Source organism: Methanocaldococcus sp., from assembly GCF_024490875.1.
Lineage (GTDB): Archaea > AGJL01 > Methanococci > Methanococcales > Methanocaldococcaceae > Methanocaldococcus.
The window spans coordinates 1-100,158 of record NZ_JACCLX010000041.1 but is presented as its reverse complement, the minus strand read 5'-3'; the positions used below and the strand labels follow the sequence as shown (position 1 = coordinate 100,158).

The 100,158-nt window shown below is 29.5% G+C and carries 105 protein-coding genes, 4 tRNA genes and 1 pseudogene; 60 read left to right on the top strand and 50 right to left on the bottom strand.

Going from position 1 to position 100,158, the window contains the following annotated elements:
- The first annotated feature begins 463 nt into the window (after positions 1–463).
- Entirely contained in the window at positions 464–721 is a 258-nt protein-coding gene (gene cas2, locus HZY31_RS07550; protein ID WP_297318793.1) for a CRISPR-associated endonuclease Cas2, read from the top strand.
- On the opposite strand, the gene cas1b is transcribed toward cas2, so the two are convergent.
- The 6 genes and pseudogenes from cas1b to HZY31_RS07520 all read right to left on the bottom strand — a co-directional run bounded on the left by cas1b (position 718) and on the right by HZY31_RS07520 (position 8,528).
- Entirely contained in the window at positions 718–1,686 is a 969-nt protein-coding gene (gene cas1b, locus HZY31_RS07545; RefSeq protein ID WP_297318792.1) for a type I-B CRISPR-associated endonuclease Cas1b, read from the bottom strand. The two genes, cas2 and cas1b, sit on opposite strands and share 4 nt — an antisense overlap.
- Positions 1,687–1,698: 12 nt before the next feature.
- Positions 1,699–2,216 (bottom strand): annotated as a pseudogene (cas4, locus tag HZY31_RS07540) (CRISPR-associated protein Cas4).
- 22 nt (positions 2,217–2,238) lie between these two features.
- Positions 2,239–4,230 (bottom strand): type I-D CRISPR-associated helicase Cas3', encoded by a 1,992-nt coding sequence (cas3, locus tag HZY31_RS07535; protein ID WP_297318791.1) that lies wholly within the window; start codon positions 4,228–4,230, stop codon positions 2,239–2,241.
- Between the two features lie 18 nt (positions 4,231–4,248).
- Positions 4,249–4,881 (bottom strand): type I-D CRISPR-associated protein Cas5/Csc1, encoded by a 633-nt coding sequence (locus HZY31_RS07530; protein ID WP_297318790.1) that lies wholly within the window; start codon positions 4,879–4,881, stop codon positions 4,249–4,251.
- A 1-nt stretch (position 4,882) separates the two neighbouring features.
- Entirely contained in the window at positions 4,883–5,929 is a 1,047-nt protein-coding gene (gene cas7d, locus HZY31_RS07525; RefSeq protein ID WP_297318789.1) for a type I-D CRISPR-associated protein Cas7/Csc2, read from the bottom strand.
- Between the two features lie 19 nt (positions 5,930–5,948).
- Positions 5,949–8,528 carry a hypothetical protein gene (locus HZY31_RS07520; RefSeq protein WP_297318788.1) on the bottom strand — a complete coding sequence of 860 codons (2,580 nt, stop codon included), beginning with the start codon at positions 8,526–8,528 and terminating at the stop codon, positions 5,949–5,951.
- Positions 8,529–8,698: 170 nt separating this feature from the next.
- Here HZY31_RS07520 and csa3 point away from each other — a divergent pair, with 170 nt between their 5' ends.
- The gene (gene csa3, locus HZY31_RS07515) at positions 8,699–9,304 is read left to right on the top strand and encodes a CRISPR-associated CARF protein Csa3 (RefSeq protein WP_297318787.1); all 606 of its coding nucleotides are present in this window, start codon (positions 8,699–8,701) and stop codon (positions 9,302–9,304) included.
- Here the strand turns inward: csa3 and cas6 are convergent, their stop codons facing one another.
- Positions 9,305–10,024, bottom strand: coding sequence for a CRISPR-associated endoribonuclease Cas6 (cas6, locus tag HZY31_RS07510; protein ID WP_297318786.1), 720 nt, complete (start codon positions 10,022–10,024; stop codon positions 9,305–9,307).
- A 76-nt stretch (positions 10,025–10,100) separates the two neighbouring features.
- Between cas6 and HZY31_RS07505 the strand changes: the two genes are divergently transcribed.
- A complete protein-coding gene (locus HZY31_RS07505) occupies positions 10,101–11,120 on the top strand; it encodes a phosphatase PAP2 family protein (protein WP_297318785.1) in 1,020 nt (339 codons plus the stop codon).
- A gap of 8 nt (positions 11,121–11,128) precedes the next feature.
- Here the strand turns inward: HZY31_RS07505 and HZY31_RS07500 are convergent, their stop codons facing one another.
- From HZY31_RS07500 to ftsZ (HZY31_RS07485), 4 genes are all read right to left on the bottom strand, one after another.
- Positions 11,129–11,635, bottom strand: coding sequence for a 50S ribosomal protein L11 (locus tag HZY31_RS07500; protein WP_297318784.1), 507 nt, complete (start codon positions 11,633–11,635; stop codon positions 11,129–11,131).
- A 95-nt stretch (positions 11,636–11,730) separates the two neighbouring features.
- On the bottom strand, positions 11,731–12,174 hold the full coding sequence (locus HZY31_RS07495) for a transcription elongation factor Spt5 (protein WP_297318783.1): 444 nt from the start codon (positions 12,172–12,174) through the stop codon (positions 11,731–11,733).
- 88 nt (positions 12,175–12,262) lie between these two features.
- A complete protein-coding gene (locus tag HZY31_RS07490) occupies positions 12,263–12,493 on the bottom strand; it encodes a protein translocase SEC61 complex subunit gamma (protein ID WP_297318782.1) in 231 nt (76 codons plus the stop codon).
- 10 nt (positions 12,494–12,503) lie between these two features.
- Complete coding sequence (gene ftsZ, locus HZY31_RS07485) at positions 12,504–13,598, bottom strand: cell division protein FtsZ (RefSeq protein ID WP_297318781.1); 1,095 nt, start codon at positions 13,596–13,598, stop codon at positions 12,504–12,506.
- A gap of 214 nt (positions 13,599–13,812) precedes the next feature.
- On the opposite strand from ftsZ (HZY31_RS07485), the gene HZY31_RS07480 reads away from it, so the two are divergent.
- The 17 genes from HZY31_RS07480 to HZY31_RS07400 all read left to right on the top strand — a co-directional run bounded on the left by HZY31_RS07480 (position 13,813) and on the right by HZY31_RS07400 (position 29,328).
- Complete coding sequence (locus HZY31_RS07480) at positions 13,813–14,922, top strand: DNA topoisomerase IV subunit A (protein WP_297318780.1); 1,110 nt, start codon at positions 13,813–13,815, stop codon at positions 14,920–14,922.
- Between the two features lie 453 nt (positions 14,923–15,375).
- Positions 15,376–15,504 carry a hypothetical protein gene (locus tag HZY31_RS07475; protein ID WP_297318779.1) on the top strand — a complete coding sequence of 43 codons (129 nt, stop codon included), beginning with the start codon at positions 15,376–15,378 and terminating at the stop codon, positions 15,502–15,504.
- 18 nt (positions 15,505–15,522) lie between these two features.
- Positions 15,523–15,909 carry a TFIIB-type zinc ribbon-containing protein gene (locus HZY31_RS07470; RefSeq protein WP_297318778.1) on the top strand — a complete coding sequence of 129 codons (387 nt, stop codon included), beginning with the start codon at positions 15,523–15,525 and terminating at the stop codon, positions 15,907–15,909.
- Positions 15,910–15,935: 26 nt separating this feature from the next.
- Complete coding sequence (locus tag HZY31_RS07465) at positions 15,936–16,115, top strand: hypothetical protein (protein ID WP_297318777.1); 180 nt, start codon at positions 15,936–15,938, stop codon at positions 16,113–16,115.
- 346 nt (positions 16,116–16,461) lie between these two features.
- Positions 16,462–16,845, top strand: a complete 384-nt coding sequence (locus tag HZY31_RS07460; protein ID WP_297318776.1) for a hypothetical protein — start codon at positions 16,462–16,464, stop codon at positions 16,843–16,845.
- Positions 16,846–16,955: 110 nt separating this feature from the next.
- Positions 16,956–17,510, top strand: coding sequence for a hypothetical protein (locus HZY31_RS07455; RefSeq protein WP_297318775.1), 555 nt, complete (start codon positions 16,956–16,958; stop codon positions 17,508–17,510).
- 304 nt (positions 17,511–17,814) lie between these two features.
- On the top strand, positions 17,815–17,958 hold the full coding sequence (locus HZY31_RS07450; protein WP_297318774.1) for a hypothetical protein: 144 nt from the start codon (positions 17,815–17,817) through the stop codon (positions 17,956–17,958).
- Positions 17,959–17,968: 10 nt separating this feature from the next.
- On the top strand, positions 17,969–18,388 hold the full coding sequence (locus HZY31_RS07445) for a hypothetical protein (protein WP_297318773.1): 420 nt from the start codon (positions 17,969–17,971) through the stop codon (positions 18,386–18,388).
- A gap of 12 nt (positions 18,389–18,400) precedes the next feature.
- Positions 18,401–19,348 (top strand): hypothetical protein, encoded by a 948-nt coding sequence (locus tag HZY31_RS07440; protein ID WP_297318772.1) that lies wholly within the window; start codon positions 18,401–18,403, stop codon positions 19,346–19,348.
- Positions 19,349–19,350: 2 nt separating this feature from the next.
- Positions 19,351–20,037: a site-specific integrase gene (locus HZY31_RS07435; protein WP_297318771.1), complete on the top strand. Its 687-nt coding sequence runs from the start codon at positions 19,351–19,353 to the stop codon at positions 20,035–20,037.
- Positions 20,038–20,041: 4 nt separating this feature from the next.
- A complete protein-coding gene (locus HZY31_RS07430; RefSeq protein ID WP_297318770.1) occupies positions 20,042–21,466 on the top strand; it encodes an ATP-binding protein in 1,425 nt (474 codons plus the stop codon).
- Positions 21,467–21,494: 28 nt separating this feature from the next.
- Positions 21,495–21,857 (top strand): hypothetical protein, encoded by a 363-nt coding sequence (locus HZY31_RS07425; RefSeq protein WP_297318769.1) that lies wholly within the window; start codon positions 21,495–21,497, stop codon positions 21,855–21,857.
- Entirely contained in the window at positions 21,848–22,090 is a 243-nt protein-coding gene (locus tag HZY31_RS07420) for a hypothetical protein (protein WP_297318768.1), read from the top strand. Before HZY31_RS07425 ends, HZY31_RS07420 begins: the two co-directional genes overlap by 10 nt.
- Before the next feature lie 13 nt (positions 22,091–22,103).
- Positions 22,104–25,562, top strand: a complete 3,459-nt coding sequence (locus HZY31_RS07415) for a DUF2341 domain-containing protein (protein WP_297318767.1) — start codon at positions 22,104–22,106, stop codon at positions 25,560–25,562.
- Complete coding sequence (locus HZY31_RS07410) at positions 25,562–25,963, top strand: hypothetical protein (RefSeq protein ID WP_297318766.1); 402 nt, start codon at positions 25,562–25,564, stop codon at positions 25,961–25,963. The genes HZY31_RS07415 and HZY31_RS07410 overlap by 1 nt, the downstream gene beginning before the upstream one ends.
- A gap of 8 nt (positions 25,964–25,971) precedes the next feature.
- On the top strand, positions 25,972–26,340 hold the full coding sequence (locus tag HZY31_RS07405; RefSeq protein ID WP_297318765.1) for a hypothetical protein: 369 nt from the start codon (positions 25,972–25,974) through the stop codon (positions 26,338–26,340).
- 12 nt (positions 26,341–26,352) lie between these two features.
- Complete coding sequence (locus HZY31_RS07400; protein ID WP_297318764.1) at positions 26,353–29,328, top strand: hypothetical protein; 2,976 nt, start codon at positions 26,353–26,355, stop codon at positions 29,326–29,328.
- Here HZY31_RS07400 and HZY31_RS07395 read toward each other — a convergent pair.
- From HZY31_RS07395 to HZY31_RS07355, 9 genes are all read right to left on the bottom strand, one after another.
- A complete protein-coding gene (locus HZY31_RS07395) occupies positions 29,325–30,164 on the bottom strand; it encodes a hypothetical protein (protein WP_463671224.1) in 840 nt (279 codons plus the stop codon). The genes HZY31_RS07400 and HZY31_RS07395 overlap by 4 nt on opposite strands.
- A 221-nt stretch (positions 30,165–30,385) precedes the next feature.
- Positions 30,386–30,610: a hypothetical protein gene (locus HZY31_RS07390; RefSeq protein WP_297318762.1), complete on the bottom strand. Its 225-nt coding sequence runs from the start codon at positions 30,608–30,610 to the stop codon at positions 30,386–30,388.
- A 117-nt stretch (positions 30,611–30,727) separates the two neighbouring features.
- The gene (locus HZY31_RS07385) at positions 30,728–31,534 is read right to left on the bottom strand and encodes a hypothetical protein (RefSeq protein WP_297318761.1); all 807 of its coding nucleotides are present in this window, start codon (positions 31,532–31,534) and stop codon (positions 30,728–30,730) included.
- Positions 31,500–32,159: a hypothetical protein gene (locus HZY31_RS07380; protein ID WP_297318760.1), complete on the bottom strand. Its 660-nt coding sequence runs from the start codon at positions 32,157–32,159 to the stop codon at positions 31,500–31,502. Before HZY31_RS07380 ends, HZY31_RS07385 begins: the two co-directional genes overlap by 35 nt.
- A gap of 103 nt (positions 32,160–32,262) precedes the next feature.
- Positions 32,263–32,799, bottom strand: coding sequence for an acylphosphatase (locus tag HZY31_RS07375; RefSeq protein ID WP_297318759.1), 537 nt, complete (start codon positions 32,797–32,799; stop codon positions 32,263–32,265).
- A gap of 28 nt (positions 32,800–32,827) precedes the next feature.
- Positions 32,828–33,751, bottom strand: a complete 924-nt coding sequence (locus HZY31_RS07370) for a hypothetical protein (RefSeq protein WP_297318758.1) — start codon at positions 33,749–33,751, stop codon at positions 32,828–32,830.
- Positions 33,735–34,868 carry a hypothetical protein gene (locus HZY31_RS07365; RefSeq protein ID WP_297318757.1) on the bottom strand — a complete coding sequence of 378 codons (1,134 nt, stop codon included), beginning with the start codon at positions 34,866–34,868 and terminating at the stop codon, positions 33,735–33,737. Before HZY31_RS07365 ends, HZY31_RS07370 begins: the two co-directional genes overlap by 17 nt.
- Positions 34,869–35,042: 174 nt before the next feature.
- Positions 35,043–35,531, bottom strand: a complete 489-nt coding sequence (locus HZY31_RS07360) for a CAP domain-containing protein (RefSeq protein WP_297318756.1) — start codon at positions 35,529–35,531, stop codon at positions 35,043–35,045.
- A 601-nt stretch (positions 35,532–36,132) separates the two neighbouring features.
- The gene (locus HZY31_RS07355) at positions 36,133–36,519 is read right to left on the bottom strand and encodes a PadR family transcriptional regulator (RefSeq protein WP_297318755.1); all 387 of its coding nucleotides are present in this window, start codon (positions 36,517–36,519) and stop codon (positions 36,133–36,135) included.
- 129 nt (positions 36,520–36,648) lie between these two features.
- On the opposite strand from HZY31_RS07355, the gene HZY31_RS07350 reads away from it, so the two are divergent.
- From HZY31_RS07350 to HZY31_RS07325, 6 genes are read left to right on the top strand one after another with little or no spacing between them, the layout of a single operon-like run.
- The gene (locus tag HZY31_RS07350; RefSeq protein ID WP_297318798.1) at positions 36,649–36,846 is read left to right on the top strand and encodes a DUF2080 family transposase-associated protein; all 198 of its coding nucleotides are present in this window, start codon (positions 36,649–36,651) and stop codon (positions 36,844–36,846) included.
- The gene (locus HZY31_RS07345; RefSeq protein WP_297318754.1) at positions 36,843–37,118 is read left to right on the top strand and encodes a hypothetical protein; all 276 of its coding nucleotides are present in this window, start codon (positions 36,843–36,845) and stop codon (positions 37,116–37,118) included. Before HZY31_RS07350 ends, HZY31_RS07345 begins: the two co-directional genes overlap by 4 nt.
- 56 nt (positions 37,119–37,174) lie before the next feature.
- Complete coding sequence (locus tag HZY31_RS07340; protein ID WP_297318753.1) at positions 37,175–38,425, top strand: ArsR/SmtB family transcription factor; 1,251 nt, start codon at positions 37,175–37,177, stop codon at positions 38,423–38,425.
- Positions 38,426–38,447: 22 nt separating this feature from the next.
- Positions 38,448–38,987: a ribonuclease H-like domain-containing protein gene (locus tag HZY31_RS07335; protein ID WP_297318752.1), complete on the top strand. Its 540-nt coding sequence runs from the start codon at positions 38,448–38,450 to the stop codon at positions 38,985–38,987.
- Between the two features lie 22 nt (positions 38,988–39,009).
- Entirely contained in the window at positions 39,010–39,258 is a 249-nt protein-coding gene (locus tag HZY31_RS07330) for a DUF2540 domain-containing protein (protein ID WP_297318751.1), read from the top strand.
- Positions 39,242–40,219, top strand: coding sequence for a tyrosine-type recombinase/integrase (locus HZY31_RS07325; protein WP_463671223.1), 978 nt, complete (start codon positions 39,242–39,244; stop codon positions 40,217–40,219). The genes HZY31_RS07330 and HZY31_RS07325 overlap by 17 nt, the downstream gene beginning before the upstream one ends.
- A gap of 139 nt (positions 40,220–40,358) precedes the next feature.
- On the opposite strand, the gene HZY31_RS07320 is transcribed toward HZY31_RS07325, so the two are convergent.
- Positions 40,359–40,448, bottom strand: a tRNA-Ser gene (locus HZY31_RS07320).
- 119 nt (positions 40,449–40,567) lie between these two features.
- On the opposite strand from HZY31_RS07320, the gene HZY31_RS07315 reads away from it, so the two are divergent.
- Positions 40,568–41,602, top strand: a complete 1,035-nt coding sequence (locus HZY31_RS07315; protein WP_297318749.1) for a TIGR00341 family protein — start codon at positions 40,568–40,570, stop codon at positions 41,600–41,602.
- Positions 41,603–41,664: 62 nt separating this feature from the next.
- Positions 41,665–42,594 carry a selenocysteine-specific translation elongation factor gene (locus HZY31_RS07310; protein ID WP_297318748.1) on the top strand — a complete coding sequence of 310 codons (930 nt, stop codon included), beginning with the start codon at positions 41,665–41,667 and terminating at the stop codon, positions 42,592–42,594.
- Positions 42,595–42,807: 213 nt separating this feature from the next.
- Here HZY31_RS07310 and HZY31_RS07305 read toward each other — a convergent pair.
- A tRNA-Met gene (locus HZY31_RS07305) sits at positions 42,808–42,886 on the bottom strand.
- Positions 42,887–43,037: 151 nt separating this feature from the next.
- Between HZY31_RS07305 and HZY31_RS07300 the strand changes: the two genes are divergently transcribed.
- Complete coding sequence (locus HZY31_RS07300; RefSeq protein WP_297318747.1) at positions 43,038–44,303, top strand: UbiD family decarboxylase; 1,266 nt, start codon at positions 43,038–43,040, stop codon at positions 44,301–44,303.
- Here HZY31_RS07300 and HZY31_RS07295 read toward each other — a convergent pair.
- The 3 genes from HZY31_RS07295 to HZY31_RS07285 all read right to left on the bottom strand — a co-directional run bounded on the left by HZY31_RS07295 (position 44,287) and on the right by HZY31_RS07285 (position 48,444).
- On the bottom strand, positions 44,287–44,952 hold the full coding sequence (locus HZY31_RS07295) for a segregation and condensation protein A (RefSeq protein WP_297318746.1): 666 nt from the start codon (positions 44,950–44,952) through the stop codon (positions 44,287–44,289). The two genes, HZY31_RS07300 and HZY31_RS07295, sit on opposite strands and share 17 nt — an antisense overlap.
- 1,272 nt (positions 44,953–46,224) lie before the next feature.
- The gene (locus tag HZY31_RS07290) at positions 46,225–47,238 is read right to left on the bottom strand and encodes a DUF354 domain-containing protein (RefSeq protein ID WP_297318745.1); all 1,014 of its coding nucleotides are present in this window, start codon (positions 47,236–47,238) and stop codon (positions 46,225–46,227) included.
- 12 nt (positions 47,239–47,250) lie between these two features.
- Entirely contained in the window at positions 47,251–48,444 is a 1,194-nt protein-coding gene (locus tag HZY31_RS07285) for a molybdopterin molybdotransferase MoeA (RefSeq protein WP_297318744.1), read from the bottom strand.
- Positions 48,445–48,550: 106 nt separating this feature from the next.
- On the opposite strand from HZY31_RS07285, the gene HZY31_RS07280 reads away from it, so the two are divergent.
- Positions 48,551–50,062 (top strand): AMP phosphorylase, encoded by a 1,512-nt coding sequence (locus tag HZY31_RS07280; protein WP_297318743.1) that lies wholly within the window; start codon positions 48,551–48,553, stop codon positions 50,060–50,062.
- Here the strand turns inward: HZY31_RS07280 and HZY31_RS07275 are convergent.
- Positions 50,059–50,472 carry a DUF371 domain-containing protein gene (locus HZY31_RS07275; RefSeq protein ID WP_297318742.1) on the bottom strand — a complete coding sequence of 138 codons (414 nt, stop codon included), beginning with the start codon at positions 50,470–50,472 and terminating at the stop codon, positions 50,059–50,061. The genes HZY31_RS07280 and HZY31_RS07275 overlap by 4 nt on opposite strands.
- A 72-nt stretch (positions 50,473–50,544) precedes the next feature.
- On the opposite strand from HZY31_RS07275, the gene HZY31_RS07270 reads away from it, so the two are divergent.
- Complete coding sequence (locus HZY31_RS07270; protein ID WP_297318741.1) at positions 50,545–51,000, top strand: hypothetical protein; 456 nt, start codon at positions 50,545–50,547, stop codon at positions 50,998–51,000.
- A gap of 5 nt (positions 51,001–51,005) precedes the next feature.
- Here HZY31_RS07270 and HZY31_RS07265 read toward each other — a convergent pair whose 3' ends face one another.
- Together HZY31_RS07265 and HZY31_RS07260 are read right to left on the bottom strand one after the other, a co-directional pair.
- Entirely contained in the window at positions 51,006–51,725 is a 720-nt protein-coding gene (locus HZY31_RS07265) for a dihydromethanopterin reductase (acceptor) (RefSeq protein ID WP_297318740.1), read from the bottom strand.
- A 59-nt stretch (positions 51,726–51,784) separates the two neighbouring features.
- Complete coding sequence (locus HZY31_RS07260) at positions 51,785–52,567, bottom strand: 4-phosphopantoate--beta-alanine ligase (protein ID WP_297318739.1); 783 nt, start codon at positions 52,565–52,567, stop codon at positions 51,785–51,787.
- Positions 52,568–52,643: 76 nt separating this feature from the next.
- Between HZY31_RS07260 and sucC the strand changes: the two genes are divergently transcribed.
- The 5 genes from sucC (at position 52,644) to hypA (ending at position 56,014) form a co-directional block, all read left to right on the top strand.
- On the top strand, positions 52,644–53,741 hold the full coding sequence (sucC, locus tag HZY31_RS07255; RefSeq protein ID WP_297318738.1) for an ADP-forming succinate--CoA ligase subunit beta: 1,098 nt from the start codon (positions 52,644–52,646) through the stop codon (positions 53,739–53,741).
- A 16-nt stretch (positions 53,742–53,757) separates the two neighbouring features.
- Complete coding sequence (locus tag HZY31_RS07250) at positions 53,758–54,672, top strand: SDR family oxidoreductase (protein ID WP_297318737.1); 915 nt, start codon at positions 53,758–53,760, stop codon at positions 54,670–54,672.
- A 150-nt stretch (positions 54,673–54,822) separates the two neighbouring features.
- Positions 54,823–55,089 carry a DNA-binding protein Alba gene (gene albA / locus HZY31_RS07245; RefSeq protein ID WP_297318736.1) on the top strand — a complete coding sequence of 89 codons (267 nt, stop codon included), beginning with the start codon at positions 54,823–54,825 and terminating at the stop codon, positions 55,087–55,089.
- Between the two features lie 75 nt (positions 55,090–55,164).
- Complete coding sequence (locus tag HZY31_RS07240) at positions 55,165–55,617, top strand: RNA-binding domain-containing protein (protein ID WP_297318735.1); 453 nt, start codon at positions 55,165–55,167, stop codon at positions 55,615–55,617.
- A gap of 16 nt (positions 55,618–55,633) precedes the next feature.
- Positions 55,634–56,014 (top strand): hydrogenase maturation nickel metallochaperone HypA, encoded by a 381-nt coding sequence (gene hypA, locus HZY31_RS07235; RefSeq protein ID WP_297318734.1) that lies wholly within the window; start codon positions 55,634–55,636, stop codon positions 56,012–56,014.
- A gap of 19 nt (positions 56,015–56,033) precedes the next feature.
- Here the strand turns inward: hypA and HZY31_RS07230 are convergent, their stop codons facing one another.
- From HZY31_RS07230 to HZY31_RS07190, 9 genes are all read right to left on the bottom strand, one after another.
- On the bottom strand, positions 56,034–57,440 hold the full coding sequence (locus tag HZY31_RS07230; protein WP_214400726.1) for an ATP synthase subunit B: 1,407 nt from the start codon (positions 57,438–57,440) through the stop codon (positions 56,034–56,036).
- 44 nt (positions 57,441–57,484) lie between these two features.
- Positions 57,485–59,248, bottom strand: coding sequence for an ATP synthase subunit A (locus tag HZY31_RS07225; RefSeq protein ID WP_297318733.1), 1,764 nt, complete (start codon positions 59,246–59,248; stop codon positions 57,485–57,487).
- 27 nt (positions 59,249–59,275) lie between these two features.
- The gene (locus HZY31_RS07220) at positions 59,276–59,572 is read right to left on the bottom strand and encodes a V-type ATP synthase subunit F (RefSeq protein ID WP_297318732.1); all 297 of its coding nucleotides are present in this window, start codon (positions 59,570–59,572) and stop codon (positions 59,276–59,278) included.
- Between the two features lie 10 nt (positions 59,573–59,582).
- The gene (locus tag HZY31_RS07215; protein ID WP_297318731.1) at positions 59,583–60,785 is read right to left on the bottom strand and encodes a V-type ATP synthase subunit C; all 1,203 of its coding nucleotides are present in this window, start codon (positions 60,783–60,785) and stop codon (positions 59,583–59,585) included.
- Positions 60,786–60,798: 13 nt separating this feature from the next.
- A complete protein-coding gene (locus HZY31_RS07210) occupies positions 60,799–61,410 on the bottom strand; it encodes a V-type proton ATPase subunit E (RefSeq protein WP_297318730.1) in 612 nt (203 codons plus the stop codon).
- 81 nt (positions 61,411–61,491) lie between these two features.
- Positions 61,492–62,148, bottom strand: coding sequence for a V-type ATP synthase subunit K (locus tag HZY31_RS07205; RefSeq protein ID WP_297318729.1), 657 nt, complete (start codon positions 62,146–62,148; stop codon positions 61,492–61,494).
- A gap of 56 nt (positions 62,149–62,204) precedes the next feature.
- The gene (locus HZY31_RS07200; RefSeq protein WP_463671225.1) at positions 62,205–64,226 is read right to left on the bottom strand and encodes a V-type ATP synthase subunit I; all 2,022 of its coding nucleotides are present in this window, start codon (positions 64,224–64,226) and stop codon (positions 62,205–62,207) included.
- Between the two features lie 34 nt (positions 64,227–64,260).
- Positions 64,261–64,575, bottom strand: coding sequence for an ATP synthase archaeal subunit H (gene ahaH / locus HZY31_RS07195; protein WP_297318727.1), 315 nt, complete (start codon positions 64,573–64,575; stop codon positions 64,261–64,263).
- A 64-nt stretch (positions 64,576–64,639) separates the two neighbouring features.
- Positions 64,640–65,173: a DUF531 domain-containing protein gene (locus tag HZY31_RS07190; protein WP_297318726.1), complete on the bottom strand. Its 534-nt coding sequence runs from the start codon at positions 65,171–65,173 to the stop codon at positions 64,640–64,642.
- 121 nt (positions 65,174–65,294) lie between these two features.
- Here HZY31_RS07190 and HZY31_RS07185 point away from each other — a divergent pair.
- Together HZY31_RS07185 and HZY31_RS07180 are read left to right on the top strand one after the other, a co-directional pair.
- A tRNA-Leu gene (locus HZY31_RS07185) sits at positions 65,295–65,382 on the top strand.
- 181 nt (positions 65,383–65,563) lie between these two features.
- Entirely contained in the window at positions 65,564–66,121 is a 558-nt protein-coding gene (locus tag HZY31_RS07180; RefSeq protein ID WP_297318725.1) for an XTP/dITP diphosphatase, read from the top strand.
- Here the strand turns inward: HZY31_RS07180 and HZY31_RS07175 are convergent.
- Both HZY31_RS07175 and HZY31_RS07170 read right to left on the bottom strand, forming a co-directional pair.
- Positions 66,104–66,670, bottom strand: a complete 567-nt coding sequence (locus HZY31_RS07175; RefSeq protein WP_297318724.1) for a hypothetical protein — start codon at positions 66,668–66,670, stop codon at positions 66,104–66,106. The genes HZY31_RS07180 and HZY31_RS07175 overlap by 18 nt on opposite strands.
- A gap of 52 nt (positions 66,671–66,722) precedes the next feature.
- Positions 66,723–67,178, bottom strand: coding sequence for a hypothetical protein (locus tag HZY31_RS07170; protein WP_297318723.1), 456 nt, complete (start codon positions 67,176–67,178; stop codon positions 66,723–66,725).
- Between the two features lie 66 nt (positions 67,179–67,244).
- Here HZY31_RS07170 and HZY31_RS07165 point away from each other — a divergent pair, with 66 nt between their 5' ends.
- A complete protein-coding gene (locus tag HZY31_RS07165) occupies positions 67,245–68,126 on the top strand; it encodes a triphosphoribosyl-dephospho-CoA synthase (protein WP_297318722.1) in 882 nt (293 codons plus the stop codon).
- 4 nt (positions 68,127–68,130) lie between these two features.
- Positions 68,131–69,864, top strand: coding sequence for a glycine--tRNA ligase (gene glyS, locus HZY31_RS07160; protein ID WP_297318721.1), 1,734 nt, complete (start codon positions 68,131–68,133; stop codon positions 69,862–69,864).
- A 3-nt stretch (positions 69,865–69,867) separates the two neighbouring features.
- On the opposite strand, the gene HZY31_RS07155 is transcribed toward glyS, so the two are convergent.
- Both HZY31_RS07155 and eno read right to left on the bottom strand, forming a co-directional pair.
- A complete protein-coding gene (locus tag HZY31_RS07155; protein WP_297318720.1) occupies positions 69,868–71,118 on the bottom strand; it encodes a TldD/PmbA family protein in 1,251 nt (416 codons plus the stop codon).
- A gap of 92 nt (positions 71,119–71,210) precedes the next feature.
- The gene (eno, locus tag HZY31_RS07150; RefSeq protein ID WP_297318719.1) at positions 71,211–72,503 is read right to left on the bottom strand and encodes a phosphopyruvate hydratase; all 1,293 of its coding nucleotides are present in this window, start codon (positions 72,501–72,503) and stop codon (positions 71,211–71,213) included.
- Positions 72,504–72,705: 202 nt separating this feature from the next.
- On the opposite strand from eno, the gene trpD reads away from it, so the two are divergent.
- From trpD to HZY31_RS07135, 3 genes are read left to right on the top strand one after another with little or no spacing between them, the layout of a single operon-like run.
- A complete protein-coding gene (gene trpD, locus HZY31_RS07145) occupies positions 72,706–73,719 on the top strand; it encodes an anthranilate phosphoribosyltransferase (RefSeq protein ID WP_297318718.1) in 1,014 nt (337 codons plus the stop codon).
- A 2-nt stretch (positions 73,720–73,721) separates the two neighbouring features.
- Complete coding sequence (locus HZY31_RS07140; protein ID WP_297318717.1) at positions 73,722–73,970, top strand: hypothetical protein; 249 nt, start codon at positions 73,722–73,724, stop codon at positions 73,968–73,970.
- Between the two features lie 13 nt (positions 73,971–73,983).
- Entirely contained in the window at positions 73,984–75,252 is a 1,269-nt protein-coding gene (locus HZY31_RS07135) for a bifunctional hydroxymethylpyrimidine kinase/phosphomethylpyrimidine kinase (protein WP_297318716.1), read from the top strand.
- A 15-nt stretch (positions 75,253–75,267) separates the two neighbouring features.
- On the opposite strand, the gene HZY31_RS07130 is transcribed toward HZY31_RS07135, so the two are convergent.
- Positions 75,268–75,344: transfer RNA gene (locus tag HZY31_RS07130), tRNA-Ala, on the bottom strand.
- A gap of 126 nt (positions 75,345–75,470) precedes the next feature.
- Between HZY31_RS07130 and argS the strand changes: the two genes are divergently transcribed.
- The 3 genes from argS to HZY31_RS07115 all read left to right on the top strand — a co-directional run bounded on the left by argS (position 75,471) and on the right by HZY31_RS07115 (position 78,435).
- Positions 75,471–77,168 carry an arginine--tRNA ligase gene (gene argS / locus HZY31_RS07125; RefSeq protein WP_297318715.1) on the top strand — a complete coding sequence of 566 codons (1,698 nt, stop codon included), beginning with the start codon at positions 75,471–75,473 and terminating at the stop codon, positions 77,166–77,168.
- 163 nt (positions 77,169–77,331) lie between these two features.
- Positions 77,332–77,925: an anthranilate synthase component II gene (locus tag HZY31_RS07120; RefSeq protein ID WP_297318797.1), complete on the top strand. Its 594-nt coding sequence runs from the start codon at positions 77,332–77,334 to the stop codon at positions 77,923–77,925.
- 24 nt (positions 77,926–77,949) lie between these two features.
- Complete coding sequence (locus HZY31_RS07115) at positions 77,950–78,435, top strand: hypothetical protein (protein WP_297318714.1); 486 nt, start codon at positions 77,950–77,952, stop codon at positions 78,433–78,435.
- 8 nt (positions 78,436–78,443) lie between these two features.
- Here the strand turns inward: HZY31_RS07115 and HZY31_RS07110 are convergent, their stop codons facing one another.
- Positions 78,444–79,112 (bottom strand): phosphoribosylanthranilate isomerase, encoded by a 669-nt coding sequence (locus HZY31_RS07110; protein ID WP_297318713.1) that lies wholly within the window; start codon positions 79,110–79,112, stop codon positions 78,444–78,446.
- 166 nt (positions 79,113–79,278) lie between these two features.
- Between HZY31_RS07110 and ftsZ (HZY31_RS07105) the strand changes: the two genes are divergently transcribed.
- On the top strand, positions 79,279–80,379 hold the full coding sequence (ftsZ, locus tag HZY31_RS07105; RefSeq protein ID WP_297318712.1) for a cell division protein FtsZ: 1,101 nt from the start codon (positions 79,279–79,281) through the stop codon (positions 80,377–80,379).
- Positions 80,380–80,516: 137 nt separating this feature from the next.
- A complete protein-coding gene (locus HZY31_RS07100) occupies positions 80,517–81,035 on the top strand; it encodes a helix-turn-helix domain-containing protein (protein WP_297318711.1) in 519 nt (172 codons plus the stop codon).
- Positions 81,036–81,045: 10 nt separating this feature from the next.
- Here the strand turns inward: HZY31_RS07100 and mptN are convergent, their stop codons facing one another.
- On the bottom strand, positions 81,046–81,927 hold the full coding sequence (gene mptN, locus HZY31_RS07095) for a tetrahydromethanopterin:alpha-L-glutamate ligase (protein WP_297318710.1): 882 nt from the start codon (positions 81,925–81,927) through the stop codon (positions 81,046–81,048).
- Between the two features lie 132 nt (positions 81,928–82,059).
- Here mptN and tes point away from each other — a divergent pair, with 132 nt between their 5' ends.
- Positions 82,060–83,580 (top strand): tetraether lipid synthase Tes, encoded by a 1,521-nt coding sequence (gene tes, locus HZY31_RS07090; RefSeq protein WP_297318709.1) that lies wholly within the window; start codon positions 82,060–82,062, stop codon positions 83,578–83,580.
- A complete protein-coding gene (locus HZY31_RS07085) occupies positions 83,558–83,857 on the top strand; it encodes a DUF167 family protein (RefSeq protein WP_297318708.1) in 300 nt (99 codons plus the stop codon). The genes tes and HZY31_RS07085 overlap by 23 nt, the downstream gene beginning before the upstream one ends.
- Positions 83,858–83,865: 8 nt before the next feature.
- Here HZY31_RS07085 and HZY31_RS07080 read toward each other — a convergent pair whose 3' ends face one another.
- On the bottom strand, positions 83,866–84,465 hold the full coding sequence (locus HZY31_RS07080; protein ID WP_297318707.1) for a FumA C-terminus/TtdB family hydratase beta subunit: 600 nt from the start codon (positions 84,463–84,465) through the stop codon (positions 83,866–83,868).
- Between the two features lie 110 nt (positions 84,466–84,575).
- Between HZY31_RS07080 and purE the strand changes: the two genes are divergently transcribed.
- The 5 genes from purE (at position 84,576) to HZY31_RS07055 (ending at position 88,450) form a co-directional block, all read left to right on the top strand.
- Positions 84,576–85,049: a 5-(carboxyamino)imidazole ribonucleotide mutase gene (gene purE, locus HZY31_RS07075; protein WP_297318706.1), complete on the top strand. Its 474-nt coding sequence runs from the start codon at positions 84,576–84,578 to the stop codon at positions 85,047–85,049.
- A gap of 68 nt (positions 85,050–85,117) precedes the next feature.
- On the top strand, positions 85,118–85,768 hold the full coding sequence (locus HZY31_RS07070) for a V-type ATP synthase subunit D (protein ID WP_297318705.1): 651 nt from the start codon (positions 85,118–85,120) through the stop codon (positions 85,766–85,768).
- Between the two features lie 53 nt (positions 85,769–85,821).
- The gene (locus tag HZY31_RS07065; protein WP_297318704.1) at positions 85,822–86,205 is read left to right on the top strand and encodes a DUF22 domain-containing protein; all 384 of its coding nucleotides are present in this window, start codon (positions 85,822–85,824) and stop codon (positions 86,203–86,205) included.
- A 110-nt stretch (positions 86,206–86,315) separates the two neighbouring features.
- The gene (locus HZY31_RS07060; protein WP_297318703.1) at positions 86,316–87,365 is read left to right on the top strand and encodes an ATP-binding protein; all 1,050 of its coding nucleotides are present in this window, start codon (positions 86,316–86,318) and stop codon (positions 87,363–87,365) included.
- A 50-nt stretch (positions 87,366–87,415) separates the two neighbouring features.
- Positions 87,416–88,450 carry a DUF123 domain-containing protein gene (locus tag HZY31_RS07055; protein WP_297318796.1) on the top strand — a complete coding sequence of 345 codons (1,035 nt, stop codon included), beginning with the start codon at positions 87,416–87,418 and terminating at the stop codon, positions 88,448–88,450.
- Position 88,451: 1 nt separating this feature from the next.
- On the opposite strand, the gene HZY31_RS07050 is transcribed toward HZY31_RS07055, so the two are convergent.
- From HZY31_RS07050 to HZY31_RS07040, 3 genes are all read right to left on the bottom strand, one after another.
- Positions 88,452–89,807, bottom strand: a complete 1,356-nt coding sequence (locus HZY31_RS07050; RefSeq protein WP_297318702.1) for a prephenate dehydrogenase — start codon at positions 89,805–89,807, stop codon at positions 88,452–88,454.
- Between the two features lie 529 nt (positions 89,808–90,336).
- Positions 90,337–90,915 carry a site-2 protease family protein gene (locus HZY31_RS07045; RefSeq protein ID WP_297318701.1) on the bottom strand — a complete coding sequence of 193 codons (579 nt, stop codon included), beginning with the start codon at positions 90,913–90,915 and terminating at the stop codon, positions 90,337–90,339.
- 30 nt (positions 90,916–90,945) lie between these two features.
- Entirely contained in the window at positions 90,946–91,488 is a 543-nt protein-coding gene (locus HZY31_RS07040) for a rhomboid family intramembrane serine protease (RefSeq protein WP_297318795.1), read from the bottom strand.
- Between the two features lie 93 nt (positions 91,489–91,581).
- Here HZY31_RS07040 and spcS point away from each other — a divergent pair, with 93 nt between their 5' ends.
- The 5 genes from spcS to hemL all read left to right on the top strand — a co-directional run bounded on the left by spcS (position 91,582) and on the right by hemL (position 96,027).
- A complete protein-coding gene (gene spcS, locus HZY31_RS07035; protein WP_463671222.1) occupies positions 91,582–92,892 on the top strand; it encodes an O-phosphoseryl-tRNA(Sec) selenium transferase in 1,311 nt (436 codons plus the stop codon).
- 337 nt (positions 92,893–93,229) lie between these two features.
- The gene (locus HZY31_RS07030; RefSeq protein ID WP_297318699.1) at positions 93,230–94,153 is read left to right on the top strand and encodes a manganese-dependent inorganic pyrophosphatase; all 924 of its coding nucleotides are present in this window, start codon (positions 93,230–93,232) and stop codon (positions 94,151–94,153) included.
- Between the two features lie 52 nt (positions 94,154–94,205).
- Positions 94,206–94,445: a hypothetical protein gene (locus tag HZY31_RS07025; RefSeq protein ID WP_297318698.1), complete on the top strand. Its 240-nt coding sequence runs from the start codon at positions 94,206–94,208 to the stop codon at positions 94,443–94,445.
- Position 94,446: 1 nt separating this feature from the next.
- Positions 94,447–94,722: an EMC6-like membrane protein gene (locus HZY31_RS07020; protein ID WP_297318697.1), complete on the top strand. Its 276-nt coding sequence runs from the start codon at positions 94,447–94,449 to the stop codon at positions 94,720–94,722.
- A gap of 24 nt (positions 94,723–94,746) precedes the next feature.
- Complete coding sequence (gene hemL / locus HZY31_RS07015; RefSeq protein ID WP_297318696.1) at positions 94,747–96,027, top strand: glutamate-1-semialdehyde 2,1-aminomutase; 1,281 nt, start codon at positions 94,747–94,749, stop codon at positions 96,025–96,027.
- 7 nt (positions 96,028–96,034) lie between these two features.
- Here the strand turns inward: hemL and HZY31_RS07010 are convergent, their stop codons facing one another.
- Both HZY31_RS07010 and alaS read right to left on the bottom strand, forming a co-directional pair.
- The gene (locus HZY31_RS07010; protein WP_297318794.1) at positions 96,035–96,967 is read right to left on the bottom strand and encodes a DNA cytosine methyltransferase; all 933 of its coding nucleotides are present in this window, start codon (positions 96,965–96,967) and stop codon (positions 96,035–96,037) included.
- Between the two features lie 81 nt (positions 96,968–97,048).
- Positions 97,049–99,730: an alanine--tRNA ligase gene (alaS, locus tag HZY31_RS07005; protein WP_297318695.1), complete on the bottom strand. Its 2,682-nt coding sequence runs from the start codon at positions 99,728–99,730 to the stop codon at positions 97,049–97,051.
- Positions 99,731–100,158: the final 428 nt, after the last annotated feature.

Below are 100,158 nucleotides of genomic sequence, written 5' to 3'. Positions count from 1 at the left end.
ATTTGATATTATCAAATCCCGAGAGTAAATATTATACAAATATGAAAATTTTTTAAAAACATATTACAAATATGCAATATAAATTCAAATCTTTTAATATAATTATAATCTTTTTAGCATAAAAGAAGGACAAAATATCCTTTATTACATATTTAATTTATGAATTTATATACTTGCATACTTTTTAAAAGTAATATTGACTCCCGGTAAATTTTCAATTCAATATTATAAAATAAGAAAAATACCAAAAAAATATTATAGTACTATTAAATATCCTAAAAATCGTAATAGAGTATAATAAAAATTCAAAATTTTTTACGATTTAATATTATCAAGTCTTAAGAGTAAATATTATTTATTTACTATAAAATTCATAAAAATAATATTCCAAATATATAAGATAATTTTAAATATTTAAAAAAAGAAGTATTATAATCATTAAAAAGAATAAAGGCGAAGAAAAATGTATATAATCATAGTTTATGATGTGAATGTTGCAAGAGTAAATAAAGTTAAAAAATTTCTCAGACAGCATTTAAACTGGGTTCAAAATAGTGTATTTGAAGGAGAGGTAACAGATGCAGAGTTTGAAAGAATAAAAGATGGGCTTTTAAATATAATTGACGAAGATAAAGATTCTATAATCATATACAAACTTAAATCAAAACCAAGTAGAGAAATTTATGGAGTAGATAAAAATCCAATTGATGATATTATTTAAAACCAAGATATCAATGGCTCATAATCTTTTTGTCTAACTAAATGCTTAATTAACTTGTAAGATTCCAACCTTATCAATCTCTTTTTTGTAATATTCTTTTTTAATGTTGGATGTTTAACACTCTTTTCCATCTCCCCATTAAATGCTTTTAGAACTATCTTTTTACCATTATCATTTAATAGTATTCCGTTTAAATCGTCTCTAAAATGCTTTTTCTGAATAATACCCTGCTTAACTAATCTGTTTGCTATTCTATCGGCAATTATTGGTTTAAAAATTTCGCTTAAATCTAACGCCAAGGAAAACCTTCTCTCTCTTGGCTCATGCAAATAGCTTATCGTTGGAGTTAGTTGAGTGTTGTAAAGTTCACTTATTATTGTTGGATATAAACGAGAATTTAAAAAACTTATTAAAGCGTTCATCTCATTTTGAGGAGGTCTTCTTGTTCTTTTGATGATTTTAAATTCTTCTGGCAAAGTCTCATCCCATAGTTTATAGTATTCACTTCTAATTCTTCCTTCGATATTCATAACCTCAGTAATTTTATTTGCATAATTAAGTTCCTCTAAGAATTCATCAAATTTAACATTAATTCCAAATTTTGACAGATTTTTTTCCATATTTTTTACCCCACCAATAACAAAGAGTTTTGCAAGATTTAATCTTTTTTCATGATTTAAATAATGCTCCGCCTGTTTTACAACTAAATCTCCAGAATGGAGAGACTCCCTCGGATAAAAACTCCCATCATAATATCCATAATGGTTAAAGAAATGCAAAGCAATGCCTTTTTGTGCTAAATAATGTAATGCTTGAGAACTTATGCTTACTTTTCCATAGATATAGATGTCATAAATTCCTTCAACTGCTAAAGGTTTCTTTCCATTAGCATTTTCAAAATAAAGTGTATTTTCTCTCCTAAAAAGATAGCCATCAGATAGTAAGGTTAGAGATTTTTTCCTCATAATCTCCCCCACTTAAATCCAACATAACTCATAATATGCACATTTTTTGCAAATTTTGGATTTCTTTGGTTTTGGTGGATTTGGCATTGACTTTATTTTCTCAACTTCTTTTATTGCTTCTTCAACCTCTTTTTCTCTTCCATCTAAGATTATTTCCTTTGTCTCTCTAAGTTTTGGATAGTTAAGAATTGCCCTTGCTTTAATACCATATCTTTTAAATAGTAAATATAATATAATGCCTGCATTTCGTGGGCTTTCTCCATTGTCTTACTTTTTTTAACCTCGTGAATTTCAACAATGTCCTTTTTCTTAATGAAGTCAATATTTATAGTTCCTATTAAAACCTCCTTCTCCTCCCCAAAATAACATTTTTCGTGTAAAAATTTTCCCAAATCAACAATATCACTCTCGTGTTCCATTGTTATTCCTTTTGCAAAATACCATAACTTCGTTTTACAGACAAAGAGGTAGTTTATTTCAATCCCTCTAATTAAGAGTTCTTTTTCAATATATTCATTTTCAGAAGACATTTAAAACACCAAAAAATTAATTTTAAAGAATCTCATCATCTAAGGATATGCCTCCATAATCTACGAGCAAGTCATAAATTTCAATTCTCTTTTTTGAGTATATTGGAGAAAGTGATTCAACTTCTTTAACAAACTCTTCAAAGAAATTTTCGTCTTCAAAGTATTTTCCCTTTGAAATTTTCCAACTTTCTAATTTTTGTAGAAATAAATCTCCAATATAATCAGAATACAAAAATTTAAACCATTCCCCTATATCACTTCCGCCAATAGTTGAAGGAAATTCTCTATCAAGCAAAGAAAAAGTTAAAATTCCTCTAACAATACATTCTCTCTTTTCTCTAAAATCTTTAATAATAACAGTCCTATTTTCTTTATCAACTTCAACGAAGGCATTATCTAAAATCCACAATAAGTCATATTCTGTCTCTCTTCCATCTTCATAGATAACCTTCCAAATAACGCTATCTCCCCTAAACCTTTTGAAAGAATTTTTAAAAGTATCCCACCACTTTAATAATTCATCTCTTACTTCTTCATCAACAATATTCTCATTTTCATCTTCTTCAATTTCCTTTATTTTTTCATTTAGATGATGTAAAACCCAATAATATGGAAACTTATCCTTTAAATTTTCAAGTATTTTTCTTCTTTGATAAGTCAATTTTTCATTATACTCTTTCATAGAGTTAAGAACACTCCAAAGGACTGCACCACAAAACTTAGGAACTTTGTCTTTTTTGAATTCTCTATCTTCAAATGCCTTTTTCATCAAATTTACAAATTCATAATAATCTAATTCTTCTTTTTTGATTTCATTGAAATGTCTCTTTAAGTTATTATAAGTTTTATTTATTATTACGCAGTATATTTTGCATTTCTCCATTCCCCTCCCAACTCTTCCAATTCTCTGCATAAAATTCCTAAAATATAATCCAGAGTCCATAAAACATAAAGAAACTGGATAATTAACCCCTACTTCTGCCTTTGATGTAGTTATTATGATATCAGTTCTGTTTAAAATTTCATTTAAATCCTCTTCACTCTTTTCTCGCGTTTGTAATCCTGTATTGACCCAAACCTCTGCATCAATCTCATTCTCAATAATATATTTCATTTTCATAGCATCTCTCAGAGAATTAAAAATAATCAAAATCTTCTCATTGTTAGATATTGCTTTTTCTATAATATCCCTAATATTTTCCTTTAATTTTCCATCTTCAACCAAATAACCAAATAAACTCCTTTCTATACGCTTAGAAATTTTTATAAACTCAATTTCCATTTCTCCTTGAATAACTCTTCCCTCACTACTTAACGGTTGTTCAATAACTTCTGGAATAATTCCATTTTCATATAAAAATTCTATTAAATTCTCTTCTGGCGTTGCAGAAACAAAAAACCATTTTATCTGTCTAAATACCTCTTTTGTCATTAGAAACCAAATTAAAATATTTGCTATTTGCTCCTCATCATATAAATGATATTCGTCGAAAATAACATAATCCAATGCATTGAAAAACTCTAACCAATCAGAAAAACCCTTTAAATGTCTAAATTTTTCATTTTTTCTTGGTAAGTGATAACCACTATTTATCATATAGTTTAAGATGTCTGGATTCGTTACGGCAATTTCGCAATTTTTTAATTTTTCTATTAATTCCTCTCCTCTTTCTTTTCCTTTTTTCGTTAAAGTTTTTCCAGTTATTACCTCAACCTTAATTCCTTGCTCTTTTAATGTTTTCTCAATATCTTCTGCCAATGCATTTGTCGGAACTACAATTAACCCTCTTTTAGAAGTTAAATAATTGTTGTCCTTTGCATATAAGATAGAAAATACAAAAGAAAATGTCTTTCCTGCACCAGTTGGGGCAACAATAAAATAAACATCGTTCTTTAATTCAGAAACATCTGAATAAAATATCTCTTGAAATTTATGTAATCTAAGGTTTCCTCTAATAACCTTATCTCCAAAAGGCAAACATTTTTTTGAAACCTTTAATTTTAAAGATTCCATAAATATCCCCTAAAAAAATTAGTTAGAAAAGATATATTCTAAATCTTCAACTTTAAACCCCGTTCCAATAATATAGTGAGAAAGAACAAATCTTAACATCTGAGATTCTCTTAATTTTACATCTTTTCCAAATATTTTCTTAATTGTGTAGAGATTTAGCCAAATTTCCTCTGGTTTTTCCTTTTTTTCTTCAAATAATAAAAGACATTCCCTACCAACCCCTATCCTCAAAGTAAATGTTTTCGGAAGTTTTATATCTTCAAAAGTCAATAAAGATGCTTCAAAAATTGAGCCCTCTTTTATTCCTTGAATGTGGAAGTAATTTTTAAACAATCCTTTTCCCATCTGTTCAATTATATCTCTTCTAACCATATAATCAGATATTTCTGATGTTTTTCTTGTAAATATTGGAGTTTTTTCATAATATATTGGTCTTCCAATGGTCCAAACAAATCCAAACTCCTTAATCTCTTCATAATCTGGCTTATCTTTTATTTGGTAAGTATATTCATTCTTTTTAGCCAATGCAAAATTTAATGCATAATTTAAAGAAATATCTCCAATAAATGGCTCTGTTGATGCAACCCCTCCCTCTGTCTTGTTATAACAAAATAAAGGAGAGAGAAGAGTTATTTTATAATGTCTAATCATATTAGACACCCATTTCTTCTAATAACTTTTTAACATCTTTTTCTTTTTTAATTATTTTACACTCAACTAAGTAGTTTATGCAATCATTTAAATGTCTCAAATAAAGTTGCTTCAATTTTTCTTCATCTTTTAAATATTCATCAATTAACTTTAAAAGTTCTTCTAACTTCTCATTTTCAATTAACATTGATGAATTTTCTCTTAATTTTTCTTTAACAAACTCTTTTACATTTTCATAAGTTACTTCTCCATTAAACTCCTTTGAAATTAGATAGGATGACACTGGAGGCTCAAAGGTATCTAACGCTATACTTATAATTTCATTTTTCATATTTGCATCCATAACATTTGATTGAGCTCCATATCTGGTAGTTTTTAAATGAGAGATTAAAGCGTGGATAAATCCTTCTGGTGTTATGTCATAGAATGTTAAAAACTGTGGGAAATAAACTCCTGGCTTGACATATTGAATTTCAAACAAACTCTGTCTTTGAGTCCCTTCACTTTTATCCCACATTGTCCCTTCTTCACTTAAAGCATTGTGAGTTAATTCCTCTGTTATTTCATCTTTGTCTCTAATTGAATATGCCCATTCGTAAATAACTCTTGAAGGTAATCCAACGGCTTCATTTGATTGCGTTACGCTATCTCCAAACACTATGGAGTTTGGATTTGCTAAATATTCTGATTTTTTTATGAAGTTGTATTCAACCTCTGGATGAACTACTTTAAATTTTCTACACAAAATTAATCCTGTCAATTTTTCTCTTGATTTTAATTTTCTTGAAGGAATTACTACAACATCTTTATTTCCTATTGTTGTGCTTATAACTTCATCTGGCTCTGTTGAACGATTAATTAAATAACCAGTTGTAGTTCTTATTGTTGCTACCTTTATCACATTTGGAGTTCTTTTCCCATACTTATCTTGGAAATACTCTTTTGGAATTATTGAGTAGAGTTTTTCTCTAAACTCATTAACAACATTGTCATCAAAATCAAGATACTTTTTATATACATATTCAGATAATGTCTTTTGCTTTGCCATTGTCATCACCCCATTTTATTTATTGAGATTCTTTGATTTCATCGTCTTTTAATTTTTTCTGTTCTTTTCTTTTTTCTTTGGATTTTAAATCATAATGATAAGCAAATGCATATATCCAGTATCTAAGTTCTTTTTTTGAAGGAAGTTTTCCCTTCCATAAACCTTTAAACAATTCATCATATAACACACCACAAAATTCTTCAATTTTCTCTTTCTTACTTGAATAAGGATATTTCCTATAAAGCATCCCAGCCATTAAGGATTTTATTTCCTCATCCTTATAGCCCTTCTTTACTCCTATCTTCAACACCTCCAAAGTTTCTCTAATCATAGAGGTTTTTGAGGATGCACTACCCTTAGCCCACTCTATATCTGAGGCAATGTCAGCCAATTTTTCAATAATGTTCATTTTTTCTACCCCAATTCTTTGATTTATAATATTTAAGTCGTATTTTTCAGCAAATGATAGTGGATAGGATAATTTGAAGAGATAAAAGTAAAATGCCATAGGATTGTCAGCATAATCATTGAATAACGAAACTATTATATTATCAGATTTTGAGCCTCCTTTTAAGGCATATCCTAATTTCCAAAGCAATTCAAATTCATTTCTAATTTTTTCAATTTCATCGAGTCTAACTTTATCCCATCCTAATTTTTTGAAAGATTTTATTGTATAATCAAAGATTATCGTCTCTTTTTTTACTTTATCTGGATTAAATGGATATGTTAAGTAAAACTTAAAGCCAGTTTCATAAATAAAATCTAAAATTTTTCTATAAAATCTTATAAAATCAATTTGTTTGGAAATATCAACGAAAGTCATTAAGAATGGAAATAATTCCTCTTCCACTTTTACATTAAATCCATAAATTGCCTTTATAAATGCCTTAGCATCTTTATCCCAAAGTCCTATATTCTCACTAACGCTTTCAATGTATTTTGTTAAATTTTCGTCCATTATTGGAATAAAGTAGTCGTAAGCATCTATATATACTGCTTGAACATTTTCTTTTTTTCCAAATATTAATTTTCTAAATGTTACCTCAGTTAAACACAATTGGCAAATATTCTTTTTTGTATTTGATAAAGAAACTACTGTTCTATTTGTAAATCCTCTCGGCTTAAATCCAAAGCATAAATTTTCTGTTGCTATTATAGATGATTCTCTCCCACATAATGAGCATATATTCTTTTTTGAACCAATATCTTCAAATTTTATTTCCTTTATCTTCTTTCCATTTAAATGGGCGTATCCTAACAGTTCATTAATAATCTCTTTTAAATTTACTCTCTCAGAACCACTGTAATTTGTTTTTAACAATGTTATTAAATCAGATAGTGTCTCTTTCTCATTAAATCCTTTTTTTGTAGCAATGTATAGTTTTAGATAGTTTTTTAACCCTGTATCTGCATTTTTAACTCTATCAACAAAGTCCTTATCTAAATCGAAATATTTATCTATTTTAAAATATTTTTCTTCAAACTTAGATTTTAGTTTTTTAATACTTTTTTCATTAGTTTCCGTTGGAGTTAATTGTAATAACAATTTTAAAAGTTTAAATTTTCTAAATTCCTCCTCACTAAAATCTTCAATCTTTTTTGTAAATACATCTCTCGCCTCTTCATCCTTTTTGGATATGTCTTTATAAAATATAGAGTCATCTAATGAATCAATTAATCTTAATATTCTATCTTCTGAAATCTCAATAAATCTAAATATATCCAGTTGTGCCTTTTGCCTATCAATCTTAACCATCTTTTCAGTATTTCTATACAAAAATTCTTCAAATGATTTTATTAAATAATTCTCATCTATTTCTAAATTACCCTCGTAAATAAAACCTCTTGGAGATATAACATAACAATCTACATTTTCTCTTAATCTCTCAACGATAAACCTTGATAGAACTTCATAAGGAATGTCGTCAAAGTAGAATACATTTACATCTACATACTCTTTCAATTTTTTCCAAATTTTTGCTATTTCAGTATAGTTTTCAATTGGTATGGAAATACTATCTGCTAAGTGTATAATCTCAATTAGATCATCTTTTATTAATCTATTTAACCCCCTCCTTGTTGGTAATTTCTCATCTGGAATAATATATCTTGTTCTCTCCTCTGTTGCCAATATAAGATATTTCACAATATCTTTTTCTTCTTCACTTAATTCAATTTTTAAATTTTTTAAATCATCTTCAAAATATTTTTCTATTGAAGATTTTAAATCAATCTCATTGTGCAATTTATTTATATCGTGAAATGTAAATGCAATTAAAAGACACTTTAAAAGCATTCTTATGTCGTTATCATCATAATTTTCATCTATTAAACCTTTATTTAGCCATCTATTTTCTAAAACTTTTAAAGAAGGAATTATTCCATTTAGTATGTGCATAGGATAACTCATATCTGGAAGGTCTTTTGCTTCAATCTCTCCACTTTTAACTTTTTCCTCAAAAGATTTTCCCCCTTTTGCTGGCTTTAAGCGATATTTTTTAAATAGATTGATAAAAACTTTATTGAAGTAGTTTTTAGTTTCATCTTGGAATAACTTAGTTTTAAAGATTTTTTTGGGTTTTACTTTAATTTCCATGATTACACCTTAGGGTATAATTTACCAATAATATCAGTTGCTTCACTATATTCTTACATTCATTTCTTGATATATAAATTTAACTATTAACCTTTTTGGTTAAGTTTTTTGGAAATATTTATTAACCTTAACTAATCTTAAAAAAGGTAGTGATAAAATGAGGGATAAAAATGACAACGCACATAATAAACATAGGGTTTCACGCTGAGCATATTTATAAACCAATTGCTGAGTATGGTGCAAAAAAAGTAATTCTTGTATATTCAAAAGATAAAGAAGAATATGTTAAAGAAGATGATTTAAAAAAAGTTGATGAGGCCTTAAAAAAAGCAAAAGAGTTATGCAATATGCTGGGAATTGAATGTGAAGAGGTAAAAATAAATGGGATAGAGTTTGAGAAAAATGTTGAGATATTAAGGGATATTATAAAAAAAGAGGATAATAAAGTTATTGTAAATATAACTGGTGGTAGAAAAATAACATCTCTCGCTTTACTCTATGCCTCATTATATGAATTCCAAAAAGTAGATAAAATAGTTTATGTGCATAAAAAGAGGATTATAGAACTCCCAAAAATAGCACATCCATACAATTTAACAAAATTTGAAAGAAAAATTTTAGCATCATTAAATGAGGGAGAGAAGACAATAACTGAGTTGGCAAAAGAGTTTAATGTTTCTCTACCAGCAATTATAAAGTATGTAAATTCATTAGAAAGTAAAGGATTAATAAAAACTGAAAAAATAGGCAGAAAAAGAATAATTAAATTAATTTAATTATTTATCAATATTTACAACCATTCCAAATCCTAAACTGTTTTTCTCTCCAAATCCACACTCATAACCAAATTTTATTAGTTCATAATCTCCCCAAACCTTAAACACCATTTCAGAACATCTACAATAGACATTTTCCTTTAATTTCATTCTTTTAGGTTTATATTTTAAAACTTCAAATTCAAAATCTAAGGAGCATTTTTCATTATAAAATGCTTCATATTTTTTCTTTAAATTATTTTTTAAATTTTCATAAAATTTTGAAGAATTTGGAAGCAAATCATATGTTTTTAACTTATTGTCCTCTGTTGGGATTACAGTTTTTAAATATATTGGAGATATTGTTTTTAAAATGTTAAACTTTTTAGGAATTGGTAAAATTTTCGCTCTTTTTACATAAAAGTTTATTTTTCCAACTCTTAACTCTCCATCTTCCAATAAACCCTCAACAAAGTTCTCTATAAATTCATTTTTTGGTGAGGAAATATAAAGATATGCCTTTCCATCAATAGTTTCTATTCCCTCCTTTCTAATAACTCTCCTTCTAATTTGTAACAAAGAAAATGTAAAAAATTTAAATTTTTGATAGTTATGTAATTTCTCTGCATATTTTGGGTTTGCAGAGTGAATTTTATTGTATATTGCTGACGCTAAATAATACTGGTGATTATAAGGAATAACTGTAAAATTATCTGTTTGTAATTCCAACTCCATTCTCATATTTTCCCTCATTATAGGTTAATTACCAAAAGTTCTATATATAAATACGCAGTTATTATAAAGTTGGGTGATTATTGTGGATTTATATGCAGTTGCCACAGAAATGGTAAAAAATTATGGATACATTGGAATATTTATAATATCATTTACAGAGGCATTTATTCAACCAATTCCTCCAGACATTTTTATAATAAGTGCTCCTTTTTTTGGATTAAATCCTATAATATCAGCAATTGTTGCTTCAATTGGAATTACTTTAGGAGGATTATTTGGCTATTACTTAGGATACAAATTAGGACATCCAATATTTGTAAAACTTTTTGGAGAGAAGTATTTACAGAAAGGGGAGGAGTTTTTTAATAAATATGGGGCTTATGGAATAATTTTGGCAGGATTTACTCCGATACCTTACAAAGTTGTTGCGTGGCTCTCTGGAATCTTTGAAATTAGAATATTGATATTTACGATAGCAACAGTTATTGGTAGAGCTCCAAGATTTTTAATTGAGGCATTTTTTGGGAATATGCTAAATAATAATATAAATAAGTTATACAACCTTAATATTTATTTCTTTTATTTAATAAATACACACTATAATTATATATTAGATATTATTATGCTACTTATCTCTAAGACAGTGTATCCCATAGTTTTTATAACTACGACTTTAATCTATTTAAAAAATAGAAAGTTAGGATTAAGGTTAGTATTTGCCTTATTTTTATCTGTATTAATAGCATATTTTTTAAAGTATTTTATAAACGAGCCGAGGCCTTACTTAGTTTTAAATAATATACATCTTCTATGTTACGAAGGTTATGAGCCAAGTTTTCCAAGTGGACATACGACTTTATCTTTTACTTTGGCAACGTCTATACTATTAAACTACTCAAAAAAAATAGGAATTATATTTTTAATTTGGGCCATTCTTGTAGGTTACAGTAGAGTTTATGTAGGTGTTCATTATCCTTTCGATGTTATTGGTGGTTTAATAATTGGAATATTTTGCGGATATTTAACAAAACTTAATATAGAAAAATATATAGAAAGATTAAAATTAATTGATATATGGGGAAAAATAAAAAAGAAAAGTTAAAAATAAAATTATTCTTTTTGTTTAGATTTTTCATCTTCTTTAAAATATTCATCATATACTCCAGCGTCAATTTCTTTTTGAACTTCTTTAGGATCTTTTCCTTCAACCGTTACTCCCATAGAGCCACAAGTTCCTAAAACTTCTTTTACAGCATTCTTTAAAGTGTATGATAACATTGAATCCATTTTCATTTTTGCAATTTTAATAACTTGCTCTAATGTTAAGTTACCAACGACTTCGTGTCTTGGTTCGTGAGCTGCTGTTTCTATACCTAACTCTTTTTTTATTAGAGCGGTTGTTGGAGGAATTCCAACCTCAATCTCGAATTTTCTTGTTTCAGTATCTACTATAATTTTAACAGGAACTTGCATTCCCTCATAGTCTTTAGTTTTTTCGTTAATCTCTTTGACAACCTGCATAACATTAACTCCTAAAGGACCAATTGCTGGTCCTAATGGTGGCCCTGCTGTTGCCTTACCACCAGTAATTAAAACTTCTACAACTTCCTTAGCCATAATGTCTCACCTCAGTTAAAAAATAAGATATTGTATCAGATGCTTAAATAAAGTTAATATATGGAATATATAAAGTTATTCCTAATTAACTAATATTAATCTTTATGTTTTGAAACTATCTTAACACCTTCAACAGATAATGTTATTGGAATTGGAACCATAGCATTTTCAAGTTCTAATGTAACTTCCTCTTTATTTTTATCTACTCTAATAACCTTAGCCCTTTCTCCTTTAAAAGGACCTGCAATAATTTCAACAACATCTCCTTTCTCAATATTTTCAATAATTTTCTTTGGAGTTAGTAATGGCTCTATTTCTTCAATGGCTATAGCTCCAGGAACTATTCCTCTAACTCTTGGCATTCTTTTTATTAATTCTTCTACATCCCCTTTTGTTTCTGCCTCAACTAATACATACCCTTTTAAAGACTCAGTAGCCAATATTGAATAAACATTTAATTGCTCCTTTTCAGCTCTACTTGCCATTAATTCAGCAATATTTTTCTCCTGACCAACCATAGTTCTTACAGCAAAAATCATAATATCACCTTAAATATTTTAATCCAAAAATATAAATCATTTAGTATTAAAATTAAATAAAAAACATAAAAAAGGCTTTAAATTATTTTTATACATTTGGAGTGCTTGGAGGTTTTATTATATTTTTAATATATGTCGCAGGGACATGGATTATGTAACCAATTACACCTAATAATGTTATTCCCAATGCTGTAATTTTAGCAACATTTATATATTCTTCCATTGTAGGTTTTTTAATTACTAACCAAACTCTTTTACACTCTTCAAGAAATTCCTTAAATTCATCTATTTTTTTATTAATATCAATATCTATATTCATTGTTATCCCCTTAAATTTTTGGGATATTCAATAACTCTGTCTTTTTTCTTTTAATTCCAGTTTCTCCAAACTCAATTCTTGATTGAACTCCTGTAACTACTAATAAAACTTTAACTGTATTCTCTAATTTTTCGTCAATAGTAGCTCCCCAAATTATTGTAGCGTTAGGATCTAATCTTGAAGACACTGTGGCTACTACTTCTTTTGCCTCTTCCAATGTTAAGTCCTCTGGACCCATAACATGAATTAAAGCCCCTGTAGCTCCATCTATATCTACATCTAACAGTGGAGAGTTTAGTGCCATATTTATAGCTTCTTTAGCTCTCTTTTCACTATCACTTTCCCCGATTCCAATCATCGCTAAGCCTCCATCGCTCATAACTGCCTTTACATCGGCAAAGTCCACATTAATTAACCCATCTTTGGTTATTAATTCTACTAACCCTTTTACGGCGTTGATTAAAACTTCATCAGCCACTTTAAATGCTAATTTTAAAGGCATATTTGGAACGATTTCAAATAACTTTTCGTTAGGTATTACAACTAATGTATCAGTATGTTGTTTTAATCTTTCTAATCCTTCCATAGCATTTTTCATTCTAATTTTACCCTCCATTTCAAAAGGTAGAGTAACTACTGCTACAGTTAATGCTCCAATTTTTTTGGCTATTTCTGCAACTACTGGAGCTGATCCTGTCCCTGTTCCTCCACCTAATCCACAGGTTATAAATACCATATCGGAATCTTGAATTGCCGCTTTAATTTCTTCAGCGCTTTCTTTTGCCGCTTCTTCACCAATTTTTGGATTACCTCCTGCTCCTAAACCTCTTGTTAATTTTTTACCAATTAATATTTTTTTATCTGCCTTAGTCCTTATTAACTGTTGAGCATCTGTATTAATCGCAATAGTTTTAGCTCCTTCTATTCCTTCTAATTTTAATCTTGTAATTGTGTTATTTCCTGCTCCTCCACAACCTACAACTGTTATTTTAGCTTTAGTCTCCTGCAAATATTTATATAACTCCTTGTCTTCGGGAGAAAACTCTGATTCATTAACTCCTTCAAACTTATTTTCTTCATCTAATATTTTTTTCAAAAATTTCACGGTATAACCTCCATAATGGTTATTTAATTATGATAATAAAAATAATACAGTAAATTATAGATGTATTCATAAACTCTAAATAATTATATAATAGCATAACTTTATATATGCTACGAGTAAGTTTATCAATATAATTATTATCCAATTATAAAAATCTATTGGTTGATTTTTAATATTGTTATCTTATATTGAAAGGAATTATCCGGTGACTATTATGGTAAAACTTCCTTCTATTTCTAAAAAACCAAGAGAAATTGCAAAACAAAAAATTATTGAATTAGCTAAAAAAATGTATGATGACTTAATGAAAGGTAAAAGGCCAAAAATAACAATGCCAATAAGAAGTTTATCTAATGCTGTATTTGATAGAAAAAAGGGTTCATTTACTTTGGTAGGTAAAGAGAAGGTAAGAACTTTAACTGTAAATCAGGCAAAAATCTTTGCTCAAACTGCAAAAATGTTAGAATTTGCTAAACAATTATTAGAATCTGATGATTTTTCTACTCTAAGAGAGGCTTATTATGTTTCAAAAAACTGGGGTGAAGCGAGATTTGATGATCAGCAAGCATCAAACAATGTTATTGAAGATTTAGAGGCAACTTTAGGGGTATTGAGAGAACATCTTGGATTTATTCCAGAGGAGGATGGTTCCGCAGTTGTAGGGCCTTTAAAAATTATTGAAGAAACTCCTGAGGGAGAATTGGTTGTAGATTGTACAAAATTAGGAACTGGAGCATATAATATTCCAAACGATGTAACTAAGTTAAATCTTGAAACCAATGCTGACTTTGTATTAGCTATTGAAACATCTGGTATGTTTGCGAGATTAAACGCTGAAAGATTTTGGGATAAACATAACTGTATATTGGTTTCTTTAAAAGGAGTTCCAGCAAGAGCTACAAGAAGATTCATAAAAAGGCTTAACGAAGAACACGATTTACCAGTTTTAGTATTCACTGATGGAGATCCTTATGGATATTTAAACATATATAGAACTTTAAAAGTAGGTAGTGGTAAAGCAATACATTTGGCAGATAAACTTTCAATTCCTGCGGCAAGATTAATAGGTGTAACTCCTCAAGATATTATTGATTATGATTTGCCAACACATCCTTTAAAGGAGCAAGATATTAAGAGAATAAAAGATGGTTTAAAGAATGATGATTTCGTAAGAAGTTTTCCAGAATGGCAGAAGGCATTAAAACAAATGCTTGATATGGGTGTAAGAGCAGAACAACAATCTTTAGCAAAATATGGATTAAAGTATGTAGTAAATACTTACTTACCAGAAAAAATTAAAGATGAGAGTACTTGGCTACCTTAAAAAATAATATAAATGATGTTATTATTTCCGTTTCCTTCTACAATCTTCTGTTTTTATATTTTTTCATGTTTTAATGATAAAACTACTTTTTCCATTTTTATATAAATATTTAGATTAATTAATACAAATATCTAAAATAAAAATGGCGCAGGGGCTGGGATTTGAACCCAGGCGGGGCAAAGCCCCACTGGATCTCAAGGACTGATTTATAAACCACTAATATAAAATTAAAAAATATTTCTTTTTATTGGAAAATAACTTTTTTTATCAAACATTGGTATAAGTCCAATATGTAACTTATGGCTATTTTTTTAAAATCTCAATAAATTAGTTGTAGGACTCCTATTTTTGGATTACTACACTGCTGGACTAAATTTTTTAATAATAAATCGAAATGTATAAATATTATAAATGTGCTAATTTAATTATTTAACATTTTTGTACGGTGAGGGAATGGATGAATATACATTATCAATGATTAATCTGAGGATGATTTTAGAACAGCTTAGCAAGGCAAAGGAGCTAATTGACGAGGGCTTGGAGATTGTTGATAACATACTTCCAAGGAGGGAAGGACATTAAGAAGAAAGAAGTGATATTATGTTTAATTTAGAATGTCATCTCTGCGGAGGTTCTAATTTTATTTTTGATGAGAGGAGGGATGAGTTATATTGTTCTATGTGTGGATATGTTGTTGAGAGTATAGCTGTTGTTTTAGAAGTTAAATATGACATGATGGGGTTGCAGAATATAGCTGGGAAGATAAGGCACTATGAAAGAAACAGAAGATATAAGAGGAAAAAGGGTAGGGAAAAGATGCTTAAGAAGTTTCAGCAACTTTGTCTTAAATATGGTAAAAGAGATGCCATTGCTTATTTTGATAGGTTTATAATGCAGTACAATCAGAGAGGACTACCTAACAACATTATCTCCAGAGATATGGAAAAACTATTTTTGGAATTTTTTAAGGTGAAAGAGGTTTTTTAGTATATGTTAATGTGTTTTGGGATAAGATGAACGCTAAAAAATTTATTTTGCTGTTTTATTTTTCTTTGCTGTGTTTGGATATAATTATATCATTTATATTATATATTATTGGCTCAGATTTGGCAGAGATTTTAACTCTTGTAGGAATTGGGATAATGGCGTGGTGGTTCTTTTTGTATTTTTTGCCAGAAGAGGTTTATAAATAAGGTCATAATTTTTATCTCTATATAAATCAGTGTATTTGCGTATGTGAGTATAGAAAAGGCAACGATACTAAAAGCTAAGTAAATTTTTGAGCCTAAAAAACAATACTACATTTTATTTTTCTATTTTGGTATTTATAGTTTTGCTTTTGCTGTTTGTGAGTGGCAGATTGCCGAATTCTACACTTTTCGGCAACTTCGCCTTTTTCCAGCTCAAAGAGTGCCGACTTCACCAACTCGGCAGGCACGCACCATATTATAAATAAAATTAAGGGTATCGTGGCACGCATTGGGGGGGCCGGGGGGTTCTGCGGGAATAAGTATGCTATATTATATGGAGGTGTTGGAAATGCAGAATGCCACCTCATCTTTGCAACATCTGGTAATTCAAGCAATTGCCACAATACATAATATTATTAATCAGATACAGATTCCTCCTCAAACTCGTTTAAAAGCATTAATAGATAACACTAAATTTTTACTAACAATCACATGTGCTTTATTGGAGAAAAATAAAGTGGAAAATCTTAAAAAAGATTTACAGAAGGCTGAGGATGCTTTAATAGAGTTTGATAAAATTAACATTGAGACTGAAGGAATAAGCACATATATGGAGCTTCAGGCAAAAGCAGAAGAAAAAATGAAGAAAAAAGAACAATATATCATAGATACATGCTTAGACATCGTTTCTGAAATTTTAAATGAAACTAAGGGGCAAGTCTTCTGGCAGTGAATAAGTATGCTATATTATATGGAGGGATGAATGTTGAAGGTTGGAATGTGGCTGGGATGGCAACGACAATACTCTTAGTAGCGTTGCACAAATGAGGTCGGGTGAAGAAAATGAGAGCTATGCAGGTTGCATCAATATTGCCATTCGAGGCTTTTGCTAAAATGATTATAAAAATGTTAGAAATGAAGAAAATCAGAAGATATTTAGAATCTTGGAATGGAGTTATATTCTCAGATGCTTCAATGAAAGAGAACTTGCAACTGTTGGTTAAGGCTGTTGAAGGAGATGAGCAAGCAATTGCTATATTGATGTCAGATAATAGACCATTGCCTTTCGCTCCACAATTCACATACGCACAGATGCACTCTCTTGTTATAACAACATCAAGAAAAGCATTACAGAGAGTTCCAGCTAACGTTGAAATTGCAATAGCTGGTATTGTTTTGTTAGTTGCATTGATAATTGGAGTATTAATAATGACCCAAGTTAAAGGAACTGCAGTTCAAGTTGCAACTGAAAACAACGATACAGAGGCTATCAATCTGATAAATTCTGTATTTAGCACAGGTAAAGCTGGTTTAATTATATTAGCATTATCAGTACTTGTCTTAGGGGCCGTAGTTATCATTGGATACTTGAAAGGTATGGGAGGCGGAGGTAGATAAAAATGGCTGGAAGAAAAAGAACAAGAAAGAGAAAGAAATCTGGAAGGAGAAAGAAGAGGTGATAACTCCATCTAATTTTTTTATTTTTTTAATACTGTAGAAAATTCTGATTTCATAAAATAGGCAATGTGGGAGTATGATAAGTTTGACAATTTACATATTGCTGTGGATTTTAGCATTGGTGTTTTTCGGGGTAAGTTTTGTAACTTGGGGAGGAAAAAGGATAATTTTCAATGTAATTGCATTTTTAATATTTCTAATACTTGGAATGGCTGTAGATGTGCATTCAACAACGGCTTTGGTCGTGAACAACACAGTTGAAGTTGTAAAAACACATTATGAAGGAGTAAGGTATCTGCAATACTTAGCATGGCTTTTCATGTCTATTTGCATAATCAGAGGAATCCAACACGCATTTTTAGCCTTTACAAGAAAAGAAGAGTATTAAGGTGTTAAAAATGGACGAGATGGATGCTCTAAAAGCACAGATTTTTGCAATGTTGAATCAATCTACTCAAGAACAACAACAAACGGCTTTAAAAGATAATTTTGTTTATTTTGCTGCAGAAGCATTTGAAATAGATAAGGAAATTTTGGGAGAGTTCTGGGGCTTTTTAAACAAGGACATAACAACATCACACTTAAATGAAAAACAAATAGAGGAGCTTAGATTGTTAGCAACAGCTGTTTATCTGGAAAAATATGAAACAATCCCTTCTGAAGAGCTTGAGGAAAAACATAACAGAGAGTTTTGGAATTTGGATGTGGCGGTTTTAACAAGAGGTAGAAAGAGTATTGGAGGATTCTTAATTAAGAAAGCTACGGAGAAACATGTTGCTTTACAGTCTGAGAAGCCTCCAGAAAAAAAATTGTGGTAAGGTGGGGGGATAATGGACAAGAGAGCCATTAATGACGTCATTAAATATCTAAATGGGATAAGAGATATAAAAATCCCTTTGATTTACAAGGTTCTTATAGCCCCAATTTTTGGGATATTTTTATGTATTGTAGGATTTTTCCTACTTTACACACCATATAGCTCACTAAATGTTGTAATTTACGGGCTTTTAATAATAATATTCGGTATCTGTGCATTAATAGTGCTGTTTATAAGATTTTACGCACCAGAGTTTGTTTTAGAGCTGGTAAAAATCAAACTACTGAGGAAAGCAAACGAATGCATAATATTTTTCGTGGATGAATTGGGAGTAATGGACACCACAGTTGGAGAGATAGATTTCTCAGTAAGGGAAGTGAAAGATAAAGCAACAGGTGCAAGATTTGAGTTTGCACCAGGGGATGTTGTGTATTACTACAGAGTTCCAGTAGTTTTCGTCAATGGGGCTTCAGGAAGAGTTATTCCAGTTAAATATGCAAATGTCATACAAAACTTAAGAAAACTTGGTTTTAAAACGAAATCAGATGTTAAGAAATTTATGGACATGAAAAATAAAAGAATTGCAGAAATTTTAGAAAAAATTGGAAAATTAAAAAGAGATTTGGATATAGCAGATGGAGAGGCAAGGAAAAAAATTGAAATGGAAATAAAGAAACTTGAGGAAGAACTAAATAAAGAAAGGAAAGAAATTGAACAAATTGAAGATGCAATTAATGAGATTCCTTGGGGAGTAATAAAACTACAAGATGTTACAAAGGTCTTAGGAAATGAGAACCCAGAAATCAAAAAAGCGAAAGCTCAAAGATATTACTTGGCAGGTTATGTAAGAGGGATGAGAGATGAAGGCTTTATAGAGATTCTCAAGTGGATTACTTTGATTGTTGCATTGATAGCCGCACCAACTGTAACCTATATTATAGTAAAATCCTTTGGTGGATAATCATGCCCTCCCTCCCAATTCAAACTATTGATTTTTACACAGGGGTGAGGATAGAATACATAACTTTTGAGGAATTGGAATTAATTTGTAATGGTCTTTGGAGTAGATATAGGGTTTTGCAGCACAGAAAAAAAGGTAAGAAATTCCTAAGGGATTGTTTTATATTCTCATTTTTATTTTTCACAGGGGCAAGATTAACGGAATTTTTACTATCCCAGAAATTTTGTGTGGATTTAGAAGAAAAAACATACTATGTTCCTCAATTAAAAAAACGATACTGGAAAAAATTCCCAGACGACCCTTACATCGACCCATACGAAAGATTTGAAAACGGGCTAATCAAATATGTTGAAGTACCTATAGACCACACACCAGAGAAACATTTGAAATACTGGGAAGAATGGCTCAATACAAGAAAAGATGAAGATTTTTTGGTTGATATAAAAGAAAGACAAGTAAGAAACATTATCTATAGATATTCAAAAGAAACCCTTGGAAGGAGAATATCTCCTCACGCTCTTAGGCACAGTACTGGTGTTTATTTGACTAACGACTTAGGACTACCCGTTCAGGACGTGCAGAGGGTAATGAGACATACTAATGGAGATGTAACATTCAGATATGTTAGATTGAAAAGTCCAGACTTGAAACAAAAATTAAAACAAGCTAAAACTAAATTAGAAGAGTGAGATTATGAGATACAGTAGTAAATTATTCAAAATTTACAGAATGCAATCACAGGATGATGAAAGTGAATACTTAAACAGATATGATTTAATTAGGCATCACATTCTCTCAATTGCTACTACAATTTATAATGTTGCATCAAATCCAATGATTCATCCTCAAGAATTGATAAAGAGGATTAGGAACTCAGCAAGGATTATATGCGGATGGGCAAATATACACTATGACAGAGAAAAAGATGTATTTGAAAATCTTGCAATGGCATTAAGACAAATTAGAAAGAGTAACATAATCTACACAAAATTGGGGAGGGCGGACATTTTATTGAGGACCTTAAAAGATGTTGTAGATGCAATAAATCTAACGGAGTTATATGAGTTAAAATATATTGGAGCTTTATACCTTTGGGCAGTTTCCAACATTGTTTATGATATAGACATAGAAAAACCCCAGAGAGGGCAAGATATTGCGGAATACGTTGAAAATTTGATTATTGACTACTATAAACACAATGTATTGCCTAAGCCAGTAGAAACTGTATATGCCGACCTAAAAAAAGATGATGAATTTGCGAGCGTATTTTTTGATGACATTTACACAAGGATTGAAAGGAATACAAACAATTTGATTTTCATAGAGGGGGAGCATGGAGTAGGAAAGTCATATACTGCACTGGCATTAGCAAGAGAAATAGACCCTGACTTTGAGCCAGAAGAACAAATTGTTTTCGATATTCCACAATTTATAGAGAGATGTAACGAAATGAAAAGAAAAAACCTAATGGGGAAGGTTATAATTTTTGATGAAGTTGGGGCAGCTGCTTCAGCTCTCACATCATGGGAGCTTGAAAATATATTATTTGATAGATATTTACAATTATTTAGATACTTAAGATTGACAGTTATTTTTACGGCAAGGGATATCTCAGATACAATTAGAAGACTGAGAAAAAGAGTAACTCATTACATTGTTATGGAAGAACAGCAAAGATGTGAGATATACAGGGTAAAAAGTAAATTTGACATGCAAAAGGATAAGTTAGAAGTTGTTTATGAGCCGTATTATTATGAAGATGACTATAATATCTATTTGCTGAAATTCAAAGTTCCAAGAGTTCCAGCTGACTTGGCTAAAATCTATGAAGAACTTAGAGATAAGAATGTAACTTCAAAATACTTAGAGAAAATTGAGGAAGAAGTAAAATTAATGAGAAATGACAAGCTTTTATCTGAAATAGCAAGGGATTTCATTGAAAACTGGTTGGATTGTGAAGAAGCATACATTAGCAAAGGGCCACATAAAGGTAAGATATCAGTAGCATTTATAGCAGAGAAATACAACATTGGAGAAAAAACAGCAAGGAAGGTAAGAAATCTTATTTATAAACTGCTAAAAGAGAAAGAACAAGTTGCCACATCTTCTTCTGAATAAGTATGCTAATTATATAGGAGGGAATAGAATGGTAGATTTGATAATATTAATTTATTTAGTTGGATTAATTTACTTTGCTTATGAGGATTATCAATACATGAGCATCCCTCTCCTTCCAGCTACACTATATTGCATACTATTAACAGCATTTGGTAGCTTAGAATGGATAATCATTGGAGTGGCTATATCGGGGCTGTTATTTGCTTTAAGAATGTTTGAAATAGGGGATGTTTTAGTTATCATTCCTACAGTGGTATTATTTGGTTGGCATGGGTTAATATCATCTTTACTTGGGGGGATAATTTTACAAATATACGGTTTGATTACAAAAAAGAGAAAACTTCCTTATATTCCTTTCTTATTAATTAGCATGGTGGTAATATGGCTGTAGCACCTTCAATCTGGCTAATTGTTGAAATCATAGGAGTTGCAGTTGCATGGTGGCTAACAACGCCAATTTTTAACTTTTTCTTAGAAATGGCTCAAACAAATGGGTGGATGCCAGAAGTAACTATAGTCATCGCATGGGTTTGGAAATTATTGCCTTTGATAGTGATATTTGGGATTATAATAGGACACTTTTTATTTGTTGCAAGGAAAGACACAGTTTCAGGGCCTCTATAAAACGGTGAGTATCATGAGAAAATTACTGCTCGCACTCTTAGCAATGCTGTTTATAGCCTCTGTTACTGGAGAATCAATCTCGGACATGAAATACAAAGTTAGCTATGTCTTTAACAGTCCTGATACATACACTGATGTGACTACTTATGTTGATTTGAATGTTTCAACATGGAAAGATTCATTAGTATTGACGGATGGCTGGCAACACAAAATTTTAGTAGTTGATGATGCGACAGGGAAGATTTTACCACATTGGTGCGAGATTTTAGATAATGACACGGTTAGAGTTTGGTTTATTAAAAATTGGACAGTTGGAGATAATATTGTAGATGTTTATTTCGATTCTAATGTATTGAATTCTACAACAGAAGAGCCAGATAAGGTTTTCATTTACTTTACAGATTTCAATGATAGAGGGAATTGGTCTGCTATTACACTACAAACCGTTGATTGGAACGGAGATGGTTCCGTAGATATTGCAGATACTGCATATTATAATACATATTGTGTATATACTAACAATAGCAATTTGATTTTTTTAACTCCAATAGGGCAAAAAGAAGTCATTGTAGATACGAATAGCAACATAACCGACACAAACAAAGTGTTCAGAATAAAATTCCACATAGAACCTACAGAAAAATTACCCTACTGGGTTGATGATAATGGGGATTTGTGGACAAAAGTTAACATTCCAGCAAACGGGACAATAACATTAAGAATTTACAAAAACGGAACTGGACAACCTAACGGTTCAAAAGTTTTTGAATTCTTTGATGACTTTAGTGAGTCGTCAATTGATACAAACAAATGGCAAATTCTTGGAGGAAATTGGATAGTGTCAAATGGATATTTAGTATGGAATGGAGAATCTACAGACAGTGATGGAGTAATTGTCTCAAAAATAAACTTTTCAAAAGATTCTGTCGTTGAAGTCAAGGGGATTAGAATCAGTCCAGAATCAACATCGGGGACTACAGAGTTTGACCAAATCGTCATGAGTTGTTCAGATATCAATAACTTCGTATTGCTAAGAGCAAGACCTGACGCAGGTGCCATTGAAATATACGACAAATCAAGCAGGTCATACACCCTGAAAAGCTCATCAAGTATCCCAACAACATATAACGTATGGAGAGTTGCTAAATCATGCTACAATGGTTCAGCGTATGTTTATGAATATATGTATCCAAATTACACACTAATTAAAACAGTTACATGGGACTCCCCATGGATTAGGGATGGTTATGTCGGTATTAGGGAATATCCTGGCTCAGAAGCTGGTGATGTGAAATATGACTGGTTTTTCGTTAGAAAATATGCTCCAATTGAACCAAATGTTACAGTTACAGACAAAGGAGATTACTGGGAAGTCAAAATCTACAACCCGAACAACTACTCACTGACAGATTTTCAAGTTGAAGTTCCAGGACTTGGTTTAGCAAAAAACGCAAGTGTTGATGTCATCCAAGTTGATGCAAAAGCGATTTCAGGAGTGGCTTTTGATTTAGACAGCAATGCAAATGGGTATTACAGTGGGGCAACAATTGAAGATGCAAAAGAGCACATTTTAGAAGTTGAAAGAAAAGGCAACAACATCACAGCAATGCTTGATGGAAAAATCATTGAACAATTGTCAGATTCAACCTATACCAATGGACACGTTGGTGTTTGGACTGGGGCATTCACAAAACCTGTTGCATATTGGAGTTTTGATGAGGAGGAGGGGGAGGGAACAGTAGCACACGATGAAACTGGGAACGGAAATGATGGGACAATTTACGGGGCGACATGGACCACAGGTAAGTATGGTTATGCGTTGCAGTTTGATGAAGTGGACGATTATGTTGAAATACCATATTCAGAAACACTAAATGTTACATATTCAGTAACATATTGTGCATGGGTACGTCCACAATCAAATGCTACATGGCAAAATGTTGTAGGACAGATAGGAACAGATAATGGTATATTTTTCTATAATGATAGATTCTTAGGTTCATTATGGTTTTTTAATCCAGATGGTACAGTTGGCAGGGATTTCATATGGGACAATCAATCAAGGGACTATAACAAGTGGTATTTTGTTGCGTTAACATATGATAGCTCACAACATGTCATAAAGCTGTATGTTAACGGCAATCTTGTAAGAGAAGTATATGAAACACGACCTCCATTAGATCATACTACTGACTTTTACATTGGAAGTTATGGTGCAAGATCTTTCTTTAATGGAACAATCGACGACGTCAGAATCTACAACAGGGCTTTAAGCGAAGAAGAAATCAAAGCACTCTATCAGACCGAACTCAAATATCACCAAATTCAAAATATCACAACAAAAGTTGATTACTACCAAGTCTACAACACTGCAACGAACCCATTACTCGTAATTACTCAAACATCCCCAATTGCAACCAATAATGATATTATAGTCATCAAAAATGTAACTTTCTACGATGAAACAAGTATTTCTTCAGAAGGTGCGGGATATGAACTTCTTAATAACATAAGCGAGAATTTAACTTTAATTTTCTCAGGAGATTCTGTAATTAAGAAATATGTTATCACACCAGACAACTATAGCCCAACTATGAGTTTTGAAGCGCCAGCTGGAGGCTCATTAACAGTTATCGAGGGCGGAAAAGTCAGAAAAATCTACTACAGTATTGGGGAAGATAATCTTTCAGTAATCTGGGCAGAACCGAACAAAGCGACATTGGTAGAGTGGTTAATTAGATTAGCTGAAACTCATGATGTCAAAATAACAGATATGGCTGACAGAGTCATTACCGAGTTTAAAAATGTGCAAACAGTAGATACATATGTTGTTCAAGGATATACTTACAAAATTTACATAGACAATACATTGAAAGAAGAAAAAACAGCAATTGATGCGGAATTGATTGATTACACCAAGCCAGAATCAGATATTGGTAGTTTAATCATTGTGCCTGTGACTCCTCCAATGTCTCAGCCAATGGTGGTATATACAACGAACTATGACGGAGAAAACATTACGCTAAGCTACAAATGGATTGGAGATGCAAAAATGCTCAATGTCAGTGTTTATGATGAGAATAACACATTGATATACTCAAATGCCTTTACAGCTCCTGAACAAACAATAAAAATCAATGTAGGAAATTCATCAGCATTTTGGAAAATAAAGATGATTTTAGTATGGGACGGTGGAGAAAAAACATTTAATGCATTCATTTATAGGCCATTGGAAGGGGGAGGATTTGAGCTATTAAAGGGTTGGAAGAAATGGGTTAGTATAGCAATATTGTTCTTAACATTAGTAACTTTCTCATACATACATGTAGAAGCTGCTACTGTGGCTACTTTAGCTATGATGTTCTTCTTAGAAATAATAGGCTTCTTAGATTGGTTGGATTACAAACTTAAGGCCGTATTGTTCCTAATGATAATAATACCACTCGCTTTGAAGATTAAGAGGGGATGGTAATGAACTACTCAAGGTATTTAATGTTCATTGTGACTGTGAATTTGATAATTCCCTTGCTTGCTCCTTCATTTGACATTTCTTTTGATTCAGGGCTAATGAGCTCTTTTGAAAACACTTTACACAATATAGATGACAATATAAAAGATTTCTTTCAGAGTGATAAGCTTTCAGCGATAGATGCAACATTTGCAGCAGTTGCTCTAATTATTAACGGTGCATTGCTCTTAATTCAAATAGTAGTGTTTGGCCCTTTACTCACGGCTAATGTAGTCAATGCTATGGCTGGATTTTCACCGATAATTCAGCCATTGACCACAATATTTACAATAGTTAGCTACTTAGCTTATGTTTTAGTGGTTTGGGACATATTCTTTAGAAATAAGCAAATTACATCCCCATAGGTGGAAGTATGACAAATATAACTATTCCAGATGTCCCTGATATCCAAATTCCAGATATGAACATTTCCAACACTACAATCATGAAAACTCTTGAAAATACAAGTGTTTCTCATCCTCTTGATTTTTATTACACGCTTTCAAAGGAATTCCTTATGGCAGGATTAGGGCAGTATTGGGTTTTTTTAATCTGGTTTTTTCCAACAGTAACTGTAGCAATCAGAAGTAAGAATCCAGCCCATATTGCATTCACATCAATATTGTTTAGTTTAGGGGCGTCATCCTTCGCAGAAGGGCCTGTGAAATACTTAATGTTCTTTATTACTATCATATCAGTCGTTGGGGCAATTGCATATTATCACTACTCAGGAACAGAATAAATTGGTGATAATATGTTCGAATTTATACATTCTGTTAAAAGAAACATAGATTTCAGCCCAAAAATCATAGAACAGAAATTACTAAAAAGATGTTTTTGGGAATGGCACGCTGGTGAAAGTGGAACTCCTGTTGAGAGTAGTGGCGGAAGTTTTGGAATCTCATATTCTGGGGGGTTTGTTGAAAGTAGTAGTGGCGACAGTGGAGGAGGTAGTAGAAGCTCACAAACGAGTCGAACTGACGACGACTCAGGGAGGACAACAGAAGGTGAAAATGGTGGCAAAGATTACTACATTGATACTTATACTGATAATTCTGGACAAAAACATACTGTTATCAAGGATAGTAGTGGGAATATCGTCGCGTTTACAAATCAAAAGGATGCTCAATCGGTATTAAAAAAATTCCAATCTGGCGAAATAAAACCAGATGCAGAAGTAATTACGGAAGATACTTCGACTGGGAAATGGTATAGTGCAACTTTCAATGGAAGTAGTTCAACAAAAGGTGTAACTACAAATGATATTATTTACCTTGGTAAAAAAACAGGTTCCAGTCACATTGATATGAATAATACAAAAGTCAAAGTTGGTAATTCACAAACAATGTCGGCTATTGATTTTGCTAAAAATTATGAACCATTAAAAATTGGCAATAAGATAGTTATATTACAACAGAGTGATTACAGTAGATTACAGCAGACATTACAGAAGTATCCAAATGCTAAAATTACAGCCAAGAATGGACAAATTCAGATTATGTATTCAACGCCAATAACAGTAAAACCAAAAACTGACGTAAATTTGAATAATTTTTTTGATGTCTCTAATGTGAAGCCAAATCTCCAAAACGGCTTATACTTAGCCCCAAAAGTTGAAATTTCCAATCTTCCCAGCCTTGAGGCATATTCTGGCAGTGAAATTGTTGGTAAAAATCAAACAGTTTCAGACTATTTGTCAAGAAATCCTTCAAATAATGAAATACATGCAATAAATGTATTTGAAACAATAAACACAGAACCAGAAATTAGCGTAGTGTCAAATCCAAATCTCGTAAGCAATGTGAAATATACTGGAGTTGATGAGTTTAGTAGCGTTGGAATTTACATAAGTCAAACAAATAAACAACAGATACAAAATAGAGTCAATAAAGATATTGAAGAATATAATAAATTGCCTGGACGACATGCGTTGACAAAAGCAGAAACATCAATTGTTGAAGGACTTGGACACATTGGCAAAACAATTGCTGGAACACTAGGAGAAATTGCAGGAAAATCTGCAGGATACTTTATTTCAGGGGCGGGAGAGTTTGTAGATGGGACAATTTATGCAACTGGAGTTTCAATACTCAAAGGAAATCCAAAATATTTAAGAGCAGAAGGAGAAATGCTTTTGGAAGGGGGAAAACAAACTTTGAAATCTCTGGCTAAGACTGTTAGCTATCCTTTCTTAAAAGCAACTGAAAAATACACTGGCATAAAAACACCAGAACTCACAACTGATGATGTTGCAATGACTTTGGCAACAGTTGCCCCAGTAGGATTGGCAAAAATTAGAAGTATATCTATTGAATCTCCATTTAAAACATCACAATCTATTACAAGCCCTTCCTTGCCTACTCCAAAAATGCCAAAAAATACAATTGTTGAAGTAGGTGTAAGCCCTGGAGGAAAGCCCTATGTCATAAAAACAAATGAAAGAGGAGTACCAATAAAAACTTGGGCAGATGTTGATGTAAAAGTTCCTACCCTTGAAGAACAACTTGTGCAAAAATCTACAATTCCAGATTACACAGAGTCTTTAACACTTACCAATAAAAATGCCATTTACAAAAGAGAATTTAATCCTTCAACAGGAGTTTACTCTGAAACTTTAAGTTATATAGCAGGAGAAAGAAGAAACACTATAACTCATCAATTTGATTTGAGTAAAGTAGTTCCTACAAGATATATCACTCTAACATCTGAAACTCCATTCAAAAAACAATCAATGTCAATTGCTTTAAATAGAGGAGAATTCGTTCAGTCATTAACATATCAAAATGCAGTAACTGGCGAAAGAGGAATTAAAGCAAGGTATATTAGCCATGACATTACAAGATTATATGAACTTAATAAAATGGATACTTTGCTCCCTCCAGCTCCTGATGTAATAAACAGAAGGCCATTTGCAGAAGTTCCTAAGCAATATCCATCTGAAATTCCAAAACCAAAAATAGAGAATAACATTATTGACTTGACAAATATTGATTTTGAAAAAATTGAGCAAACTAAAATTGAACATAAATTTGAGCTAAAACCGCCAGCCCAAAGAGGTAGAATATTTACTGTTGATGAAATCTTAAAAAAAGAGAAAACTGCAGGCGGGCAGAGTGTAAAAACAGGTAGCAAGACCTTGCAAATTGAAAAAACAAAAACTACTACAAAAGAGAAAACCATTCCTAAAACAGAAGAAAATGTCATAGACCTAACAAAAATAGATTTCAGAACTTTAGAAAAAGAAGCTACAAAAACTTCAATTAAACAGAAAACAGTGCCTAAGGTAGCTGAAAAATCTGCCCCTGTTCCTTTGTTATTGCCTAAAGTGGCTACAATCCCAAAACCTGTAGAAAAAGTTAAGCCAATATTGAAACCAATACAAAAACCAAAAACTCTCGAAAAACCATTAATAGTTCCAAAAATCGTAGAAATTCCTGCACAGAAGTTCAAAGTCGGATTAGCATTTGCCCCAGCAACTTTAGAGAAAACTGCATTTACCCCAAAAGAGAGTACAATTGAGAAAACTGCGTTAAGCTTCACTCAGTCAAAAACATTAGCAAATAGTCTCACATCTACACAGCAAATAACTACTCCAACATTTACTACTCCAAGTGTTGATATTAAGTTTAAGCCTCCAAAATTAAAATTAAATGTAAAATTGGGCTCCAGCATTGGAGGGAGTGGAAGCAGTAAAAGAGGAAAATGGGCAAAATTAGTTACTTGGTTCTAATCTCTCCAGCCTCTTTTAAGTTCATTTATTTTCTCATCTTCTTTCAGTTTCTCAAGCATTGTTAAAGCATTTTGGTAAATTTCGGCGACTTCGGGATATTTAAGCATTTCAGAATCTTTAAGCAAATTAACTATCGTCTCATAATCTCTATATTCATTTTGCAACCTAAGTAGTAAATTAAATCTGTCAATATCAGTCCCATTTTTCCAAATAAATCCAATTTCTTTAAGACAGATATGCCTCTTGCTTAAATACTCTTGAACTTTTTTCTTTTTATTACCAAACAATGAAAACATTCTCCCCACCATTTTGCGTTTTAATTTATTTATTAACCTCCTCCTATGTTTTTTAACTTTTTTCAAAATTACTCCCACTAAAAAATATATTAAAACAGGAGCAATTATCAAAACTGGAAGCCAAAATAAATTATATTTTTCCATTATCAATTTTATTATAGTAAAAAACAAAGAGAAAGCATAAATTGCATCAAACCAGACAACAGACAATGCATTTGCAATATAAAAAATGGTGAAAATTGGATATACAAATATTTTTTTAACGACTGAAAGCCTATGCTTATACTTCATTGCCAAATCCAAGTCATGCCAACTTGGAAATGCATTCATAGCACATGCTATCCCAATGTAGTATAATACATATTTGATTATATTATATGGAATATCAACAGCTACAGCAAAACAAAATATTGCTACAAATGTATTTATAACAAAAGGAGCAAATGACACAATAAAGGCTTCTCTAAATGACCTTGGCTCTTCATGATTAACCCACCCGTCAGCATTTTCTGAAAAGGAAAAATACTTAACACTATACACTTTAAGCCCTACGTAATCGCATGCTATTTTATGAGCCCATTCATGTATAATAACTCCAGGAAATGTTAGGATTGCTATGAATTTTCCAGGGATGAGCATAACTCCCCCCTCCCTAATTCAAAATAATTTTATATCTATTTATACATGATTTTTAAACCTTTTTTATATATATATTTTTATATACAAATTCATAAATTAACGCTTCAAAAATAAAAAATAAATTAATCCTCCCCCATACACATTTTTTCCAAAAGTATAGCCAGCGAATTTCCTAAATCAATTTCTTTTAACGCCTTGATATGTTCTAATACAGCATCTTTGTCTTCCTTAGCCACTTTAATTAACCCCCTTAAATATTCTTCATAAAAAACAATTTTGAATTGACCTTCATCTTCATCTACCATATAGTATATCTCACCAATGAGATACTCCTTTTTCCTACCCATACTCCCCACCAAAAATTTTAATTATTGCCCATTTTTTGTGAATAGTCCAAACGCTTTCCAAAATAAGATGGTTTAAAACTTTTAAATTTTAATGGATTTTCTCCCATAAAACTCACCTTATACTTTATTAGAATATATAGAGGTTAAATCTTTTAGATACTCTTTTAAAAGTTTAAAAATTAAATCATCAAAATAGGACTCCCCATATTTTGATTTTAATTTATCTATTGCTCTATGGGATTTCTTAATAAATTCTTTATCATCACTAACAAATACAATAGGCAACTCAAAATGAGCGGGATAACAAACAACCAATTCAACAAAAATCTTCTTATCATTAGAATCCTTAAACTTAATGTCTTTAATTAATTCAGTGACTTCTCTAATTTTATCATTATATCTTTTATTATTCACAAATGTGTATGGATAAAAATTAATTTCACTGTTTATGCTTAGTATTTTATTGGTAATTGTGTTCAATATACATACTGCATCATTAAGTTCTTTGTGTAATCTTAACAGTCCTTTAATAATGTCATTATTTGACGATGATTTTTTTCTAATTTCTCGAGATTTTTTAATAATAAATTTATGAAAATTCACATTTTGAGGATTTTCTGAATTTAATTGTGATAATAAATCATTTTCCATTTTAATTATCTCTTCTTCTCGAGATTTTAAATCTAATTTACTATAAAATAGGACTACTTTACTTATAACTTCTCGTATTTTCTTTCCAAAAGTTATACAGGTTTCATCAATAACTGAATGTCCAATGTATAAGTTATTAATATGTTTCATCAACTCTAAAGCATCTTGATGTAATCTGTCCTCATCATTATAAACAGCAATAAGAATATTTGTATCTACTGCACAGTTGGAAACATTGTTATGGTTTGATAAAATATTTGGTGATATGTTCATCACCTACATACACTTTTGGAATCATATGGCTCAACTTCATTAAATCAAGTTGTAAATCATCTAAACTTATTTTGTTCATTAAATAAGCAACAATTCTAAGCGTAAATATGCTAATCACTGCAATATTTCTTTCATAATCTTGCTCAATTAAATCAATTATATGTTGAATCATTGAACCTAAAACAATCAATTCTTCAACTTCTTTAGAATTTTCTAAATTCTCAATTTTAGAGAGTATTTGCTCCAGTAATTTTTCTAAATCTTCCTTAAGATTTTGCATAGCTTCTTCCCTAATCCTTTTCAATTGGTTGTAATCAATTAATTTTTCCAAATTTTTTAACATTACAATTTCTTTAAAATCGTCTAATTCACTTATCTTTTTTTCAATTTCTTCTATCCATTTCATATATTCATCAATAGAGAAATATGGAACTGATACAATGTTAGTTAATATATTTAAAAACTTTAATTTTTTGTTATCATCCCAATTTTTTATTTTTTCCAATAACCTCAGTAGTTGTTTTCTCCTCATTTTAGTAATTTCATTTTCAGCCCCTACAATAGGTCTTAATGGATATAGAGTAATTTTCTCAAGTTCATCTAAAGTATAAGTAAAGTTTGTCATTGTCCTCACCACTAATTAACAAATTATAATCTCATTTCTTAATATACCTAACACTAATATTAAATGCTTATGTCCCTCTAAAAAATTATAAAATTTTAATCTCTTAAAGTTTTTTCTCTAATATATCTGCAATTTTATCTAATTTCTTCTCTAATTTATCTAATTTCATCTCCAATCTTTCAGACATATTATCTAACTTCGTATTAATTTTTTCCAATAACTCAGTTTGCTTATCTAACTTATCAACAATAATCATCAAAATCTTTTTATGCTCTTCTAACTCGCTAAAAATTAACTTAATATACTTAACTCCTTCATCTAACTTTTTATTAAGTTCTAATAAATCATCCGCTGATATTCTATTAATACCCTCTGGAAACTCAATGTATGTTTTCAATTCTTTCTCCTCAATTTTATCAATCTTAATTAACTTATCAACTTCTTCTAATTCTTTAATTAATTCTTTAAACAATCTCTTTTTTCTTTCTGAATCAAAGTTTGCTAAAATTCTAACAGTTCCATCTTTGTAGTTATAAATAATTCCATTAATTCCTAAACCCTTACCTATGTGTTCAATCCTATCTCTAAATCCAACATGCTGAACCTTTCCATAGATTATTAACTCATAAGTTGTTACCATTACTACCACCTGCTATAAACTAAAATATTTATTTATTATAAACATCATCCAATAATAACTGTTTACCACTATCTTTTTTCAATTCTTCAATACAAGAATAACATAAAGATATAAAACTTTGTAACTTTTTATCACTGTCTATGTCAATAAACCACATTTTGTTTTCTTTATTTTCTTTCTCCTTTTTTAAATAATTTTTTAATTTTCCATCCCTTAATTTGACAAGGATATATCTTACTCGTTTTTTTAAACTTTTCTTTTTATCTGAATCAATATAATCCCAATACTTATGTGCATTTTTAAGAAGCATTTCTTCATTAAACTTTTGATTATTTATTGCAAACCGTATAAGTTCTCTAAGGACATACTCCACAAATGCTGGCCAATCTTCTTTATGTATATCGAAAGGATACAAATGATTAGGAATTGGAGCATTGATAGAGATTGGAAATACACTATTTAATTTACTATTTTGAAAATGTCCTACCTTAAGTTCTATTTTTTCAACAATTTCTGAATCGTTCTGTTTAATCACATGTAATATAGGAATATTCTCAGAGATTACTAAGCTATTATTACAGATATCCTCATAAAATGAAACAAAAGAGCAATCTGAAATTATATTTTGGGGATTACTCACACTAATAGGAACATAGGCAGGAATTATTTTAGGATTTTTCTTTAATTCAATATACTTCTGAGTTTGTTCGTCTTTTAATGTTCTTGACTTACAATCGATAATAACGAAATGTTTATATTCACTTGAGAATAGTAATATGTCAGGGTTAGAGGTTTTATTATCTCTCCCATTAAATGATATTCTTATATTGGGTTCGATGTAGATTTTGTTATATCCTACTTTCCAAAACTCATTAGGCCATCCTTGTATTTTTTCAGAAGATAGAGCAAGAACTATATTCATTAGTTTTGTATGGTCAGACAATTCTCCCATACTCCACACCTTCTAATTTAGTTTCAGCATCATAATATTGCTGTAGATTACATACAAGACGTAAAGCTGTATTCCCACAAGCTCCATTGGATAAATATAATCTTATCCACTCGGTAGATACATCCATTTCAAACTTGTCTCCATTATGCAAATCTACCCCCACTACTGAATAGTAATTTTTATCTATTTTTCTCTTAAATCCTGCCAACCTGAATGGTCTTTTTGTTGATAATAGTATATTCAAAAACTTATCTATATCCTCAATTTCTCTTTTGAATGAAATTAACAACGGAGAACCACTAACTGCTATCCCAAAATCTTTTTTCTCATAATATATTTCATACTCCTCTTCAATAGTTTTTAGCATGTTTGCGTATCTTTTTCTAACCCCATTTACAATATTTAAATGCTCATTAAATGATGTGCCTTTAACTGAGAATTTTCCGTTATAATACATATTTTCTAAAACCATGAGATTTAAATCTTCATCGTATTGGATGGATTTTTTAAATCCAATACTTGTAATAGCCATAAAGTGTTTATCCTCTAATTCATTTAATTTGTTGATTATTATTTTTAACAATTTTCCATTCACTTTCAAGGATAAATTATCAGCTTCATCTTCATTATTTTCTCCTAAGCTATCTAAGTATCTAATCCCTATCTGTTTAGTTTCTACTCCCAAATCATCTCTAAACTTGAGTAAGAACTCCCTATCTAACCATATATTATCTAAACGGCTTATTCTTGGATTTATTAATTTTTCCATATATTTATCTGCAATTTCTGATTTTTCAACAGTATAAAATATCCAAAATCTTTGGTTATTATCGCTAAATGGATCATAAGTATCTACATAAAATGTAGCTTTGCTATTTTGTCTTGGTTCTTTTACTTTCAATATCCAAAATCCACTGTCATTGGTTCTCTCCATACTTAATTCCAATTCTTTAATATTTTTATTTAACTCTAATATAGAAGTGTTTGACTCTACGATGTATGTCTTTACAAGATTCCTACCTCGTTCATATTTTCCCGCTTCAACTAAATCATCATAACTTTTTGTCATATTATGTTCAAGATATTCATAAAGGTCTTTTTTAGTTTTAATTTTCATAATATCACACTTTCACAACTAAAATAACCTCAATCCAAAATTATAAACATAGATTAACAATATCATCGTCAAAATCATTAATTTTTAGTATATATTATTACACATATTGTTTATACATTTTTCGTAAATAGTTTGTGGTTTTATAAATCATAAAATAAAAAACTCAACATAGTCTCACCATTTAAATGCAATATAAAGAAGAATATAAAACATAACTGCTAAAAGAAAATATTCTATAATTCTTTTATTTTTGAATATTAATTTTTTTAGTTTTTTCGTATTTAAATTATTATGCTTTTTGTTTTTTGAATTTTTAACAACATTTTGAGAAGGTCTAAATTTTTTACACACATAAATTTCATATTCCTTTGTATTTTTATTCCAAAGGATATGAACCCCCAAACCGATACTGTTATATTTTGGATTTAATATATACTTCCTATGGGCAGGATTTCTAATCCATTCTTTAACAATCCTCTTGGCAACAGTTATATGCTTTTCCCCTTTTACTGCATAATGAACAGAACAATTTTTTCTATTTAGGGCATCCCTTATAGCCATCTTACTAAGAGACTTACTTAACTTTAATGGCTTCAACCTCAACTTCCTACGCTCTTTGTTGATTTCATCATAAATTCTTTTTCTCAACTTTCGGGGGTTCAAACTATCACCAAAAATAAAACTCAACAAATTAGTTTTATTTTTATGAAATATGTTTTATTTATCCGTCATGCACTTTCATACGGTATCATACTGATTTATACATCTTCATACGGCTTATATACCGTTTTTTCGCTATATTAATATAATAAATATATACATAATATATAAAAAAATAAAAAAATATATCTTGTACTATATTATATTTTTATATAATTTTTATATATATTATATATAAGGTATGAACGGTATGACACTCTTCTTTTTGCGAGATTTCGGTATGACACCCGTATGAAACCGTATGAAGTTGTATAAAGTCGTATCTTTTGATAATAAAGAAATATTGTCCTATTCTTTTAAAAATAAGTATTTTTAAACGATTTTATTAAAAAGCATTTATTGCATCGATTTTTTATAGATTTGATTTATTTCTTATGCATTTTTAATTTTTAGATATCATACCAAATCATACAATTAGACAATTAAAATTTATTATTATTTTGTTAATTTATATATTCATATATAATCAATTAAAAATATTATTTCTAAATTAATTTTGATTTATATTAACAACATTGTAAGTTATTGTTATGGGGAATGATAATTATTTTTTAAAATAGATTTTAGAATTCTGAATTTTGTTAGCAATAATATTATTATCTCCAACATTACCATTAATGATTATTGCATTTTTATCTTCTAATTCTTTCTCTAATTGCTCTATGTAATCATATATTTTTACTACTTTCTTTCCAAACTCTGTAAGTGAGTAATATACTCTTGATGTTCGTTTCTCTGGCTCTTCTATTTCCTTTTTAACTAATCCAGCATTAACTAATTCTTCTAATGCACGATATATTGTTTTACCATCCATTTTTAATTCTTTTTTTAATTCTCTAAAATATAAAGCATTATTTTTAAATAATGTTTTCAATACTAAATAATTATTTTTTTTTGATAATATTTTTAATAATTTAATTTCGTTAAGCATACTAATTCCTTCCGTTTTTTATTGACAATATGTTTATTTGGCATAATATTTGTTATTGTCATTTATGCCAATATTGTCAATAATAGAAAAGTATATATATAAGAAACGCCATTTTTGATATTGGCAATAATGCCACCATTGGCAATAGGTGGAACTATGGAATATTCAGAAGCAGTAGTAATTCATGACAAGCCCATAAAACCGTATGGGAATACCGCCCATGTCTATGTCCCTAAAAGGTTCATTGGAAAAAGAGCAACAATTATTATTTATTGTAATGAAAAAGATAGAAAAAATTTAAAAAACAATTTTGAGGTGAAATTATGAGGTTTTTAGTTATTAAAGAAGAACATTATACACGTGCAATAAATATTGAGAAGATTGTGGCTATAAGAGTTAATTATGATGTGGAAATAGTGTATGAGATTGGCAAAGATGAGTATTCGGCAGTAATACAAACTGATGATAAAGAAAGAGCAGAGAAACTTTGTATGGAGATATTAGAGAAACTCACGAGTGAGGATAAAATTATTGAGATAGATTTAAGACAGAAGGTAGTAAATGGACAAGTTCCTGAGCCACTTAAAGTTGGGGCTTAATGCTTAACCCATTTTTGTTTTTCTAAGTTTCTATTCTTAAATATTTCGGTGATATTATGGACGAAGTTAGTGAAAGAATCTTATTATACTTATCCCAAGTAGGCAAAGCCACAAATAAAGAAATTGCAGAAGCCTTTAATATAAATCCCGGACTAATTTCTAAAAAACTACAGTATCTCCAAGACAATGGCTTAATTAAGGTAGTGGAGCAAGAAGGTAGGACCAAATACTACGCCCTTGCCAAGCCACATAGCAGTAATGAAAACGAAATCCCTCACATTCAAATCCCGAAAGATATTGACACAATAACAGGTATTAACTCATATATTAAAAAGGTTTTGAAGGAGTATAATTGGCACTCTACATCATATAGTATTCCAATAACGGCATTATTAATTTCTAAATACACAAATTTAAGGTTAATAATCTTTGGTCCTCAGTATGTAGGAAAAACAACATGCATAAAGGCAGTTTATCCTGACTTAGAAAATAATCCAAAAATACTGGTAGATATGCATAGAAAAGACATGTATCAATACATAGACATGGTTAAAGACAATATCAAAATTATAGAGCAACAATATTTGCACGATTGGAGGTTTGAAGACACTAAGATATTTGATAGGTATGATGTTGTGCCAAAGTCAAGAATTGCCCCAAGTGAGTTTTTATTTAGATTCCTTCCTTTAAGAATAAAAATGCCTTCAGAGTTTGATAATGACTTTAAATTCTTTACTTTAGATTTAGATGACTTTAAGATAATAAAAACAATTCCTAAAGACATAAAAGATAAATTTATTGAAAAACTCAACCACTTAAAGTTCTTTACAATTGATGTTGGAGCTTGTAGGACGTATTTAGAGATTTTAAAAGAGAAAGAAATTGCCAATCTCTACCATGTAGATAGAGAAGGAAACATGGACCAACAGCTTTCAGCAAGGCAGTGGAGGATTGAGAGAGAGTATAGTGCAGTATTAAAAAATGACTTCTTAACTGTAAATCATAGAAAATTAAAGGGAATAAACGAGCTTTGGCAACCTGTATCTATGGATAATGGGCTTTTACACCATGCATTTGAGATTTTGAAATTTAGTTATTCATTGAATAAAAATCCAGATGTGGCTGTGGATGATGCCTATAGGTTCATGAAATACATTCTTAAAACTTTCACTTTGGTTAAAGAGGATTCCTCAAAGAATAATGTATCATATCCTACTCGAAATGTAGAAAGTGGGGAGGGAGTTTTCAGCATTCCTACTGTTGGAAGTAGTTATTTCATCCCTGCTAATAAGATGGTAATTCCTTAATTATCAAAGGAGGAGGGGTAAAATGACAGTTGCTATTATAGACATTGAAACAACGGGGCTTGACCCCTTGAAGAATAGGATTGTAGCGATAGGCTTGGGTGTTATTAGAGAGGACAAGTTAGATATTCAGTTATTGACATCGAAAGATGAGAAAGAATTACTAACTAAATTTTGGGGGAAAGTATCTGAAGAAGGTATAGAGCAGTTGATAGGATTTAATATAAACAAATTTGATTGGCAATTTATCAAACTTAGGTCGTTATATTACAGGATTAGGATAAAATACTTCGAAAAATACGAAGGAAGAAAGGATTTGATGCAAATTCTGAATGGAGGGGGATATATTAGAGGTAGGAGTTTAAAAGCATACTGTGAGTTCTTTAACATTGATATACAGAATGATGATGTTGATGGATGTGAAATACCACAACTTTGGGAAAGATATGAGAAAGAAGATGATAAAGAAGCTCTGGATAAAATATTGCATCACTTACAGCTTGACATTAAGAGAACATACGAGCTATACAAAATATTAGTCGATTGTGGTTTAATTGAAGAATAATTTTTTCTTTTTGGTGAGAGTTATGAAAGTTACTTTTTATCTCTATAAAAATATAGACAGTAGGCAACTTAGGTATCATCTGCATAAACTTGAAGATTTAAAGCAGATAGACCCTGAGAAATTAAAAAAGGTTGTTGAAGCCAGGAAGAGATGTAAGAGAACCATAATTTTAACGGAGGAGGAAAGGAAAATTTACCAAAGATTTGGTAAAGCAACCAACTTATATTTAAATTATGTTATTTTGGTGAATGAAGATGGGGAGCGGACTTAATATAAAAAATCTTTTATTAATCAAGAGGCCGGATGACATAGAAGAAACAGACGAGATGAAACCATGGATACAGAAATTTAAAGAAGAGAGAGAATTTGATGGCATAAAGGAGGAGACAATAAAATCAGATATAACGAGGCTAAAAGTATTTCTTGACTTTTGTTATAATAGGTTGGGTAAAAGTCCAGACAAATTGGAGACTCATGATTTTGTTAAGTTCTTTAACTATTTGGAGAAAGAGAGGAAAGTCTCTAAAAACACACAGAGAAAATACTATCTTTTGTTAAAAGTGTTTTATAGAATTATGAGGATGCAACATGTTATTAGTGATTTTATAGAAGAAAGTAAAGAAAGGAAAAGATTTTCTAAAATTGAAGTTAAGCATTACGATGCTGTTGATAGCAACATACTCAACTTAATTTTGGAGAAGATGCTTGAATCAAATAGTAGAATGAGTATAAGGAATGCGTTAATAATTAGGGTGCTTTGGGACACTGGATGTAGGATTTCAGAGATTTTGAACTTAAAATATAAGGATTGTAATTTAGATAATGGAACATTTAGAATCACAAATACCAAAACACATGAGGAAAGAGTCGTTGTATGCTCAGATGCTACATTGGAGGCGTTGAAGTGGTATATTCAATTTAATCCTAAACAGTCACCAGATGACTATCTATTCCAGAGCCAGAAAGGAGGTAAGCTAAGTAGAAATACAATACTTAAAGTATTTAATAAAGCTGTTAAAGAGCTTAAAAAAGAAGGTAAAATTCCAGAAGGCAGAAGAATAACATTGCATAGCTTAAGACATGGCAGATGTGTGGATTTATTAGAAAAAGGAATTCCGATTGATATAGTTAAGGAATATTTAGGTCATAAAACATTAGATACCACTTTATTTTACTCACACTCAAAAGAGAGAACTCAAAAGCTTTTAAAAACGATAAAAAAGATTCTTTAATTTTATGGTTGTTAGTAGTCCTGTTGATAATACATCTGTATAGGACTTAAAAATGATGCGGGATTTAGTCCTGTGTAAAAAGTAGGTGTAAATAGCCACAATTTGTCTAAATTTGGAATATAACAATGATAAAAGAGTATGGCGCAGGGGCTGGGATTTGAACCCAGGCGGGGCAAAGCCCCACTGGATCTCAAGTCCAGCGCCGTAGTCCTGGCTTGGCTACCCCTGCTCATAAACTGTTAAGCACTATGAAGAATATACTGATTTAGTATATATATTTTACGGTTGCATTATTTAAATATATTATAGTGTCAAAAGTATTAATAATATTCTAAGTAGGGGATTTTTTTGAAATTAAGATATATAGAATGTTATGTTCCAAAACATCTTTTTAGTGGGATGGATAATTTTTTAGAGAACTGTGAAGATATTATATGGTATAGTGTAGAAGAAACAAATAACTTTACGGTTATAAAGATATTAACAACACTGAAAAACACTGAAGTAATATTAGATAAACTTAATAAAGAATATGGAGGTTCTAAATTCAGAATTATTGTGTTTGAGCCAAAAGCTACAATTCCTGCAGTAGAAAAAGATGAAAAAGAAAGTAATGAAGAAGATCCAGAAAAAGTCCAAGAATTAGAAAGATTGAGTCGGCAAGAAATATACAATAAAGTCTCAGAGATAGTACATTCTCCAAAGGAATACTATTTGATGGTAATATTATCAACAATTGTTGCTGTAATAGGGATATGGAAAAATGATGTAGCAATTATTATAGCATCTATGATTATCGCTCCTCTTTTAAGCCCAAATATGGCATTGTCTTTTTCTATGGCAATTGCCGATAGAGATTTAGCAAAAAAATCTTTAAAAGATTTAATTTTAGGCATTGGATTAGTAATAATATTATCAGTTTTTTTGGGGCATATTCTTCCAATATCTATAAAAAACCCACAAATAATATCAAGAATGAACTTAGGGATTGAGGATATTATAATAGCATTATGTGCTGGTATCGTTGGTGCGTTGTCTGTAGTTTCTGACATCCCTTCTGTCGTTGTAGGCGTGATGATTGCAGTAGCATTACTGCCTCCATTAGTTGTTTTTGGATTAACCATAGGATCTGGATATTTTATTGAGTCTATTCCGATTTTAATGTTATTTTTAATAAATATAATCTGTATAAATTTATCTTCAAGTGTTATTTTTGCAATATATGGAATTTCTCCTTATAAGTTGTGGGATAAAGAAGAGGCAAAGAAATTAACAATTTTTTCAATATTGGTTTGGTGTATTCTTTTAATTGTTGCAGTTGTTATAATATATATCTATATATCTATTTTTAATTTTTTAACTTTGTTTGAAATTATTATATAGTTGGTAGAGTCATATAAATAGGGTTAAATAAAAAGTTTAAAAAATAATTGAATGGTGGTTAAATGGAAGGTTTAACAGTAGGGTTATTTGGACACATTGAAGGCATTGGAAAAGAGTTGGGAAAAAAAGGAACATCAACAGATATAACTTTTTATAACTATAAACAGGGAGAAAAAGTAATATGCTATGTAGAACCTACGAGATATCCTGATAGAATAAATCCCTTAATATATACAATAAATATGATGGATTATGCTTTAGTTTTTATTGATGAAATTACTGGAGAGTTAGGTGAAACTCTCTTAGCCTTAGATATGTTTGAAATAGACAAAGGCTTTTTTGTTTTAGGGGATTATGTCGATGTTGATATGCTAAAAAATATAATATCACAAACTTCAATGAGAAATTTTGAAATATTAGAGAAGAATTTTATAGACATTAGAGAGAAAATAGTTAATTTAAATGTAGAAAGAGATTATGATGGAAATGTAAAAATTCCTATAGACCACTATTTTACAGTTAGAAGTGTTGGAACTGTGATATTAGGTAAAGTAGAATCTGGAACAGTGAAAGTTCATGATAATTTAAATATATATCCAATCAACAAAACAGTTATGGTTAGAAGCATTCAAATTCACGACAATGATTTTACAGAGGCAAAGGCAGGGAATAGAGTAGGTTTAGCGTTAAAAGGAATAACTACTGAGGAATTAGACAGAGGTTATATATTATCTGATAAAGATCTAAAAGTAACTAATGAGCTTGATATAAAAATAAATTGGAATCCTTTTAGACAGAAAGATGTAAAAGAAGGAGAGAATTATCAAATAATTGTAGGACTACAAAGTGTTCCTTGCTCTGTTGAAGAAGTTAATGGAAATAATGTTAAATTAAAACTACAAAAAAATATTGCCTACGATGTTGGAGATAAAGTATGTTTAATAGATGGTAGTGCAAAAGTTAGAATAGTTGGAGTGGGAACCTTAGAATAATAAAATTTTAATATTTTATAAAATTTATATTTATAAAATAATATTATAATTATAGTTAAATAATATTTATTTGCCCCCCGAGGCCCACGCTCTCGACGAGGCTGTGCTATGGATGAGAGAGGGTAGGATACGGGGGGAACATTTATTTTTATTATCAATAATATCGATATATTTAAATTTATAAATGTAATTGTCCAAAATAAAAAACAAAAATGGTAGCGGGGGGAGGATTTGAACCTCCGATCTCCGGGTTATGAGCCCGGCGGGATGGACCTGGCTACCCTACCCCGCTTCACCAACCTATGCGAAATTAATAAATAATGAAACTAATATATAAAAATTATGGTTTAGTGTATGATTATGACACTACCATAAATATATAAAAACAAAAGATTTATGATTTATAAAGATATTTTTATTAAGCATAATATTTTGGTGAAAGTATGATTAGAGAAATCATTGATAAATTAAATCCAATTGTAATAGAAAAGGCAAATAAAATTTTTGAAGTTTCAAGAATCTTAAAGAAGTATGATGGAAAGCCAGTTTATATAAAAGATGTGGATGGCTTTGAAGTAGTTGGTAATATTTGTAGTAGAGAAACATTAGCAAAGATTTTCAATGTGAAAAAAGAAGACTTTATATTTTTTATGCTCGATGCAATGGAAAAAGAAAAAGATGGAAAATTAATTAAAAATAATAAATTAAGAGAGAAGTATATTGAAGAAGAGCCAGAGTATATTAAAAAAGTGCCAATTCCTACATACTATGAAAAAGATGCTGGTCCATATATAACGAGTGGTGTTGTTGTTGTAAATGATGAAGATTACGGCTATAATCTATCAATTCATAGAATTTTAGTTAAAGACAATCATTTAGTTATAAGAATGGTAGAACAAAGACATTTACATTTTTTATATAAAAAGGCATTGAAAGAAAAAGGTTATTTAGATGTGGCAATAATTATTGGAGTTCATCCAGCAGTTTTATTATCTGGCTCTACATCAGCAGATATAACATTTGACGAACTTAAATTTTCAGCATCATTGTTAGGAGGAGAAATAGAGGTTTTTGAGTTAGATAACGGTTTGTTAGTTCCTGAAGCAGAATTTATTATTGAGGGAGTTATCGTTGATAGGTTAGATTACGAGGGGCCATTTGTAGATATAACTGGAACTTACGATATTGTTAGAAAACAACCAATTATTGAAATAAAAAAATTGTATAGAAAAGAAAAGCCTATATTCCACGCATTATTACCCGGAGGAATAGAGCATAAAACTTTAATGGGAATGCCTCAAGAACCAAGAATATTTAAGGGGGTTAGAAATACTGTTCCAACTGTAAAGAATGTTGTATTAACTGAAGGAGGTTGTTGCTGGCTCCATGCAGTAGTGCAGATAGAAAAAAGAACAGAAGGAGATGGAAAAAATGCTATATTGGCGGCTTTTGCATCACATCCAAGTTTAAAACATGTGGTAGTTGTTGATGAAGATATAAATATATTTGATATAAATGATGTTGAGTATGCTATTGCCACAAGAGTTCAAGGAGATAAAGATATTATTATAATTCCTGGAGCAAAGGGCTCATCATTAGACCCTTCAAGTGACTTAAAAAATAGATTAACCACAAAGGTGGGAATTGATGCAACAATGAGTTTAATTAAAGGAAAGGAGCATTTTGAAAGGGCTAAGATTCCTGAATAAATTTTATTATTAATTTTTCAAAAAATTTTTCCTGAATTAACTCAACCTTACCATCATTAGCCAAGTATAAGGAAGGCAAAAGATATTTAACTCTCTCATCCTTTGTTTTAAACTTTTCCTGATATATAATTATTTTTTCTTTCATTAAATCTTCCAAAAGTTTTTCTATTATATCAGAAATGTCTTCCTCTTTTAATAATTCCTCTACGATTTCTTCTACTTCTTTTATATCTTTTTTCTTTTTCCTTTTAGACTTTTTTACTTTTTTAAGTTCTTTTTCAATAGTTTTAATTAACTCATCTACGGTTAAGGTTTTTTTGCTTTTTTTATCTTTATAGTTTTCTTTATTTACACTCTTCTTATTGTTTTCTTTAATCTCACTATCGTCAATATAAAAATCTTCATAATCATCTTCCTCAATATTACATTCATTATACAAAGATTCTGATTTTAACCTTAAAAGTATTCCTCCTACTAAAATTACATCAGCCGATAATCTAATATCAAATTTTTTAAATTCTTTAATTTTAGTTATATAGTAATCTGCAATTTCAGAAATATTTACATCCCAAGGATCTATGTTTTTTTTCTCAATTCCTTCCTTAATCATCTTAACCCATAGAGAAATATCAAAATTAGAATCAACCATTTTATCCCTATTCAATAATTTTTATTGTTTTTATTTAAGTCATTTATATATATCTTTGGCTATATCTGTCTATATAATGTAAAATAATTTATGCTTTTAATATACCCTCTCTCGCTAAAAATTTTTATTTTTTGATTTAGGGGATTTTAATTTATTATTTTTTGATTTCAAAAATTTTTAGGAAATTTCGGAGGGTCGCCTATTTTAATTAATTTGAGTATTTGACTTTATTAAATTATTGGGATTTTTTAGAGATTTTATTTAATTGTTTCTATCTTCAATTTCCCCCGATAATTAAATTAGTATTAAGAATTTTAAGGATTTTTAAAGTAATAATTAAGAATAGAAAAGTTTATATATAAGTTCGGAGGTATATAAATAATAGCAGTTATTGACCCTTCGAACCATAACCCCTATATAAAGAAGTATAATAAAGTAATTTTAGAAAATTATCTCTTCAAATTGTGTCCTGTTTAAAATCAAGCCCCAAAGGGGATGGAAATTAAGCCCATTTCCTCATTATCTGAACAGTCGATAATTTCTATCGTTTAAAATCAAGCCCCAAAGGGGATGGAAATTTTGTATTGTTAATTAACCACAACTGCACATACAAAAAGTTTAAAATCAAGCCCCAAAGGGGATGGAAATTAACCTCCACAAAACTTAACCCATCAAAATGCATTAATGTTTAAAATCAAGCCCCAAAGGGGACAAAAGCATTTAAATTTTTTATTTTTAATAGTATAAAATATTTATGAATTCCTATATTTACATCTTTTTTAAGAGTAATAACGACCCTCGGGAAAATTTCGATCTGAATATTATAAAATCATATAAATATCGAAAAAATATTATAACAATATGAAAAATTTCAAAATCTTCATAGAGTATAATAAAAAACAGAATTTTCTTATGATTTGATATTATTAAGTTTCGAGTATAAATATTATGTAAATATGAAAATTTTTTAAAAACATATTACAAATATGCAATATAAATTTAAATCTTCCGATATAATTATAATTTTTTAGGCATAAAAGAAAGGCAAAATATCCTTTATTTCCTATTAAACTCATACATTTTTATATTCACATCTTTTTTAAAAATAATACTGACTCCCGGTAAATTTTCAATTCAATATTATAAAATCATAAAAATACCAAAAATATTATAGTAATATGAAAAATATCAAAATTGTAATATTACTATAATAAAAAACAAAATTTTTTTATGATTTGATATTATCAAGTCCCGAGTATAAATATTACTCTATTATAGATAAGTAAAAACTCTTTCGAGCATCAAATCAGTAGGGTCTTCTAACTCAATAACTCCTAATTTTTTCCCTAAGTTATCTTCAACATAATTAATTATCTCCTTAATATTATTAGTATGGACCATTCTACCTTTTTCAATTAAATATTTATCAACTCCAAGTAATTCTTGAGGATAGCAGGATATTGTTGGAATTCCAAGAATAGCACTCTCTCTATTCATAGTTCCTCCTGCTCCAATCATAAAATCAGAGTGATATAATAAAGATAAGGCATCAATTGCTTCCTTAGGAACAATAACATTAAGTTTCTCATAATTTATTCTCTGATAATCATCTCTTGGAAAAACTACTATATTACAGTCAATTCTTTTTTTTAGTTCTTTTATAATATCTGGCAAAATATCCTTGTGTCCATTACAATAGGAAGAATTTGGACATGGTCTCATAACTATTGTAGGTCTATTATTATCAATATCTAATTTTTTTAGAATATCGTTATCTATCGGGTAATAGCCCTTTAATCGAGAATTTACATTTGCCACTTCGCAAGTTCCATCAAAGTTTATAAAATTTCTTCCTCCGCAATCTTTAAGTTTTTTTTCATCAGTTGCTATTGGTTTTATAATTTCATTTGCCAATGGAAGAGTTAATCTATTCTGAGCCTCTGCATATTCATTATCTACAACAAAAATAATTGGAATGTTTAAGCCAAAGGCAACTCTTGGCAATTCTACTGAATGTTTTGCTATTGCCACTTTTGGTTCTACATTAGATATTAATTCAGATAAACCAATAACTCTCTCAGCGTAAAAAATTAATTTTTCTTTTAATGTTTTTCCATGCTTTCCTATACATTTTCCTACAAAATTGTAAATTTTAACTAATTTATCTAAATTTTTTGAATCTCTGTAAGTTAATAAATATTCTATTCCTTCCTTTTCAAATTTTTTTATTAATTGACAAAAATAATGAACATGAGGAGCATTTGTTAAGTCAATCCAAACATCCAATATAACCACCCCTTAAAATAAATAAACTTCTACAAACTCTCCTTTTTCATAACCTTCAACATTTTCTGGAATTAGTATATAGCCATCACTTCTTGTTAATGAAGATATAACTCCACTTCCTGTTATTCTTATAGGATCAACATATTTATCTATTTTCACTCTTACAAAATCAACTCTACCAAGTTCTGAGGCAATGTTTCTTTTTAAAGGCATTATTATTTTTTTCCTTTTTGTGAAAAATCTTTGAATAAACAATTCAAATTGAACTGCTGACGCTACTGGATAGCCAGATAGCATAAATATTAATTTTTTATTTACAACTCCTAAACCAAAAGGTTTTCCTGGCCTTATATTTACTCCATGAATTAAAATGTTACCTAACTCTTTAACTGTCTCTACCGTTATATCCCTCTCACTTACAGAAGTTCCACCAGTTATTAATAAAATGTCATTTTCTTTTAATGCTAATTTTATAGTATTTTTTAATGAATCTCTGTTATCTTCAACTATATCATAAATTTTTCCATTAAATCCAAGATTTTTTACTAAACCATATAGCATATACACATTGGAATTTATAACTTTTCCATTTAATTTTTTAATATCTTCCTCAATATTCTCAATCTCTTCTAAACTAACAAGTTCATCCCCAGTAGGGATTATTCCAAATTTTAAGTCATAAACATTAACTTTTTTAATTCCTAATGAAGATAGTAAATTTAAATGATATGGATTAATTAAAGTTCCTTTTTTTAAAACAATCTCTCCCTTTTTGACATCCTCACCAACTTTTGATACATTTTCATTAGGATGAACGCTTTTATAAATTTCTACAAAGTCTTTAACTTCGTTACAAAATTCTTTCATAACTACGGCATCAGCGTTTTTTGGTAATTTTTCTCCAGTAAATATTTTTTTAGCCTCTCCTGAAAATATTTCATCATTATTAACAAGATTTAGTATTATAGGATTTGTTTCAGAAGCCCCAAATGTATCTTCAGCAATAACTGCATATCCATCCATTGCCGCTCTATTAAAATATGGTAAGTCAATAGGAGAAATAATATCTTCACATAACACTCTATTTAATGACTCGATAAGATTAGCTTTTTTAATTTTTTTATTTTTTTCAATATATTCAGATAAATTATTAAAAACTATTTTTTCGGCATTATTTAATGGCATCAATTTTTTTATTAACTTCATTGGTCTCACCCTCTAAAGTTAATAATTACATTCAATATTCATTCAATATTTTTATATAATCTTAAATAAAAATAATAGATTAAAAATAATTCAGATGGGGATTAGTATGTTATTTTTGAAAGTTAGAGTATTAGACATTGACTTGGAGAATTTAGTTTTAATAAATTCTGAAGATTTAAAAAGTTCCCAATACTTTCCTCAGGATAGAGTAGTAGTTAAATTTAATGATAAGGAAGTTATTGGCGTTTTGTATTCTTCAACCAGTTTGATAAATAGAGGAGAAGTAGGATTGCCTAAAAAACTTGTTAAGGAGTTAAATGTTAAAGAAGGAGATATAGTTACAATAAGACACGCGGATAGACCAAGATCTCTTGCATATATAAGAAAAAAAATGGATGGTAATAAATTAAAAAAAGAAGAAATTTTTGCAATTATTGATGAAATGGTTGATGGAAAATTAACAAATATTGAAATTTCTGCCTTTGTTACATCTTTATATATAAATGGAATGGATATGGACGAAATTGAGGCAATGACAATTAGAATGGCTGAAACTGGAAAAATGGTTAGTTGGGAGACGCAAATATATGATGTGCATTCAATTGGTGGAGTTCCTGGAAATAAATATGCTTTACTTGTAGTTCCTATCGTTGCATCTACTGGCTTAAAGATTCCAAAAACATCTTCAAGGGCAATAACATCTGCCGCAGGAACAGCGGATGTTGTTGAAGTATTAACAAGAGTAGATCTAACTATTGAAGAGATAAAAAGAGTAGTTAAAGAAACTAACGGATGTATGGTTTGGGGAGGGGCATTAGAATTGGCCCCCGCAGACGATATAACTATAAATGTAGAGAGACCTTTGGGGATAGATCCCAAGCCACTATTATTGTCAAGTGTTATGGCTAAAAAATTAGCAATGGGTGTTAATAAATTATTAATTGATATTCCAACTGGCTATGGAGCAAAGGTTAAAAGTATAAAAGAGGCATCAAGTTTAGCAAGGAACTTTATTGAGTTAAGCGAAAGATTAAAAATAGTTACTGAATGTGCTATTACCTATGGGGGTCAACCAATTGGAAGGGCAATAGGTCCAGCATTAGAAGCAAAAGAGGCATTATTGGCATTAGAAGATTACAAACAAGCACCAACAAGTTTAGTTGAGAAATCTATATCTCTTGCAGGAATTTTATTAGAAATGGGTAGAGTATCTCCCCCTGGAGAAGGAAAATACATGGCTGAGGATATATTAGCAAAGGGTAAGGCACATGATAAATTTATGGAAATTATTATTGCTCAGGGAGGGAAAGAGGTTAGTTCTGATGAAATTGAAGTTGGAAAATACTACACTGATATATATTCTCCAATTGATGGATATATAACAAGAGTATCTAATTCTGGAATCACAAGAATTACCAAAGAGGCAGGAGCTCCAAATGATAAAAAGGCTGGTGTTTATTTAAATGTAAAGGTTGGAAATAAAGTAGAAAAGGGAGATGTTTTATATACAATATACTCGGATTCTGAGGAAAGATTAAAATCTGCTGCAAAATTGGCAAGAATATTATATCCTGTTAAAGTGGAAGGAATGTTATTACAAAAAATTTCAAGATTTTAATCATCTATTTTTATTCTGAAAATTAATTTTTTGCCTTCTTTTAATTTTTTTACAATTTTTCTATTAATATCTTTTGCTGATTTGTTTGCATTAATCATTAACGTTCTTGGACATATATAGTTACTCTTTCTAATTACTATGTCTGTTGGATGGTTTAAAATTAAATCTTTGTGCCCTTCTCCTATTATTGTATCTTTTATTCCTTCAACTTCAATTTCCACAATGATTTTTTTAGCATTTCTAAGTTTTTCTTTAAATTCATCTGTAAAATCAAACATAGATTTATTTGCCTCTATTCCTATAATGCAATGTCCTGTTGGTGTTAAATAATCTTCTTTTGTAATCTCCAAGGTTGTTTTATGAGTTGCTGAGATATTTTTATGCCCCTTAGCCCTTATTGTAAATTCCATTAATACCCCTCTTACAATCTAATTAAAATTTTATATAAAATAATTAATAATAAATAATTATGAGGTGATAGAATGATTCTCTATAAAATTAAAAGAACAAAAAACACACCATGTCCCTCTATAGCTTCTGCAATAATTATAGGATATTCAGTAGGGTTAAAAGTAATTATTGGAGAAGGAGCCCAAAGCTTAAGTAATATAGCAGGTTCTTATGCAGGGAAAGAATTGGCAATTTATGCAATGAGTAAAGGCTATGAATTTAAAGATATTAAAGATATTGAAAGATATTTTAACCAGCTAAATTTTGCAGATGTTGAAATGAAGGAAGAGGGAGATGAGATTATTGTAAAGATATCAAAATGCAATCTCTGTCCAAAGAGGATTTGTGGCTATGAATTTGAAGGGACTGCATGTCCTTGGGGAGGGTTATTAATAGGATTTATATGTGAAACTTTAAAATATAATTTAGGATATCAAATGAATCTAAAACCTGCTGAAACCTGTATTATAAAATTAAAGAAAAAGTAAAAATTTTATTTATAAATTCCAAAAAAATCTAAAATCTCATAAGGATGCTTTAATACAATAACATCCTCCAACTCCATTAATTTTTTAGTATTTTCAGCATCTATTTTTCTAACTCTCATTTTAATTTCTTTTCCTTCAATTATTGCATTATATTGGCAGATTTCTTTACATTTTCCACAACCAACACATTTTGGTAAAAATATTTCAACAAAGTTATCTCTTTTAATTATGGCTTTATTAGGACAAACATTTATGCATTTTAAACAGAGTTTGCATCTCTTTCTATCTATGAAGTATGGAAGTTTAGTAATAATAATACCCTCTTTGTAATCAACTGGAACAATTATTGATTTAACAAATCCCTTTCCAGCCTGTGCGATTGCATTTGTTACTAAACTGTCTGCTATTCCATTAACTACCTTAGCAACAGTATTTCCTGATGTTGGTGAAGATATTAAATAATCATATTTTCCTAAGCTTAATCTTCCAGTAATTGGAGATGAATAAGGATGTTCTCTCTCTAAAATTAACTCTTCATAATAATTTCCATTGGAGATATATTTTAATTCTTCAAATAAACCATACATCTTTACAACTTCCTCTCCAGCCCTTGAAAGTAAAGTGGTTACTTTTAAATCTTCAATCTCTTCCTTCAATTTTTTCATAACTTCAAAACTCTCCCTTAATAAATGTCCCGCTCCTGTTATGCACCAAACTATTTTCATATTATCCCAAAGTAAAGTTTAATAAATGATTTGAAGATTTTAGTTGATGATAATATATTTTATAACTCCTCCAAACTCAAATTTTTCAATCTCTCAGCAATATAGTTAATCATCTCCTTTAAATTCTTCAAATTATCAAAATTATCAATGATTTTTAAAAGTTCTTCTCTATCTTTATTTTTAAATTCTCTGACATATTTGATTAGTAGAGGTAAAGCTCTTGTTAATTCATCTACTATTGTTACAGTGGATTTTCTTGCAGTTCTTGATAATGGATTTAAATCTATTGATATAACTTTTTTTCCCATATTAACTAATGCCTCCACCCTATCTCCATCTTCTAATGGAACTAAAACTACATCCGCACTAAATATTCCTTCTTCTGAAACCTTTCCTCTCAAACTGTCTAAGTTTGGAATTTTTTTATTGGCATCATCAATACCCAAAATTTTTATCTTTCCTGTCTCTATATCCTCTTTAAATTTCTCTTCAAATGCTTTTTTTATAGCTATCTCTCTCTCCTTAGTTCTATAAAATAAATTAACCTCTATCTTTCCATTCAATTCTTTTGCAAGTTCAACAACTTCATCTATTGCTAAAGCTACGGTATTACCATTAACACTTATCACTGGATTTTCAGCTAAAACTAATAAAGCAGAAGCAGCTTTTATTGCCTCCAATGCTATTGGTGTTGTTTTTTCCCCAATTAAATAGTCAAATGTCTCCCCTCTACCATGAGCTATTAACCCTGCCTTAGCCAAAATCCCTTTATCTAATGCTTCAATAATTTTTTCTCTCTTCATTAAAGATTCATACCTTGGATGTGTTTTTGGAATCTCCATTAAGTATCACCAAGTTTTTATATGGTTGTTTGTAATAAAACTTTTTGTATATGAGATAATATTTAAGGTGATAAAAATGAAACTACATGAATATGAGGCAAAGAAAATATTTAAAGAGTATGGAATTCCAGTTCCAGAAAGTTTTTTAATAAATAAAGGAGATGATTTAAAAAACATAAGTATTAATAAAGAGGTTGTTTTAAAGGCACAGGTTTTAGTTGGTGGAAGAGGAAAAGCAGGAGGGATTTTATTCGCATCAAACAAGGAAGAATTTATAAAAAAGGCTAATGAATTGTTTAACAAAGAAGTTAAAGGAGAAAAAGTAGAAAAAATTCTTGTTGAAGAAAAATTACCAATAGAGAAAGAATACTATGTATCAATTATTATTGATAGAGATGCTAAAAAACCATTGATTATTTTCTCAACTAAGGGTGGAGTAGATATTGAAGAAGTTGCAGAAAGAGAGCCAGAAAAGATTATAAAATATCACATTGACATTAAAAAACCTTTCCTACCATATATAGCAAGATGGATAGTTAAAGATGCTAAGTTACCAAGTAGTGAGATTGGTAAAGTTGCTGATATAATCTATAAATTATACAAAATCTTTAAAGATTTAGATGCAACAATGGTTGAAATAAATCCTTTAGTTATAACTAAGGATGGAAATGTTTATGCCGCTGATGCAGTCCTTCATTTAGATGATGATGCCTCATTTAGACATAATTATGAGATATTTGAAGAATACAAAAACAAAGAAAAGTTGCCATTTGCCTATGTTGAATTAGATGGAGATGTTGCTGTTATAGGAAATGGGGCTGGTTTAACATTGGCAAGTATGGATATAATTAACAACCTCGGCAGAAAACCAGCGTGCTTCTTAGACATTGGTGGAGGGGCTGATACTGAAACAGTAAAATTGGCTCTAAAAAAAGTTTTAGAAAATAAAAATGTTAAAGGAATATTTATTAACATATTAGGAGGAATAACAAGATGTGATGAAGTTGCAAAAGGAATTATTGAAGTTCTAAAAGAGCATCCAAATATAAAATTTGCTGTTAGAATGATGGGAACTAATGAGGAAATTGGTAAGAAGATTTTAGAAGAGCATGGAATTCCTTATGAAACCTCTATGGAAGAGGCTGGAAAAAAACTTATTGAAATGTTAATTTAATTTTTTGGTGGAAATAATGATATTAGTTACTGGTGGGGCAGGTTTTATTGGTAGTCATATAGTGGATGAACTTATTAAAAAAAACTATGATGTTATAATTTTAGATAATTTAACTACTGGAAATAAAGATAATATAAATCCTAAGGCAGAGTTTGTTAATGCAGATATAAGAAATAAAGATTTAGATGAAAAAATCAATTTTAAAGATTTAGAATTAGTTATTCATCAATCTGCTCAAATAAATGTAAGAATATCTATAGAAAATCCAATATATGATGCTGATATTAATATCATAGGAACATTAAATTTATTAGAGTTTATGAGAAAATATGACATTAATAAAATAATCTTTGCTTCTTCTGGAGGAGCAGTTTATGGAGAACCAAACTATCTCCCAGTAGATGAAAATCATCCAATAAATCCATTATCTCCTTATGGTTTAAGTAAATACTGTGGAGAAGAGTATATAAAATTATACAATAGATTGTATGGATTGAAATATTGTATTTTAAGATATTCAAATGTATATGGGGAAAGGCAAGATCCAAAAGGGGAGGCGGGAGTTATTAGTATCTTTATAGATAGAATGTTAAAGAATCAAAGTCCTATTATTTTTGGAGATGGGACTCAAACAAGAGATTTTGTATATGTCAAAGATGTCGTTAAAGCCAACCTAATGGCATTTAATTGGAAAAATGAGATAGTTAATATAGGAACTGGTAAAGAAACTTCTATAAATGAACTTTATAATATTATAAAAAATGAAATAGGTTTTAAAGGAAATCCAATTTATGACAAACCAAGAGAGGGAGAAATTTATAGAATTTACTTAAATATAGAAAAAGCTAAATCATTGGGCTGGAAACCAGAAACTGATTTAAGAGAGGGGATAAAGAGAGTTGTTAATTGGATGAAAAACCTTAAAAGGTAAAACCCTCTATTACTATACTCCCCAAGGGTATACCAATAAGGCGGAGCCCTATGGTGATGAAACTTTTACTAAAAGTTTCGATGAAAAATATAAATAGGTAATTGTTTATTTCTACATTATTATAATAAAAACATACAAAAGGTTGAGAGTATGGACAATGTAGTATTAATAGGGAAGAAGCCAGTGATGAACTATGTTTTAGCAGTTTTAACACAATTGACAAATAATGACGAAGTAGTAATAAAGGCGAGAGGGAAAGCAATTAATAAGGCAGTAGATGTTGCAGAGATGATAAAAAACAGATTTATCAAAGATATTAAAATTAAAAAAATAGAAATAGGAACTGACAAGGTAAAAAATCCAGACGGTAGAGAGGTTAATGTTTCAACAATAGAGATTGTTTTAGCAAAACCATAACCAAATAATTTTTATTTTAAACTTTTATTTTTAAAGTATTTTAATCTTTAAAACAACTGTTATGGGTGTTAATATATGCTTAATTCTATAAAAATTAGTGCTATAGTTCATGCTACCGAAGATGAAGATAAAGTTTTAGAGGCTATAGAATTTTTTATTCCAGAGGATGTTGATGAGGAAAAAATAAACTTAGATGTGATAGAGACAGAGGGTTATTTTAGGAATCCAATAAAAATTATAAATGTAAGTGTAGAAGGTAAAGAGGCTAAAAAAATATTTAATCATATTATAGATTTAATAAAGTCAGATGAGAGAAATATAAATAAATTAAAAAAAGATTTACATCTTAGAATAGAGGATAACAAATTTTATGTTAGATTTGATAAGCAAAAGGCTTATTTAGGAAAATGTAAAGTTATGGATGGAGATGATATCATTAGGGTAGTTTTTAACTTTAAAATATTCTCTCCAAAAAATAAAGAAGAAAAAGTTAAAGAAATTATTAAAGAATGTTTTTTAGTTGAATAAAAAATTTGGGATAAATATGCACGAATTATCTTATGCTACGGCAATGCTTGATGCTATTTTAAATAGTATAAAAAAAGAAGAAGAAAAAGGTAGAAAGATAAAAAAAGTTAGTGAAATAAACTTAGAAATAGGAGAATTAACTTTTATAAATGTTGAACAGTTAAAATTTGCTTTTGATGTTATTGCAGAGGGAACTGTCTGTAAAGGGGCTAAAATTAATGTTGAATTTATAAAACCAAAATGTAAATGCTTAGATTGTGGTTATGAAGGGGATGTAAAAATAGTAGATGAATTTGAAATATACTGCCCAAAGTGTAACAGTATGAGATTAAAACTATCTGGAGGTAAAGAATTTAATATAAAAAATGTAACAGTAGAGTTTGAAGATGAAATATAAAATTAAATAGATTTAAGAATTATTGATTTTGTTTTTTCCTATACTTTGGATGGTATTTTTCAATTAATTCTCTATCTACTCTCTTCAACTCTTCTTCTGGTAATATTGCTAACAACTCCCACAACAAGTCAAGAGTTTCCTCAATACTTCTATCTTCATCTATTCCCTGTTTAACAAATCTCTTTTCAAATTCGTCAGCGAATTTTAAGTATGCTCTATCTCTGTCTGTTAATGCCTCTTCCCCAACGACTGCAACTAAGTCTCTTAAACTTCTACCTTCTGCATATGCCGCATATGCTTGGTTAACTACTTTTTTATGGTCTTCTCTTGTTTTACCTGGTCCTTGTCCATTTCCAGCTAATCTTGACAATGATGGAAGGACATCTACTGGCGGATAGATACCTTTTCTATGTAATTCTCTTGACAATACAATTTGTCCCTCTGTAATATATCCTGTTAAGTCAGGAATTGGGTGTGTTATATCATCATGAGGCATTGTTAAGATTGGAATTTGAGTTATTGTTCCATTTCTACCTTTAACTCTTCCTGCTCTTTCATAGATTGTAGCTAAGTCAGTATACATGTAACCTGGATATCCTCTTCTTCCTGGAACCTCGTTTCTTGCGGCGGAGATTTCTCTTAAAGCCTCACAGTAGTTTGTCATATCAGTTAAGATAACGAGAACGTGCATATCTTTTTCATAAGCTAAATATTCAGCGACAGTTAAAGCAAGTCTTGGAGTTAATATTCTTTCAATTGATGGGTCGTTAGCTAAGTTTATAAAGACAACAGCTCTCTCTAATGCACCAGTTTTTCTAAATTCTTCCATGAAATAGTTAGCCTCTTCTGAGGTAATACCCATAGCTGCAAAGACGACAGCAAACTTTTCTCCTTCTCCTCTAACTTTTGCCTGTCTTGCAATCTGAGCTGCCAACTGATTATGTGGTAATCCAGAACCTGAGAATATCGGTAATTTCTGCCCTCTAACGAGAGTGTTCATTCCATCGATTGTTGAAATTCCTGTCTGGATGAAATCACTTGGAACTTTTCTTGAAACTGGATTTAGTGGATACCCATTAATATCTAATTCTTTTTCTGGAACTATTTCAGGTCCTCCATCAATAGGTTTTCCTCTTCCGTTAAATATTCTTCCTAACATTTCCATTGATACTCCAATCTTAGCAGTTTTTCCTGTAAATCTTACTTTTGTTTGATTTGTACTCAACCCAGTAGTTCCCTCAAAAACCTGAACTACTGCTAAACCTTCTCTTGCCTCTAAAACTTGTCCCATTCTCTTTTCTCCATCAGGACATATAACTTCAACTATCTCCCCATATGCTGCTCCTTCTACTCCCTCTACAATTAACAAAGGTCCTGCAATACTTTTAACTGATGAATACTCTATAGCAGATGTTGCCAAAGTCATCACCTCAATAAAAAGTTTTTATAAAAAAATTAAATAGGTTTAAATTATTGTAAGGATCCCAATTCATTTTTAATTTTCTCTAAGATTTCTTTTGATTTAACATTTATAAATTCTTCGTGTGGAATATATTTCATTCTTGCAATATCTTGTTTAACTGAAACTTTTAATATTTTAGATGGATCTACTCCTCTTTCAACAGCCTTCAATGCTTCTTGGTAGAAGGTCATAATTATCTTTAACATTAAGTATTGCTTCATTGGAGGACAGTAAGTATCTACTTCATCAAATGCATCTTGCTGTAAGAAATCTTCTCTTAACATTCTTGCTACTTCTAAGATAACCCTTTCTCTATCTGGCAATGCATCTGGTCCAACTAACTGAACGATCTCTTGAAGTTCAGCCTCTTTCTGTAATAAACTCATAGCTTCATCTCTTAGCTGTCTCCAATCTGGTCCTGTATTTTTATGCCACCAATCTGTAACATCGTCAATATATAATGAATAACTCTGCAACCAGTTTATTGCTGGGAAGTGTCTTCTTCTTGCTAAGTTAGCATCCAATGCCCAAAATACCTTAACAATTCTTAGAGTGTTTGAGGTAACAGGTTCTGAGAAATCTCCTCCTGGTGGTGAGACAGCTCCAACAATTGAAACGAATCCTTTTCTATTATCTTGTCCTAAACATACGACGCTTCCTGCTCTTTCATAAAACTGTGCCAATCTTGACGCTAAGTATGCTGGATATCCTTCTTCCCCTGGCATCTCTTCTAATCTCCCAGAGATTTCCCTCATAGCCTCTGCCCATCTTGATGTAGAATCTGCTGTTAATAAAACTCCATATCCCATATCTCTAAAGTACTCTGCAATTGTAACTCCTGTATAAATTGATGCTTCTCTTGCTGCTACAGGCATGTTTGAAGTATTTGCTATCAATACAGTTCTATCCATTAACTTATTTCCAGTTCTAATATCTTCCAAGTGTGGGAATTCTTCAATAACCTCTGTCATCTCGTTTCCTCTTTCTCCACATCCAATATAAACGACAACATCAGCATCAGACCACTTAGCCAACTGATGCTGAGTAACTGTCTTTCCTGAACCAAATGGTCCAGGAATTGCTGCTGTTCCTCCTTTTGCTAATGTAAAGAATGTATCTTCAACTCTCTGCCCCGTAATCATTGGGATTTTTGGAGGTAACTTTTCTTTATATGGTCTCCCTTTTCTTACAGGCCACTTTTGCATCATAGTTAGTTCTTTCCTTTCTCCATTTTCTAATTCAACTACTGCAACTGTTTCCTCAACAGTAAATTTTCCTTCCTTTATTTCAACTATTTTTCCTTTAACTCCAACAGATACTAATACTTTATGAACTATTGATGGAGTTTCATCAACAGTTCCAATAATATCTCCTTCTTCTACATAATCTCCTTCATTTACAACTGGCTTAAATTCCCATTTTATGTCTCTTGGTAATGCTGGAACATCAACACCTCTTGGAATAAAGATAGATCCAGTTTTTTCTTCAATTGCTGTTAATGGTCTCTGAATACCATCGTACATTGCTCTTAACATTCCTGGCCCTAATTCAACAGACAAAGGAGATCCAGTACCAACAACAGGTTCTCCTGGTTTAATTCCTGTGGTTTCTTCATAAACCTGAATAACTGCCTTATCATCTTGCAATTGAATAATTTCTCCGGTTAATTTTTCTTCTCCTACTTTAACGACTTCATACATTTGTGCTCCTTTCATTCCTTCTGCAACTACGACAGGTCCTGCTATTTTAATAATCTTCCCAACAACTGACATATTATCGACCTCTTTACAGTTATAACTTTATTTTATAGTAACTCCAATAGCTTTTCTAATCAATTCTTTAATAGGATCAACTCTCTCAATTTTTCCATATTTATCAGGAATTTCAACAATATACTTGTTTATATTTTTTATTTCATCTTTTAAATTTTCAGCAATTCTCTCTGTTATAATAATGAATGCAATATTATCATTATTTTCAAGATCTTTTAGAGCTTTAATCGCCTCTTCCTTATTTTTAACTTCATAAACATCAGTTAATCCAGCCAATCTAAATCCTGTGGCTGTTTCTCTATCACCAATAACACCTATTTTCATAATATCTCACCTATAAGGATATGAGCAAACGTCTAATTTCATCAGGTTTTAAGTTTTCTATTTTACCTTTAATTATTGCTTTAAGGTTTTTAACTTCGAGCTCTTTGCTAACAATCAATCCAATAATTGGACCTACACCAAAGGGTTTTCTCACAGATAGTTTTTTACCTTTCTCTAATATGAATCTATCTAATGCCTTTTCAAAAGTAAATACTGACTTCGTCTTTTCAAATTCTTCCATATACTCTGATAATACATTTGCATAACTTGTTCCTTCTAAGCCACTTAATATTCCTTCTATCCCTTCAGCACTCATTAAGTCTTTTAATTTCCATTCTGGAAGTTCATAACCGCTTAAAGAAACATATTTACTTAATTCATCTGCAGATAGTCCATCTGCTTTTCCTTTTAATATAACCTTTAAGTTTTCAACATCAATTAAGGTTCCTATAAATTCTCTAAATAAATCTTCTTCCTTACCTTCTATCATCATAACTTTTCTTAATTCATTTAAGTAGTATCTATCTAATGCCAACTCAAGCCCTGTTATACTAGAAGTTTGCTCATAGTTTGACAATTCTTCCTGCAACACTTTAAAATACTCTGTTCCATCTAAACCTCTAACAACTTCTTCAACTGTTTTTGCCTCAGATAATTCTTTTAGTTTTTCAATAGGAATATTTCCTAATGGAATTAATAAGGAGTAAGTTTCCTCAGCATTTAATCCATAATATTTGGCTCTAATTAATGTTTTTATATTTTTAATGTCAAACTTTTTAGAAAATACTTTTAAAATATTTTTAGCACTTTCTGGTGAGATATTGAATATTAAATTATATAAATCAGCCAAATACATATCTAAGGCTTTTTCAACTGCAATAGGATCCTTTAACTCATTTAAAACTTCACTAATATATTGCCCATAGTCAGTATCTTCTAATATGCCGATCATTTCTTCTAAACTTCCTGACTCTATTAATTCATTTAATTTCGTATTGTCCAATAATTTTGCCTCTTTACTTCTTATTCTCGCATTTACATAGGCATAAGGTGCCAGATCAATAACCATCTTTACTATCCAAACAATTACAGTAACAACAATAACTATAGTTGCAATAACAATAAGTATAGTTAAAGGATTATCAAAATACGTCATTAAAGTTGAATAAAGTGTTTTTAAGTTTAATAATATCCCAATATTATCAAACGCCATTAGGCATCACCTTTTAGAATAACTTCTCTGTAACTTTCGCTCTAATTATATTTAAGTTCCTTTCAAATATTGCCTCTAAGCTGTTATCTAATGATTTTAATCCATCAGATGTTTCTATTATGCATCCACCTATAATATTTACAGGCTTTCCTTTTTTTAATACAGTCACTTTTTTCGTTACATTTTCAATTTCTTTTTCTAAGTCCCACAATGTAGCATCGTCAATAAGTTCCATATCTCTTCTGTTTAATCTTACAACTAATTCTCCGCCACCTAATGATATTGCCCCATCTTTTATTAATTTGATGAGTTTATCTTTATAATCTGGTTGTTCTGGTAATTTGTGGAGTTCTTCTTTTAATTTGTTAATAGCCATATTAATGATCTCTTCTTTAGCCTCTAATAACTTTTTCTTAGCCTCTAATTTAGCCTCTGCTATTATTCTGTTTTTAACCATTTCAGCCTCTTTCTCCCCTTTTTTTAATATTTCAACTCTTCTTTTTTCAGCCTCTTTTTTAGCTTCTTCTAAAATTTTATTTTTTTCTTCTTCAGCCTGAGCAATGATTTTTTCAGCTTCGACTTTTGCATCTTCTAATATCTTCGATTTTATCTTATCCACTCCCATTAATTTCACCTACCAAAATCAAATTTTTAAGTAAAGTTAATTTTATATATTGTTTAAAAAGGTTTAAAAGAGGGTAAAGGTTTATACCATTAGCATGATTAAGATTGCTATTAACAACCCAAAGATTGCGAAAGTTTCTGGCATAACTGCTAAAACAAGCCCTTTACCCATAGCATCTGGATCTCTTGCTGTTGCTCCAATAGCCCCTGCAGCAGTAATACCCTGCCCAATACCAGAGAGACCTGCAAACCCAACTGCAAACCCTGCACCTAAGGCAGCAACTGATACAGCTCCAGCTCCTTTAAATACTCCAACTAACAATAGAATAGCGATTAATAAACCATAAATTGCCTGTGTCTCTGGAAGGACAGAGAAAACCATCGCCTTACCAAATATACTGTTGTCCTCAGCAACTGCTCCCAAACCAGCCGCTGATGCAATACCCTGACCAATTGCTGATAAACCAGCTAAACCTGTTGCCAATCCAGCTGCAAACATTGCCCAAGGAGATGCTGTTTTAAAAACAAACAGAATAAGAATTGCTACTAAGAATCCATACAAACCCTGTGTCTGTGGCAATGCTTGGAAGACTATAGCAGTACCAAACTTATTTGGATCTTCTGCAACAACTCCAGCACCACTTGCTCCAGTAATTCCAGCACCAATTCCTGAACCTAATCCTGCAAGTCCAACTGCCAAACCAGCACCAATAGCTCCTAATAGTAAAGCATCTACCATAATACATCACCTCATCTTTATTAAATTTTGTAATTTGTATTTTTTGTTTTTATATTTTATGTTGTAGTATATTCTCTATTTGCCTTAAATGGACTGAATTTTTTACCTCCTCCTTCATAAAACTGACTAAAGAACTCTACATAGTGCAACCTTAGAGAGTGTATAAATGCTCCTAAACCATTCATTACGAAGTTAAATGCATGACCTCCTATTAGTATTATAATGGCAATTATAATTCCTATTATTGGTATTGAACCACCAACAATCTTAGCCATAATATTTACAGCCATTGCTAAACCTCCAGTAGCCAAACAGAGAGCCAACAATCTTGCATAAGATAGAACATTTCCTAAGAAACCAGTAATATCCATAGCTCCCAATAGTGCTCCCATGATTCCATTTTCTTGAAATCCTTTAATTGCACAAACAATTATTGCAATTAATGCGGCTACTCCAATTATACCAATAGTTACTATCATATTTGATGTTACTAAATAGATAATTACTCCTAATATTATTGCTAGAATTAATAGAATCCAAATTCCTTGATTTATTATTGCATCCCCTGTATTTCCTTTTTTAATATTCTCTTTAAATCCTACAATTAATCCAATTAATAAATGTAATAAACCAACAGCAATTGAGAATTCTAATATTGCTATTGGACCATTTTTAATAAAAGTGCTTGCTCCAAGTGGATTGACTAATGCCAATCCCATTTTGTATATGTCAATATTTAAAAATTCATACATAAAATCTCCTAAATAACCTCCTGTTATAATACCCATTATAATTGTTGAAATTCCAGCCAATGTTAATATATAGCCAAGTTTTTTAGCACCTTCACTAACCTTACCTATTTTTTTCCAAGTCCATAATCCAACTATTGTCAAAAATAATCCATATGCCGCATCAGTAAGCATAATACCATAGAACAGTAAGAAACCAGGAACTATTAATAATGTAGGATCTACTTCGTTATATTTTGGTAAAGCATACATTTCTGTAAGCATCTCAAATGGTTTAATTGGTTTTGGATTATCCAACAATACAGGAATCTTTTCTTCTGGCTCATCTGGTTCAGATATTTCAACAAATGCATAACCTTCTGAGGATTCTTCTATTATTTTCTTAGCTTTTTCAGCATCTTTTGCAGGAACCCATGCCTCTATGTAGTAAGTTCTATTAGTCTTACCAAATTGTGAATAGGCATCTCCTCTTTCTTTTTCTATTGATAGAAGTTCATAAACTACCAATAACTTATTTTCCCATTTCTTAGATAAAGATTTAAGTTTTTCAATTAAACTTTTTATTTTAGATTCTATATTCTTCAATTCACTTTCTATTTTCTGTAATGCCTCTTTTGGAGTACCTTCAATATCACTTATGTCGTATCTCTCAAACTCAAACTTTCTTAATGTGGATAATACGCTTTCAAGTTTTTCTTTTAATGTAACAAATACTATTGGAACCCTTATCTTATTGTCTTTTTCAAATTCTTCTCCTGTAAATACTTCAATATACTCCTCAGTAACTTTATCTAATTCAGATTTTAATTCATTAACTTTCTCTTTTGGGACACTTCCACATCCAATATAAATATAAACTCCAGGACCAAGATCTTTTAAATCAAATTCTAAACCTTTTAAGTAAGATATTTGATCTTTCAACTGTAATAATCTTGACTTTCTATTCTCTAATTCATTCAATTTTTCTGAAGGCTCATCTACTTCTTTACTAATTTCATTTAATACTTTTTCACAGTATTCAATAACTTCTTCATGAGTATTAAATTGAACTTTCTTTTTTTCAATTGGTTTTGGATTTAGAATATCTTTTATACTAACCTCTTTTGGATTAACATTAGAAAACAAATCTAATATTTTTCCTGCCTTAATCATCAGTGTAGTAACATTTCTAACATAGTCTGCATGAGATGATGGTGATAATAAAGATTTCCACTCAACATCTTCTAATTTTTCAGATAAATCACAAAGTTCAACTATTCCATATTCATGCAACTGTCTTACAACATTATCAACTTTTTCATCCAATATCACCGCTTTTAATTTCTTCATTCTTACGGGTTTCACTAAAATCACCTTGTTTAATTTAAATTTCAAGGATTTCAGACAACTTTAAAGATAATATTCTTACCTTAGCAATAGACATAATTTCTTTCCTTTCTTTTTCTGCTTTTTCTAAAATTTCTTGGGCTATTTTTTTAGCTTCCTCTTCAGCCTTTTTAATCATCTCTTCAACAGTTTTTTTAGCCTCTTCTTCAGTTTTTGCAATAAGATTTTTTGCTTCTTCAATTGCTTCATTTTTTATTTGTTCAGCTCTATTTTTTGCTTCTTCAATTTTATTAATAGCCTCTTCCTCAGCCAATTTTACTTCCTTTATAGCATTCATAATGTTAACACTCATACTTCCACCTAATAGTTGGTAATAGTAATTTAAAAATAGTTTGTGTATATAAAATTTTTTATTTTTATTTATAACTACTTTTTACTTTACTAAAATACTTTGTATGAGAATAGATCACTGCTGGAATACAACCAATTGCCGTACAAGTTTCTAAAGATATCCTTTTTTCAGTAATGTCTAGATGATATTTACAAGAATCCATTATATCCTTTGGTAATCCATGTCTTCCAAGTCCTATATATAATCCAACTGGTTTCTTCTTTAATAAATATGCTGTTTCTAAGGGAGATATTACTTTATTACCATCAGGTTTAGATGTTGTAGCAATGGGAATCCCAAACTGAGGAAGAAATTTATCAACGATAAAAAATCTATTTTTCTCAATTAATTTTTCTAAGTATTCTCCAGAATTTCCAATTGTAGTTTTTATATTTAATATATTGTCCTTAGTGCAAGGAAAGTCCATTATTGCCAAGTTACAATCAAAGGCATAGCATATTGGCGCCGCCCTTGCAATAGATCTTTTATGAGCTTCGTGCCATCTTGTTTTATCATAAGAATTATATAAAATTATAGTTAACCTTTTTAAATTTTTCATACTTTACCTCACAACATAAATATTTTTTACAAAATAAAGGAACTCATTAATATATATTTATCTTTACCAAAAACCGAAAAGTATATATATGAGAACATCAATTCTATAATTCGCTTATGGTGCAGGGGTCGCCAAGCCTGGCCAAAGGCGCCGGACTTAAGATCCGGTCCCGTAGGGGTTCGGGGGTTCAAATCCCCTCCCCTGCACCATTTTCTATTTTAGAAAAATAAATTAGTCAATTCGAATTAATTAATTTAAAATTATTTATACTCTATATACTTAACTTTTTTACAACCCCCCAGTGGGTTAGCTCTCTTGACATAGCGATGCTTTAGGATGATAGAGGGTGTTAAACTGGGGGGACATCCTTTAAAAATTTTGGTGATAATTATGAAAATCTATTTTGCTACTGGAAATCCTCACAAAATTAAAGAGGCTAATATTATTTTAAAAGATTTAAAAAATATAGAAATTGAGCAAATAAAAATAAAATATCCTGAAATTCAAGGAACTTTAGAAGAAGTTGCTGAATTTGGGACAGAGTGGATTTATAATATATTAAAAAAGCCTGTTATTGTTGAGGATAGTGGTTTTTTCGTTGAAGTTTTAAAAGGATTTCCGGGAACATATTCTAAGTTTGTTCAGGAAACTATTGGTAATGAAGGAATTTTAAAATTGTTAGAAGATAAGGATAATAGAGATGCTTATTTTAAAACTGTTATTGGTTATTGCGATGAAAATGGTGTAAAATTGTTTAAAGGAGTAGTTAAAGGAAAAGTTTCAGAAACTATTAGAAGTAAAGGATATGGATTTGCCTATGACAGTATTTTTATCCCAGAGGGAGAAAATAGGACATTTGCTGAGATGACTCCAGAGGAGAAAAGTAAAATATCACATAGAAAAAGGGCTTTTGAAGAGTTTAAAAAATTCTTATTGAATAGGATTTAAATAATTTTTAATGATTTCTTCAACATTATCGTTGTCTATTAGATAGATGTTAAAAAATAATTTTGATTTTGGAACTAAAATAATATATTTTCTTTTATTTTTAGATTTTACCTTATAACCTTTAAAAAATTTCCAAGGTAATGGTAGATAGTAATTTAAAAATGGTTTTAAGAAATTAAATATTTCAAAATATACAATAACTCCTTCTTTATAAATCTCAACATTTCCTGACATCGGATTAAATTTATCAAAAATCGTTAAAATTGATATAAATACAACTGAAAGAATTACCATTTTTGTATCTGGATGATTTATATTTATTAAAAGATAAAATGAGATAGATAAAAGAATAAAAACCATTATTAACATAAAAATCCATCTACCTTTATACATTCCCAACTTAGTTGATGTTATATAATGCCAATCTTTTTTTGCTTTTTTATATTTAATATATAGATATAAATCTAAAATTCCTTCTGGGCTGAAAATAAAAATTACAATGAGAAAACAAGGAAAGAAAAATAAAAATAATAGTAGTTCAATATCCATAAAATTCCCTCTTTAATGGAAATATCTTTTAAGAACTTCTTCAAGTTTTTTATCATCTTTTAGATAAACATCTGATGAGATATATTTTTTTTCCAATTAGTTTTATTTTATCTCCAACTTTTTCATAACCTTCAAAACATCTCCAAGTATATAATTTTTCAAAATAAAATCCATCTTTGGAGATATAAACTGGAAATCTATAAAATCCAACAAAACACATTAAAATAAACAATATTATATCCATAAATAAGGCAAAAGTATAGAGTTTAAAAACAAAAATATTAACAACTGTTATTACGACTATGATGAATAAGAAGGATATTACTAAATTTCTAAAACTCTTTGGCATAAGATTTTTAAGATTTTCCCTATATTGGATTATTGCATTGTTTTTTATTTTGTCCCTTTCCAACTTTGAGTATTTTATAACATAATATATAGGAATCATTCCAAGAAAGAATGATAAAAATCCAACATAAAGATATAGTATTAGCCCAACTACATTCATACTTTCACCCAATTGAATTATATATAACTTATATATTCCTACATACAAATAAATTTTGGTGAAAAAATGAATCCTTTTGATATTATGAAAGCCTCACAAATTGCCTGCTGTTTAGAAGTTAGTTCTTTTAAACCTGGAAATGTCCATAGAAATAGGGATTATAGAGATATAAAGTATCATCACTTTATAAATTCTGGAATTGCCTTTGGAAATGTTGTCTATGAGGCATCACAAGATGACAAAAATGTTGGCTTATATATAAAAAAGGCGGTAATTGAGAGTAGGAAGTGGTCTCCAACAAATGCTAATTTAGGAATTATAATGCTACACATCCCTATAGCAATGGCTTCTGGAAAGTTAGACAATTTTAATAAAAATGAACTAAAAAAGAATTTAAAGAAAATAGCTGAAAATACAACTGTTGAAGATGCAATAAATGTCTATGATGCTATAAATATAGCAATGGCTTATGTTGATAAGCCAAAAAAAGGACCTGATGTATCTTCAAAAGATGCAAAAAGAGAACTTATAGAGAAAGGATTAACTCTTTTAGATGTTTATAAAATATCCGCAGAATGGGATAACATAAGTAAAGAATGGGTAGATAACTTTAAAATCTCATTTGAAGGTTATGAGTTATTAAAAAAGTATTATAAGGAGTTAAATAATATCAACTTAGCAGTAACGAAAACATTTTTAAACATATTGGCAGAATATCCTGATACATTAATTGCACGAAAGAAAGGTTTTGAAACAGCATTAAAAGTTTCTAAAATGGCTAAAGATGTATTAAAAAACTTTAATGAAGAAAAGGTTAAAGAATTTGATAATTATTTGTCAAAGGAGGATAATAAATTAAATCCCGGAACTACTGCTGATTTAATTGCCTCGTCATTAATGATATTTATACTAGATAGAATAGACTCTGGAAAAACAATACTTTGGTGAAAAAATGGAAAAAGATATTTATGAAAAGATTATGGATTTGGCTAAAAGAAGAGGATACTTATGGAGTTCATTTGAAATCTATGGAGGAATTGCTGGATTTGTAGATTATGGACCATTAGGATGCTTACTAAAAAATAACATTATATCAAAATTTAGAGAAATATTTATTGTAAAAGAAGGATTTTATGAAATAGAAAGCCCAACAGTAACTCCTTATGAGGTTTTAAAAGCATCTGGGCACGTTGATAACTTCACAGACCCAATTGTAGAATGTAAAAATTGCTTAGAAAGTTTTAGGGCAGATCATTTAATTGAAGAGTTTGTAGATGTAGATACAGAAGGAAAGACATTGAAAGAATTGGAAGAATTAATTAAAAAGTATAATATAAAATGCCCAAAGTGCGGAGGAGAGTTAGGAGATGTTAAGAAATTCAACTTAATGTTTGTTACATCTATAGGGCCAGGAGGAAAGAGAACTGGTTATATGAGACCTGAAACAGCACAGGGAATATTTATTCAATTCAAAAGATTAGCACAATTTTTTAGAAATAAATTACCTTTTGGTGTAGTTCAAATAGGTAAAAGTTATAGAAATGAAATTTCTCCAAGGCAAGGAGTTATAAGGTTGAGAGAATTTACTCAGGCAGAGATTGAATACTTTGTTCATCCAGAAAGAAAAGAGCATGAAAAATTTGATTTAGTTAAAGATGAAATAGTTCCATTACTGCCAGCTGAAAGGCAGATGGATGAAAACTTATCAGAGGACGAGAAAATAATTAAAATTTCTATAGGAGAGGCAGTTGAGAAGGGAATAATAAGGCATCAAACAATTGCATACTTTATAGCTTTAACAAAGAGATTTTTAGAAAATATTGGAATTGATAAAGATAAAATTAGATTTAGACAGCATTTACCAAATGAGATGGCTCACTATGCAATGGACTGTTGGGATGCTGAGATATACACAGAGAGGTTTGGATGGATTGAGTGTGTAGGAATTGCCGATAGAACAGATTACGATTTAAGAAGTCATTCTTACCATAGTGGTGTAGAATTATCAATATTTGTTGAGTTTGATGAGGAAAAAGAGATAGAAACTTACGAAATAAATCTAAATTATAAAGTTGTTGGAAGGATATTTAAAAAAGATACAAAAGTAATTGAAGAGTATATAAACAATTTAAGTGAAAAAGAGAAAGAAGAATTTGTTAAAAATATTAAAAAAGATGGCAAAGTAATTATAAAAATTAATGAGAAAGAATTTGAAATTTTAAAAGATTATGTTGAAATAAAAAAGGTTAAAAAAGTTATTAAAGGAGAAAAAGTAATTCCTCATGTCATTGAGCCATCATTTGGAATCGATAGAATTACCTACTGTTTATTAGAACATTCATATAGAGAGGAAGATGATAGAGTTTATTTAGATTTAAAACCATCAATAGCTCCTATAAAGGTATATGTTTTACCATTGGTTAATAAGGAAGATATGCCAAAGATAGCCATGGAGATAAAAGAGAAACTTAGAGATAATGGAATTATAGCTGAATATGATGACAGTGGAGCTATTGGTAGAAGATATATGAGGGCTGATGAAATTGGAGTTCCATTTTGTATAACAGTAGATGGACAAACATTAAAAGATAGAACTGTTACAGTTAGAGAGAGGAATACCAGAGAGCAGATTAGAATTAGAATAGATGAATTGGTAGATTATTTAAAGGAAAGATTAAAAAAATAAAATTTAACTAACTATTTCTCCTTTGAAAACTATTGAAGGAGAAATTAACTTACCTCTCTGTTCTACATCATTTAAAGGAATAGCATCTTTAAACATCTCAAATATATTTCCTCCAAACATTCCTTTTTTTAGTGGAATAATTTCTCCATTTTTGTAATAGTATGAGTTTTGAATCTCAACGGCAAAATCTCCTGTAATTGGATTTGATGTGTGAGAACCAATAATTCCATTTATATAAATATATTCATCAAAATCATCTAAACTGTTATTAGTTTTCTCAATAATAAAGTTCGTTGGAGATATGTATGGGAGAGAACTATAACCTCTTGAAGCGTTTCCTGTTGATGTCTTTCCTTCTTTATTAGCCCTTTTTATATCATATAGATAATTTTTTAAAATTCCGTTTTCCACTAATACAGTTCTTTGTGTTTTGGTTCCTTCATCATCGCACTTTGAAGAGTATAAACCATAATCCAAAGTTCCATCATCAACTATCGTTATACAATCATTAAAAATCTGTTCTCCAATTTTGTTTTTTAAAATACTCCTATCTCTCTGAACATTCTCAGCACTAAACGCTGGCACCAATGTATATGCCAATAACTCACGCAAGGCTCTTGGAGATAAAATAATATTTCCTTTGTATGAAATACTTTTTCCATTTGCTGATTTTTTAGCCAAATCTAATGCCTTGTAACTAATTTCTTCGACATTGAAAATATTATGTCGAGTTTTTCCTTCATAGGAAGTTTCTCCTTCATACATTATTGATATTGATGCTGAAAAATAAGTATCTTCATATTCAACATCTACGCCATTAGAGTTTATTATTCTTACATAACCTACTGATTTCGAAACTCCTCCGCTCAAAACAGTGGCATTATTGTCTAAAATAATATCCCTCATAGTTATAAGACATTCCAATAGTTTTTCCTCCTCTAAATTTAGGATTTCTTTATAATAAATTCCTTTTGGCTCTTTATACTTTTGTGGCTCTGCAAATTTAGTATATCTATCTTCTACTAAGTTTTTCATTGCTCTATAAACAATACTTTCATTAAATCTATTAGAATAGGCAAAACCAACTTTGCCATCTTTTAGAACTCTAACTCCGATACCATAATCAACCTCTGTTTGAAAACTATCTACACTCTTTCCATCTAAATCTATTCCTGTATAGTAAGATTTTTCAAAAAAAACTTCTGTCTCAAAGCCATTTTTTTCACCAATTTTTATTAACTTTTCTAAGTCCATAATTTCACCTTCACAAAATAAAAATAATCAAAAAATAACGAATTAATCCTAAAAATTATAATTTTAAAAATTAAAAATAAAGCAAAAATAAATTAGAATGGACATCTAAATTTCTTTCCAGCGTATTTCGTTATTCCTAACTCTTGCTCTATTCTAATTAACTGGTTGTATTTTGCTGTTCTCTCCCCTCTTGCTGGTGCTCCTGTTTTTATCTGCCCAGAGTTTAATGCCACTGCTAAATCTGCTATTGTCGTATCTTCTGTCTCTCCACTTCTATGTGAGACAATAACTCCATAACCATTTCTAAATGCTAAATTTGCCGCATCAATTGCCTCACTTAAAGTTCCAATTTGATTAACTTTCAATAGTAAGGCGTTTCCAGCCTTCATTTCTATACCTTTTCTTAACCTTTCAACATTTGTTACAAATATGTCATCTCCAACAATTTGAATATCCAATTCTTTAGTTATCATTGCAAATCCTTCGAAATCTTCTTCGTGGAATGGATCTTCAATTGAAACAATAGGATATTCTTCAACTAATGCTTTATAATAATCTAATAATTCTTCTCTACTTAACTTTTTACCTTCAACATGGTAGTAACCATCATCTTTATAAAACTCTGATGCCGCGGCATCTAAGGCAAAGACAATATCTTCCCCACATTCATAACCAGCTTTTTTAACACTTTCAGTTAGTAAATCTAAAGCCTCTCTTGATGTTTTTAATGGAGGAGCAAAACCTCCTTCATCTCCAACATTTATAGCATTTTTACCATACTTCTCTTCAATAACCTTCTTTAATACATGATAAACTTCTGAGCCCATTCTTACAGATTCAGATATTGATATGGCTCCAACAGGCATAATCATAAACTCTTGTAAGTCCAAATCATTTCCAGCGTGTTTTCCTCCATTTATGACGTTCATCATTGGAACTGGCATAACAAAAGAGTTAAAGCCTCCTAAGTATTTATACAGTGGAATCTTTGCTGTTGATGCCGCCGCCTTAGCAACTGCCAAAGAAACAGCCAATATAGCATTAGCCCCTAACTTTGATTTATTTGGAGTTCCATCTAATTCAATCATTATATTATCTATTTCTCTCTGCATTCTTGCATCATAACCTACTATTTCAGGTTTTATTATAGAATTAACATTTTCAACAGCCATTAATACTCCTTTTCCTCCAAATCTTTTTTCTTTATCTCTCAACTCTAATGCCTCGTGAGATCCAGTTGATGCTCCACTAGGAACTATTGCTGAACCATAACCTTTACCTTTTGTTATAACTTCTACTTCAACTGTTGGATTTCCTCTTGAATCAATAACCTCTCTCGCAACGATATCTTTAATTTCAAATCTTTCATCTACATTGTATAACAAAATATCACCATTTTTAATGTTCTCTTAGACAATAAATTGCATAAGTATTTAACTACTTAATTTTATATAAATGTTTATAATGGTTAGTAAAAAAGTTTCAAATGGAGAGATATTCAAAATCTTTAAATCTAATAGTTATCTCTAAATATATACATCCATCAATTAATTTTATTTTTTACTATTATTTGAGGTGGTGATATTTATGGTTATTACTGAGGCATTAAAAAAAGTTGTAGAATTTAAAGATTTAGATAAAAATGAAGCAGAAGAAGTTATGAAAGAAATTATGGAAGGAATTGCAAAGCCAACTCAAATAGCTGCCTTATTAACAGCTTTAAGAATGAAGGGGGAAACAATAGAGGAAATAACATCTTTTGCAAAAGTTATGAGAGAATTTTCATTAAAGATAAATCCAAAAGTTCCTAAGTTGTTAGATACTTGTGGAACTGGTGGAGATAATTTAAACACATTTAATATAAGCACAACTACTGCATTTGTAGTTTCTCCATATGTTCCAGTGGCTAAACATGGAAATAAATCTGTAAGTAGTAAAAGTGGTAGTGCAGATGTTTTGGAGGCGTTAGGAGTTAATTTAAATGTTCCATTAGAGAAAGTTAAGGAATCAATAGAAAAAATAGGAATAGGGTTTTTATTTGCCCCTAACTTTCATCCAGCAATGAAGTATGCTACACCAGTTAGAAGAGAGTTAGGAATTAGAACTGTCTTTAATATTTTGGGGCCTTTAACCAATCCAGCAAATGCAAATTATCAATTAATGGGAGTTTATGATGAAAATTTAACTGAAAAATTATCTTATGTTTTAAAAAATTTGGGATTAAGAGGGGCATTAGTTGTTCATGGTAGTGGAATGGATGAAATTACAACAGTAGGGAGAACAAAAATATCTGAATTAAAGAATGGAAAGATAAGAAGTTATTATATAGAACCAGAAGATTTTGGTATAAAAAGATCTAAATTAGAGGATATTAAAGGAGGAGATGCTAAAGAAAATGCTAAAATAATTAGAAATATATTAGAAGGGGAAGAAACTGGGGCTAAAAGAGATATTGTTGTATTAAATTCTGCATTTGCTTTATATATATCTGAGGTTGCTAATGATGTTGAGGAAGGTATAAAGTTGGCAGAAAAATCAATTGACTCAGGAAAGGCTTTGAAAAAATTAGAAGATTTAATAGAATTTTATAGAGAGGGTTAAAGATGGAAAAAATAATAATAAAATCTATGAAAAAAGTATTTTTAGAAGAGTTAAATGAACTTGAAAATGAATTAAATGAAATACTGAAAAAATATGGTGTAAAAACTACTGATGAACTTAAAAATAAAATATCTTGTGGAGAAATTAAAAAAGAGGATATTAAAGAAGATTTGGAAAAAATTAATTTTTTAGAAGAAAATATAAATAGAATTATGAAATGTTTAAGAGAAATCAATGTAAAATCTTTATAACTTGGTGAGTTTAATGTTAATATTATCTGTTGGGGGCTATGATCCTACTGGTGGAGCAGGAATTTCAGCGGATATAAAAACATCTCACACATTAGGAGTTTATTGTCCATCTATAATTACTTCAATAATCCCTCAAACAAATAAAGAGGTTTATGAAAAATATGACTTACCAAAAGAAGATATAAAAAATCAATTTAAATCAGTGTTTGAAGAATTTGAAATAAAGTATGTGAAAACTGGCGTTTTAACTTCTCAGAGTATAGATATTTTACTGAAATATATTGACAAATACGATTTAAAAGTTATCTGCGACCCAGTTCTTGCATCTACAACTAAATATAATTTTGTTGATGAAAAATTAATGGAGAAGTATATTGAACTCTTTAATAAATCTTACTTAATAACTCCAAATAGAGAAGAGTATAATAAAATTATGGAATTTGTAAAAAATAAAAATTACCATCTTAAAAAAGATTTATATATCTTAATTACAGGAATTGATGATATTTTAAAAAGAAACTTTACAACTATAAAGATATTTAAAGGATTTAAAATAAATAAGGAAGTTCATGGAACTGGATGCGTTTATTCTACGGCAATAACAGCATTTTTATCAAAAGGATATAAATTAGAAGATGCCATTAAAGAGGCAAAGAATTTTATACTTTCCTCAATTATATATGCTAAAAAAACAAAATATGGATATAATTCTAATCCTACTTATATCAATAAAGAGACAGTTATAAAGAATTTAAGTTATGCTATATACTTACTAAAAAAGATTAATTTTACTTTAATACCAGAAGTTGGGAGTAATATTGCTGAATCTCTACCACTACCAAAGGATTTTAATGATATTGCTGCTTTAACTGGTAGAATTATAAAAAATAAGCTTGGAGGATTTTATGTAGTAGGAGATATAGAATTTGGGGCTTCTGAACACATTGCAAAGATAATTTTATCTGCAAGTAAATTTGATCCTAAAATAAGAAGTTGTATGAATATAAAATATGATGAAGATTTAATAAAAACATTAAAAGAGAAATTTAAAGATAAATTTATAATTTCTTCATTTGATAGGAGTGAGGAGCCTCCAAATGTTTCAACAATGGAATGGGGAACAACAATAGCGTGTAAAAAAATTGGTAAAATTCCAGATATTATTTACGACAAAGGAGGTTTAGGAAAAGAGCCAATGATAAGAGTATTAGGTAAAACTTCAATAGATGTAGTTAAAAAAGTTGAATTTATTCAAAAAATATATAACTCAATAAAAGAATAAAAGAATTTAAAAAAATGGTGGACTGGGCGGGATTTGAACCCGCGGCCCCCGCACAGCCAATGCGGCGCTCTCCCAGTCTGAGCTACCAGCCCACACAACACCAAGAGTTTTTATATTGCATAATCATATATAAAATTTTCTGTCAATAAATTAAATTAATTTAGGATTTAAATTGATGAATTTTAATTGATAATAAATAAATAAGAAGAGGGAAGAATATGGATGTTAAAAGTAATATTATAAATGCATTAAAAAAAGTAATTAGTGAAGAATTAAAAAAAGAAATAGATATAAAATTAGATGAACCTCCAAATTTAGAATTAGGGGATTATTCTGTTAATATTTGCTTTAAATTATCTAAAGAATTAAAGAAAAGTCCAAAAGAGATTGCCGAAAGTATAGCAAATAAGTTAAAAAGTATGAATATTGAGGGTGTTAAAGAAATAAAGGTAGTTAATGGATACATAAACTTTTATATTGATTATAATAAATTAGGTAAAGATTTAACAGAGGAGATTACTAAAGAAGGACATAATTATGGGAGAGGAGACAAAAAAGGAATAAAAATTATTTTAGAACATACTTCTGCAAATCCTAACGGACCTTTACACATAGGGCATTTGAGAAATGCTATTATTGGAGATAGTTTAAAAAGAATATTGGAGTTTTATGGTTATGATGTTGAAACTCACTACTATGTAAATGATATGGGTAGGCAGATGGCGTTGGTTGTTTATGGTATAGAGTTGTTTGGTTTAGATGAAAATAAGAAGAAAGATAATGCAATTGCTGAAACTTATGTAAAAATTAATAAGTATTTAGAGGAACATCCAGAGGAAGAGGAAAAAATCCTTGAATTAATGAGAGAATATGAAAATGCTTTGGAGAGGAATGAAGATAATGAAATTGTCAAAAAATTTGAATTTGCAGTTAATTATGCATTGGATGGAATAAAAGAGACCTTAAAAAATTTAAATATAAAACATGATACATTTGTTTGGGAAAGCTCTTATGTAAGAAATGGAATGGTTAAAGATGTTATAAAGAGGTTAATGGAGACTGGTAAGGTAATTAAAGAAGATACATATATACTCGATTTGTCAGATTTTGGTATTCAAAAGAAAATGGTTTTAGCAAGGGCTAATGGAACAAGTTTGTATTCAACGAGAGATATTGCTTATCATTTGGATAAACTATCAAAGTGTGACATTGGAATAGATGTATTGGGAGCTGATCACAAATTAACTGCTGAAATGGTTAAAGCAGCATTAAAATTGTTAGGTAGTAAAGTTCCAGAAGTTATATTTTATGAATTTATCTCACTTCCAGAAGGTTCAATGAGTACAAGAAAAGGTAGATTTATTAGTGCTGATGAGTTGTTAGAGGAGGCTATAAAGAGAGCTAAGGAAGAGTGTAAAAAAAGAGGAGTAGATGAAAAAATAGCCTATGATATTGGATTGGGGGCAGTTAGATATAACATTGCAAGAATTTCTCCAGAAAAGTCAATGATATTTAAATGGGATGAGGCGTTAGATTTTGAAAAAGTAGGATGTCCATTTATACAGTATGCCCACGCAAGATGTTGCAGAATTTTGGAAGAGGCAGAAAATAAGAACATTAAAGATGAGGCAATATTTGATTATGAATTAACTAACGAAGAAAAAAGTTTAATTAAAATGTTAAATGAGTTTAAAGATATTATTAAAGAAAGTGCTGAGAATAGAAAAGTGCATATCTTAGCTAATTACTTGTTAGAACTTGCCAAAACATTCAATAGATTTTATGCAAATTGTCCAATTTTAATGGCTAAAGATGAAAATATCAAAAAATCAAGATTGTCGTTAGTCAAAAGTACTAAAAATGTATTGGAAACTGGATTAATGTTGTTAGGAATAAATTGTCCTGGTAGGATGTAATGGTAATTGATTAAAAAATTATAAGTTATAAGATAAAGTATAATTAGATTGTAGGTTGTAGTTAATTATAAATAAAAAATCTCCTTATTTTTAAATTTAATTTTTATTGAGAATATTATTTTTAATTTTGCTAAATATTAATTATTAAGGAGGTTTGAAGAGAATGGAAGTTAAGAGAGTTTTAATCATTGATAATATTGATTCCTTTGTTTGGAACTTAGTTCAATATGTAGGAACATTGGGGCATAAAGTTAAATTAGTAGATAATAAAATAACCTTAGAGGATATTAAAAAAATAAATCCAGATAGAATAATTATAAGTCCTGGTCCAAAAACTCCAAAAGACGCTGGAAACTGTATAAAAATAATTCAAGAGGTTGATGTTCCGATATTAGGGGTTTGTTTAGGACATCAATGTATTGTTGAGGCTTTTGGAGGGGTTGTTGATAGGGCAAATAGAGTCATGCACGGAAAAGCAAGTTTAATAAAACATGATGGCGAAGGTATTTTTAAAGATATACCAAATCCTTTTTATGGAGGAAGATATCATTCATTAATAGCCAAAGAAGTGCCAAAAGAGTTAAAAATAACTGCTAAAAGTTTGGATGATAACTATATTATGGGAGTTAGACATAAAAAGTTGCCAATTGAAGGTGTTCAATTTCATCCTGAAAGTATATTGACAGAGTCTGACAAATTGAAATTTCCAGATTTAGGTTTAAAACTTATTAAGAACTTTATTGAAAGTGAATATTAAACAAAAATAAACTAAGTGAAAAATATGGATGTTTATGAAGTTTTATATCAATTTTGTTTAGAATATCCAGTATTGTTAGATGATAGAAAAGTTCCTTTATGGAAATTAAAAAAAGAAGATTTAGATAAGGTTAATTTAAATTTACCTTGGGACTCTATTAGAGATTTAGCAATTTATTTATATGAGTTAAAAAAGAAGCAACAGAATTCTAAGGAACTCGTTAAATTTGATATAATTGAAGTTTTAGTAGGAATATCCCTATTAAAACACGATAATAAAAACAACTATATGGGGCTTGTTACAGAGGAAATGTGTTTAACATATTTAAGCGAACTAATTACCGCGAGAATTAACTGCATAGCAAAATACTATTATATGATGAAAAAACCACAAAATACAAATATTTTTGATGAAATTATTTTAAAATTTCCCCAAAAAAAGGATATTCGGGCATCTAATATAAATGATTTGAGAGAGTTAATAAATAAAATTAAAAGATATTTTAAATGATTTATTTTTCAAATTCTAATAATAACACTTAAAAATTCATCAACTTTTTTAAAATCTTTTTTTCCTCCATATTTTTCTAATGAAGAAGATACATCTATGGCATAGGGTTTAACTGTTTTTATTGCCTCTAATACATTATCCTTATTTAAACCTCCTGCTAAAATTAAAGGTTTTCTCAAAGATTCCCTCAACTTCTTAGATACTGCCCAGTTGTGAGTTTTTCCCTCAAATTTTACATTTTCTATTTTTGTATCTACTAAAATAGCATCTACATATTTTTCATAATCTTTAGCTGTATTTAGTAAATTTTTAAATTCAATTTCTTCGTCTTTTGGTATATGGATAACTTTAATTATATATAAATCTATTATTCCATTATTTTTTAAACTTCTAAGATCTTTAACAAATTCTAAACTTTCAAAACCATGTAATTGTATAGCGTCTGGCTTTAAAAATTTATAAGTCTCTAATACTTCTTTTATATCATTTGGCATTATTACAGAAACCAATGATGTAAATGGAGGTATGTATTTTTTTAATTCTATAGCTTTATCTAAGGATATTTTTCTTGGAGTTTTTACAGGAACATCAATTATAACACCTACTGCATGAACTTTTTTTGATATATACTCCATATCTTCTTTATTTGTAATTCCACATATTTTTACTTTTACCAAAATTTCACCATAAATAATATTTATATCTTATTGGTTAATTTTATATAATATAAATTATCACTAAATAATAAGAGTGTCTATTTATTTAATTCATGTAACCAAATAATTACATATGACAAATTTTAAGATAATTCTAATTATTAAAGTTATTTACAGGATGATAATTATGAAACTCGTAAAAGATGCATTATCAAGAAATGATACTACAAGATATTTAAAGGATGAATTTGGAGAGGCAAGAATTGTAGTTGTTGGATGTGGTGGTGCAGGAAACAATACAATTAACAGATTAATGGAAATTGGAATTCAAGGAGCAGAAACAATAGCGATTAACACTGATAAACAGCATTTAGAAGTAATACAAGCAGATAAAAAAATTTTAATAGGTTCTACATTAACAAGAGGTTTAGGTGCAGGAGGTTATCCTGAAATTGGTAGAAAAGCGGCTGAAATGGCTAAAAATATATTAGAAGAGCAGTTAAAAGGGGCTGATTTGGTATTTGTCACAGCGGGAATGGGTGGAGGAACAGGGACGGGATCAGCTCCAGTAGTTGCAGAGATAGCCAAAGAAAATGGAGCAATAGTTGTAGGTGTTGTTACATATCCATTTAAAATTGAAAGAGCAAGAATGAAAAAGGCCGATGAAGGAATTAAAAGAATGTCAGAAGTTTGTGACACTGTAATTATAATAGATAACAATAAACTTTTAGAGTTAGTTCCGAATCTACCCATAAATGATGCATTCAAAGTGGCTGATGAAATTATAGCACAGGCAGTTAAAGGAATAACAGAAACAATAGCAGTTCCAAGTTTAATAAATATTGACTTTGCAGATGTCAAGGCAGTTATGGGTGGTGGAGGAGTAGCGATGATAGGTGTTGGAGAAGTGGATGGCAATGATAGAGGAGATAGAGTTCAAAATGTAGTAAGAGAAACATTAAGTTGTCCATTATTAGATGTTGATTATAGAGGGGCAAAAGGAGCTTTAATTCATATAACTGGAGGGCCAGATTTAACATTAAAAGAGGCAAATGACATTGGTGAAGGAATAACTAAGGAACTTGATCCAGATGCAAATGTTATATGGGGTGCAAGAATAGATCCAGAGATGGAAGGGTGTATAAGAGTTATGGCTATAATTACAGGAGTAAAATCTCCAAATATTATAGGCAAAGATACAAAACCAAAAAGATTAATTCCTAAAACAAATAATAATAAAAATACTAAAAAAGAATTTAAAAAATGCAACATCGACTTTATAGTATAATAATTTACAGACTATTATTTAATTTTTTAACTATTTTTTATAAAATTTTTATTTACAGATTTTGTTTATAATTTTTGTATTTTTTAGATTATAATGTTGTTTCGATAATTTTTTAAGATTTTAAGATAGGGATTTATATGAAGGCTTGTGAGAGATTGTTATTAAAGATAGAATCTCCTGAAAAATTTGTAGAAGAGTTTAAAAGGATTTTACTTGAAATGGGTCTAACTTTGAAGGAGTTTTCTGAGATTTCTGGAATACCATACAGCACATTATATAAAATAGTTCAGGGAAAAGATTTTAGAGTTTCAACCCTTGTAAAAATTTTAAAAACTATAAGATCCTTTGAGAAAGAGGAAGATACTAATATTATAGCAATCATTGCAGCGAGACCTGCATTAAATAGAATTACTACAAGAAAAATTGAAATTAATGGAAAAAGCTATTTATTAAAAGAGTATCCAGCAGGTTCTTTAGAAGAGTGCATCGTTGCCGCAGTTAGGGCAGAGAGAGAAGGAGTTAAAGGGATAGTATGTGCCCCTATCGTTAGTGCTACAATTGAAAAAATTGTTAATATCCCTGTTGCAGTTATAATCCCAGAAAAAGATGCATTTATGAATGCATTGGAAATTATTGTAAAAAAAATAAATGAATAAATATTTTTAATTATTCCTTATTTTTTATATACTGAATTATTTTTTCTAAAAGTTTATCAGATATATTAATATCTGAAACAATAGATAAACCTCTCCAAGATGGTGTAGAATTAACCTCCAATATTTTTAAACCTTCTTCTGACTCTATTAAATCAACTCCTGCATAAAATAAACCTATAGCATCTTTTGCTTTTAATGCTAAATCTTCAATTTCTTCAGTTATTTTACATTTTTCTATCTTAGCCCCTTGCGAAACATTATTTTTCCAATTTTCTCCACCAATTCTATACATAGCACTTACAACTTCATCATCTATAACAAAAACTCTTATATCTCTATAATATTTTCCAACAGGCTCTATAAATTCTTGAATATAGAATGTTTTGTATTTTTTCTGAAATTCATTTAACATCTGTATTTTAGTTATTATAGGCATATCTTTTTTAATTCTAATAATTCCCTCTCCTCCACATCCAAATATTGGCTTTATAACTACATCCTTAAAGGTTTCTATCCAATGTAACGCCTCAGTAATATTCTCTGTAACAACAGTTTTTGGTTGAGGAAGATTTTTTAACTCTAAATACATTGATGTTAAAAATTTATTTGAGGCAATATCTATACTATTAGGAGGATTAATAACAGGAACATATTTATTTAAATATTTTAAAACATCAAATCTAAAAAAACTGTCCCAACCAAGATTTCTAACAAAGAAAACATCAAAAGTATTTAACAATGTTCTATAATACTTTAAATTAAAATTTAGGTTAAACCCTGCCACTATATTTTTGGGATTTATAACTCTATAATCTACTTCAAACTTATTACAAGATTTTATTAAATCATTAACAATATTATCTCTATCTAAACTAATAATACCAAGTTTCACATTATCCCTCCTAAGATTAACAGTATAAAAATAAACAATAACATAAGTTTAAGTATTAGTTATAATTAAAGTTTTTATTAAACATTAGAATAATGAAATAATAAGATTCAATTTATAGTTATGGTGAATGAGATGGAGAAAAAAACATTGTCACTTTGTCCTGTATGTTTAAAAAGGATTCCAGCAATAATTATTGAAGAAGATGGAAAAATTATTATAAAGAAAACATGTCCAGAGCATGGTGAATTTAAAGATGTCTATTGGGGAGATGCTGAATTATATAAAAAATTTGAAAAATACGAATTTATAAACAAAGTTATAGTGACCAATACAGAAATAAAAAATGGCTGTCCATTTGATTGTGGATTATGTCCAAATCACAAATCAACGACTATATTGGCTAATATAGATGTAACTAATAGATGTAATCTAAACTGTCCAATATGTTTTGCCAACGCCAATAAATCAGGAAAGGTTTATGAGCCATCATTTGAAGATATAAAGAGAATGATGATAAATTTAAGAAATGAAATTCCACCAACACCGGCAATTCAATTTGCAGGGGGAGAGCCAACTGTTAGACATGATTTACCAGATTTAATAAAAACAGCAAGAGAATTAGGATTCTTACATATTCAATTGGCAACGAATGGAATAAAATTGAAAAATATAAATTACCTTAAAAAATTAAAAGAATCTGGTTTATCCACCATTTATTTACAGTTTGATGGAATTTCTGAAAAACCTTACTTAGTTGCAAGAGGTAGAAACTTACTACCTTTAAAACAAAAAGTTATTGAGAATTGTAGAAAAGTAGGTTTTGATAGTGTTGTTTTGGTTCCTACATTAGTTAGAGGAGTTAATAATAATGAGGTTGGAGGAATTATAAAATATGCTGCTAAAAATGTTGATATAGTTAGAGGAGTTAATTTCCAACCAGTTTCATTTACTGGAAGAGTTGATGAAAAGACGAGGTTAGAGGGAAGAATTACAATTCCTGACTTTATAAAGTTAGTTGAAGAACAAACTGATGGAGAAATTTGTGTAGATGATTTTTATCCAGTTCCATCTGTTGCTCCAATTTCTGTGTTAGTTGAAAAACTAACCAACGATAAAAAGCCAGTATTAAGTGCTCATCAACACTGTGGAACATCAACCTATGTTTTTGTTGATGAAGATGGAAAATTAATTCCATTACCAAGATTTATAGATGTTGAAGGATTCTTAGAATTAGTTAAGGAAAAGATTGATGAAATTACTGATTCAAAAATACATAACGCCAAAGTTTTAGGAGAAATTGCTTTAAAATTACCATCTTTAATTGATTTGAGTAAGGCACCAAAGTCAATAAATATAAAAACAATAATTGAGTTAATTATAGGTGTTTTAAAAAGTGATTATAACGCATTGGCTAAATTACATTATCATATGCTAATGATAAGTTGTATGCACTTTATGGATCCATATAACTTCGATATAAGGAGAGTTAATAGATGTTGTATCCATTATGCAACGCCAGACAATAGAATAATTCCATTCTGTTCCTATAATACAATATATAGACCAAAAATTGAAGATAAATTTTCAATTCCTTTAAAAGAATGGAAGAAAATGCATAAAATGGGAAATTATGGAGATGAAGAAGATTATTAAAGAAAGTAAAGAAGGAATCTTAATTGACATAGATGTTCAAGCAGGATCTAAAAAAAATGAAATTACTGGAATAAATGAATGGAGAAAAAGGTTAAATGTAAAAATAAAAGCTCCTGCAATTGAGGGAAAAGCAAATAAGGAGATAATCAAATTCTTTAAAGATATCTTTAAAAAAGATGTTGAAATTGTCTCTGGCAAGTTAAATCCTCAAAAAACTATATTAATTAGAGACATTAAAAAAGATGAAGTTATTAAAAAATTAGAAGAGTTGTTATAATTTTATTTTTATAAATTTTTATAACCTGGTAATATTTCTTTAAGATTTTTATAAACATTTTCATTTACGACTTCATATAAACTGTTTCCATAGGAATCCATTGCCACAATTAACGGACCAAAGTTATTAACTTCTAACTCCCAAACAGCTTCTGGCATTCCTAACTCTTCTAAGAAATATACATTATTAACTTTTTTAACTGAATTAGCCAACAGAGCGGCACATCCTCCCGGAGCGGCTAAATATACTGTTCCAAATTTCTTAAAATCTCTTAATAACTCTTTTTTCATTCCACCTTTCCCTATAATAGCAGAGATATTGGTTAATCTTATAAATTCTCCCTCTAAGTTATTCATTCTTGCAGATGTAGTAGGCCCTATAGAGATACACTTCCAAGAATCATTTATTTTTTTCATTATTGGACCAGCGTGATATATTATTGCCTCATTTAAATCAAAAGGAAGTTTTTCATTATTTTTTATCATTTTAATAATTTTTAGATGTGCCTCATCTCTTGCAGTATATATTTTTCCATTCAAATATACTATATCTCCTACTTTTAACTTTTTAACATCCTTTTTTGATAACCCATTAAATATATATTCCAAAATTTTCACCTCACATAATTGTTTTTAATTTTATAATTAATTTTTACCATAATTTATTTATAATTAATTTATTGTAAAAACTAAAATCAAAGATCTTTTTGGTGGTAAATATGATATGTATAATAATGGGTAGTGAAAGTGACTTAAAAATTGCTGAAAAGGCTGTAAATGTTTTAAAAGAATTTAATGTAGAGTTTGAGGTTAGGGTGGCATCTGCTCATAGAACTCCTGAGTTAGTTGAAGAAATTGTGAAAAATTCAAAGGCAGATGTTTTCATAGCAATAGCTGGATTAGCCGCCCACTTACCAGGAGTTATAGCAAGTTTAACAACAAAACCAGTTATTGCCGTTCCAGTAGATGCTAAATTAAATGGTTTAGATGCTTTATTAAGTTCAGTTCAAATGCCTCCTGGAATTCCTGTTGCAAGTGTAGGAATTGATAGAGGAGAAAATGCAGCTATTTTAGCCTTAGAAATTTTATCTTTAAAAGATGAAAATATTGCGAAAAAATTAAAAGAGTATAGAGAAAATATGAAGAAAAAAGTTTATAAATCAGATGAAAAAGTTAGAGAAATGTTTAAATAATCAAACCATTAAATTTTTATTTTACTACATTTTATTAAGATTGTTAAAATCTTAAAGAGGGATTAAATATGCAGAAAGTTAATCCCACAAGAATGGAACTATTAAAATTAAAAAATAAAATAAAATTAGCAGAGAAAGGACATAAGCTATTAAAACAGAAAAGAGACGCTTTAATTATGGAGTTTTTTCAAATAATTGAGCAAGCATCAGATTTAAGAAATAAAGTTGAAGAAAAATTGGCAGAGGCTTATAAAGATTTAATAATGGCTCAAACAGTTATGGGAACATTGGCAGTTAAAGAGGCATCATTTGCCGCAAAGAATGATAAATTAGAGGTTGATATGGATACAAAGAATATAATGGGAGTTACTGTTCCTACTTTTGAAATATACAATGTTAGAAGAAAAGTTGGAGAAAGGGGATATTCACCTTATGGCGTTAGCTCAAAATTGGATGAAGCGGCAAAGAAATTTGAAGAATCTTTGGAATTAATTACTGAATTAGCAGAAATAGAAACATCAATTAAGTTGTTAGCAGAAGAAATTATTACAACAAAGAGAAGAGTTAATGCTTTGGAGTATGTTATAATTCCAAGATTAAAAGAATTGAAGAAATATATATCTATGAGATTGGATGAAATAGAAAGAGAGAACTTCTTCAGATTGAAATTAATTAAATCGAGAATTGAGAAAAGAGAAGCAGAAGGAGAGGCAGTATAAATGAATTAAAAACTAAATAATTAATAATAATTTTCTTATTTTTGGTGGTGTTTATGGTATTTAGAATACTTGGAAGGATAACTGAAATAGAGAAGGAAATTAGAGAAGAAGAATTAAAATATGATTTAATAATTAAAAATGAAGCAAAAATTGGGCCAATAGTTGCAGATGAAGATAAAAAGTTTAAGCAAGGAGATGTAAAACCAATAAGAATTAAAAAAATTAAAGTGCCACCAATGTCTCTTCTTTTAATTTGTCCTTATGCAAGGCATAGAGTAGGACATGTTCTTGCAGTAGGGGAAGAGATACCAATGCCTATTGAATGTGAAAGAGAGTTAGATATGGCTACCTTTGTTAGTGGAATAGATGGAGAAGTGAAGAAAGGAGATTTAATTGGAATGTTGGTTATGATTGCTACTAAAAAGAAGGAAGAGTAAATATAAACAACATCTAATTTTTTTATTTTATTAATTTTTTTAAGCTATTTTTTCAAAAATAAAACTTATACTATGCTAATATTGTAAAATATTAGTCCAGGTAGATAATTATGAAATTCTTCGATAGAGAAAAGGAGATTAATAAAATCATATCCATTATAGCGGGAGAACCTAATTTTATTTACTTTGTATATGGTCCTATAAATAGTGGTAAAACTGCCTTAATTAATGAGGTAATTAACAATAGATTGAATAGAAATAAGTATGTTGTCTTTTATATAAACCTTAGAGGGATTTTTATCTCTAAATATGAGGACTTTATAGAGGTTTTGTTTGAAGAATATAGTGAAGATAAAAAACCATTAGATATTATTAAGGGGCTAATTAAAGACATTCCAGTAGTAAGTGGAATTCCAATACCTAAAAATACATTAGATGAGTTATTAGATAAAAAAAGCCCTAAAAATGTTTTTAAATATATTACTAATATTTTGTTAGAGTTAAAAAATCAGGGGAAACAGCCAATTTTAATTATTGATGAACTACAAAAAATTGACGATATGAAAATTAATGGATTTTTAATTTATGAATTATTTAATTACTTTATTAATTTAACTAAAGAATTACATCTTTGCCATGTTTTCTGTTTAAGTTCCGATAGTTTGTTTATTGAGAAAGTTTATAATGAGGCTATGCTTGACGGTAGGGCTAAGTATGTATTAGTAGATGATTTTAATAAGGAAAATGCTCTAAAATTTATGGACTTCTTAGCTAAGGAAATATTAAATAAGAATCTATCAAATGAAGAAAAAGAACTAATTTATTCTTATGTTGGTGGAAAACCTTCTGATATTTATAGTGTAATTGATGAGATGAGATATGGAGAATTAGATAATATACTAAATGAAATGTTAAAAATAGAAATTTCAAAGTTAAAATACTTTTTAGAAGATGTAAAAGAGGATAATGAAGAATTTTATAAAGAAGTTGTTAATTATCTAAGTTTATTTAAAGAAAATTACATAATCGAAGATATTAAAATACCTAAAAAAATTAGAGAGTTTTTAATTAAAAAGAATATTTTATTCTTAAATCCAATTGAAGGAACTTTAAAGCCACAGAGTTTTTTAGTTTGGAATGCTATAAAGAGAGTTTTATAATTTATTAAAATTAAAATAAACCTTAACTTTTTGTGATTACTATGGATTCAATAGAATTAATTGAAATACTCTCTAAAAAAATAAACAAAAATGCAGTAGTAACTGAAATATCTAAGGATAGGGATCCTTTTAAAGTTTTAATCTCAACAATAATAAGTGCCAGAACGAAGGATGAAGTAACTGAAGAAGTTTCAAAAAGATTATTTAATGTTGTTAAGAATGTCGATGATTTATTAAAGATTGATGAAGAAGAACTATCTAAATTAATATATCCAGCGGGTTTTTATAAAAATAAGGCAAAAAATTTAAAAAAATTGGCAATAATTTTAAAAGAAAATTATAATGGAAAAGTTCCAGACTCATTGGAAGATCTATTAAAATTACCGGGAGTTGGTAGAAAAACAGCCAATTTAGTCATAACTTTGGCATTTGATAAGGATGGAATTTGCGTTGATACTCATGTCCATAGAATTTGTAATAGATGGGGAATTGTTGATACTGAAACTCCTGAAGAAACTGAGTTTGAATTAAGGAAAAAACTTCCTAAAAAATATTGGAAAATAATTAACAACTTGTTAGTAGTTTTTGGTAGAGAAATATGTTCTCCAAAACCAAAATGTGATAAATGTTTTGAAGAGATTAGATTAAAATGCCCTTATTACAAAAAAATTAAGGTTTTTGAAAATATTTTAAAAAAATTTGATTTTAAAAAGGTATCTAAAAATAAAATTCCTAATGAAAAAGGGACTTATATTTTAAAGATTAAACTAAAAGAAGGTAAAAAAATAAAGTTTGGTAAGAAAGAGGAGTTCTTTAAAAAAGGAATTTATTTTTATGTTGGCTCTGCCTATGGAAATTCAATAAACTTAAAAAACAGAATAGAGAGACATTTAAAAGATGACAAAAAAATGCACTGGCACATAGATTATTTATTAAAATACGGTAAAGTTGAGGAAATCTTTATAACAAACAAAAGAGTTGAGTGCGAAGTGGCAAATGAGTTTATAAAGGAATTCGACTATATAGAAAGATTTGGATGTTCTGACTGCAACTGTAAGAGTCACCTATTTTATATGAAGCCATAGATTATTTAAATCTCTCTTTTCCACCAATATTTTTAATGATATTTAAAAATTCTTTTTCTATATCTTTTAACTCAGCTTTTTTACTATATCCATAAATTCTAAATGTGATACTTTTATATCCTTCCTCAATTTTATCTCCTTCATAAACGTCAATTATTTCAACATCAAAAAGTTTTTTAAGTAAATTTAAAATAACATTTTCATCAACAGATTTTTTAAATAAAACAGATATATCTGAATATTTTCTCTCAAAAAATTTTTTCTTTAAGTTCTTTAATTCTTCTCCAGAAAATACTTCAACTCTTAATATATTGAACTTCAATTCTTTTCCATTTTTTTCTAATATTAAATAATCATCTTCAATATTTTTTAAAATTCCAAAATGGATATTATTTGAATTTAGATTTTTTACAGCAATTTCTTTTCCTATTAACTTATTTAATTTTTCAATTTCTGATGATAAAGCAAATACTGCCTTGTCAGAGTAATAAGCCCCTCTCTTTGCCTCACTACCGAAGTGCTTAGCCGCCTCTTTCATTATTTTTACAAAACCTTCTCTATCTTTATTTGCAACGATTTTACTAATTTCCATACATTGATTTATAAAAGCTTTGTGAATTTCCTGTATTCTTGGATTGAACATTTGAATGTCAGCATATAAATAAGGATTTTGTCCTATAATCCTTCCAATAATTGAAATCATCAACTCATAAATTGGAGAGGCAAATTTTCTCGATTCTTTTATATCAACATTCAACTCTTTTAGAGTAGATCCTAAAGATATAAATGCGAAGTGCGTTAAACCTTGGACAATTCCCATAATTCTGTCGTGTTTTTCAGCTGGAATGACAATAACCTTAGCCCCTTCTTTAACTAAAAAATTATAAACTTTTTCAAACCATTCGCTCTTTTTATGCTTTTCAGTTGGTGTTAGAATAACAACCTGCCTTAATAAAGATGGAGTAGATGGACCAAACATAGGGTGTGTTGGAATAACAGTAACTCCTTCTTTAACATATTTTTCCATAGTTTTTGTAGGAATTTCTTTAATAGATGTTATATCCATTAATAAGCAACCTTCTCTTACATGAGGAGCTACTTCTTTAATAACTCTTTCAGTAACAGTTATTGGAACTGCAATTATAACAATATCCCCTTTTTTAGCCGCCTCTACATTGTTGTTTGTAAATTTAACATTTAACTCTTTTTCAACATTTTTTCCTTTTTCTACATCTCTTCCTGTAACTATAATGTTAAAACCCTTATTTTTTAAATATTTAGCAAACCATTTTCCCAAACCGTCAGTTCCCCCAATTATTGAAATAGTTAAATCTTTTTTGTCTTTTATATTTTCCATAATTTTCACCTTAGGACATTTAATAAGACATAGTTAAATAGAAAACCCAATAATGTTCCTACTAAAACTTGGGAATATGTGTGCTTTTTTAGATAAATCCTTGCATATATTGTAATAATTAAAAGAAAAATATATATTACAAATAAAAAAACATTGCCTGTAAATTTATAAATTAAATAACTCATTGCTGAAAGTCCATAACAGTGCATACTAATCTTCCAAAATTTTGTAATTATTAGAATTAATAAAACATTCCCCAAAAAAATAAAATTAAAAATATTGTGCCAAAATAATGATAATAAGAATATATATAAAGTTGTAATAGTTAAAGGGACTATTCTATTGTTTTTATTGTATATATCCCAACTTTCTTTTTTTATTTTTGCCCAGATTACCCAAAAAACTATTGGTATGCCATAAAATAAAGTTAAATAAAGATTAAAATTAGATATTACTAAAAATCCATATAATAAAAATAATAAATATAGTAGTGATATTATTTGAAAAAATTCTTTAATATTCACAACTCTCACCAGAACATCATATAAATTATGTAACATATTAGTGGAATTCCCACAACTGCCCAAATTAATGGATTCCATCTTAATACTTTTTCACCGTCAAATGGTGGAATTGAGAGCATGTTAAATCCTGCTAAAAATAAGTTAACCATAAAACCGTATTTCCCTATAAACCATAATAGATAATTTGACTTAAAAATTATTGATATTATTAAAAATATAAATGCTAAGGCAACATTTGTTAAAGGTCCAGCCAATGCAATTTTTCCATTTTCTTCAACTGTTAAATAATCTTTATAAATATAAACTGCTCCGGGGGCTATGAATGTAAAACCCAATGCAATTTTTAATATTAACGCCAATGCTAAACCTTCATACCATGCTCTAAATTCACTCCATGCTCCATACTTTCTTGCAACTGTTCTATGCATTAATTCGTGGAATATAAATCCACTACCAACGGCTATTAAACTAACTATAAAAATATACAACGAGAGAAAAGGATAAGAGAAAATAATTGCTATTGCAATGACTGATGCAGTTAAATCAATAATCTCTCTTTTTGAGAATTTAAAGATATTATACATCTTTTCACCACATAATTTTTATTTTAAATTTTAAATGAAGTCATTTATATTCTTATACTTTTTATGTAAGTATAAACCAAAAATAATTCCAGTTATTAATCCAGTTAAATGAGTAATATGTGCTATTCCAGTTTTCATAGAATATGGTAGAAGAATTAAATCTATAAGTGCAAATAATACAACAGCAATTCTAATACTAACTGGTATTGGTAGAGGAAAGACAACAACTCTTAAATTTGGAGCAATAACTGCTAAAGTACCTAAGATTCCAAATATGGCTCCTGAGGCACCAACAGAAGGAATAAAATTTCCAGTTATATATGCATAGACAATATAAGATAGATTTCCTAAAATTCCAGACAATAAAAAAATTAAAAGATATTTTTTTGAGCCTATTATTCTCTCTAAGTATGTTCCAAATAAAAACAATACAAACATATTTATCAATAAGTGAGTGATATTCGCATGCATAAAAATACTCGTAATTATTTGCCAAGGCATATATATAACAAGATTTGGCCATAAGGCAAAATAATAATATAGTTGGGGAACAAAAAAACTAATAACAAACATTAAAATGCAAATTCCAACTAATAAAAAATTAATCATTTTTTCCCTCAATAGAATTTTTAATAATTAGTTTAATTAAACCTTTATAAAAAGGTGATGCTTTTGGATATAGATATCTCTGGATTAATTCCAAAACACATGGAAAATAGAGGAAAATTAACTTTAAAGGAAAATTTAAAAATTATTGAAAATATTTTAGAGCAAAGAAAAGTTCCTGAAAGAGGAATAAGTGAGGAGCATATAAAATTTTTATTAAGAATTTTATCTTTTATGGATACAGATAAAGATCCGAATGTTATACAAATTGGTGAGAGAGAGGCGAGAGTTTATACCAAACTACAAAGAGAGAGTGTTTTTGACTTCTGCCATGGGGTTGGGAGAAGTGGAAATTTAATAGATCCTCAGCCAAAAGCTCCTGGAGCAAGTGTAATGTATAAATTAACTAACAAATTATTAGAGAGTTTTTTAAAAAGTTTAGGATTGAATGTTAAAGCAATAGCCACGCCAGTTGCTACTGGTATGAGTATATCATTATCATTATCTGCATCAAGAAAAAAATATAATTCTAATGTTGTTATCTATCCATATGCCGCTCACAAAAGCCCAATAAAGGCAACTTCATTTATAGGTATGAGAATGAGATTAGTTGAGACAGTTTTAGATGGAGATAGCGTTAAAGTTGAAGTATCAGATATAGAAGATGCTGTAAGAAAAGAGATTAAAAATAAAAATAACCCAGTAGTTTTAAGCACTTTAACTTTTTTCCCACCAAGAGAAAGTGACGATATTGAAGAAATTGCAAAAATTTGCCAAGACTATAATATTCCACATATTATAAATGGTGCTTATGCAATTCAAAATTTTTATTACATAGATAAAATAAGAAAAGCCTTAAGGTATAGAGTTGATGCAATTATTAGTTCATCAGACAAAAATTTATTTACTCCAATTGGTGGGGGAATAGTTTATACAAAGGACGAGAGTTTTTTAAAAGAAATCTCTTTAACATATCCTGGAAGAGCCTCAGCAAATCCAATTGTAAATATTTTAATATCTCTCTTAGCAATAGGAACTAAAAACTATATAGATTTAATGAAAGAACAGAAAGAGTGTAAAAAGTTATTGGATGAATTATTAAATGATTTGGCTAATAAAAAAGGAGAAAAGGTTTTAAATGTAAAAAATCCAATTTCTTCGTGCATAACTACAAAAAAAGATCCTTTAAATGTTGCAGGTAAATTGTATAATTTGAGAGTAACTGGGCCAAGAGGAGTTAGAAAGAATGATAAATTTGGAACATGCTATTTGGGAGAGTATCCTTATGATTATATAGTAGTAAATTCAGCTATTGGAGTTAAAAAAGAGGATATCTATAACGTTATTGAAAAGTTGAGTAAGGTTATTTAATAAATAAAGATAAAATTATAAATAATGATAAAAACTAAAATAAAAACAAAATAAAGACAAACAAATAAGGATAAACAATAACAACAAAGTAAAACCGTAAAGTAAAACATTTTAAACTGTGGGAGGTCGTGCTGTATCGTGATCATCTTCATCGAGCAAGGGCTCTCTCCCACGACTCGCCCAGACCTCCCTTTATCTGTTCCCCCAACTTCGAACCCTCTATCATCGCAACCTCTTATAGATGTGCTCCATTTGGGTCGGTTCGTTGGGGGTAAATATATATCTAAAATTTGTTATATAAAATTTAGCATTTATAACAATAATAAAAGGTGAGAATGTGAAGTATGTAGTAGGACACAAAAATCCAGATACTGACAGTATAGCATCAGCTATTGTTTTATCTTATTTCTTAGATTGTTATCCTGCAAGACAAGGAGATATAAATCCAGAGACAGAGTTTGTTTTGAGAAAATTTGGAGTTATGGAGCCAGAGTTGATAACATCTGCCAAAGGAAAAGAAATAATTTTAGTTGACCACTCAGAAAAGAGTCAAAGTTTTGATGACTTAGAGGAAGGGAAATTAATAGGAATTATAGATCATCACAAAGTAGGTTTAACCACTACTGAGCCAATTTTATACTATGCTAAGCCAGTTGGCTCAACAGCAACTGTTATTGCAGAACTTTATTTCAAAGATGCAATAGATTTAATAGGAGGTAAGAAAAAAGAATTAAAGCCAGATTTAGCAGGTTTGTTGTTAAGTGCAATAATATCAGATACAGTTTTATTTAAATCACCAACAACAACAGAATTAGATAAAGAGATGGCTAAAAAATTAGCTAAGATTGTTGGAATAAGCAACATCGAAGAATTTGGAATGGAAATTTTAAAGGCAAAGTCTGTTGTTGGTAAATTGAAACCAGAAGAAATTATTAATATGGACTTTAAGAATTTTGATTTCAATGGAAAGAAGGTTGGAATTGGACAAGTAGAAGTTATAGATGTCAGTGAGGTTGAGAGTAAAAAAGAAGATATATATAAATTATTAGAGGAGAAGTTGAAAAATGAGGGCTATGATTTGATTGTCTTTTTGATAACTGATATTATGAAAGAAGGTAGTGAGGCATTAGTTGTTGGTAATAAGGAGATGTTTGAGAAAGCATTTAATGTTAAATTAGAAGGAAACAGTGTATTCTTAGAAGGAGTTATGTCAAGAAAGAAACAGGTTGTTCCTCCATTAGAAAAAGCATACAACGAGTAAAATTATATTATAAATTTTAATTTTTTGTTTTAATTAGCAAAAAGGGATATATATGCACTATTCCATAATAAAACCAAAATGCAAAAAAGAAGTTATTGAGATAGATAAAGGTTCATTAAAGACAAAAAGAAAGTTTGCATTTTTGTTAGAAATAGGGGATAAAATATTAAAAAATAAAGAATTTTGGGCTAATGAAGATGTTGAAGTTGTAGAAGATTACTCTTTTACAAATTCTAAAAGACCTAAGGAAAAAATTGAAATTTATACAATAGAAAATATAGAGAGGGAATAATATGGATTTAGAAGGAAAATGTTGCTTAATTCATACAGTTGGTGGAATTATTTTTGGATATTTTGCTAATTATGTATATACAGCAGGTTTGGGAATATTTAGTGGTATAACAACTTTAATATTTTTATTTATTGGATCTGTGATTTTTGGACACATTTCTGCTAAATTATTTGGTAGTGAAAGTTTAACTCAAAAACAGTGGCTTGGCTGTGGAGTTCTACCATTTTTTTTAGTGGCAATTATTGTCTGGATATTGAAGTTTAACGGCTTAATTTAAAATAAAAATTAGATGGTGGAAAATATGGCATTAAAAATGGAAAAATCAAAGGAATTATTTGAAGAGGCAAAAAAATACTTAGTAGGGGGAGTTAATAGTCCAGTTAGATACTTTAAGCCATATCCATTTTTTGTTGAGAGAGCTAAAGATTGTTATTTATTTGATGTTGATGGAAATAAATATATTGATTACTGTTTAGCTTATGGTCCTATGGTTTTAGGTCATGCAAATGAAAAGATTATTAAGGCTGTAAAAGAGCAACTTGAATTAGGAACAGCATATGGATGTCCAACAGAGAAAGAGATAATTTTGGCTAAGGAAGTTGTTAAAAGAGTACCTTGTGCAGAGATGGTGAGATTTGTCAATTCTGGAACAGAGGCAACGATGTCAGCAATAAGATTGGCAAGAGGAGTTACTGGAAGAAAAAAGATTATTAAATTTGATGGAGCCTATCATGGAGCTCATGACTATGTTTTAGTTAAAAGTGGTAGTGGAGCATTAACCCATGGACATCCAAACTCTCCTGGAATTCCAGAGGAAACAACAAAAAACACTATATTAGTGCCTTTCAATGATGAAGATGCTGTAAAAAAAGCAATAAATGAAAATAAAGATGAGATTGCCTGTATTATAGTTGAGCCAGTAATGGGGAATGTTGGATGTATCTTACCAAAAGAAGGTTATTTAAAATTTTTAAGAGAAATAACTGAGGAAAATAATATTTTATTAATATTTGATGAAGTTATAACTGGATTTAGATTAGCAAAAGGAGGGGCTCAGGAATATTTTGGGGTAGTTCCAGATATTGCTACTTTGGGTAAGATATTAGGGGGAGGGTTTCCAATTGGTGCTATTGTTGGGAAAAAGGAGATTATGGAGCAGTTTTCTCCATTAGGTCCAATATATCAGGCAGGAACATTTAATGGAAATCCAGTATCAATAACTGCTGGAATTGAAACTCTTAAACAATTAGATGATAAATTTTATAAAGAAACATCAAGAACTGCTAAAATATTGGCAGACACTTTAAGAGAGTTATCTGATAAATATAATATTAAATCTAAGGTTTATAATATTGCATCAATGTTTCAAATATATTTCAACGATAAAGAAGTAATAAATTACGAAATTGCTAAGATGAGTGATGTTGAGAAATATATGAAATATTTCTGGGAGTTATTAGAGAGGGGAGTTTTTGTTCCTCCATCACAATTTGAATGTTGCTTTACTTCAATAAAGCACAATGATGAAGTTGTTGATAAGACAATAAAGGCAATGGAAGATGTGTTTAAAGAATTACAATAAGAAAACTTTATAATTTCTTTTTAATCTCCCTTGCTATTACCTTACTCAATATCGGTGGAACACTTTCACCAATTTGATTGTATTGAACTTCTTTTCCTCCAAAAAATATAAAATTATCAGGATAACTCATTAATCTTGCTTGTTCTCTTACAGTTAATAATCTATCTTCATAGGGATGGATAAATCTACTTCTACCTTTAACAGTTGGAGCTAACTTATGAGGATGGAGACGATACCAATTAAACATTAGTTTTTTCTTTCCTCTATATCTATATAATGCCTCTCCCCACTTTAATTTTGATATCATTTCTACTTTTTCCTTAGAAAGTTTTTTAATCTCATGGTTTTTAGCATCTTTTGGAATATCTTTTAAAGCCTCTTCCACAACAACGATTTTATCAACTTTCTTTGGTTTTAATTTTATATTTGAAATAAACATCCTCGCTCTTTTAGATGGATTTCCATAATCTTCCGCTCTTAATATATTAAAATAAACCTTATGCCCTATATCTCCAAACAACTTTTTTAATTCATCTTTAATTTCTTTAATTTGTGGCACATTTTCCATAACAAATACTAAATCCTCATTTTTTTGTGTAAAGTAATCTACATAATTTATATAGTATAAAACTAACCTGCCAATTTTGTCTTTATACAATCTATCTAATGGATTGTCTTTAATTAGTTTATTTGCCTTTGTAAATGGCTCACATGGAGGAGAGCCGATAATGACATCAACTTTTTCATTTTTTATAAATTCATCAAATGCTTTTGGAGGAATTCTCTTTATATCCTCCATCCACACTGGAGCTTTGATATTGTATAGATAAGTTTTTACAACAGGCTTAAAGTTCTCTATAGCTCCTAATATTCTGAAATTTTCATCTAAAAAACCTTTTGAAAATCCTCCACAGCCAGAGAATAAATCAATAACATTTATAGTGTCCATAATATCACCACTTTGAAAAAAATTATATCAAAAAATTAAAATCTAAATCTTAAAATAATAAAAATAGGATTCTTATTGTTTATTTTTAACGAATTCAATGACTTTCTTTTTAATCTCCTCTACATCTCCTTCATATTTTCCTTGAGCTAAATGCTCTCTTCCTCCTCCTTTAGCAATATATCTTATAAGCTCATTCATCTTTATATCAACATTTTCTCCTCTTTTGCATAGTATATTACCTTTATCATTTAATAATACAACTATGGCATTTTCAGTAGCTAAGTTATCAGCTATATTCAACATTTCCTTTGGATTTGCATCAACTTTTTCAACTAAAACTTTGTAATCTCCAACAGTTCCAAACTTATTCATTAATTCAAATTTTTTAAGTTCTCCTATCTTTTTCTCCAACTCCTCTATCTTCTTTCTTTGTTCTTTCCACTCTTCAAAGAATCTCTTTATTACCTTTGGCAATTCTTCAACAGGACATCTTAAAATTTCAGCACTCTCCTCTAAAGTATCTTCCATATCTTGGACTGCTTTTAAAGCACTTAAACCACTTGAATAAATCAACCTCTCTACACCATCTTGAACTCTTTCTGTCTTAATTATCTTTATAAAACCAACTTCTCCAGTGTTTTGGCAATGTGTTCCTCCACATGCTTGAACATCCACAATATTTCCATTTTCGTCTTCAATAATAACTATTCTCAAAACATTTCCTGGAACTACCCCTCCCTGATATATTTTAAATCCAAACTTCTCTTCAGCTTCATTTCTATCCATAATTATACTTTTTACATTGTAATTATTTAAAACAATTTCATTGGCTATTCTCTCAATCTCTTTTAATTCTTCTCTACTTATTCTCTTATAATGAGTTATATCTAATCTTGCTTTATCTACATCAACATCTGAACCTGCCTGCCAAACATGTTTCCCTAAAACTTTTTGTGCCGCTGCATTTATAATGTGTGTTGCAGTATGATGTCTCATTAAATTTAATCTTCTATCCCAATCAATAACTCCTCTAATGATATCTCCTTCTTTTAATTCATCATTTAAGTTTTCTATTTTATGATATACAATATCATTTTCTTTCTGCACATCGATAACTCTAAATTTCTTATCTCTTTTTATTATATATCCTGTATCTGCCTTCTGCCCTCCACCCTCTGGATAAAAGGCAGTTTTATCTAAGATTACATAATTACCAACAATTTTTAATATTTTTGCTTCAAACTCTTTCATTTTTGGATATTTGTAAAACAATAGTTCAGTTTTTTCAACATCAACTTCTGGCAATTTAACTTTTTCTTTAATTTCCTCTCTGTTTTCGTGTCTTTCAGCAACTATTGTATAAAAGTTATCTGGAATTTTAATATCTTTACCAAATGATTTAGCAACTTCCTTAACTATTTCAGGAGGTAATCCATGACTATCATATAATTCAATTAATGTATCTAAATCAATGTCTTTTTTACTCTTTAACAATCTCTCTACGATATTTTTTCCTCTCTTAATTGTTTGCCTATACTTTTTTTCTTCTATTTGTAGAATTTCCATAATATAATCTTCCATCTCTAATAATTCTGGATATAAATCTTTTAAATCTTCCAATTGCATTGCAACAATCTCAGTTATTGGTATTGAAAGGTTTAATCTATCCATATGTCTTAATGTTTTCCTTATAAGCATTCTAACTAAATATCCATCTTTAACATTTGAAGGGACTATTCCATCTCCTAACATAAATGTTAATGCCCTTGTATGGTCTGCTATTGCATAGATATCTTCATAAGGGGATATTAACTTGTCTAATTCATCAACTGGAATATTTACTTTATTAGACACTTCTTCTCTCAACTTTCTTAAATCTCCAACATCCTTAACATCCATCAAACCAGCAACTTCTGTAATTTTAGCTAAAATCTCCTTATCTATATTATTAATTCCAGCATCTTCCTTTAATTTATTAACAATATTCTTAAATATAGCATCATATATTGTTGGTTCTCCAGTTGAAGCCCAAACAAATCTCTCAATTCCATAACCAGTATCGACTATTTTTAATGGTATTTCTTTATAGCTATCTCCAACTTTTTCATACTGCATAAAAACTAATGTTGCTAATTCAACTCCATGTGTTATTACCTCATAGCACGGCCCAGCATTTCCTCCTCCTTCCCACCAACTCTCAATAAAAGTTATTGACTTTTCATCAATTCCTAATTTTTTAAAGAAGTTAAAGCATAGTTCAACTGTTTCATCCTGCCAATATTTGAAATCATCCTCTCTATTAAAAGCGTGATGTCCTCCCATTGTAAAGCATGTTAAATGCCTTCCAGTTCTTCCAACATTATCTATATCGTTCAACCTAATACATGGCTGAGCTATAACTAAAGGATTAGCCTTTGGCTTAACTATCCCCTTAGTAACCCAAGGTTGAAATACTGCAATAGAGGCAATTGTTAATAAAATATCATCTCTCCATCTTCTTGCAGTTACAGGTGCTCTTTTTACTGGTTGATGTCCATGTTCTTTAAAAAAGTTTATAAATTCATTAACCATTTCTTTGTAAGTGTATGGCTTTTTAGTTATTGGCTTTCCTATAAAGGAATAGATATCACAAGGAGCGTCTCCACAAGTTTCTCTCTCCTCATCTAATGTCCAAAAATACTGCCCACATTTTTTACACTTCTTTCTTACAAATCCTAATTCATCAAATAATTTTACTTTGTAATTATGTTCCATCTTACTCACCTTCAAATTAGTTATAAACCTAAATTCTTATTATTAAGTGTATTTAATATTTTTATGGTGTTATAAATATACTTGGAATATTTAAAATTTATGCTTTTTGATATATCTTCCCTCGCTAAAAATTTTTATTTTTAATTTAGAGGAGTTTAATTTATTATTTTTTAATTTTAAGGAATTTTATCAAATTTCGAAGGGTCTTCTATTTTGATTAATTTGAGTATTTGATTTTATTAAATTATTGAGATTTTTGGAAGATTTTATTTAATTGTTTTTATCTTTAATTTTCCCCGATAGTTAGATTTAAATTAAAAATTTTAAGGATTTTTAAAGTAATAATTAAGAATAAAAAAATTTATATATAAGTTCGGAGGTATATAAATAACAAGGGTAATTGACCCTCCGAACTATAACCCCTATAT

Coding starts and splice junctions, on each gene's coding strand:
- cas2 (WP_297318793.1), top strand. CDS start 464: ATGTATATAATCATAGTTTATGATGTGAATGTTGCAAGAGTAAATAAA.
- cas1b (WP_297318792.1), bottom strand. CDS start 1,686: ATGAGGAAAAAATCTCTAACCTTACTATCTGATGGCTATCTTTTTAGG.
- cas3 (WP_297318791.1), bottom strand. CDS start 4,230: ATGGAATCTTTAAAATTAAAGGTTTCAAAAAAATGTTTGCCTTTTGGA.
- HZY31_RS07530 (WP_297318790.1), bottom strand. CDS start 4,881: ATGATTAGACATTATAAAATAACTCTTCTCTCTCCTTTATTTTGTTAT.
- cas7d (WP_297318789.1), bottom strand. CDS start 5,929: ATGGCAAAGCAAAAGACATTATCTGAATATGTATATAAAAAGTATCTT.
- HZY31_RS07520 (WP_297318788.1), bottom strand. CDS start 8,528: ATGGAAATTAAAGTAAAACCCAAAAAAATCTTTAAAACTAAGTTATTC.
- csa3 (WP_297318787.1), top strand. CDS start 8,699: ATGACAACGCACATAATAAACATAGGGTTTCACGCTGAGCATATTTAT.
- cas6 (WP_297318786.1), bottom strand. CDS start 10,024: ATGAGAATGGAGTTGGAATTACAAACAGATAATTTTACAGTTATTCCT.
- HZY31_RS07500 (WP_297318784.1), bottom strand. CDS start 11,635: ATGGCTAAGGAAGTTGTAGAAGTTTTAATTACTGGTGGTAAGGCAACA.
- HZY31_RS07495 (WP_297318783.1), bottom strand. CDS start 12,174: ATGATTTTTGCTGTAAGAACTATGGTTGGTCAGGAGAAAAATATTGCT.
- HZY31_RS07490 (WP_297318782.1), bottom strand. CDS start 12,493: ATGAATATAGATATTGATATTAATAAAAAAATAGATGAATTTAAGGAA.
- HZY31_RS07480 (WP_297318780.1), top strand. CDS start 13,813: ATGGTAAAACTTCCTTCTATTTCTAAAAAACCAAGAGAAATTGCAAAA.
- HZY31_RS07475 (WP_297318779.1), top strand. CDS start 15,376: ATGGATGAATATACATTATCAATGATTAATCTGAGGATGATTTTAGAA.
- HZY31_RS07470 (WP_297318778.1), top strand. CDS start 15,523: ATGTTTAATTTAGAATGTCATCTCTGCGGAGGTTCTAATTTTATTTTT.
- HZY31_RS07465 (WP_297318777.1), top strand. CDS start 15,936: ATGAACGCTAAAAAATTTATTTTGCTGTTTTATTTTTCTTTGCTGTGT.
- HZY31_RS07460 (WP_297318776.1), top strand. CDS start 16,462: ATGCAGAATGCCACCTCATCTTTGCAACATCTGGTAATTCAAGCAATT.
- HZY31_RS07455 (WP_297318775.1), top strand. CDS start 16,956: ATGAGAGCTATGCAGGTTGCATCAATATTGCCATTCGAGGCTTTTGCT.
- HZY31_RS07445 (WP_297318773.1), top strand. CDS start 17,969: ATGGACGAGATGGATGCTCTAAAAGCACAGATTTTTGCAATGTTGAAT.
- HZY31_RS07440 (WP_297318772.1), top strand. CDS start 18,401: ATGGACAAGAGAGCCATTAATGACGTCATTAAATATCTAAATGGGATA.
- HZY31_RS07435 (WP_297318771.1), top strand. CDS start 19,351: ATGCCCTCCCTCCCAATTCAAACTATTGATTTTTACACAGGGGTGAGG.
- HZY31_RS07430 (WP_297318770.1), top strand. CDS start 20,042: ATGAGATACAGTAGTAAATTATTCAAAATTTACAGAATGCAATCACAG.
- HZY31_RS07425 (WP_297318769.1), top strand. CDS start 21,495: ATGGTAGATTTGATAATATTAATTTATTTAGTTGGATTAATTTACTTT.
- HZY31_RS07420 (WP_297318768.1), top strand. CDS start 21,848: ATGGCTGTAGCACCTTCAATCTGGCTAATTGTTGAAATCATAGGAGTT.
- HZY31_RS07415 (WP_297318767.1), top strand. CDS start 22,104: ATGAGAAAATTACTGCTCGCACTCTTAGCAATGCTGTTTATAGCCTCT.
- HZY31_RS07410 (WP_297318766.1), top strand. CDS start 25,562: ATGAACTACTCAAGGTATTTAATGTTCATTGTGACTGTGAATTTGATA.
- HZY31_RS07405 (WP_297318765.1), top strand. CDS start 25,972: ATGACAAATATAACTATTCCAGATGTCCCTGATATCCAAATTCCAGAT.
- HZY31_RS07400 (WP_297318764.1), top strand. CDS start 26,353: ATGTTCGAATTTATACATTCTGTTAAAAGAAACATAGATTTCAGCCCA.
- HZY31_RS07390 (WP_297318762.1), bottom strand. CDS start 30,610: ATGGGTAGGAAAAAGGAGTATCTCATTGGTGAGATATACTATATGGTA.
- HZY31_RS07385 (WP_297318761.1), bottom strand. CDS start 31,534: ATGAACATATCACCAAATATTTTATCAAACCATAACAATGTTTCCAAC.
- HZY31_RS07380 (WP_297318760.1), bottom strand. CDS start 32,159: ATGACAAACTTTACTTATACTTTAGATGAACTTGAGAAAATTACTCTA.
- HZY31_RS07375 (WP_297318759.1), bottom strand. CDS start 32,799: ATGGTAACAACTTATGAGTTAATAATCTATGGAAAGGTTCAGCATGTT.
- HZY31_RS07370 (WP_297318758.1), bottom strand. CDS start 33,751: ATGGGAGAATTGTCTGACCATACAAAACTAATGAATATAGTTCTTGCT.
- HZY31_RS07365 (WP_297318757.1), bottom strand. CDS start 34,868: ATGAAAATTAAAACTAAAAAAGACCTTTATGAATATCTTGAACATAAT.
- HZY31_RS07355 (WP_297318755.1), bottom strand. CDS start 36,519: ATGCTTAACGAAATTAAATTATTAAAAATATTATCAAAAAAAAATAAT.
- HZY31_RS07350 (WP_297318798.1), top strand. CDS start 36,649: ATGCCACCATTGGCAATAGGTGGAACTATGGAATATTCAGAAGCAGTA.
- HZY31_RS07345 (WP_297318754.1), top strand. CDS start 36,843: ATGAGGTTTTTAGTTATTAAAGAAGAACATTATACACGTGCAATAAAT.
- HZY31_RS07340 (WP_297318753.1), top strand. CDS start 37,175: ATGGACGAAGTTAGTGAAAGAATCTTATTATACTTATCCCAAGTAGGC.
- HZY31_RS07335 (WP_297318752.1), top strand. CDS start 38,448: ATGACAGTTGCTATTATAGACATTGAAACAACGGGGCTTGACCCCTTG.
- HZY31_RS07330 (WP_297318751.1), top strand. CDS start 39,010: ATGAAAGTTACTTTTTATCTCTATAAAAATATAGACAGTAGGCAACTT.
- HZY31_RS07325 (WP_463671223.1), top strand. CDS start 39,242: ATGGGGAGCGGACTTAATATAAAAAATCTTTTATTAATCAAGAGGCCG.
- HZY31_RS07310 (WP_297318748.1), top strand. CDS start 41,665: ATGGAAGGTTTAACAGTAGGGTTATTTGGACACATTGAAGGCATTGGA.
- HZY31_RS07300 (WP_297318747.1), top strand. CDS start 43,038: ATGATTAGAGAAATCATTGATAAATTAAATCCAATTGTAATAGAAAAG.
- HZY31_RS07295 (WP_297318746.1), bottom strand. CDS start 44,952: ATGGTTGATTCTAATTTTGATATTTCTCTATGGGTTAAGATGATTAAG.
- HZY31_RS07285 (WP_297318744.1), bottom strand. CDS start 48,444: ATGAAGTTAATAAAAAAATTGATGCCATTAAATAATGCCGAAAAAATA.
- HZY31_RS07280 (WP_297318743.1), top strand. CDS start 48,551: ATGTTATTTTTGAAAGTTAGAGTATTAGACATTGACTTGGAGAATTTA.
- HZY31_RS07275 (WP_297318742.1), bottom strand. CDS start 50,472: ATGGAATTTACAATAAGGGCTAAGGGGCATAAAAATATCTCAGCAACT.
- HZY31_RS07270 (WP_297318741.1), top strand. CDS start 50,545: ATGATTCTCTATAAAATTAAAAGAACAAAAAACACACCATGTCCCTCT.
- HZY31_RS07265 (WP_297318740.1), bottom strand. CDS start 51,725: ATGAAAATAGTTTGGTGCATAACAGGAGCGGGACATTTATTAAGGGAG.
- HZY31_RS07260 (WP_297318739.1), bottom strand. CDS start 52,567: ATGGAGATTCCAAAAACACATCCAAGGTATGAATCTTTAATGAAGAGA.
- sucC (WP_297318738.1), top strand. CDS start 52,644: ATGAAACTACATGAATATGAGGCAAAGAAAATATTTAAAGAGTATGGA.
- HZY31_RS07250 (WP_297318737.1), top strand. CDS start 53,758: ATGATATTAGTTACTGGTGGGGCAGGTTTTATTGGTAGTCATATAGTG.
- albA (WP_297318736.1), top strand. CDS start 54,823: ATGGACAATGTAGTATTAATAGGGAAGAAGCCAGTGATGAACTATGTT.
- HZY31_RS07240 (WP_297318735.1), top strand. CDS start 55,165: ATGCTTAATTCTATAAAAATTAGTGCTATAGTTCATGCTACCGAAGAT.
- hypA (WP_297318734.1), top strand. CDS start 55,634: ATGCACGAATTATCTTATGCTACGGCAATGCTTGATGCTATTTTAAAT.
- HZY31_RS07230 (WP_214400726.1), bottom strand. CDS start 57,440: ATGACTTTGGCAACATCTGCTATAGAGTATTCATCAGTTAAAAGTATT.
- HZY31_RS07225 (WP_297318733.1), bottom strand. CDS start 59,248: ATGTCAGTTGTTGGGAAGATTATTAAAATAGCAGGACCTGTCGTAGTT.
- HZY31_RS07220 (WP_297318732.1), bottom strand. CDS start 59,572: ATGAAAATAGGTGTTATTGGTGATAGAGAAACAGCCACAGGATTTAGA.
- HZY31_RS07215 (WP_297318731.1), bottom strand. CDS start 60,785: ATGGCGTTTGATAATATTGGGATATTATTAAACTTAAAAACACTTTAT.
- HZY31_RS07210 (WP_297318730.1), bottom strand. CDS start 61,410: ATGGGAGTGGATAAGATAAAATCGAAGATATTAGAAGATGCAAAAGTC.
- HZY31_RS07205 (WP_297318729.1), bottom strand. CDS start 62,148: ATGGTAGATGCTTTACTATTAGGAGCTATTGGTGCTGGTTTGGCAGTT.
- HZY31_RS07200 (WP_463671225.1), bottom strand. CDS start 64,226: ATGAAGAAATTAAAAGCGGTGATATTGGATGAAAAAGTTGATAATGTT.
- ahaH (WP_297318727.1), bottom strand. CDS start 64,575: ATGAGTGTTAACATTATGAATGCTATAAAGGAAGTAAAATTGGCTGAG.
- HZY31_RS07190 (WP_297318726.1), bottom strand. CDS start 65,173: ATGAAAAATTTAAAAAGGTTAACTATAATTTTATATAATTCTTATGAT.
- HZY31_RS07180 (WP_297318725.1), top strand. CDS start 65,564: ATGAAAATCTATTTTGCTACTGGAAATCCTCACAAAATTAAAGAGGCT.
- HZY31_RS07175 (WP_297318724.1), bottom strand. CDS start 66,670: ATGGATATTGAACTACTATTATTTTTATTTTTCTTTCCTTGTTTTCTC.
- HZY31_RS07170 (WP_297318723.1), bottom strand. CDS start 67,178: ATGAATGTAGTTGGGCTAATACTATATCTTTATGTTGGATTTTTATCA.
- HZY31_RS07165 (WP_297318722.1), top strand. CDS start 67,245: ATGAATCCTTTTGATATTATGAAAGCCTCACAAATTGCCTGCTGTTTA.
- glyS (WP_297318721.1), top strand. CDS start 68,131: ATGGAAAAAGATATTTATGAAAAGATTATGGATTTGGCTAAAAGAAGA.
- HZY31_RS07155 (WP_297318720.1), bottom strand. CDS start 71,118: ATGGACTTAGAAAAGTTAATAAAAATTGGTGAAAAAAATGGCTTTGAG.
- trpD (WP_297318718.1), top strand. CDS start 72,706: ATGGTTATTACTGAGGCATTAAAAAAAGTTGTAGAATTTAAAGATTTA.
- HZY31_RS07140 (WP_297318717.1), top strand. CDS start 73,722: ATGGAAAAAATAATAATAAAATCTATGAAAAAAGTATTTTTAGAAGAG.
- HZY31_RS07135 (WP_297318716.1), top strand. CDS start 73,984: ATGTTAATATTATCTGTTGGGGGCTATGATCCTACTGGTGGAGCAGGA.
- argS (WP_297318715.1), top strand. CDS start 75,471: ATGGATGTTAAAAGTAATATTATAAATGCATTAAAAAAAGTAATTAGT.
- HZY31_RS07120 (WP_297318797.1), top strand. CDS start 77,332: ATGGAAGTTAAGAGAGTTTTAATCATTGATAATATTGATTCCTTTGTT.
- HZY31_RS07115 (WP_297318714.1), top strand. CDS start 77,950: ATGGATGTTTATGAAGTTTTATATCAATTTTGTTTAGAATATCCAGTA.
- ftsZ (WP_297318712.1), top strand. CDS start 79,279: ATGAAACTCGTAAAAGATGCATTATCAAGAAATGATACTACAAGATAT.
- HZY31_RS07100 (WP_297318711.1), top strand. CDS start 80,517: ATGAAGGCTTGTGAGAGATTGTTATTAAAGATAGAATCTCCTGAAAAA.
- tes (WP_297318709.1), top strand. CDS start 82,060: ATGGAGAAAAAAACATTGTCACTTTGTCCTGTATGTTTAAAAAGGATT.
- HZY31_RS07085 (WP_297318708.1), top strand. CDS start 83,558: ATGGAGATGAAGAAGATTATTAAAGAAAGTAAAGAAGGAATCTTAATT.
- purE (WP_297318706.1), top strand. CDS start 84,576: ATGATATGTATAATAATGGGTAGTGAAAGTGACTTAAAAATTGCTGAA.
- HZY31_RS07070 (WP_297318705.1), top strand. CDS start 85,118: ATGCAGAAAGTTAATCCCACAAGAATGGAACTATTAAAATTAAAAAAT.
- HZY31_RS07065 (WP_297318704.1), top strand. CDS start 85,822: ATGGTATTTAGAATACTTGGAAGGATAACTGAAATAGAGAAGGAAATT.
- HZY31_RS07060 (WP_297318703.1), top strand. CDS start 86,316: ATGAAATTCTTCGATAGAGAAAAGGAGATTAATAAAATCATATCCATT.
- HZY31_RS07050 (WP_297318702.1), bottom strand. CDS start 89,807: ATGGAAAATATAAAAGACAAAAAAGATTTAACTATTTCAATAATTGGG.
- HZY31_RS07045 (WP_297318701.1), bottom strand. CDS start 90,915: ATGTATAATATCTTTAAATTCTCAAAAAGAGAGATTATTGATTTAACT.
- HZY31_RS07040 (WP_297318795.1), bottom strand. CDS start 91,488: ATGTTTGTTATTAGTTTTTTTGTTCCCCAACTATATTATTATTTTGCC.
- spcS (WP_463671222.1), top strand. CDS start 91,582: ATGCTTTTGGATATAGATATCTCTGGATTAATTCCAAAACACATGGAA.
- HZY31_RS07025 (WP_297318698.1), top strand. CDS start 94,206: ATGCACTATTCCATAATAAAACCAAAATGCAAAAAAGAAGTTATTGAG.
- HZY31_RS07020 (WP_297318697.1), top strand. CDS start 94,447: ATGGATTTAGAAGGAAAATGTTGCTTAATTCATACAGTTGGTGGAATT.
- hemL (WP_297318696.1), top strand. CDS start 94,747: ATGGCATTAAAAATGGAAAAATCAAAGGAATTATTTGAAGAGGCAAAA.
- alaS (WP_297318695.1), bottom strand. CDS start 99,730: ATGGAACATAATTACAAAGTAAAATTATTTGATGAATTAGGATTTGTA.